Source organism: Faecalibacterium sp. BIOML-A1 (assembly GCF_009679715.1).
GTDB classification, from domain to species: Bacteria; Bacillota; Clostridia; order Oscillospirales; family Ruminococcaceae; genus Faecalibacterium; species Faecalibacterium taiwanense.
The window spans coordinates 225850-341192 of record NZ_WKZJ01000001.1 but is presented as its reverse complement, the minus strand read 5'-3'; the positions used below and the strand labels follow the sequence as shown (position 1 = coordinate 341192).

At 56.4% G+C, this 115343-nt stretch carries 98 protein-coding genes and 1 other RNA gene (2 of these 99 only partly in view); 10 read left to right on the top strand and 89 right to left on the bottom strand.

The window, feature by feature from the left end; genetic code table 11:
- The 15 genes from rsgA to GKG36_RS01600 all read right to left on the bottom strand — a co-directional run.
- Nucleotides 1–368, bottom strand: partial view of a ribosome small subunit-dependent GTPase A gene (gene rsgA, locus GKG36_RS01670; RefSeq protein ID WP_154258765.1) — the 5' portion only. It extends 511 nt beyond the left edge of the window; the window shows 368 of its 879 coding nt (coding positions 1–368); it begins with the start codon at nucleotides 366–368; the stop codon falls past the left edge of the window.
- 11 nt (nucleotides 369–379) lie between these two features.
- Complete coding sequence (gene pknB / locus GKG36_RS01665; protein ID WP_154258763.1) at nucleotides 380–2278, bottom strand: Stk1 family PASTA domain-containing Ser/Thr kinase; 1899 nt, start codon at nucleotides 2276–2278, stop codon at nucleotides 380–382.
- Complete coding sequence (locus tag GKG36_RS01660; protein ID WP_154258761.1) at nucleotides 2278–3018, bottom strand: Stp1/IreP family PP2C-type Ser/Thr phosphatase; 741 nt, start codon at nucleotides 3016–3018, stop codon at nucleotides 2278–2280. The genes pknB and GKG36_RS01660 overlap by 1 nt, the downstream gene beginning before the upstream one ends.
- A gap of 19 nt (nucleotides 3019–3037) precedes the next feature.
- Nucleotides 3038–4078, bottom strand: a complete 1041-nt coding sequence (rlmN, locus tag GKG36_RS01655) for a 23S rRNA (adenine(2503)-C(2))-methyltransferase RlmN (RefSeq protein ID WP_005940261.1) — start codon at nucleotides 4076–4078, stop codon at nucleotides 3038–3040.
- A 39-nt stretch (nucleotides 4079–4117) separates the two neighbouring features.
- Nucleotides 4118–5452 (bottom strand): 16S rRNA (cytosine(967)-C(5))-methyltransferase RsmB, encoded by a 1335-nt coding sequence (gene rsmB, locus GKG36_RS01650; RefSeq protein WP_154258759.1) that lies wholly within the window; start codon nucleotides 5450–5452, stop codon nucleotides 4118–4120.
- Entirely contained in the window at nucleotides 5452–6372 is a 921-nt protein-coding gene (gene fmt, locus GKG36_RS01645; RefSeq protein ID WP_005940255.1) for a methionyl-tRNA formyltransferase, read from the bottom strand. Before fmt ends, rsmB begins: the two co-directional genes overlap by 1 nt.
- Nucleotides 6372–6908, bottom strand: coding sequence for a peptide deformylase (gene def, locus GKG36_RS01640; RefSeq protein ID WP_154258757.1), 537 nt, complete (start codon nucleotides 6906–6908; stop codon nucleotides 6372–6374). The genes fmt and def overlap by 1 nt, the downstream gene beginning before the upstream one ends.
- A 16-nt stretch (nucleotides 6909–6924) precedes the next feature.
- Nucleotides 6925–9177, bottom strand: a complete 2253-nt coding sequence (priA, locus tag GKG36_RS01635) for a primosomal protein N' (RefSeq protein WP_154258755.1) — start codon at nucleotides 9175–9177, stop codon at nucleotides 6925–6927.
- A gap of 21 nt (nucleotides 9178–9198) precedes the next feature.
- Nucleotides 9199–9771 carry a guanylate kinase gene (gmk, locus tag GKG36_RS01630; RefSeq protein ID WP_005940248.1) on the bottom strand — a complete coding sequence of 191 codons (573 nt, stop codon included), beginning with the start codon at nucleotides 9769–9771 and terminating at the stop codon, nucleotides 9199–9201.
- A complete protein-coding gene (locus tag GKG36_RS01625) occupies nucleotides 9758–10039 on the bottom strand; it encodes a DUF370 domain-containing protein (RefSeq protein WP_005940246.1) in 282 nt (93 codons plus the stop codon). The genes gmk and GKG36_RS01625 overlap by 14 nt, the downstream gene beginning before the upstream one ends.
- 22 nt (nucleotides 10040–10061) lie before the next feature.
- Nucleotides 10062–10940 carry a YicC/YloC family endoribonuclease gene (locus GKG36_RS01620; protein WP_154258753.1) on the bottom strand — a complete coding sequence of 293 codons (879 nt, stop codon included), beginning with the start codon at nucleotides 10938–10940 and terminating at the stop codon, nucleotides 10062–10064.
- Between the two features lie 231 nt (nucleotides 10941–11171).
- Nucleotides 11172–11513, bottom strand: a complete 342-nt coding sequence (locus GKG36_RS01615) for a transposase family protein (RefSeq protein WP_118528073.1) — start codon at nucleotides 11511–11513, stop codon at nucleotides 11172–11174.
- A gap of 185 nt (nucleotides 11514–11698) precedes the next feature.
- On the bottom strand, nucleotides 11699–13102 hold the full coding sequence (locus GKG36_RS01610) for an oxaloacetate decarboxylase subunit alpha (RefSeq protein WP_005940236.1): 1404 nt from the start codon (nucleotides 13100–13102) through the stop codon (nucleotides 11699–11701).
- A gap of 16 nt (nucleotides 13103–13118) precedes the next feature.
- Nucleotides 13119–13499, bottom strand: coding sequence for a biotin/lipoyl-containing protein (locus GKG36_RS01605; protein WP_005940233.1), 381 nt, complete (start codon nucleotides 13497–13499; stop codon nucleotides 13119–13121).
- 49 nt (nucleotides 13500–13548) lie between these two features.
- The gene (locus GKG36_RS01600) at nucleotides 13549–14868 is read right to left on the bottom strand and encodes a carboxyl transferase domain-containing protein (RefSeq protein WP_005940230.1); all 1320 of its coding nucleotides are present in this window, start codon (nucleotides 14866–14868) and stop codon (nucleotides 13549–13551) included.
- Between the two features lie 365 nt (nucleotides 14869–15233).
- Here GKG36_RS01600 and GKG36_RS01595 point away from each other — a divergent pair, with 365 nt between their 5' ends.
- Complete coding sequence (locus tag GKG36_RS01595; RefSeq protein WP_243138993.1) at nucleotides 15234–17189, top strand: glycerophosphodiester phosphodiesterase family protein; 1956 nt, start codon at nucleotides 15234–15236, stop codon at nucleotides 17187–17189.
- 185 nt (nucleotides 17190–17374) lie between these two features.
- Here the strand turns inward: GKG36_RS01595 and GKG36_RS01590 are convergent, their stop codons facing one another.
- The 11 genes from GKG36_RS01590 to GKG36_RS01540 form a co-directional block, all read right to left on the bottom strand.
- Entirely contained in the window at nucleotides 17375–18040 is a 666-nt protein-coding gene (locus GKG36_RS01590; protein ID WP_154258751.1) for a hypothetical protein, read from the bottom strand.
- Between the two features lie 264 nt (nucleotides 18041–18304).
- Nucleotides 18305–18862: a TetR/AcrR family transcriptional regulator gene (locus GKG36_RS01585; RefSeq protein ID WP_154258749.1), complete on the bottom strand. Its 558-nt coding sequence runs from the start codon at nucleotides 18860–18862 to the stop codon at nucleotides 18305–18307.
- A gap of 113 nt (nucleotides 18863–18975) precedes the next feature.
- Complete coding sequence (locus GKG36_RS01580; protein WP_154258747.1) at nucleotides 18976–19311, bottom strand: hypothetical protein; 336 nt, start codon at nucleotides 19309–19311, stop codon at nucleotides 18976–18978.
- Nucleotides 19312–19698: 387 nt separating this feature from the next.
- Nucleotides 19699–20697, bottom strand: a complete 999-nt coding sequence (locus GKG36_RS01575) for a hypothetical protein (RefSeq protein WP_112089908.1) — start codon at nucleotides 20695–20697, stop codon at nucleotides 19699–19701.
- Nucleotides 20694–23831 (bottom strand): type I restriction endonuclease subunit R, encoded by a 3138-nt coding sequence (locus GKG36_RS01570; protein WP_154258745.1) that lies wholly within the window; start codon nucleotides 23829–23831, stop codon nucleotides 20694–20696. The genes GKG36_RS01575 and GKG36_RS01570 overlap by 4 nt, the downstream gene beginning before the upstream one ends.
- On the bottom strand, nucleotides 23797–24387 hold the full coding sequence (locus GKG36_RS01565) for a hypothetical protein (protein WP_154258742.1): 591 nt from the start codon (nucleotides 24385–24387) through the stop codon (nucleotides 23797–23799). Before GKG36_RS01565 ends, GKG36_RS01570 begins: the two co-directional genes overlap by 35 nt.
- Before the next feature lie 4 nt (nucleotides 24388–24391).
- Nucleotides 24392–24955: a restriction endonuclease subunit S gene (locus GKG36_RS01560; protein WP_154258740.1), complete on the bottom strand. Its 564-nt coding sequence runs from the start codon at nucleotides 24953–24955 to the stop codon at nucleotides 24392–24394.
- A gap of 4 nt (nucleotides 24956–24959) precedes the next feature.
- Entirely contained in the window at nucleotides 24960–26306 is a 1347-nt protein-coding gene (locus GKG36_RS01555) for a restriction endonuclease subunit S (RefSeq protein ID WP_154258738.1), read from the bottom strand.
- 3 nt (nucleotides 26307–26309) lie between these two features.
- The gene (locus GKG36_RS01550; protein WP_154258736.1) at nucleotides 26310–26915 is read right to left on the bottom strand and encodes a lasso peptide biosynthesis protein; all 606 of its coding nucleotides are present in this window, start codon (nucleotides 26913–26915) and stop codon (nucleotides 26310–26312) included.
- A 6-nt stretch (nucleotides 26916–26921) separates the two neighbouring features.
- A complete protein-coding gene (locus GKG36_RS01545) occupies nucleotides 26922–27959 on the bottom strand; it encodes a virulence RhuM family protein (protein WP_154258734.1) in 1038 nt (345 codons plus the stop codon).
- Nucleotide 27960: 1 nt separating this feature from the next.
- A complete protein-coding gene (locus GKG36_RS01540; RefSeq protein ID WP_097777956.1) occupies nucleotides 27961–29523 on the bottom strand; it encodes a type I restriction-modification system subunit M in 1563 nt (520 codons plus the stop codon).
- Nucleotides 29524–29809: 286 nt separating this feature from the next.
- Between GKG36_RS01540 and GKG36_RS01535 the strand changes: the two genes are divergently transcribed.
- Complete coding sequence (locus GKG36_RS01535; protein ID WP_154258732.1) at nucleotides 29810–30352, top strand: hypothetical protein; 543 nt, start codon at nucleotides 29810–29812, stop codon at nucleotides 30350–30352.
- A gap of 57 nt (nucleotides 30353–30409) precedes the next feature.
- On the opposite strand, the gene GKG36_RS01530 is transcribed toward GKG36_RS01535, so the two are convergent.
- The 6 genes from GKG36_RS01530 to GKG36_RS01505 all read right to left on the bottom strand — a co-directional run bounded on the left by GKG36_RS01530 (nucleotide 30410) and on the right by GKG36_RS01505 (nucleotide 34964).
- Complete coding sequence (locus tag GKG36_RS01530; protein WP_243138992.1) at nucleotides 30410–31678, bottom strand: plasmid recombination protein; 1269 nt, start codon at nucleotides 31676–31678, stop codon at nucleotides 30410–30412.
- Nucleotides 31679–31931: 253 nt separating this feature from the next.
- Nucleotides 31932–32165, bottom strand: coding sequence for a complexin-2 (locus GKG36_RS01525; protein WP_097778380.1), 234 nt, complete (start codon nucleotides 32163–32165; stop codon nucleotides 31932–31934).
- A gap of 85 nt (nucleotides 32166–32250) precedes the next feature.
- Nucleotides 32251–33375: a helicase RepA family protein gene (locus tag GKG36_RS01520; protein ID WP_154258730.1), complete on the bottom strand. Its 1125-nt coding sequence runs from the start codon at nucleotides 33373–33375 to the stop codon at nucleotides 32251–32253.
- Nucleotides 33372–33701, bottom strand: a complete 330-nt coding sequence (locus GKG36_RS01515) for a hypothetical protein (protein WP_015538530.1) — start codon at nucleotides 33699–33701, stop codon at nucleotides 33372–33374. Before GKG36_RS01515 ends, GKG36_RS01520 begins: the two co-directional genes overlap by 4 nt.
- The gene (locus tag GKG36_RS01510; protein ID WP_154258728.1) at nucleotides 33698–34774 is read right to left on the bottom strand and encodes a site-specific integrase; all 1077 of its coding nucleotides are present in this window, start codon (nucleotides 34772–34774) and stop codon (nucleotides 33698–33700) included. Before GKG36_RS01510 ends, GKG36_RS01515 begins: the two co-directional genes overlap by 4 nt.
- A gap of 4 nt (nucleotides 34775–34778) precedes the next feature.
- Entirely contained in the window at nucleotides 34779–34964 is a 186-nt protein-coding gene (locus GKG36_RS01505; RefSeq protein WP_015538532.1) for a hypothetical protein, read from the bottom strand.
- A gap of 333 nt (nucleotides 34965–35297) precedes the next feature.
- On the opposite strand from GKG36_RS01505, the gene GKG36_RS01500 reads away from it, so the two are divergent.
- Nucleotides 35298–35801, top strand: a complete 504-nt coding sequence (locus GKG36_RS01500; protein ID WP_154258726.1) for a helix-turn-helix transcriptional regulator — start codon at nucleotides 35298–35300, stop codon at nucleotides 35799–35801.
- A gap of 157 nt (nucleotides 35802–35958) precedes the next feature.
- On the opposite strand, the gene guaA is transcribed toward GKG36_RS01500, so the two are convergent.
- The 20 genes from guaA to coaD form a co-directional block, all read right to left on the bottom strand.
- Nucleotides 35959–37509, bottom strand: a complete 1551-nt coding sequence (guaA, locus tag GKG36_RS01495) for a glutamine-hydrolyzing GMP synthase (protein WP_044953447.1) — start codon at nucleotides 37507–37509, stop codon at nucleotides 35959–35961.
- Nucleotides 37510–37611: 102 nt separating this feature from the next.
- The gene (locus GKG36_RS01490; protein ID WP_154258724.1) at nucleotides 37612–38244 is read right to left on the bottom strand and encodes a GyrI-like domain-containing protein; all 633 of its coding nucleotides are present in this window, start codon (nucleotides 38242–38244) and stop codon (nucleotides 37612–37614) included.
- Nucleotides 38245–38511: 267 nt separating this feature from the next.
- The gene (tuf, locus tag GKG36_RS01485) at nucleotides 38512–39717 is read right to left on the bottom strand and encodes an elongation factor Tu (protein ID WP_005940209.1); all 1206 of its coding nucleotides are present in this window, start codon (nucleotides 39715–39717) and stop codon (nucleotides 38512–38514) included.
- Between the two features lie 175 nt (nucleotides 39718–39892).
- On the bottom strand, nucleotides 39893–42019 hold the full coding sequence (gene fusA / locus GKG36_RS01480) for an elongation factor G (protein WP_097774838.1): 2127 nt from the start codon (nucleotides 42017–42019) through the stop codon (nucleotides 39893–39895).
- 24 nt (nucleotides 42020–42043) lie between these two features.
- A complete protein-coding gene (gene rpsG / locus GKG36_RS01475) occupies nucleotides 42044–42514 on the bottom strand; it encodes a 30S ribosomal protein S7 (protein ID WP_005930552.1) in 471 nt (156 codons plus the stop codon).
- A 161-nt stretch (nucleotides 42515–42675) separates the two neighbouring features.
- Nucleotides 42676–43104 carry a 30S ribosomal protein S12 gene (rpsL, locus tag GKG36_RS01470; RefSeq protein ID WP_005940205.1) on the bottom strand — a complete coding sequence of 143 codons (429 nt, stop codon included), beginning with the start codon at nucleotides 43102–43104 and terminating at the stop codon, nucleotides 42676–42678.
- 289 nt (nucleotides 43105–43393) lie between these two features.
- Nucleotides 43394–46966, bottom strand: a complete 3573-nt coding sequence (gene rpoC, locus GKG36_RS01465) for a DNA-directed RNA polymerase subunit beta' (protein WP_154258722.1) — start codon at nucleotides 46964–46966, stop codon at nucleotides 43394–43396.
- 128 nt (nucleotides 46967–47094) lie between these two features.
- Nucleotides 47095–50937 carry a DNA-directed RNA polymerase subunit beta gene (locus GKG36_RS01460; protein WP_005940199.1) on the bottom strand — a complete coding sequence of 1281 codons (3843 nt, stop codon included), beginning with the start codon at nucleotides 50935–50937 and terminating at the stop codon, nucleotides 47095–47097.
- 546 nt (nucleotides 50938–51483) lie between these two features.
- Nucleotides 51484–52563, bottom strand: coding sequence for an RNA polymerase sigma factor RpoD (rpoD, locus tag GKG36_RS01455; protein ID WP_154258720.1), 1080 nt, complete (start codon nucleotides 52561–52563; stop codon nucleotides 51484–51486).
- A 50-nt stretch (nucleotides 52564–52613) separates the two neighbouring features.
- Complete coding sequence (dnaG, locus tag GKG36_RS01450; RefSeq protein ID WP_154258718.1) at nucleotides 52614–54389, bottom strand: DNA primase; 1776 nt, start codon at nucleotides 54387–54389, stop codon at nucleotides 52614–52616.
- A 25-nt stretch (nucleotides 54390–54414) separates the two neighbouring features.
- Complete coding sequence (locus GKG36_RS01445; RefSeq protein WP_154258716.1) at nucleotides 54415–55413, bottom strand: deoxyguanosinetriphosphate triphosphohydrolase; 999 nt, start codon at nucleotides 55411–55413, stop codon at nucleotides 54415–54417.
- 167 nt (nucleotides 55414–55580) lie between these two features.
- Complete coding sequence (locus GKG36_RS01440; protein WP_097774833.1) at nucleotides 55581–56201, bottom strand: YigZ family protein; 621 nt, start codon at nucleotides 56199–56201, stop codon at nucleotides 55581–55583.
- Between the two features lie 195 nt (nucleotides 56202–56396).
- Complete coding sequence (locus GKG36_RS01435) at nucleotides 56397–57335, bottom strand: CAP domain-containing protein (protein WP_154258714.1); 939 nt, start codon at nucleotides 57333–57335, stop codon at nucleotides 56397–56399.
- Nucleotides 57336–57950: 615 nt separating this feature from the next.
- Nucleotides 57951–59045 (bottom strand): acryloyl-CoA reductase electron transfer subunit beta, encoded by a 1095-nt coding sequence (gene acrA / locus GKG36_RS01430; RefSeq protein ID WP_005940176.1) that lies wholly within the window; start codon nucleotides 59043–59045, stop codon nucleotides 57951–57953.
- Between the two features lie 21 nt (nucleotides 59046–59066).
- The gene (gene acrB / locus GKG36_RS01425) at nucleotides 59067–59861 is read right to left on the bottom strand and encodes an acryloyl-CoA reductase electron transfer subunit gamma (RefSeq protein ID WP_005940175.1); all 795 of its coding nucleotides are present in this window, start codon (nucleotides 59859–59861) and stop codon (nucleotides 59067–59069) included.
- Nucleotides 59862–59878: 17 nt separating this feature from the next.
- Nucleotides 59879–61054, bottom strand: a complete 1176-nt coding sequence (locus GKG36_RS01420) for an acyl-CoA dehydrogenase family protein (RefSeq protein WP_005940174.1) — start codon at nucleotides 61052–61054, stop codon at nucleotides 59879–59881.
- Between the two features lie 104 nt (nucleotides 61055–61158).
- Complete coding sequence (locus tag GKG36_RS01415; protein ID WP_005940172.1) at nucleotides 61159–62031, bottom strand: 3-hydroxyacyl-CoA dehydrogenase NAD-binding domain-containing protein; 873 nt, start codon at nucleotides 62029–62031, stop codon at nucleotides 61159–61161.
- Nucleotides 62032–62073: 42 nt separating this feature from the next.
- On the bottom strand, nucleotides 62074–62859 hold the full coding sequence (locus GKG36_RS01410; protein WP_097774828.1) for an enoyl-CoA hydratase-related protein: 786 nt from the start codon (nucleotides 62857–62859) through the stop codon (nucleotides 62074–62076).
- Nucleotides 62860–62981: 122 nt separating this feature from the next.
- The gene (locus GKG36_RS01405; protein ID WP_097774827.1) at nucleotides 62982–64199 is read right to left on the bottom strand and encodes an acetyl-CoA C-acetyltransferase; all 1218 of its coding nucleotides are present in this window, start codon (nucleotides 64197–64199) and stop codon (nucleotides 62982–62984) included.
- 79 nt (nucleotides 64200–64278) lie between these two features.
- Nucleotides 64279–64785 carry a pantetheine-phosphate adenylyltransferase gene (gene coaD, locus GKG36_RS01400; protein WP_120019708.1) on the bottom strand — a complete coding sequence of 169 codons (507 nt, stop codon included), beginning with the start codon at nucleotides 64783–64785 and terminating at the stop codon, nucleotides 64279–64281.
- A gap of 513 nt (nucleotides 64786–65298) precedes the next feature.
- Here coaD and GKG36_RS01395 point away from each other — a divergent pair.
- Both GKG36_RS01395 and GKG36_RS01390 read left to right on the top strand, forming a co-directional pair.
- Nucleotides 65299–66645 (top strand): butyryl-CoA:acetate CoA-transferase, encoded by a 1347-nt coding sequence (locus GKG36_RS01395; RefSeq protein WP_154258712.1) that lies wholly within the window; start codon nucleotides 65299–65301, stop codon nucleotides 66643–66645.
- Nucleotides 66646–66693: 48 nt separating this feature from the next.
- Complete coding sequence (locus tag GKG36_RS01390) at nucleotides 66694–67959, top strand: AI-2E family transporter (protein WP_173012854.1); 1266 nt, start codon at nucleotides 66694–66696, stop codon at nucleotides 67957–67959.
- A gap of 354 nt (nucleotides 67960–68313) precedes the next feature.
- Here GKG36_RS01390 and glmS read toward each other — a convergent pair whose 3' ends face one another.
- The 25 genes from glmS to GKG36_RS01265 all read right to left on the bottom strand — a co-directional run bounded on the left by glmS (nucleotide 68314) and on the right by GKG36_RS01265 (nucleotide 93888).
- A complete protein-coding gene (gene glmS / locus GKG36_RS01385; RefSeq protein ID WP_154258708.1) occupies nucleotides 68314–70134 on the bottom strand; it encodes a glutamine--fructose-6-phosphate transaminase (isomerizing) in 1821 nt (606 codons plus the stop codon).
- Between the two features lie 301 nt (nucleotides 70135–70435).
- On the bottom strand, nucleotides 70436–70993 hold the full coding sequence (locus tag GKG36_RS01380) for a hypothetical protein (protein WP_154258706.1): 558 nt from the start codon (nucleotides 70991–70993) through the stop codon (nucleotides 70436–70438).
- Nucleotides 70990–71859 (bottom strand): DUF5685 family protein, encoded by an 870-nt coding sequence (locus GKG36_RS01375; protein ID WP_154258704.1) that lies wholly within the window; start codon nucleotides 71857–71859, stop codon nucleotides 70990–70992. Before GKG36_RS01375 ends, GKG36_RS01380 begins: the two co-directional genes overlap by 4 nt.
- Before the next feature lie 270 nt (nucleotides 71860–72129).
- Nucleotides 72130–73335: a class I SAM-dependent RNA methyltransferase gene (locus tag GKG36_RS01370; protein WP_154258702.1), complete on the bottom strand. Its 1206-nt coding sequence runs from the start codon at nucleotides 73333–73335 to the stop codon at nucleotides 72130–72132.
- Between the two features lie 105 nt (nucleotides 73336–73440).
- A complete protein-coding gene (locus tag GKG36_RS01365; RefSeq protein ID WP_005940140.1) occupies nucleotides 73441–74010 on the bottom strand; it encodes a S1 RNA-binding domain-containing protein in 570 nt (189 codons plus the stop codon).
- A gap of 39 nt (nucleotides 74011–74049) precedes the next feature.
- The gene (locus GKG36_RS01360) at nucleotides 74050–74355 is read right to left on the bottom strand and encodes a septum formation initiator family protein (protein WP_005940137.1); all 306 of its coding nucleotides are present in this window, start codon (nucleotides 74353–74355) and stop codon (nucleotides 74050–74052) included.
- A gap of 30 nt (nucleotides 74356–74385) precedes the next feature.
- Complete coding sequence (locus GKG36_RS01355) at nucleotides 74386–74826, bottom strand: hypothetical protein (RefSeq protein WP_154258700.1); 441 nt, start codon at nucleotides 74824–74826, stop codon at nucleotides 74386–74388.
- Nucleotides 74823–75107: a YabP/YqfC family sporulation protein gene (locus GKG36_RS01350; RefSeq protein WP_005940132.1), complete on the bottom strand. Its 285-nt coding sequence runs from the start codon at nucleotides 75105–75107 to the stop codon at nucleotides 74823–74825. Before GKG36_RS01350 ends, GKG36_RS01355 begins: the two co-directional genes overlap by 4 nt.
- A 48-nt stretch (nucleotides 75108–75155) precedes the next feature.
- Nucleotides 75156–75413 carry an RNA-binding S4 domain-containing protein gene (locus GKG36_RS01345; RefSeq protein ID WP_005940129.1) on the bottom strand — a complete coding sequence of 86 codons (258 nt, stop codon included), beginning with the start codon at nucleotides 75411–75413 and terminating at the stop codon, nucleotides 75156–75158.
- A gap of 70 nt (nucleotides 75414–75483) precedes the next feature.
- Entirely contained in the window at nucleotides 75484–75753 is a 270-nt protein-coding gene (locus GKG36_RS01340; protein ID WP_005940126.1) for an HU family DNA-binding protein, read from the bottom strand.
- A 54-nt stretch (nucleotides 75754–75807) separates the two neighbouring features.
- Nucleotides 75808–76518 (bottom strand): MazG family protein, encoded by a 711-nt coding sequence (locus tag GKG36_RS01335; protein ID WP_223387844.1) that lies wholly within the window; start codon nucleotides 76516–76518, stop codon nucleotides 75808–75810.
- Nucleotides 76519–76679: 161 nt separating this feature from the next.
- Nucleotides 76680–77087, bottom strand: a complete 408-nt coding sequence (locus GKG36_RS01330; RefSeq protein WP_097774820.1) for a zinc ribbon domain-containing protein — start codon at nucleotides 77085–77087, stop codon at nucleotides 76680–76682.
- Nucleotides 77088–77256: 169 nt separating this feature from the next.
- Nucleotides 77257–78219, bottom strand: a complete 963-nt coding sequence (locus GKG36_RS01325) for a nucleoside kinase (RefSeq protein WP_154258698.1) — start codon at nucleotides 78217–78219, stop codon at nucleotides 77257–77259.
- Nucleotides 78185–79654, bottom strand: coding sequence for a coproporphyrinogen dehydrogenase HemZ (hemZ, locus tag GKG36_RS01320; protein WP_154258696.1), 1470 nt, complete (start codon nucleotides 79652–79654; stop codon nucleotides 78185–78187). The genes GKG36_RS01325 and hemZ overlap by 35 nt, the downstream gene beginning before the upstream one ends.
- A 12-nt stretch (nucleotides 79655–79666) precedes the next feature.
- On the bottom strand, nucleotides 79667–80284 hold the full coding sequence (locus GKG36_RS01315) for an MBL fold metallo-hydrolase (RefSeq protein WP_097774817.1): 618 nt from the start codon (nucleotides 80282–80284) through the stop codon (nucleotides 79667–79669).
- A 5-nt stretch (nucleotides 80285–80289) separates the two neighbouring features.
- Nucleotides 80290–80751 (bottom strand): D-aminoacyl-tRNA deacylase, encoded by a 462-nt coding sequence (gene dtd / locus GKG36_RS01310; RefSeq protein ID WP_005940113.1) that lies wholly within the window; start codon nucleotides 80749–80751, stop codon nucleotides 80290–80292.
- 3 nt (nucleotides 80752–80754) lie between these two features.
- Entirely contained in the window at nucleotides 80755–83094 is a 2340-nt protein-coding gene (locus tag GKG36_RS01305) for a bifunctional (p)ppGpp synthetase/guanosine-3',5'-bis(diphosphate) 3'-pyrophosphohydrolase (RefSeq protein ID WP_154258694.1), read from the bottom strand.
- Between the two features lies 1 nt (nucleotide 83095).
- Nucleotides 83096–85228, bottom strand: coding sequence for a single-stranded-DNA-specific exonuclease RecJ (gene recJ, locus GKG36_RS01300; protein ID WP_154258692.1), 2133 nt, complete (start codon nucleotides 85226–85228; stop codon nucleotides 83096–83098).
- On the bottom strand, nucleotides 85225–86577 hold the full coding sequence (locus GKG36_RS01295) for a 5-bromo-4-chloroindolyl phosphate hydrolysis family protein (protein ID WP_243138991.1): 1353 nt from the start codon (nucleotides 86575–86577) through the stop codon (nucleotides 85225–85227). Before GKG36_RS01295 ends, recJ begins: the two co-directional genes overlap by 4 nt.
- 10 nt (nucleotides 86578–86587) lie before the next feature.
- Nucleotides 86588–88183 carry an FAD-dependent oxidoreductase gene (locus GKG36_RS01290; RefSeq protein WP_005940109.1) on the bottom strand — a complete coding sequence of 532 codons (1596 nt, stop codon included), beginning with the start codon at nucleotides 88181–88183 and terminating at the stop codon, nucleotides 86588–86590.
- A gap of 23 nt (nucleotides 88184–88206) precedes the next feature.
- The gene (locus GKG36_RS01285) at nucleotides 88207–89511 is read right to left on the bottom strand and encodes a CdaR family protein (RefSeq protein WP_154258688.1); all 1305 of its coding nucleotides are present in this window, start codon (nucleotides 89509–89511) and stop codon (nucleotides 88207–88209) included.
- Nucleotides 89508–90407, bottom strand: coding sequence for a diadenylate cyclase CdaA (cdaA, locus tag GKG36_RS01280; RefSeq protein ID WP_005940107.1), 900 nt, complete (start codon nucleotides 90405–90407; stop codon nucleotides 89508–89510). The genes GKG36_RS01285 and cdaA overlap by 4 nt, the downstream gene beginning before the upstream one ends.
- 16 nt (nucleotides 90408–90423) lie before the next feature.
- The gene (gene ispF / locus GKG36_RS01275) at nucleotides 90424–91590 is read right to left on the bottom strand and encodes a 2-C-methyl-D-erythritol 2,4-cyclodiphosphate synthase (protein WP_154258889.1); all 1167 of its coding nucleotides are present in this window, start codon (nucleotides 91588–91590) and stop codon (nucleotides 90424–90426) included.
- Nucleotides 91591–91726: 136 nt separating this feature from the next.
- Nucleotides 91727–93409, bottom strand: coding sequence for a phospho-sugar mutase (locus GKG36_RS01270; protein ID WP_005940102.1), 1683 nt, complete (start codon nucleotides 93407–93409; stop codon nucleotides 91727–91729).
- A 122-nt stretch (nucleotides 93410–93531) separates the two neighbouring features.
- Nucleotides 93532–93888, bottom strand: a complete 357-nt coding sequence (locus GKG36_RS01265) for a hypothetical protein (RefSeq protein WP_179860458.1) — start codon at nucleotides 93886–93888, stop codon at nucleotides 93532–93534.
- 160 nt (nucleotides 93889–94048) lie between these two features.
- Between GKG36_RS01265 and GKG36_RS01260 the strand changes: the two genes are divergently transcribed.
- Nucleotides 94049–95587: a YifB family Mg chelatase-like AAA ATPase gene (locus GKG36_RS01260; protein WP_154258686.1), complete on the top strand. Its 1539-nt coding sequence runs from the start codon at nucleotides 94049–94051 to the stop codon at nucleotides 95585–95587.
- A 148-nt stretch (nucleotides 95588–95735) separates the two neighbouring features.
- Here the strand turns inward: GKG36_RS01260 and GKG36_RS01255 are convergent, their stop codons facing one another.
- The 11 genes from GKG36_RS01255 to GKG36_RS01205 form a co-directional block, all read right to left on the bottom strand.
- Complete coding sequence (locus GKG36_RS01255) at nucleotides 95736–97175, bottom strand: TrkH family potassium uptake protein (protein ID WP_097778158.1); 1440 nt, start codon at nucleotides 97173–97175, stop codon at nucleotides 95736–95738.
- A 12-nt stretch (nucleotides 97176–97187) separates the two neighbouring features.
- Nucleotides 97188–98558: a Trk system potassium transporter TrkA gene (trkA, locus tag GKG36_RS01250; protein WP_005940088.1), complete on the bottom strand. Its 1371-nt coding sequence runs from the start codon at nucleotides 98556–98558 to the stop codon at nucleotides 97188–97190.
- Nucleotides 98559–98726: 168 nt separating this feature from the next.
- Nucleotides 98727–100046, bottom strand: a complete 1320-nt coding sequence (locus GKG36_RS01245) for a thymidine phosphorylase (RefSeq protein WP_154258683.1) — start codon at nucleotides 100044–100046, stop codon at nucleotides 98727–98729.
- Nucleotides 100047–100217: 171 nt separating this feature from the next.
- Nucleotides 100218–101135 carry an ABC transporter permease gene (locus tag GKG36_RS01240; RefSeq protein WP_154255366.1) on the bottom strand — a complete coding sequence of 306 codons (918 nt, stop codon included), beginning with the start codon at nucleotides 101133–101135 and terminating at the stop codon, nucleotides 100218–100220.
- Nucleotide 101136: 1 nt separating this feature from the next.
- The gene (locus tag GKG36_RS01235; RefSeq protein ID WP_005940077.1) at nucleotides 101137–102306 is read right to left on the bottom strand and encodes an ABC transporter permease; all 1170 of its coding nucleotides are present in this window, start codon (nucleotides 102304–102306) and stop codon (nucleotides 101137–101139) included.
- 3 nt (nucleotides 102307–102309) lie between these two features.
- Nucleotides 102310–103824: an ABC transporter ATP-binding protein gene (locus GKG36_RS01230; protein ID WP_154258887.1), complete on the bottom strand. Its 1515-nt coding sequence runs from the start codon at nucleotides 103822–103824 to the stop codon at nucleotides 102310–102312.
- 295 nt (nucleotides 103825–104119) lie between these two features.
- Nucleotides 104120–105295 carry a BMP family ABC transporter substrate-binding protein gene (locus GKG36_RS01225; RefSeq protein WP_154258681.1) on the bottom strand — a complete coding sequence of 392 codons (1176 nt, stop codon included), beginning with the start codon at nucleotides 105293–105295 and terminating at the stop codon, nucleotides 104120–104122.
- A gap of 273 nt (nucleotides 105296–105568) precedes the next feature.
- A complete protein-coding gene (locus tag GKG36_RS01220; protein ID WP_005940064.1) occupies nucleotides 105569–106015 on the bottom strand; it encodes a cytidine deaminase in 447 nt (148 codons plus the stop codon).
- Nucleotides 106016–106105: 90 nt separating this feature from the next.
- Nucleotides 106106–106825 carry a purine-nucleoside phosphorylase gene (gene deoD / locus GKG36_RS01215; protein WP_118528007.1) on the bottom strand — a complete coding sequence of 240 codons (720 nt, stop codon included), beginning with the start codon at nucleotides 106823–106825 and terminating at the stop codon, nucleotides 106106–106108.
- Between the two features lie 78 nt (nucleotides 106826–106903).
- Nucleotides 106904–108787 (bottom strand): M23 family metallopeptidase, encoded by a 1884-nt coding sequence (locus GKG36_RS01210; protein WP_243138990.1) that lies wholly within the window; start codon nucleotides 108785–108787, stop codon nucleotides 106904–106906.
- A 174-nt stretch (nucleotides 108788–108961) separates the two neighbouring features.
- Complete coding sequence (locus GKG36_RS01205; RefSeq protein WP_154258679.1) at nucleotides 108962–109888, bottom strand: RluA family pseudouridine synthase; 927 nt, start codon at nucleotides 109886–109888, stop codon at nucleotides 108962–108964.
- Between the two features lie 109 nt (nucleotides 109889–109997).
- On the opposite strand from GKG36_RS01205, the gene rnpB reads away from it, so the two are divergent.
- The 4 genes from rnpB to GKG36_RS01185 all read left to right on the top strand — a co-directional run bounded on the left by rnpB (nucleotide 109998) and on the right by GKG36_RS01185 (nucleotide 114560).
- Nucleotides 109998–110335: RNase P RNA component class A (gene rnpB / locus GKG36_RS01200), an RNA gene on the top strand.
- A gap of 216 nt (nucleotides 110336–110551) precedes the next feature.
- Nucleotides 110552–112477: an NAD(+) synthase gene (locus tag GKG36_RS01195; protein WP_154258677.1), complete on the top strand. Its 1926-nt coding sequence runs from the start codon at nucleotides 110552–110554 to the stop codon at nucleotides 112475–112477.
- Between the two features lie 3 nt (nucleotides 112478–112480).
- Entirely contained in the window at nucleotides 112481–112834 is a 354-nt protein-coding gene (locus GKG36_RS01190; RefSeq protein ID WP_005940047.1) for a NusG domain II-containing protein, read from the top strand.
- 19 nt (nucleotides 112835–112853) lie between these two features.
- Complete coding sequence (locus GKG36_RS01185; protein WP_154258675.1) at nucleotides 112854–114560, top strand: LCP family protein; 1707 nt, start codon at nucleotides 112854–112856, stop codon at nucleotides 114558–114560.
- 189 nt (nucleotides 114561–114749) lie between these two features.
- Here the strand turns inward: GKG36_RS01185 and GKG36_RS01180 are convergent, their stop codons facing one another.
- Nucleotides 114750–115343, bottom strand: partial view of a phosphopentomutase gene (locus GKG36_RS01180; RefSeq protein ID WP_097774800.1) — the 3' portion only. 585 nt of this gene lie beyond the right edge of the window; the window shows 594 of its 1179 coding nt (coding positions 586–1179); the start codon falls outside the window, past its right edge; it ends in the stop codon at nucleotides 114750–114752.

The window sequence follows — 115343 nt, the reverse complement described above, 5'->3', positions numbered from 1 at the left end:
GCCTTACGCAGGAATTCCGCCTCGGCCAAGTCGCCCTTGGTGCACACGATCACCGGCTGCACGCCCTTGTCCACCGCAATGGCGGCAAGCTTATCCAGCACCAGCGTGCTGGGCGTGGGCTGGGTGGTGCTGGCCACAAGGAACAGCACATCCAGATTTGCCATCGGAGGCCGCACGAACACATTTTTGCGCGGTGCGATCTCGGCAATGACGGCTGCACCGTTCTCGGTCTCCAGCGTCACATCATCGCCCGCCACCGGCGTGATCTTCTGTTTGCGGAAAATGCCGCGGGGCTTGCATTCCACAATGCCCTCCGGCGTTTTCACATAGTAAAAGCCGCCGATGCCCTTTGTGATATATCCCTTCATGCACGCCTCCGTCAGCTCAGCAGCGAGGACCACCAGTCGGTCAGCGGTTTCTGCGAAGAGTCGCCGCTGCCCGCTGTGCCCTGTTCGGTGCCGGTCTCGGTGCTGGAAGAAGAGGAGCTGCTGCCAAACAGGCCGCTCCACCAGTCGCCGCCGGTGGTGCTGTCGCTGGGTGCTTCCGGTTCCGGTGCAGGCTCCGGCCCTGCGCTTACCACAATGTTCACGCGGCCGTTCAGCTTTGTGGTAGAGCCTGCCGCCGGGTTCTGACTGATGACAGTGCCCACCGGCTGGTCGCTGTACTGCTCGGTCTGGCTGCCAAGGCCCAGATGGTTCTGCACCAGCAGGGTGCGGGCATCAGCGGTGCTCATGCCGGTCAGCGAGGGCACCTTGGTGGTGGTTGCCACCTGCGGGCGGCTGATATACATCACCACAGTGCTGCCTGCAGCCACCTGACTGCCCGCCGCCGGGTCGGTGCGGATCACCGCGCCGGATGCCACAGAGGTATCCACAGCCTGCGTTACCAGCACCGAGACACCCAGCTCCTTGAGCTGCTGCTCTGCATCGGCCTGCACATAGTTGGTCAGGTCCGGCACGGTAACGTACTGGGTGCCAAGGCTCACAGTCAGGGTCACATTCTGGCCCTCGCGCACCGTGCGGCCGGACACCGGCGACTGCTTATAGATATAGCCCGCCGCATAGTTACTGTTGTACTCCTGCTCCCAGGTAACGCTGATCTGGCCGGAGACCACCTGCTCGGTGGCAGCAGCCTCGTCCTGCGTCATGCCGATATAATCGCCCAGCGTGATATCGGCCTTGTTGTTCATCAGGTTGGAGGAATCGTTCAGGATCATCCAGCACAGCGCAAGGCACGCCAGTGCAAATGCAATGGTAATGCCGAACAGTGCCGGCAGGAAGATGGTGCGCTTTTTCTGGCGCGGTGCGGCCTTTTTGCCGCGGGGCGCAGGCTTTTCGGCCTGACGGTTTGCACGGTTCTGGTTCATGGTACGTTTCACCACCTTTTCGGGAGCATCTTCTGTAATATACTTGTACTCGAACATCACGGAGGGGTTGTGCACGTAGGTGTCCAGCGCATCCAGCATTTCGCGGGCGGATGCGTAGCGGTTCTGCGGCAGCTTTGCCATGGCCTTTTCGGTGATCTCCACCAGTGCATTCGGCACCTCCGGCGCGATCTCGTGCAAAGACTTCGGCTGATCGGAGATCTGCTTGATGGCAACTTCCACCATGTCGTCTGCATCAAAGGGCAGATGACCGCTGAGCATCTCGTACATCATCACGCCCACCGAGTAGATATCGCTGGTGCAGTCGGTCTCATCGCCCTTGGCCTGCTCCGGGCTGATATAGTGCACGCTGCCCATGGCCTTGCCGCTCAGCAGCTGGTTCTCGGCACGGGAGATGCGCGCAATGCCAAAATCCATCATGCGCAGCTGGCCGTTGTCCAAAAGCATGATATTCTGGGGCTTGATGTCCCGGTGCACCACACCGTTGGCGTGGGCATGTTCCAGCGCCTTTAAGATCTGGGAGATGAAGTGCACGGTCTCCCGGTTGGTCAGCCTGCCGCCGCGCTGGTTAAGGTACTCGCGCAATGTCATGCCGTCCACATATTCCATCACGATATACTGCAGATCATCATTCACCGATACATCGTACACTTTTACGATGTTGGGGTGGTTCAGCAGCGAGATGGCCTTGGATTCATTTTTAAAGCGGCGCACAAGGTCCGGGTCGTGCATATACTCCTGCCGCAGCACCTTTACCGCCACCACGGTACCGGCAGGCACCGGGCCGTTGTGCCCCAGCATGACCGCCTTGTAGACGTTTGCCATGCCGCCGGAACCGATCAGCTCCCGCACCTCATACAGGCCGTCCAGCTTTTTGCCGATCAGGTTGTCCATCAGCGCACCTCCTCCACACACAGCAGCAGCGCGGTGATGTTATCCGGGCCGCCGTTCTCGTTGGCCGTGCGGATCAGAAGGTCCGGCAGGTCGTAGAACCCGCCGGTGCGCAGCAGCTGTTCCAGCTGTTCTCTGGGCACGGCATTGGTCAGGCCGTCCGAGCACAGCAGCAGGATATCCCCTTTCTGCAGCGGTGCGGTGGTGAACTCCGAGTCCAGCCGGTAGTCCACGCCCAGCGCCTTGGTGATGATGTTCTTCTGAGGGTGGTGCTCGGCTTCCTCCACGGTAATGGTGCCGCAGTCCACCAGCTCCTGCACATAGGAGTGGTCGTGGGTGAGCTGGGCAAGCCTGCCGTCCCGGTACAGGTACGCCCGCGAGTCGCCTGCATGACACAGGAACACCTTGCCGCCGCGCACCAGTGCGCACACAGCCGTGGTGCCCATGCCCGCCAGTTCTTCCTCCCGCAGGGCCTTCTGGAACACAAAGCGGTTGGCGCTGAGCAGGCTCTTTTTCAAAAAAGTCTCCTCTTCGCCGGGCAGGCACTTGGAAGCATACTGCTCCTGAAAGCAGCGCTCGATCACATCGCACGCGCTCTGGCTGGCTTCCCTGCCGCCGCGTGCACCGCCCATGCCGTCGCATACCAGCAGCCATGCGGCATCGCCGGGCAGTTCTCCTGCGCGATAATCGTCCTGATTATCCTGCCGGACCCTGCCGACATCCGTTTTTCCTGCAAGTTTCATAGGCTTCTCCCTTTAATATTTACGCTTTCCCGTTCATTTCGTCACGGCGCAGCTGGCCGCATGCGGCGCTGATCTCGCTGCCAAGGCGGCGGCGCACCGTAGCGTTCACGCCAAGGCTCTCCAGCTTCTGCTGGAAGCGGTGCACGTTGGCTGCATCGGTGGCCGAGTACGGGCTGCCGTCCACCGGGTTGATGGGGATCAGGTTCACATGGGCACCCATGCCCCGGATCAGGTTTGCCAGCTGTCTGGCGCAGGCATCGGAATCATTGACACCGCGCACCATGGAATATTCAAAGCTCACACGGCGGCCGGTGGTGTCCTGATAGCGGCGCACGGCCTGCATCAGCACTTCCACGGGATAGGCATCGTTCACCGGCATCATGCCGCTGCGAATTTCATTGTTGGGTGCGTGCAGCGACACCGAGAGGGTCAGCTGCAGCTTTTTCTCGGCCAGCTGGTCGATTTTGGGCACCAGACCGCAGGTAGAAAGGCTGATGTTGCGCATCCCGATGTTCACGCCCTCGGGCGAGGTGATGTTCTCCAGAAACTTCATCACTTCGTCAAAGTTATCCAGCGGTTCGCCAATGCCCATGAGCACGATGTGGGAAATGCGCTCCCCGATATCCTTCTGGGCGGTGTAGATCTCAGAGCAGATCTCGCCTGCTTCCAGATCGCGCACGCGGCCCGCCTGGGTGGACGCGCAGAAGCGGCAGCCCATGCGGCAGCCCACCTGCGTGGACACACACACCGTGTTGCCGTAGTGGTAGCGCATCACGACGGTCTCGATGCAGTTGCCGTCTGCCATGCGCAGCAGATATTTTACCGTGCCGTCCTTTGCTTCCTGCCTGCGCTCGATCTTGGGCGCAGCAATGTAGAAGCTTTCTTCCAGCTTTGCCAGCAGGGTCTTGGGCTGGTCGGTCATGGCAGAAAACTCGGTGACCAGCTTCTGATGCACCCAGTGGAAGATCTGCTTTGCCCGGAAGCCCGGCTGACCCATCGCTTTCAGTTCAGCGGTCAGCTCTGCCAGCGTAAAGGAAGAGATACAGCGTTTTTGTTCCATTGTGTTCTCCTATTGTTTTTTACGAACAAGCCACCTGTTTCATTGCAGCTTTTCCCCGTTTTTCTGCATGGCACACAGGAAAAAACCGTCCATGCCGGTACGGGTGGGCACCGAAAGCGCGCCGTGCTCCCCTGCCGTCATCCCGGCGGGCAGCGCTGCGGCAGGCTCCACCACCGTAAACTCCGGGTGGCGGGCCAGAAATGCCGCGATCTGCTGCTGGTTTTCTGCCGGGTCGATGGTGCAGGTGGAGTACACCAGCCTGCCGCCCGCTTTCAGCAGCTGTGCCGCCGTATCGAGGATGGCCGACTGCGTGGCCAATAATTCAGCTTGGCGGGCCGGTTCCAGCTTTTTGTAGCGCAGATCCGGCTTTTTTGCCAGAATGCCAAGGCCGCTGCAGGGCACATCCGCTAAAATGCGGTCGGCCTGCGGCAGGGCCGGGTTCACCTTTGTGGCATCGTTGCACAGGGCTTCCACATTGGTAAGGCCCATGCGCTGCACTGCCGTGCGGATCAGGCCCACGCGGTTCTCGGCGGCATCGCAGCTGTAAAGCCTGCCGGTGCTGTGCATCTGCTCGGCCAGCAGGATGGTCTTGCCGCCGGGCGCGGCGCACAGGTCGATGACTGTTTCTCCGGGCTGTGGGTCCACGCAGAGCGCCGCCAGCTGGCTGGCCTGCCCTTCCACATGGAAGTACCCCTGCCGGAACAGCTCATTTTCCGCCGGGCTGCCCTCGAACCGGGCCAGCACACTGCCGGGCACAATGCCCCGCTTTGCTTCCTTTGCGCCGGAAGCCAGCAGCTTTGCACAAAGCTCATCGGCACTGCCTTTCAGCGGGTTCGCCCGCAGGCTGGTCATGCCGCCGTCGGCCTTGTAGGTAAGGATATCCAGTGCTTCGTCCGGGTAGTTTTTGTGCAGAAATTCCGCCACATCCCGCCCGGCAGAGCCAAGCACCATGAGCCGCTCCACTTCGTTTTTGAAGCTTGCGGTGCTCAGGTCGTAGCTGCACGCCTTGCGCAGTACGGCGTTGACCAGACCGGATGCGCTGGATTTTTTGAAGGCACGGGTCAGCTTGACGGCCTCGTTCACCGCAGCGGACACCGGCACCTGCATATAGCGGGCCTGCGCCAGCGCCGCGCGCAATATTTCGCGCACCGGTGCATCCAGCTTGGCAAGGCCCTTGGGCAGGAACTGGCACAGGATGTAGTCCAGCGTGCCCCGGTGTTCCAACACCGTGTAAAAGATGGCGCTGGCAAAAGCTTTATCGCGGCCTTCCAGCTGCTGGCGCTTGAGTTCGGCATCCAGAACAAGGTTGGAAAAACCATCCTGCTCCTGCCGCACCAGCGCCGCCACTGCCGCCGCGCGGGGATTCGCCGCCATCAGAGGATATCCCCCGTTTTCAGGCGCTGACCGGCCGCAAAGGCGGTGCCGTCCATGGGCTTTTTGCCTTCCGGCACCACATTCAGCAGCTGGACGGCCCCCTCACCGCAAGCCACCGTGAGCGGCTTTGTGGCCAGCACGGTGCCGGGCGCTTCGCCGTGAGCTTCCACGGCACGGCACTCCATCACCTTGAGCTTTTTGCCGCCGGAGGTGACGAACCATGCACCGGGCCACGGGTTCATGCCGCGCACCCAGTTGTGGATGTGGGCAGCCGATTCGGTCAGGCGGAACTCTGCCATCTCCTTGTTCAGCATAGGTGCAAGGCAGGCGTTCTCATGATCCTGCGGCTGGGGTTTCAGCGTTCCGGCGGCGATGGCGGGCACCACCTCGCACAGCACCCGGGCACCCACGGCAGTCACGCGGTCAAACAGCTGGCCGCTGGTCTCCTCCGGGTCAATGGCGATCTTCTCGCAGCAGAGCACATCGCCGGTGTCAAGGCCCTCGTCCATCTGCATGATGGAAACGCCGGTCTCGGCATCGCCGTTCAGCACGGCCCACTGCACCGGGGCGCTGCCGCGGTACTTGGGCAGCAGCGAAACATGCAGGTTGATGCAGCCGTACTTCGGCGCTTCCAGCACAGACTTCGGCAGGATGCAGCCGTAAGCCACCACCACGATCAGTTCCGGGGCCAGTGCGCGGATGTTCTCGTCCTCGCTGCCGTCCCGCAGGGTGCGGGGCTGGAATACCGGCGTGCCGTGGGCAAGGGCCACTTCCTTGACCGGGGGTGCGGTAAGCACCTGCTTGCGGCCAACCGGCTTGTCCCGCCGGGTGTACACCGCGCAGATGTCATGCCCGGCGGCATACAGGGCTTTGAGGCACTCTGCGGCAATATCCGGCGTGCCCATGAACAAAATGCGCATTACTTGTTTCCTTTCGCTTCGCGGGCAGCTTTTTTGCCCTCTTCGGTATCCTCATAGAAATACTCGCTGGACTGCATGATGGTAATGCCGTCCAGATGGTCGTTCTCGTGCTGGATGCAGCGGCCCAGCAGATCCTCAGCTTCCAGCTCGAACCACTCACCGTGGCGGTCCTGTGCGCGCACTTTGACAGCAACAGGGCGGGTCACAGCGCCGTTGTGGCCCGGGAAGGACAGACAGCCCTCGTAGGCGGTCTCCTCTTCCTCGGATACAGCCAGAATTTCCGGGTTCACAAAGTCGATGAACTTATATTCGTAATTTTCGGGGATCTCCTCGGGCGCGTCGGTGGTGTCCCACACCACGAACAGACGGCGCAGCATGCCCACCTGCGGGCCGGCCAGACCCACGCCGTCGGCGGCGATCATGGTCTCGTGCATGTCGTCCAGCAGGGTAGCCAGACGGTCATCAAAGGTGGTGACGGGGCGGCAGACCTTGTTCAGAATGGGATCGCCCTCTTTTACAATATTGCGGATAGCCATTTATGGTACCTCCAAATCAGATGTCACCGTCCGAGTGCAGGTCCACCGCAACGGTGGCCTTGGACGGAAGTTTTTCCTGTTCGTATCTTTCCAGTGTGCTGCGCACGAGGTCGCGGAAGCGGCGGTCGTTGCGGCACTTGATGGTAAGTTTGTAGCGGTAGGTGTCGTTGATCTTTTCAATGCTGCCGGGCGTGGGGCCAAGCACCCGCAGCGGCAGGTCCGGCTGTTTTGCCGCCTGCTGGCCCAGCAGGGCCGCAAAGCGCGCCGCCGCCCGTGCCACCTCGATCTCCTTTGCGCCTGCAAAGCCAATGACGCACAGCCCGCAGAAGGGCGGGTACAGGCCCAGCTTGCGGTAGGCGATCTCCTGCTCAAAAAAGGCATCGTAGTCCTGCGCGGCGGCAAGGTTCAGCACCGGGTTATCGGGGTCGGTGGTCTGGATGATGGCAAAGCCCGGGTCTCTGGCCCGTCCGCTGCGGCCCACCACCTGCGTGATGAGGCTGAACACGTTCTCATACGCGCGGAAGCCCTGCGCAAACAGCAGCGAGTCGATGCCCAGCACGCCCACAAGGGTCACATCCTCAAAATCCAGTCCCTTGGCCACCATCTGGGTGCCCACCATGATGTCATATTCGTGGTTCGCAAACCTTGCCAGCAGCTTTTCGTGGGCATCCTTTGCGGCAGTGGAATCCTGATCCATGCGCAGCACCCGCGCATCCGGGAACAGCTTTGCCAGCTCTTCCTCGGCTTTCTGGGTGCCAAAGCCCCGGTACTGCAGCTTGCCGCCGCAGGCGGGGCAGACGGTGGGCGGTTCCATCTGGCTGCCGCAGTAGTGGCACAATACCTTGTGCGCCGCTTTGTGGTACACCATCGGCACGCTGCACTTTGTGCACTTGAGCACCTCGCGGCAGTCCTCGCACTGGGCCATAGTCTGGTAGCCCCGGCGGTTCAGCAGCAAAATGGTCTGCTTGCCTGCATCCAGATTGCGGCGGATGGCATCTTCCAGCGACAGACTGATCTCCCGCGGGTTGCCTGCCGCCAGCTCTGCGCGCATGTCCACGATCTGCACCGTGGGCAGCGGGTTGCCGCCGTAGCGCTGGGTCAGCCGCACCAGCTGGGTGCGGCCATGCTGGGCCGCGTAAAAGCTCTCGGTGCTGGGGGTGGCGCTTGCCAGCAGAAGCAATGCACCGTTTTCCGCCGCGCGCTGCCGGGCCACCTCGTGGGCAGAATAGCGGGGCGCGGATTCCGAGCGGTAGGTGTGCTCCTGCTCCTCATCGATGATGATGAGCCCGATGTTTTCCAGCGGCGAAAAGATGGCACTGCGGGTACCCACCACGATGTCTGCGCCGCCGTCCTGGATCATCTGCCACTGCAAAAGGCGTTCGGTGTGGTTGAGGGCAGAGTGCTGCACCGCCACCCGGCGGCCAAACTGACTCTTGAGCCGCAGGATCATCTGCGGGGTCAGGCTGATCTCCGGCACCAGCACCAGCGCACGCCTGCCCTGCTCCAGACAGCGGGCAATGAGTTTTAAGAACACCAGCGTTTTGCCGCTGCCGGTCACGCCGTAGAGCAGCGCCGAGTGGGGTGCATCATCTTCCAGCTTTGCCAGCAGAGCATCGTAAGCCGCCTGCTGCTCCTGCGTGAGGGTGATCGGCTCGTTTTTCAGCGGAATGGACGAATACAGGTCGATGGATTTATTCACCTTGCTGCATTCCAGCACGCCTTTGGCGCACAGGTTATCCAGCACGGCACGGCTGATGCCCTTGTCTTCCAGCTCGTTCAGGGTGCGGGGCCCGCCGCCCAGCAATGCCACTGCCGCCAGCTGCTTGGCTGTCGGCTTCGGCGGCAGCCCGCCCACAAGGCGGTAGGAGTTCTCGGTGTGGCGGGTGAGCTGCTTTTGCAGCACCGGCGTTACGCCGTCTGCCGCCACGGCAGGCTTGTACTGTGCACCATAGGGAATGACCGCCTTGACCGCCTCGTAATAGGTGCAGAAGGTGCGCTCCTTCAAAAAGTGCACCAGCCGCAGCAGTTCCGGGGTCAGGCAGGCGGATGCCGGGGCCACGTCGAAAAGATATTTCAGCTTCGCGCTTTCCGGTTCGGCATCGCAGGCCAGCACCACGCCCATGCGGGCGCGGCTGCCGCGGCCAAAGGGCACCAGCACCATGCTGCCAAGTTTTACCGCATTCTGCTGATCCGGCATGACGGCATAGGTATAAAGCTTATCAAAGTGGAAGGTCGCATTGCTGACGGCAACGCCTACCGTTTTGGGCATTCGTCCAGCTCCTTCAAAATGTTATTCTGCGGCACCAATGCGCTGGCAGATGGCCTGATACAGTGCATCGGCGCAGGTATCGACCTGGTCGTTAACCAGCTTCAGGGTGAATTTATCCTGCTGGGCCAGCTCCTGTCGGGCGGTGGCAAGACGCTCCTGAATGCTGTCCTCGGTCTCGGTGCCGCGGCCCCGCAGACGGCGCTCCAGCTCCTCCACCGACGGCGGCAGCAGGAACACGGTGGTCGCGCCCGGGAACATGCGGCGGATGTTCGCTGCACCGTGCACATCGATGACCAGAACGACCACCTTCCGGGCTGCAAGGCGCTTGTCCACTTCCTCGCGCAGGGTACCGTAGTAGTTGCCGTTGTAGAAGTTGTGCTCCACCACCTGATCGTTCTCGATCAGCTGCTGGAACTGCTCCCGGGTGCGGTAATAATAATCCACGCCCTCCTGCTCACCGGGACGCGGTGCGCGGGTGGTGGCGGAAACAGTCTTTTCGATCTCCGGGTGTGCTTCGCGCAGTGCCTTCACCACGCTGTCCTTGCCGGTACCGGCCGCGCCGGAGACCACAAACAAATATTTATCGTTCGCCATGGGTCTGTTCCTCCTCTGCTGGTGTTTTGCCCTCCTGCCCTGCCGCACGGTTGGCCACCGTTTCCGGCTGAAGCGCCGAGAGCACCACATGATCGGAGTCCATGATAAGCACTGCACGGGTGCTGCGGCCATAGGATGCATCGATCAGCATTCCGCGCTCCCGCGCTTCCTTTACAAGGCGCTTGACCGGGGCGGAATCCGGGCTGACCACTGCCACCACACGGCCTGCACTGACCATATTGCCAAACCCGATGTTGATGAGCTTCATAAACCCCTCCGAATTTTCTGTATCACTCCAGATTCTGGATCTGTTCGCGGATCTTTTCGATCTCCGCCTTCATATCCACCACGATGCGGGTGATATCCAGATCCTGACACTTGGAGCCGATGGTATTGGTCTCGCGGTTCAGCTCCTGCGTCAAAAAGTCCAACTTGCGGCCCACCGGCTCGTCCAGCTTGAGGATATCGCGGTACTGCGCAATGTGGCTGCGCAGGCGCACCGTCTCTTCATCCACAGCGGTCTTATCGCCAAAAATAGCGGCCTCGGTCAGCACGCGGGCATCGTCGACATCGCGGTCCTCCAGAATGACCTTGAGCTTCTCGTACAGGCGGTTGGTGTAGGCTTCCACGCGGCCTGCGCTCAAAGTCTCCACCCTGCCCACGCACTCCTCGAGGAAGTTCAGGCGGTTTTCCACGTCTGCCTTCATCTTGGCACCCTCGGCGGCGCGCATCTCCACAAAGCGGTCCAGCGCCTGTGCGGTAACGGCAGAAACATCTTCCCACAGCTGTTCCTCGTCCACATCCGCGTGGCGGGTGGTGAGCACATCCGGGAAGCGGGTCAGCACGCCCGCAGAGATATCGTTCTTGACACCCAGCTGTTCCGAAATATCCCGCATGGCCTGCTGGTAGCTGCGTGCCAGCTCCATGTTGACGGCCACCACCGTATCGGCAGCGTCCACATTCTGCACGGTCATGCTCAGCTCCACCTTGCCGCGGGTGATGCGCTCGTTGAGCTGCTTTTTCAGGCGGCTGTCCAGATAGCTGCAGGTGCGCGGGATGCGCGAAGAATACTCAAAGTAGCGGGAATTCACGCTGCGCAGCTCCACCGTGATCTCACGGCCATTGCGCACAGCAGTCCCCCGGCCAAAGCCGGTCATGCTTAAGATCATAACGCTCTCCTGTTCTTACATTTTCAGTGTTTCAGCTTACAAGTTTCGGTATACGTATCCGCCTTTGGGTACACAAACCCATGTTACGATACATATAGTTTCATTTTACTATTCTTCGGCCCAAAATTCAAGGTGCACTGTTGCGTGCCGCCGCCAAAACCGGCCGCAATACACGGTGCAAAGCAAAAAAGCTCTGATACAAAATCTTCCGATCCTGTATCAGAGCCTGTTTCAGTTGGTTTTATATACGCAGGTCACGCTGTTCTGCAGCAGATTTGCGTTCAGCAGTGCGCGCTCCACCCAGTGGATATTGTCCGCAATGGTATCGCGGGAGACACCGTATTCTGCCGCAATGTTCTCCATGCTGCGGTACTCGCGGCGGTAGAGCAAAGTCAGCACCAGCTTATCCTGCATTGTGATCTTGGTAAAATGCGGCCTGCGCCGGTGCTCCTTGCAATAAGCCGCATTCAGTGCTTCCAGCATCTGGGCAAATTCCTTCCGGGTGATGCCGAAGGTAAATTCATAATCCTGCTCTGTAAATTCCGCAAGGCGCTGTACCGTGATGCTTCTCATGCAGATCACCTCTTCTTTTTCCGGGGATGCCCGGGTGTCGGCTGCATCCATTTTGATTCATTATAAAATGGATGGATTTTCATGTCAATGAGCCGCCGCCCATTTTTGGGGCCAGATCCGGTGCAAAACACAAAAAGGAGCCTCCCGCCGCAAAAGCGAGAAGCTCCGGAATCCGTTATGAAAGATCAGACGGGATGAGACTGATTGGTGTAGTCCACATGGTCGCCGTCCACGCCCTGCTTCTTGGCATTGCGCTTTTCAAAGAACTTGGGTGCCACCTGCGGGAACATTGCGTAGGTCAGCACATCCTCTTCCTGCGTTGCCCACTTGGCAGCTTCTGCCTTCAGCTTGTCCATCTCAGGAGCCAGAGTATCAGCAAAGCGGCAGGTAATGGGCTGCTCGTCGCCCAGGATCTTCTTGGTGAACTCGGGCTTGATGGGAGCGGGAGTCTTGCCGTAATCACCGTGGACCAGACCCTTGAACTCCTTGGTGACCATCTTGTAGCGCTCGCCCAGGATCACGTTGAACACAGCCTGCGTACCAACGATCTGGCTGGTGGGGGTGACCAGCGGCGGATAGCCTGCATCCTCGCGGACGCGGGGGATCTCTGCCAGCACTTCGTCCAGCTTATCTTCCTTGCCGGCATCCTTCAGCTGTTTGAGCATGTTGGAGAACATGCCGCCCGGCACCTGATACAGCAGGGTGTTTGCATCCACGCCGAGGCTCTTCGGGCTGATCTGGCCGTTGGCAATGTACTTCTCGCGCAGCTTTGCAAAGTATGCGCGCACAACGTTCAGCTGCTTCAGATCCAGACCGGTGTCGTAATCGGTGCCCTGCAGGGCAGCGACCAGACTCTCGGTGGGCATGTGGCTGGTGCCCAGGCTCAGGGGGCTCATGGCGGTATCGATGATGTCGGCACCTGCCTCGATGCCCTTCAGGATGGACATGGAAGCCAGACCTGCGGTGTAGTGGCTGTGGATGTCAACAGGGATGCTGACGGTCTCCTTCAGCTTCTTCACCAGATCGTAGCAGGTATAGGGGGTCAGCAGACCGGCCATATCCTTGATGCAGATGGAGTTTGCGCCCATCTCCTCCAAGGTCTTGGCGTAGGCTGCAAAGTACTCGTTGTTGTGCACGGGGCTGAGGGTGTAGCTGATGCAGCCCTGCACATGAGCGCCTTCCTTGTTGGCTGCCTTGATGGCGGTCTGCAGGTTGCGCGGATCGTTCAGTGCATCGAAAATACGGATCACATCGATGCCGTTTGCAACAGACTTCTGCACAAAGTACTCAACGGCATCGTCTGCGTAGGGGCGGTAGCCCAGCATGTTCTGGCCGCGGAACAGCATCTGCAGCTTCTGGTGGGGCAGCTCCTTGCGCAGGATGCGCAGGCGCTCCCACGGGTCTTCGTCCAGAAAGCGGATGCAGCTGTCGAACGTAGCGCCGCCCCAGCACTCCACGGAGAAGTAGTTGATCTTATCCATTTCCGGCAGGATGGGACGCATCTCATCCATGGTCATGCGGGTGGCCAGCAGAGACTGGTGGGCATCGCGCAGGACGACCTCAGTAACCTTGATCGGCTTTTTGGCCATGATTGTCACCTCTCCCTTAGTTCATGGAAACCAGAACGTCACCGGAGTTGACGGTGTCGCCCTTGTTGACGTTGATGGAAGCCACAGTGCCATCCTGCGGAGCAACGATCTCGTTCTCCATCTTCATGGCCTCCAGGATCACCAGCACGTCGCCAGCCTTCACGGATGCACCGGCCTTGACCTTGACATCCAGAATGTTGCCGGGCATGGGAGCCTTGACGGCAACGGCACCAGCAGCGCCTGCAGCAGCCTTGGGAGCAGCAGCGGGAGCCGGAGCAGCCTTAGGAGCAGCGGGTGCGGCAGGAGCTGCAGCAGCAACCGGAGCAGCACCAGCGGCAGTCTCCTCCACGGAGACGCTGTAAGCAACGCCATTGACGGTAATATTGTAGTACTTCATGGAAGGATCCTCCAAATCAAAATCGTATCAAAAAGATTTATACAGACGATTACAGAGCCATGTTGCCGTGCTTCTTGGGCAGGCGGGCAGCACGCTTGGTGCTCAGCAGTTCCAGTGCGGCAACAACGCTTGCACGCACATTGGCTGCATCGCAGGTCAGGTCAGCAGCGCCGCAGGCAACTGCATTTGCTGCGCTGCACACCTCAGCGGTGTAAGCAGCAGCCTTTGCGTTGGTGGCTGCAATGATGTTGTCGGAAGCATCGATCTCTTCCTTGTACAGGACGCTGACCGCTGCGCTGGGTTCCAGTGCGCTGACGGTGCAGCCAGCCACGGCAATGCGCAGATCGGCAGCAGCCAGAGCGGTGTAAACAGGGCCGACGGCCTTGCCAGCCAGCACAGCCACCTTTGCGGTGGTAGCGTCGGCATAGGTAGCAGCCAGACGGGCAGCCTCACGGATGCCGCCTGCAATGTCGTCGGTCGCGCTGGGCACAAAGCCCTCGGTATCTACAATGGTGATCACCGGCACGCTGAAGGCATCGCACAGGCGCACAAAGCGGGAAGCCTTGGCCACGCAGTTGTGGCACAGGGTCTTGCCGGTGGCCACAACGCCCACGGCGTTGCCGCCCACGGTGGCAAATGCGGTGTAAACAGACTTGCCAAAGCCTGCATACAGCTCCACAGCGCTGTCCTTATCGACCACGGCAGCAGCAGCCTTTGCAGGCTCTGCACCGGCAGCCAGAGCAGCAGTGGGCTGCTCGAACTCAAAGATCGCAGGGCCGGTCAGGTTGTTGGCCGGCAGCAGGCCCACGATGTGAGCAGCTTTCTCGGCAGCTTCCTCAGCAGTGGGTGCCACAATGGCGGCCACACCAGCCTTTGCAGCGGCGGCTGCGGTGCCGGCATCGGCCACCTTGTCGCCCTTGGCAGCAGAGGTGAACGGAGCGGTGAAGAACAGCTCTGCGCCCTCAGCCATGATGCAGACATCTGCATTGGCAGCGCTCAGTGCGCTGGTGCCGCCGCAGACACCCAGAACAACAGCCACCTGCGGGATCACGCCGGAAACCTTTGCGATCTGCGCATTCAGCTTTGCGCTGGCGGTCAGCACGTCCAGACCCTCAGCCAGCTTTGCGCCGACGGAGTTGTAGAAGGTGACGACCGGGCAGCCAGTCTGAGCTGCCATCTCCAGAACTTTGATGTTCTTTTCAACATCCTTTACGGTAACAGCTTCGCCGTTCTGGTAAACAGCGTAAGCCTGCTGACCTGCCGCATAGCCGCAGGCAGCGCTCACTGCACCGTCAGCAAACAGTGCAGTGTATTCCCCGTCATCAAAAAACTTGGCGAGGATTTCTCCCTTATTGATCTTTGAAGCCATGGTAAGACCTCCTGGTTGTCTGTGTGAGCTTTCAAAATTAGTTTTATTATACTGAATTTTCCATAAAAATGCAAGAGATTCTATAAAAGTCCATGCGAATCAACATCTGTCGGCAAAGTTCTACAATTTTTTAACGATTCATCGTTTCTCCGCTTTCTCGCCTTTTTGCGGGCATTTTGCGCCGCATACTCAGCTGCCAAAAATTCTCTTTCAATTTTGTGGATTCTGTCTGTCCCTGCTGCATTTTATTTTATAAGAAGTTATGTTACACTATATTTAATATGTAAATTTTTTTCGCAGAACAGCCCGCCGGGAAGCTTCGGGGCGGGTCATTTTGCAGAATATAAAAGGAAGGCCATGTCAAATTGAAAGATCTGCTCACTTCACTCCGCGCCTCCAACGAAACCTACAACTCCATGAAGCACTCCGCCCGGGCTATCATCCGCCGCGCCGAGATTCCCCTGCTCGCGGTCATCGTCCTGTATAAGGCTGCAACGAACCTGCTGTTCGTCCCCCTGATGCAGCAGCTCTGGTCGCTCACGCTGCGGTTCGCACCCATGCACTACCTGAGCAACAACAATGCTTCCGATATCTTTTCCTCCCCTGCGATCATCCTGTGCATCACGCTCATTGCCATCCTGACCGCGTTCTGGGCGCTGTATGAGTTTTCCGTCCTGCTGCATGGGCTGGATCTTGCCCGCAAGGGCGAAACGATCCGCCTGCCTGCCCTGCTGCGCACCTCTCTTGCAGATATCCGCCACGCATTCCTGCCGCAGAACTGGCTCGTTCTGGTCTACAGTGCCGTGCTGATCCCGTTCACCAATTTTTTCCTCGCCTATAACTATATCACGCAGCTTGCCGTGCCGGAATACATCATGGGTGTCATCCGGGCAAACAGCCGGTATTACCTGCTCTATCTGGCTGCCGGTGCTGCCCTGCTGTTCCTCTGTGTCAGCTGGGTGCTGGTGCTGCCGCTGTTCGTGCTGGAGCGCAAAAGCCTGTGGCAGTCGATAAAGGAAAGCTTTTGCTGCATCCGCAGGCGCGTCTTCCGTGCTTTTCTTTTGCTGCTGCGCTGGAACCTCTCGGTCGTCCTGCGTTCCCTGCTGCTGACGGCAGCGGTTGCCGTGCCGCTGTACGGCATCATCATTGCGGTCGGGCTGCAGAGCACACAGGCCATGTTTGCACTGTCCCGCGCGGCGCTGGCCATTGAGATGCCTTTCTTCCAGTTCCTGATCGACTGCGCCATCACCATGGCGCAGTGCACGATCCTCGCCATGCTGCACTGCCGCCTGCGGGAGTCTCTCCCCTCTGAGCCGGAGCCGGTCCAGAGCGGAAAGCATCACCGTTCCACCGGCAGGCTGCTTCTGGGTGCATCGGTTGCGGGTGCTACTCTGCTCACCTTTGCGCTGGCATTCTGTTACCTTGCCCTGCCCAGAGACGACGAGCTGCTCTCCATGCTGGGCGGCGTTGCGCCGGTAGTCACCGCGCACCGCGGCTACTCCGCTGCCGCACCGGAAAACACCCTGCCCGCTTTCCAGCTGGCCATCGATCAGGGCTGCGAGTGGGCCGAGCTGGATGTGCAGATGACCAGGGACGGCGTGGTCATGGTGACCCACGATACCAGCCTGCGCCGCTGCACCGGCCGCAACGAGAACATCTACGACCTGACCTATAACGAGGTTCGCAAGCTGGATGCCGGGCGCTGGTTCGGCCAGAAGTACACTGGTGCCAAAGTTCCCACACTGGAAGAAGTGCTGGACCTGTGCAAAGGTAAGATCCAGCTGAACATTGAGATCAAGCCCAATGCCGCCACCCCGGAGCTGGAAGCGGAAACCATCCGCATCATCCGCGAAAAAGGCTTTGCGCAGGACTGCACCATCACCTCGCAGAGTTATGAAACCCTCTGCAAGGTCAAGGAGCTGGCACCGGAGATCCGGACCGGCTATATCCTTGCACTGGGCGTGGGCAGTTATTACGATCTGCCTGCCGCAGATTTCTTCAGCGTACAGTCCACCTTTATCACCTCCGGTATGGTGCAGCAGATCCATAAGCGCAGCAAGACGATCTCCGCATGGACCGTCAACCGCGAAGAGGATGCCAGCGAACTGCTGAGCATCGGCGTGGACGACCTGATCACCGATAAGCCGGATATGATCCAGCAGCTGCTGAGCGAGGATGCCGACCTTGACAACAGCCTCGTCCTCCTGCGCGACTTCATCCGTGACCTGTTCGCTCCGTCCGATGTCGATGAACCCACTCCTGAGGAAGAGACCATCGAAGAAGCCATCGAGGACCCGGACGAATTGCTGGATGCGTCGTAATCACGGCAAACATCAAGTATTCTGTTAAACTACCCGTACACACATAAAAAGCCCCCTGCCAGTTCATCACCGGCAGGGGGCTTACAAGTTTACCTGATCCAGTTTTATCAAGTAAGATCATTCCAATTCGGTAAGCTTGGATCTTTACGAAGCAATTTATTTCATAAATCGGTACTGTGAACAAATCACTTACATTCCTTCTTCATAGCAGAATAACCGATGAGAACGGTCCACACATAGGCACAGGTCTTGGGGATCATCAGCATACCGATCATGGGGACGGTATTGGCCCAAAGAACAACGGGAATGTAGAACCCGAAGCTCAGCACGATGGTCATCCACATCCAGCGAAAAGCCGAGTCGTCATGCTCCTTGGCACTGCGGTAGAACAACACGATGATCAGCAGGCCCATCAGTGCAAAAGGAATGTTACGGTAAATGCCCCAGGACAGCGGGGATTCGGCGCTCAGCCACTGGTTCTGCGGCATCATGCACAGGATAACACGCACGGCAGCCAGACCGTAGATGGCGGCAGTCAGGCCATTGTTGCCCTTGACCCGGTAGCGCTCACGCCATACATAGTACAGCAGCACATAAAAGACAGTCATTGTCACAGAGGTGATCCACTTACCCAGACCCAGAGGAACGGTAAAGTTTTCAAAGCCCGTGGTGCATAGAGCCAGAGCACGGGGAATCAGATGGAACGAGTCGCCGGCACCCAGAACGACAGCCATCAGGCCGAACAGCTTGAACTGGTGGCTGCCCTTGCAGCCACGAATCATCAGGATACCGATGGTGATGACGGATACCAGATACACAGCATCAAAAACAGTTTCTACGATTGCTTGCATAGTTGATTGCTCCTTGTTGATAGATCAAATTTATTGTAACACTGCATTTTTTGCAGGGCCGACTTCGTTTTTACGGTCATCAAGGGCTTGCTTGGCAAAGTTGCATCCAAAGTGCAGGATGTTGAAGCTGGCAGCGCTCCACACAAGGCAGGCGAGCAGCAATAGGATACTGCGATGGACTTTCCTAGGAGTGTCCCTTTTAAGTGAACATTGTTCATTTTAGGCATTATAAAATTCCCACAGCAGTGTGGGAAGAAAATGCGGTCAATATAAGGTTCTGCGCACGATTTCCAGCACAGCGGCGGGGTCGTAGTCCTGCCGCAGCAAGGCAGACAGCATCAGCGAAAATAGAACATCGGCAAATTTTTCAACGGTGAATTGCGCGTTAAAAGCGCCCGGACGGATTTTGGTATCCTGCTGCAGCACCGTGCACAGACCGTTTAAGATATGGTGCCAGATTTGCTGCATGTGCCGTTTGCCATCGGCCTTGTCCTCCTGCATAAAGCCGAGAGAGTGCAGTGTGAAGAATCCAGGATACTGCTCACAGCCGTAGGACATACGCTCATACATCCATTTGACACAGGTCTGCACATCCTGAAATACGGCCTCGTCCTGCGGGCGGTGGAAAATTTCGCACCAGACGCTCTCGACCGTGGCGCTGATAAGCTCAGCCTTGGAGTCATAATAGTTGTAGATCGAGCCGACCGAGACCCCGCATGCCGAGGCGACAGAACGGATACTGACCGCCGCCCAGCCCTTTTCTCGGATAAGCTCACGGCTGTTTTTTAAGATATCTTCCTTGGAGGTTACGATTGTATTCATGTGGTCACCCTCAATATGAACAATGTTCATTTTTATTATACTGCCCGTTCCCACTTTGTCAAGAGGATTTCATAAAAGGTTTATATTTTTGTGGTTATCCCTTTGAGCCATGTTCACGAATGGAAACTATGAATCAGCTGAAAGTTTACAAACCAAACACAGGTTTCTGCATTGGCTACGGGGGACAGATGGCCGACCACCCATGCGCTGACCTCGTCTCCTTCCATCGACTTCAAAACCTCGCTCAAAAATTCCAAATTAAAGCCGATTCGCAGGTGCTCTTCCAGCTTTCCGTTGAAGGAAAATTCCTCATTCATCTGTGCAATCGTGCTACACATTGATGCTCTGCCCGTGCCGCCGGATTCAAGATCCATTATCACCCCACTGTCAGGCAACAGCGCCTTATTTTCGATAATGTCACGGTCATTTCTTAATGTCAATAATGTCAAAAAGCCCCGGAAAGAAACGTAAACTCGTAACTTTCCGGGGCTTTCAAATTATTCTCAAATGTTAAACTGCGAAGGCTCGTTGAATTATAATTCTGTGTGCTTTTTCGCAGCTTAATGTCAAACTAATGTCACAGCGCGATTTTTCTTTCGATTTTGCTCATAGCAACGTTGAAAGTTCGCGTAATTCCATTATTCGAGCTCGGTAAGTTCGGAGTCTTACTAAACAAATTTGTTTAGTAAGACTATTCTTGAATGTTCACTTTTTCATGAGATTGCTGTGCTAGATGTGGCTTGCTGATTTTTTAGTATCAGGATAGTATCACGCAACCAGTGGAATCTCTGTGAGTATTATAACCGATGATTCATTCAAAATCAAGGATGATTCCATTATTCATCCTGAAGGCTTAAAATATCGCCCAAGCAAATATAGGTTTGGATAATGCACCGTGTCGCATCTTGTCTTGTCACCTCATGATGAACGCCCTTACATTGCAAGTCCGTAAGATTATCCATCCAATCCAGTAGATAAATCACATTGCTTCCAACCATACTTTTAGATGGACTCTTATCTTCTAACCTTTCAATCACCGCTGAAAGTTTGTTTTTATAGTGTTCTCCACTAACGTCAATTTCCTTTCCAGACTTCGTTGTATATTTTTTATCCTTATAGTCTGGGAAGTATTTGTCAAAAAGTTCTTTTGCCGTGCCTTCAAAGAGTCTCCGACATGTTGTTAACGCCTGCGAATACAACTCTGGATTATCCGAATTAATTTTATCTTCTATAGCTTGAAGCTTCAGAAGATTCTCCTTTGAAATTTTTGAGAATTCATTTTCTACTCTTGCACGATACTCAGAAAAAACTGTTGTTGCTACATTTCCAAAGGAAATCTCAATCTGTTTTTCGAGTGCGAAATCATAATACTTTGATTTCAGAATAGATAAACGCTTTTCTGACAATGCTATTTGTCTAACCAGTGCTCCCGTTGAATTTGATACAGTCATTGTCAATTTGTCCATTGCAATTGCTGCCCATTCTCCTGAAACAGAAGTTCCCTGAGTAGTAAAATTATTTACCGCGCTACGCTGTGCCACAATCTTCTCTTCAAGCTCTGAGGCTATCTCTGAAAACACAAGCTCTTTTCCGTCCTCAACGTATCCCCTTCCTTTTTTCCACGCTATCCGCCATGCATCTTGCTGAATATGGCCATCTTGATTTCTAGGGTACCCACCATATTCATATTGAAGCCAGATTATCGCATCTGTATCATTCAACAATCTCGCAATTTTCAAACATAGCAACAGTGCTGATGTTACCGTTATGGCATTATCCTCTATACCATTCAAGACTTTCTCACATGCTTCTAATGCCTTTTCTGTTTTAGTCACGTTTTTTCCTCCTCAAATGAGCTTCCACCAATCCCAAAGAACTTATCAAAGAAGCTCTTCAACTTATCGATTACACCCTGTTTTTTCTGTGCACGGCCACCACCGCCAAAGCGAGAAACAGGCGGCATCAGCTTGTCAATATCGGTGCCCACGGTCTTGATCTCACCGTCACGGAACGCATTGGCCAGATACTTGCGCGTTTCCGGCTCCTTCAGCTTTTCCTCTTGGATGATCTTTGTAAGCTCTTTCTCCCGCTGTTCGGACACATAAGTGTTCCACTCTGCCATCACGTCATCCACATCGTTGACACCTGCAATAAAGGTTTCAATCAGCTGCTTTTTGCTGCGCAGTTCCGGGCTGGCATCAATCGCCTTGCGAATCGTGATGAGCACCTCTTTGTCATCGCAATGGGTGTCATGGTACTTTTTGACCAGCATCAGGATGTAGTCAATGTTGATTTCGACCTGCCGAATCAGCTCCACCTCAAACACCACATCATCGGTGATGTCCTCTTTGGTTTCATCATGCTTCTTGTTGCGCCATTCATCCCGCAAATCCTGATAGCGGCCCAAATAGTCCTGTAAATCTCGTTCCGAGATCATCTCGTTGCCTTTGAAATCGTCAAAGGAGGACAGCAGGTTCCGCATCCGCAGCAGTGCACCAAACAGCACGATAAAGTCCTTCTGGTTCTGCTCTCCGACGATTTGCGGCTCTGTCAGCGGGAACTTCTGCGTCAGGTCATCGATCATGTCGGTGTAACCCTGATGGTATTTTCCCTGCTCATCCGTATAGCCGTGGTAATAGTCTGCATATTTACGCAGTAGAACGATGCCACCCGCATTTTTATCTCCGAACAGCGAAATTGCCGCATCTACCCGCTTTTGCAGGTTGCGGAAGCAGACGATATTGCCAAAGGTCTTGATGCTGTTCAAGATACGGTTCGTCCGGCTGAACGCCTGAATCAGACCGTGCATCTTCAGGTTCTTGTCCACCCAAAGGGTATTCAGGGTTGTGGCATCGAAGCCCGTTAGGAACATATTGACCACGATCAGCAGGTCAAGTTCTTTATTCTTCATGCGGAGCGATACATCTTTATAGTAATTCTGGAACCGTTCGCCATCGGTCGAGTAGTTCGTGTGGAACATCTCGTTGTAATCCTGAATGGCTGCATCCAGAAAATCCCGGCTGCTTTGGTCAAGGTTGGAGGTATCTTCCGGGTTTTCCTCGTCCAGAATGCCATCCGTTTCCGCTTCATTGGCTCCATAGCTGTAAATGGTAGCAATGCGCAGCCGCTTGGTTGGGTCTGCCGCCATCTGTTTTTTGAACTCCTGATAATACAGCTTTGCCATCGGCACAGATGCCACGCAGAAAATCGAGTTGAAGCCGCTGACGCGCTGCTTCCGCTTGATTTCCTCCACTGCACCACGCTGGGCAGAGGCCACCTCTGCCACATTCGTCAGCAGATTAAACTCATACGATTTGTCTCCCCGATAGGTTTTCTGGTCGAAGTGGTCGAGGATGTACTTTGTCACCAGAGAAATACGCTTGGGTGCCATGAACGCCTTTTCCCGGTCGATATCCCAAACCTGTTTATCGTCCATGTCTGGCTCTGCATCCATCGTCTTGATGTAATCTACACGGAATGGCAACACATTCTTGTCGTTGATGGCATCCACGATGGTGTAGGTGTGCAGTTGGTCGCCGAACGTCTGCGCCGTGGTGAAATAGCGCGGATCAGTGGAGCTTCCTGCGTTGACTGCAAAAATTGGCGTTCCTGTAAAGCCGAACAGGTGGTACTTTTTGAAATTGTGAACAATGGCCTTGTGCATATCACCGAACTGGCTGCGGTGGCACTCGTCAAAGATGATCACAACGTGCTTCTGGTAGACTTCATGCCCCGGATTTTTCTTGATAAAGGTCGCCAACTTCTGGATCGTGGTAATGATGATATGTGCTTCCGGGTTTTCCAACTGGCGTTTCAGAATCGTGGTGCTGGTGTTGGAGTTTGCCGCTCCCTTCTCGAAGCGGTCATATTCCTTCATGGTCTGATAGTCCAAGTCCTTGCGGTCTACCACAAACAGCACCTTGTCGATGTAGGGCAGCTGCGATGCCAGCCGCGCTGTCTTGAAGGAGGTCAGCGTCTTGCCGGAGCCAGTGGTGTGCCAGATGTAGCCACCGCCCTCAATGCTGCCATACTTTTTGTAGTTGTTGGCGATCTCGATGCGGTTCAATATCCTCTCGGTTGCCGTGATCTGATATGGGCGCATCACCATCAGCATCTTTTCTGAAGTAAAGATGCAGTACCGGGTCAGCACGCTCAGAATCGTGTGCTTTGCAAAGAATGTCCGGGTAAAGTCGATCAGATCCGTCAGCACGCGGTTGTTCGCATCAGCCCAGTAGGAGGTAAATTCAAAGCTATTGCTGGTCTTTTCCTTTTTCGTCTTGCCGTGTTTGGCATCCTTGATGGCATTGTAGCGGGTGCTGTTGGAGTAGTACTTGGTATTTGTGCCGTTGGAGATCACAAAAATCTGCACATACTCGTACAAACCACAGCCCGCCCAGAACGAATCCCGCTGATAGCGGTTGATCTGGTTGAACGCCTCCCGGATGGCCACCCCGCGCCGCTTCAGTTCCACATGAACCAGCGGAAAGCCGTTGACCAAAATCGTCACATCGTAGCGGTTATTATGCCGTGCGCCGTCTGCTTGTTTTACCTCATACTGGTTGATGACCTGCAGGCGGTTGTTGTGGATGTTCTTCTTGTCGATCAGCGTGATATTTTTGGAGCTGCCATCATCCCGGTGCAGCACCTGTACATTGTCTTCCTGAATCTTTCGAGTCTTTTCGGGAATATGCTCGTTGGGGTTGGCAATTACATCACTGAAAAACTGCTGCCACTCCGTATCGGAAAACTGGTAGTGGTTCAGCTCTTCCAACTGGCTGCGGAGGTTAGCAATCAGTTCATCCTCGGTATGCAGCGGCAGATAGGTATAGCCCTGCTCGCACAGCAGCCGGATAAACTCTTTTTCCAGTTCCGCCTCACTTTGGTAGCTGTCAGAACGCACCTTGGAGGGTTCATAGGTGGCAACAACGGTATCTTCACTCGTGCTTGCGACAACGTTGAACGAAATCATATATTGCGCTCTCCTTATCCAAATTACTTCCCAAGTCTGTTCTCATTGCATCTACTATTTTCTGAATATACTCTCTCATTAAGGGCATACGTTTCTTTTGCTCTTTCTCATAGCAATCTATCTTATATCTATATTCGCTATAATCCTCATCTGTGGGATAGTATATTTGATATATTGTGCCATCTTCATCCTCTTCGTACATATCCTCTGCCCGATCTGGATCATTGTCGTCTTTGAACTTTTTGTATTCATTTACAGATGTACGCAGCACCTCATAATACTTTTTATACTCTTCTGTCGTTTTTTCAGAAGCGAGCAACTTCATTCTTGACTTGTATGATGCTATCTTTTCAAAGTATTCTTTGTCGAATATCTTTTTCCAATCTTTTAATAGTAACTCTACCTGTTCAAAAACTTCAAGGTAAAGCTCCAATCTTTTTTGATGTATTATTTTTCGCATTTCATTATCTCGCGTAATTTTAGAAGTCAGAAATGCTGTCAGAATGGATGCCGTCAATGTTAAAATCGCACTCAATATAACTTGCTCTGTTGTCACCTCATCATCCTCTTTCTTTGAACGTCAGCAGTTTATCCCTGTAGTACTCATACTGCTTTTGCCTTGCCTCAATCTCTGCGGGCAGGCCGCTGGTCAAATCATTGCAGATAGAATCAAAACGGTCAAGAATATCCACAATATATTTTTGCCGTTCCTGACTCGGAAGCGGAATTTCGATTCGGTTCAAATTCTTCTGGTTCAATTTAGGCTGTGCACCGCCCGAAATATACGGAGCCAGATCAATCGAGTTCAAATAAAACTCTACAAACCGTCTGGTTTCGTAGCAACCAAACTTCAAAACGTGCGCATGATTATTGACCCAGTTCTTTCCCGAAATAGAAAACGCAATCGGCATACTTCTTGCCAAAAGATTTGCGCCATCTTCTGACACAAGCAGGTAATCCCCGTCAAGGATATAATCCTTTACATAATCCACGATGCCAGAAGCCCCATAATACGGGTACTCTCCCGCTTCACGTTTGCCACTTGTGACAGGTTTACGCATACTGTCGCAATTTTCAGCAATATCTTCAAGCGTAACAACCGCATAGCCAAACACATACTGCATGAGCTTAATCAGTGCTCTGCTCTGCTCTGCTCTGCTCTGCTCTGCTCTGCTCTGCTCTGCTCTGCTCTGCTCTGCTCTGCTCTGCTCTGCTCAAAATTGTGTTGCCATTTTCTGCAAATGTCAAGAGTTTATCACGGTAATACTCGTACTGCTTCTGCCGGGCTTCAATTTCAGCGGGCAAACCAATGTTGAGGTCAGAACAGACTTTCTCAAAGTTGTCCAATACATTTACAATGCGGTTCTGGACATCGAGGGGTGGAACAGGCACTGTCATTTTGGCCAATGATGCAAGTCCTATTGTCTTTTGCGCAGCACCCTTTGCAGCCAAATCCGCCTGCCTATGGAATGCTGTTCCATTCATTGCATGGTACAAATACCGTGAATCAATAACTGCATTATTTGGTCTTAATATTGCAATATGCCGTTGAAATACAAACTTCTTATTTTCTTTTACATATACAGGGATTCCATATGACCCTACCACCGTGTATAATACATCGCCTTTTTGGGGTCTGCGTTTGTCTGCCAACCGATTATAGTATTCATCCGGAACATATTTTATTACATTAAAGTTAATTTCATGTCGTTCATCAATATCTGATATCGTAATGAACGGAATACCACTATCCGCTTTGGGCGGTGCCTGATGATCGCCATCTGCTATTGAATCACAGCACTCTTCTAGTCGTTTTATTTTACTATTATAATTATTCGTAAGCAGCTCATCCCTATAATACGTGTATTGTGTTTTTCTAGCTGTCGTTTCTGCCGCAAGCTGTCTTTGTAGTTCCGTTACATTCTTCGTATAATCATCCAAAATTCGGACAATTTCACGCTGAATTTCTAGTGGTGGAATTGGTATCATCAGCCTTGAAAAAAGTGTTTGTGTTAAGTGACTAATTGTCGAACCTGTTTTCTGTTGCTCAACAACACTTTGAAAATGATTAGACAACAGATAGTGCAAAATGAACCGATTCTCTAACGAACCATCTTTACAGCGAACAACAAAGACTCCACCATTTAATGTAGCTGGCATTTCAAGCCCCTTTACTTGCGCTACTTTACCAAGAGTTCCATCTTTGGTTATTAGGATATCTCCATTTTTCAATTGAATTTTCGAGTCTTGCTTGTATCGCTCTTCCGTCACATATACACAAGTACTATAATCAATTTCATGTGTTTCAGTAAAGTCAGTTCCTGTTATAAGCAAGTAGTCGCCTTTGCTCATATACTCTGCTTTCGTTAGCCGTTGCCAGCCAATTCGAGCATTTAATGTGCAAACTTCATCGAATCTTTTATACTCAACGCCATCCGGGCAAAGCTCCCGGATCAGTTCATCCAGTTTACTCATCCTTTACCTCACAACGACACGCTTCACGTCTTTATATTTTTCTTTCATTGCGGCAATATCAAAATTCCGTGAACTTGGAAGCGCATTCTCGATTACTGTCCATAAGCCATCTTTTTCATCTGGAAACTCTGACATATATTCATTGAATGGAACTTTTATGACAGTGCTTGTATTCCAATCAAACAGTAGTCCTGTTGTAATTCCATAATCTATTGATGGTTTTCCCCTACTAATTACATCTACTCCCGAAACAACAGGTCCGCCACACTCCCCTTTTCTCATGTCAAGTGGAAGATAAATCGCTAAGTCTACTATTTTACCATTTAACGTAACCCATGAGTGGTCAAACGGTGGCAGTCCACGCTTTTGGCATTCTCCAATGCAAAGTTCTGGTTTTTCTCCTACTTCTTTCAGCACAACGTATAGAACGGACGAAATTGCATGACACCCACCTGCCAGTTTTTTGTCCATCATATATCTATAAACCTTGCAAATCACATCTGCCGCGTCTTTGCTTAGTCCATTTTCATGGGCGATGTTTCTAATGCTATTGCAGATTTCATTATCTGAAGGAAATTTATTATATCGCTGTCCCACATTACATTTCATTATAAATTATCCCTCACTTTCTTCCAAATACCTGTCAAAATCGCTCTGGTACAGCCGATCCTGCACCACACGGTACTTTTCAAACTCCGTTTCGGCGTGCATCTTTGCAAGCTGTGCCGAGATTTTGCCTGCATCCTTCAGCACTTCCAGATCATCTGCCTGCAAATAGATGTCCAGCCGCTTGGCCCAGTCCTCCATGGTCATAGGGATATGACGGCGGGCACGGTTCTCGGCAAGGTCGAGGTATGCCGAAACGATCAGCTCCATGGACTTCATTTCATCTTCTGTCAGATAGTTTTTCGCCACCGAAACATCGCTCTTTTTGATTTTGCCGTTGGGAGCATCCTTCCATGTGTGAAGCCCCATGTGCGGCTTTTCAGCATCGGCACGCTCATAGATCAGCTCTGCCGCTGTATGGCGATGCACGGCATAGTGCATCTTGTTCTGTACCTTCGCAAAGAACTCTTTTGTGGTCAGCGCGTTGCGGTCATAATCCAGCGAAGTAGCGTAAATATCGGTAAGTTTCTGGTAGAAGTTGCGCTCCGAAATACGAATTTCCCGGATACGCTCCAACTGCTCTTCAAAGTATTTCTTGGTCAGGACTGTGCCGCCGTTTTTCAGGCGCTCCTCATCCATGGCCCAGCCCTTGATGGTGTACTGCTCCACGATCTGGTTCGCCCAGACACGAAACCGCACTGCCCGCTGGTTGTTCACCTTGAAGCCAACCGCAATAATCATTTGCAGATTATAGTGGTTCACGCTGCGAGTAACCTGTCGGCCACCCTCATTTTGAACTATTCGGAATTTCCGAATCGTTGCCGCCTCGTCCTGCTCATGGTCAGCATAAATCTTTTTGATATGCTCATTGATGGTCGGAAGCCCCACATCGTAAAGGGTCGCCATCATCTTTTGCGTCAGCCAGATGTTTTCATCCTCGTAGCGCATCTCAATGCTGTCCTTGTCCTCGCCCGTAGAGGCAACAAAGGTCAGGTATTCCGCCGCAGAAGAACGTACCAATGCAGAATCTTTCTTTTCGCTTTCCATCTCAGCCCTCGATTTCTGCCACGATCTGGTCAATGGCGGCCCGCAGTTCGTTTTCTCGTGCTACGATTTGTGCAATTTCAGCGTTCAGCTTTACAATGTCGATCTTCTCGCGGGTGTCCTTGGCTTCCACATAAGTGGAAACGGACAGATTGTAGTCATTTTCCTGCACCTCGGAATACTCCGCCAGATGGGAGAAGTGCGCTTCTTCTGCCCGCTGTGCAAAGGTGTCCACGATCTTATTGATGTTTTCCGGCGTGAGCTTGTTGTTGTTCGTCACCTTGACGCACTCGGAAGAAGCATCAATGAACAGCACCTTATTGTCCGTTTTACCCTTTTTCAGCACCATGATGCAGGTGGCAATACTGGTACCAAAGAACAGGTTGCTCGGCAACTGGATGATGCAGTCAATGAAGTTGTTGTCCACCAGATATTTGCGGATCTTCTGCTCTGCGCCGCCACGGTACATGATGCCGGGGAAACAAACGATTGCCGCCGTACCGTTGGAAGCCAGCCATGCCAGCGAGTGCATAATAAAGGCCAAGTCTGCCTTGCTCTTCGGAGCCAGCACACCAGCCGGAGCAAAGCGAGGGTCATTGATGAGCAGCGGATTCTCGTCACCGGCCCACTTGATGGAGTACGGCGGATTCGAAACGATCAGCTCAAAAGGTTCATCATCCCAGTGCTGCGGATTGGTCAGCGTGTCCTCACAGGCAATGTCGAATTTGTCAAATTCAATGTCGTGCAGGAACATATTGATGCGGCACAGGTTGTACGTTGTGATGTTGATTTCCTGTCCAAAGAAGCCGTTGCGCACGGCATCCCGTCCCAGCACCTTTTCTGCCTTCAGCAGCAGCGAACCAGAGCCGCAGGCCGGGTCATAGACCTTGTTGATTTCCTTCTTGCCTACCGTACCCAGCCGGGTCAGCAGCTCCGAAACATCAGCAGGCGTAAAGAACTCGCCACCGGACTTGCCTGCATTGCTGGCGTACATGGTCATCAGGTATTCGTAGGCATCGCCAAAAGCATCAATGTCATGCTCTTTCACATCGCCAAGGTTCATATCTGCCACGCCGTTCAGCAGTTTAACGAGCTTCTCATTGCGTTTGGCAACGGTCGCACCCAGCTTATTGCTGTTCACATCGTAATCATCAAACAACCCTGCAAACTGCCCCTCGGAGGAGCTGCCCTTTGCGGATTCCTCAATGTGCCGGAAGACTGTTTCCAGCGTTTCGTTGAGGTTTTCATCGCTGGCCGCTTTTGCCCGTACATTGCAGAACAACTCACTAGGCAGGATAAAGAACCCTTTTTCCTGTACCAGCCCTTCCCGTGCCTGCTCTGCCTCTGCATCAGACATATCTTCATAGCGGAAATCCGGGTTGCCTGCATCAATTTCGCCCTGATTGATATAGCTGGCAATGTTCTCCGAAATATAACGGTAGAACATCGTACCGAGAACGTAGCTCTTGAAATCCCATCCGTCCACTGCGCCGCGCAGATCATCAGCAATCGCCCAGATTGCACGGTGCAGTTCTTCGCGTTCCTGCTCTTTTTTGGTGTCTACCATTTTTATTTCCTCCATCAAATGCGGATTCCCGCATTGTTTTCTTTCATTTTAACATAGTAAATGTACCACTATTGGTACACCATGGTGTCTTTTTCAAAAAAGAATATACTTTTCCTTTATACTATCCTAGTAAAGCGTACCACAGCTTTTCCGTGATTGCAAGCCGATAAAAATTTCTATTGCATTTTTCAGCGAGATAGTGTACACTTTTTTCAATCTTGTCCACTATCTGCATCTCAGACGGTGTTTCGTATCAGTAAGCATCTACGGTTTTGGAGGGAAACAAATGAAAGCGAAAAAGACCAAGCTGCCTGAAAACCTGTATCACTACACCGACCCCATTAAATATCGGATGATTCTTGCAACTGGGAAATTGCTTCTGACACCTTCCAATCTGAAATATGACAACGCCACACTCCATGACGAACCACTCTTTTTTAATGGGCAGAAAATTGGTTATAAATCCGTTGACAAATATGAAAACTATCACCCTGTCGTCTGGCTGACTGCTAATGACCATGCTGGTGCCAAAAATACCGGCCTGTCCAACGACAAAATCATGTGCCGCATTACCATCAGGACCAATGGTAAAATCTGGCGGTATCTGCCTTGGCGCACTTTCTGCGACAAGTACAACGCTGACCGCAGCGTTGCCTCAACCCTCAAACAAACCGCTAATGACTACCTGAACTGGTATGTCTGTGAATCTGAGATTCCAGTTGCGGACTTTGCAAAGGTCGAGTTTCTGGCTGAAGATGGCACCTACAAAGACGAGAAAGACATTCCCGGATTTGCTCTGACGGATATTGCCCCGGAACTTTTTGAGTAAAATATCACTTATATGTACAGGCCCCCGCCAACATCCGCTGGCGGGGGGCTGCTATGCTTACAGTTCTACGCTGTTCTGCCTGTTCTTCTTCTGGCTTCTATCCGCGGTCTGCTCCTGCCCCCTCATAAGCCCAATGACCTGCTGCATCTTTTCGGCACCGAAATAGTTCCACAATCGCCTGAAATCACATTTCATCGCATAGAGCTGCTCATTTTCTGCCTTCACCTCTTTCAGCCGCTGGCTTAGATGATAGGTAGCCTTCTTCTCGTCCTGATAGAAGTGCAGATACTTATCCCGCTCGGCCTTGACCTCCCAGCACTTCCGATGGAGGGCAAAGAGTACCTTCACCAACTTCTGGATCAGCGGCATGGCCTTCTTCTCCCGATAGCTCTTGGCGGTCTCAAATGTGGCTGCTTCTGGCACCCATTCTTCTGGTCGCTGGGAGTATTGCGCTGACAGGTTTTCCAAACCTTCCATGATGGGAGCCAGCTTGTTTAGCTTCTGGCTCTGCTTCTGGTAGGTCAGCTCTGCTTTCTGTACCCGCTGTTCAGCGGCTTCTACGGCTGTCTGCGCTGTTTCCAGCTGTTCCTGCATCTCGGTCAGGTCGGTCTGGTACTCCTGCTTGGCAGCTTCCAGAGCCGCTACCTCTTTACTGCGCTCCTGCTTTTTGAAGTCCAGCACAGACAGGTGCTCTTCGTGGGTGCCTTTCTGTTCCCATTCGATGCCGTGCCGCTCCATCACGGCGGCAAGCTGCTCTTTCTCGGCGTTGATCCACTGGTTCAGCTCGGATTCCCGTTTAGAACCGCCTGCAAAGCCCAAGGCTTTCAGCGCCTGCTTCAGGGACACCTTGGTGTCCAGTCCTTTGCCCTTCCAGCCGGACACATACGGCACGAAGTCGATGTGTAGATGGGGCGTAGCTTCGTCCATGTGGAGGAAAGCCCCGAACACCCGCAGTGTCGGGTTCCGCTCTTGGAAGCCCTGCATATACTCGTCCAGCAGTTCCTTTGCCAGTGCGCCATTCTCGGTCAGGACACCCATATCATCTTTGTTGCCGATCTGGACGATCAGCTCATGGAAAAGCTTTTCCTGCTTGCCTGTCCACAGGTGCTCATAGTAGTCGGTGATACAGCGGTCCTTGCGCTTCTGCTTGGCATTGTAACGCTTCACTGCCTCGTCAAACAGTTCGTGGTACACCTTCTGAATCGGCTCATCACGGTACACGACATTCAGACTGCTGCGCTTCGGGTCTACGTTTTCAGCGGTGAAACTTCTCCGGTTATGGTTGAGGGAGCCGGGACCCCGCATTGCGGAAATGGTTCTTTTCAATCGCACGTCCTTTCTCTGTGGAAGTAACTGGTGCCGGACACGGCAAAGGCTTTGTTACTTTCGTCGAAAGTAACGCAAAAGCACTTTTGACAGACGTTCCGTCCATCAAAAGATGCCTTTGCGCCCTGCCGGGGGCTTCCGTCTGCGGACTGGGTTTCGCTGCATCTCGCCGCTGCCCGGTCCAACACCACCTTCCTGCGTGATTGCATTCACAGGAGCGTGACACGCTCCTGTACTTTGCCAATAGAGGGACTCACCAGCGGAAGCTTTCTGGCACGCCTCGTCTGTCCAGATACTCCTGCCGAGCCTGCTCCCGCTGTTCCTCGGTGGGTGCTGTCTTGTACTGGGCATACAGCTCATGCCGCAGCATCGCATCCAGTTTTTGCTCCAAGCCCTGTTCAATAACTTCTTCGTACTCATTTTCGCCGCTCAAATGATAATGCAGCAAGGCGACGAAAAGTTCCTGCGAAATTTGCACATTTTTCATCATTATCACCATCCCGTGTCGGTTGTGTCGATTGTGACGATATTTTATATAGTAGCAAAAATACCGTCACAACCGTCACGAATCGTCACGCCCCAGAATTTTCCAGTGTCAATTTGACCTCTCTGCCCTCATGGGTGCGCCTGCTTTCGTACCGAATTCCATAATCGTTGTAGAGCCTGTCGGCACTCACGTTCAGTTTCCGGGTCAGGATGTTTGCCTGTATGCTCACACCCGGCAGACGTTCCAGCAGCTCCGTGGGCGTACCGCTCCACTCCGGCTGTTCCGGGGTGAGCATCTTTGCCACCGCTTCCAGAAGCGGGTCGGGCGGCAGCTTCCAAAGTTCCGTTTCGGCTCCTTGGAACTCCCAGACACAGCGTTCTCGGTTGAACTCCAATGTCAGCTCCTGATCCGGCTGGTCACGCCCCACGATGTCCAGCAATGCGGTGTTGTCCGTACGCCGCTTCTTCTGCATGATGAATGCGCCATCCGCTGCACCCAGCAGGCCGTTGGTGCCGGAGATCATATCGAAGCTGTCCTCGGCTTCCATCTTCCGGGTGTGATGAACCACCAGCAGGCAGATGCCGTACCTGTCACTGAAGGTTTTCAGCTTGGTCACGATCTCGTAGTCGCTGGCGTAGCTGTATCGGTCCCCGCCGATCTCCCGCACCTTCTGCAGGGTGTCGATGATGATGAGTCGTACATCCGAGTGCTCCCGGATGAAGCCTTCCAGCTGCTGGTCGAGCCCTTCGCTCACGGACTTGGCCTGTGTTGCAAAGTAGAGGTTGCTGGTCTCCTCCACCCCAAACATCCGGGAGAGCCGCCGCTGCAGCCGGGCATAATCGTCCTCCAAGGCCAGATAGAGGACGGTGCCTTGATGCACCTCGTACTCCCACAACGGAAGCCCCATCGCCACATGGTAGGCAAGCTGCCCCATGAAGAAGGACTTGCCCACCTTGGGCGCTCCTACAAAGAGGTACGTTCCGCTGTAAAGTAGGTCGTTCACGATGGGTTTCCGGGGTGGATACACCGTGTCATACAGTTCGGTCATTGATACCGTGTTCAGCCCGAAATTGTTTGACTTTTTCGCGGCTTGCAGATTGATTTGCTTGTCCGAATTTGTTATAATATTGGTGCTAGTTTTGTGAGACGACTGTACCGCATCTGCGCCAACAGATGCACCCGGTACGGTCGTTTTTCTATTGTCCGTCATTCGCATTCCTCCTTAAGTCCGTTCAACGTCAGGGCTACCATTTGCAGGGTCTCCAGCAAGTCCGGCGGAACCTCTTCATCCACGGCCAGCCGCTGCAATTCCTGATAGATTAGCTTCATCTGGTCTCGCAAGGCTTTGTAGACCCTTGGGTTGCCTACCACGGTGATCTCCCGGTCGGTCAAGCGGCGGATGATATACTCCTGTTTGGTCAGCCCGGAAAGCTTTACTTTGGCTTCCAGAACCTCGTCCTCTTCCGGGGACATTCGGAAGGCTACCACCTTGTTCCGCCAGCGGCCTTGCTGGTCGAGTACTCGTTCCATCTTCATCCCTCCTTTCGCTCCATGTCCAGCTTCTGCGCCATCTCCTGCTGCTTTGAGGGGAAGAGGTGGGCGTACTTATAGGTGATGTCCACGCTCTCATGCCCCACCCGGTCTGCGATTGCCAGCGCCGAGAAGCCCATCTCGATCAACAATGATACATGGGAGTGCCGCAGGTCGTGGATTCGTATCCGCTTCACCCCGACTGCCTTGGCTCCCCTGTCCATCTCGTGGTGCAGGTAGCTCTTGGTCACCTCAAAGATCCGCTGATCCGGCTGGACTTTGTAGAGGGATTTTAGATAGTCTCTGATCTCGTCCGTCAGAAACTGCGGCATCTGGATGACCCGGACGCTCTTGGGTGTTTTCGGGTCGGTGATCACATCCCGGCCTTTCAGCCTTTGATAGGATTTGGTGATGGAGAGCAGCCCCTTGTCCAAGTCGAAGTCTGCCGGGGTCAGAGCCAGCAGCTCGCCCTCCCGGATGCCACACCAGTAGAGGACCTCAAAAGCGTAATAGGATTGCGGCTTGTCCATCATCGCTTCCGCAAACTTGAGGTACTCCTCCTTCGTCCAAAAGAGCATTTCCTTGTGCTTTTCCGACCCCATGCACCCAGCTGTGGCCGCTGCGTTTGATTTCAGCCCGTAGAATCGGACTGCATGGTTTAAGATGGCACTGAGTTGTCCATGCAACGTCTTGAGGTAGGTCGGAGAGTAGGCCTTGCCGTTCTTGTCCCGGTAGTTCAACATCTCGTTCTGCCATGCGATTACATCCCGTGGCTTTATCTCGCTGAGCCGCTTTTCTTTGAAATACGGTAAGATTTTCGTTCGGATGATGTGCTCTTTGGTAGACCAGGTGTTTTCCCGGAGTCGCTTTTTCTTGTCCGTGATATAAATTTCCATGAAGGCTTCAAATGTCATGGTCAGGTCTGCCGCCTGCTGAAGAAGGAACTCCCGCTCCCACGCCAGAGCGTCCTTCTTGGTGGCAAATCCCCGTTTCAGCTTCTTCTGCTTCACACCTTGCCAGTTCTCGAAATAGAAGGAAGCGTACCATGTGCCCTGCCTGTTGTCCTTGTAGGCTGGCATCCTATCACTCCTCCCCTGCCCCGTAGATTTTCTCCTGATAGTACCTCCTGCTTACCCGGCCTCCCACGGTCGTGTAGCCCTTGGCTCTCAGTTCCTCGTTCCACTGGGCGATCATTTTGTACGCCAGACCCTGCGAGATGTCCAGCTCCTTTGCCAGCTCGTCTGCCTTGATAAAAATGCTGTTTGCCATTTTTTGTCCTTTCCTTGTCGGTTTCATTTCGGTGCCGCTTCATCCTCGCTGACTTCCGGCAGGCATATCCCCTTTGCGGTGCTGTGCCGTCCCCTTACGGAGCGCTCGCTTCCTTTCGGAAGGTCTTGGCGGTTTGGATCAGTTTGGCGGTCATTCAATTTTACTAAGCATTTTTGCTTATCTTTTTGTGCTCTCATTATACTAAACACATTCCGTTAAGTCAAGAGGTTTTCGAGTAAAATCTTAAACTTTTTTGTTTATTTTCTATTGCACCTCCTATTTTTCTGTGCTATACTAGGTTCAACAAATATGTTTAAGTCAGGAGGCAATCGCATGGCAGTCGGTGACCGCATCAAACGTGCCCGCAACTTCCGAGGCATGACCCAGAAAGAACTGGGCATCGCCATCGGGTTTGAGGAGAAGAGCGCAGACATCCGTATCGCACAATACGAAAGCAACACCCGCACTCCCAAGGAAGAGCTGCTCCGCAAGATTGCGGAGGTACTGGATGTGAACTACCGTTCCCTCTATGAGCCGACCCTGTACGCCGCAGAGGATGTGATGTACACCCTGTTCGAACTGGATGAGCACTATCCCGGCACCCGGCTCTATGAGGTCACAGACACCACCGACCCGGATCTCCCGGAAAAGCACATGGCAGTCAGCTTCCGCTATCGCCTGCTGGATGATTTCCTGAAGGAGTGGCAGCTCCGTAAGAAGCAGCTCCGGGAGGGCGAGATCACCAAGGAAGAGTATCTGGAATGGAAGCTCAACTGGCCACAGACCGCCGACGGCTGCGGCCGGTACGAGCCGAAGAAAAAGTGGCGTAAAGAATAAAAGACACAAAAATGCCCTCTGAAAAACTTACCGTTTCTCAGAGGGCATTTTTGTGTCTCTCTTTATGAATAATCGTCTGATAGTATCAAAGCAGTATCAGAGCACCTTTTGGTTCTCAAAATATCGCATTGTATCAATACTTTTCAGGTTTTGCAGATTACTCGAGCTCAATGGTTGCCGGCGGCTTACCGGTGCAATCATAGAACACGCGGTTCACATGCTTGACCTCATTGACGATGCGGCTGGTGACAGTGCCCAGAACATCCCAGGGCATATTATAGCTCTCTGCGGTCATAAAGTCGGTGGTGGTCACAGCACGCAGCGCCACAGCATAATCATAGGTGCGCTCGTCGCCCATGACGCCCACACTGTGCATGTTGGTCAAGGCTGCATAGTACTGGCTGATCTCCTTATCCAGACCCGCCTTTGCGATCTCCTCACGCCAGATCGCGTCGGCATCCTGCACGATTGCCACCTTCTCAGGGGTCACCTCGCCGATGATGCGGATGCCAAGGCCCGGGCCGGGGAACGGCTGACGGCTGACCAGATATTCGGGCAGGCCCAGCTCACGGCCAGCCTGACGCACCTCGTCTTTGAACAGGTTGCGCAGCGGCTCCACCAACTCCTTGAAGTCCACGGTGTCGGGCAGACCGCCGACGTTGTGGTGGCTCTTGATAACAGTGGACTCACCGCCCAGACCGCTCTCAACGACATCCGGGTAAATGGTACCCTGTGCCAGGAAATCCACCTTGCCGATCTTCTTGGCCTGCTCTTCAAACACACGGATGAACTCTTCGCCGATGATCTTGCGCTTGCGCTCCGGCTCGGTGACACCAGCCAGCTTTGCAAAGTAGCGTTCGCGGGCATCCACACAGATAAAGTTGATATCAAAGCCGTTGGCATTGCCCGGGCCGAATACAGAGCAGACCTCTTCCTTTTCGTTCTTACGCAGCAGACCGTGATCCACGAACACGCAGGTCAGTTGCTTGCCGATGGCCTTAGCCAGCATAGCTGCCAGAACGGAGGAATCCACGCCGCCGGACAAGGCGCACAGCACCTTGCCATCGCCGATGCGCTCACGCAGGGCCTTGACGTTGTTCTCCACAAAGGAGTCCATCTTCCAGTCGCCGGTGCAGCCGCAGACGTTGTACACGAAGTTGCGCAGCATCTTCTTGCCTTCCGCAGTGTGCAGCACTTCCGGATGGAACTGGACCGCGTACAGGCCCTTCTCAGCGTTCTCTGCCGCAGCTACCGGACAGTTGACCGTGTGAGCAGTGATCTTAAAGCCGGGCGCTGCCTGCTCAATATAGTCGTTGTGGCTCATCCAGCAAATGGTGGAGGGCTGCACATCGGTGAACATCTTGCTGTTCGTGTCCACGAACACCTCAGTCTTGCCGTACTCGCGCTCCGGTGCGCGGCAGACATGGCCGCCCAGCAGATGCATCATCAGCTGGCTGCCGTAACAGATGCCCAGCACAGGCACACCCCAGTTGAAGATCTCAGGGTCGATCGTGGGGGAATCCTCCAGATAAACGCTGTTGGGGCCACCGGTAAAGATGATACCCTTGGGGTTCTTTGCCTTGATAACCGACAGATCGGTTTTATAGGAATAGATTTCACAGTAGACATTGTTCTCGCGGACGCGGCGCGCGATCAGCTGATTGTACTGGCCGCCAAAGTCCAGCACGATGACAGTTTCATGCTGCATGAAGTTCTCTCCTCCCTTATCCATTCAATGTGTTTCTACAGATAAAATCAGTATAGCACATCTGCCAAATAAAAGCGACATCATTTGTGAATTTTCCTGTTTTTATTTTTCACGTATGGGATGCCGCAGAACTGTTTTCAGCGTTCCCGGTGCAGCGCGGCGAGGATCACTCAGATAAATTTCGTGGTGGAAGCGTGTCTCTGAAAAATCAAGCATATACCCCTGCTCTACGGCAAAGGCATCCATCTGCGCCAGCGTTTTCGGTTCTTCATCATAAGGGCCGAAATGCAGGCACTGAACGCAAAGTCCCTCATCATAGGTCAGGAATTCCGCCTTGGAAAAATCCTTTTTCTTTTTTGCCGTTGCTTCCTGTACGGCCCAATCAAACGCTTCCGGCGTCACGAATTCTGGCAGTCGGATCATGGATGTCCACTCAAATGTTTCTTTATGTGCATAGTCAACGCCATCCACGCCCTTCTGATGCCACAAGCCCTCCAACGGTGGAACCACATATTCAAAATAGCCGTCCATCTTGTGGCTGCCCTTATAGCTCATTTTGATGGTGAAAGCAATGCCGTACAGCACTCCCATAGCCTCCTGATAGGCTCCACCCGGAGCATTCGGGTCACCCTTGCCGTGCACTGCCACAAAATTCATACGCGGTATCGTAATCAGATGCGGTTTTTTCGGCGGGAGATAAAATTCCCTGTACTCTTTCTTATAATCAAACGGCATTACTCTTCACCCCATCCAGAAGTTCATGCTGCTTCTTTTTTGCTGAATCCCCTCAGCACCAGCCGATAGGACTTTTCCAGCATTTCCTTTTTCAGTATACCAGAACAACCTTGTTTTGTAAACAAAAAGTTGTGACATGCCGCAAAAAAATCCCCTGCCCTTACAGACAGAGGATCTAAAACAAAAAGAGACCTTCCCACTCTCCGGAATGGGAAGGTCTCTCGTAAGTTTAACCTTTAGCCTTAGGAAAGGCGCGAAGGGTCAAAATCACTCAATGATCTTGCCAACAACGCCAGAACCAACGGTACGGCCACCCTCACGGATAGCGAAACGCAGGCCCTCTTCCATAGCAACAGGGGTCAGCAGCTCAACGTGCATCATGACGTTATCGCCGGGCATGCACATCTCAGTGCCTTCGGGCAGAGTGATGATACCGGTCACGTCGGTGGTGCGGAAGTAGAACTGAGGACGATAGTTGGAGAAGAACGGGGTGTGACGGCCGCCTTCGTCCTTGGTCAGAACGTACACCTGAGACTCGAAGGTCTTGTGGGGGTGCACGGAACCGGGCTTAGCCAGAACCTGACCACGCTCGATCTGAGTACGATCAACACCACGCAGCAGAGCGCCGATGTTATCGCCAGCCTCAGCGAAGTCCAGAGACTTACGGAACATTTCCAGACCGGTAATGGTGGTGCTCAGACGATCGGGCTTGATGCCGACGATCTCCATAGCATCGCCAACCTTAGCAATACCACGCTCAACACGACCGGTTGCAACAGTACCACGGCCAGAAATGGTCATGACATCCTCGATGGGCATCAGGAAGGGCTTGTCTTCCTCACGATCGGGGTTGGGGATATAGGTGTCAACAGCGTCCATCAGCTCCTTGATGCAAGCATACTCGGGAGCATTGGGATCAGTGGAGGTAGACTCCAGAGCCTTCAGAGCGGAACCACGAATGATCGGGGTGTCGTCGCCGGGGAAGTCGTACTCGGTCAGCAGCTCACGGATCTCCATCTCGACCAGATCCAGCAGCTCTTCGTCGTCGACCATATCGCACTTGTTCATGAACACAACGATATAGGGCACGCCGACCTGACGAGCCAGCAGGATGTGCTCACGGGTCTGGGGCATGGGACCATCGGTAGCAGCAACGACCAGAATAGCGCCGTCCATCTGAGCAGCACCAGTGATCATGTTCTTAACGTAGTCAGCATGGCCCGGGCAGTCAACGTGAGCATAGTGACGAGCGTCGGTCTGATACTCAACGTGAGCGGAGTTGATCGTGATACCACGAGCACGCTCCTCAGGAGCCTTATCGATGTTGGCATAATCCATGAAGTCTGCGTCGCCCTTCAGAGCCAGGTACTTGGTGATAGCGGCGGTCAGAGTGGTCTTGCCGTGGTCAACGTGACCGATGGTGCCGATGTTCACATGCGGCTTAGAACGGTCGAACTTTGCCTTTTCAGCCATTGGAATATCCTCCCTTAATTTAGGTTTTGATATTTGGTTACAACAACCCTGCAAGATGCAGACATTGCATTGCAAGGCTATTCTACTAAATTTGCCCTGTAAAATCAAGTGCTTTTACAGGAAATTTTGCCGAGGTTACACTACCCCGGCAAAATCTTTATCCATTTTTCAGGAATCAGCCCTTGGTGCGGCCAGCGATGATCTGGTCAGCAATGTTCTTGGGCACCGGCTCGTAGTGAGACGGCTCCATGACATACTGGCCACGGCCCTGAGTCTTGGAACGCAGGTCGGTAGCGTAGCCGAACATCTGAGCCAGAGGCACAAATGCATTGACGCGCTGAGTACCAGCCATAGCTTCCATGCCCTGGATCTGACCACGGCGTGCATTCAGGTCGCCGATAACATCGCCCAGATACTCATCGGGAACGATAACTGCAACCTTCATGATAGGCTCAGTGATGATGGGATCAGCCTTGCGCATAGCATCCTTGAACGCCATAGAACCAGCAATGGAGAAGGCCATTTCAGAGGAGTCGACCTCATGATAAGAACCATCCCACAGGGTAACCTTGACATCAACGACAGGATAGCCAGCCAGAACACCGGACTTCATAGCACCCTGGATACCGTTGTCGATAGCCGGGATGTATTCCTTCGGGATGGCACCGCCAACGATGGCGTTGACGAACTCGTAACCCTTGCCGGGCTCGTTGGGCTCGATCTTGATCTTAACATGACCGTACTGGCCCTTACCACCGGACTGACGTGCGTACTTGGTCTCCTGGTTGGCCTCTTTGCGGATGGTCTCACGGTAAGCAACCTGAGGTGCACCCACGTTTGCTTCAACCTTGAACTCACGCAGCAGACGGTCAACGATGATCTCCAGGTGCAGCTCGCCCATACCGGCGATGATGGTCTGACCGGTTTCTTCGTCAGTGTAGGTCTTGAAGGTCGGATCCTCTTCGGCCAGCTTTGCCAGCGCGATGCCCATCTTCTCGTTGCCGGCCTTGGTCTTAGGCTCGATGGCAACGCGGATAACAGGCTCGGGGAACTTCATGGACTCCAGAATGATGGGATGATTCTCATCACACAGAGTGTCACCGGTAGTGGTGTTCTTCAGACCGACAACAGCAGCGATATCACCTGCGTAGCAGCAGTCGATATCCTTGCGGTGGTTAGAATGCATCTGCAGGATGCGGCCCATACGCTCCTTGCTGTCCTTCACGGAGTTGTAGACAGTGGTACCTGCCTCAACCTTACCGGAGTAAACACGGAAGTATGCCAGCTTACCAACGAACGGGTCGGTAGCGATCTTGAAGGCCAGAGCTGCGAAGGGAGCGTCGTCGGAAGACGGACGGGTCTCCTCTTCCTCAGTCTCGGGATTCACGCCCTTGATGTCAGGGACGTCGGTAGGAGCGGGCATATAGTCAACGATAGCGTCCAGCAGCTTCTGGACACCACGGTTCTTGTAGGAAGAACCGCAGACAACGGGAACCAGCGTGTTAGCGATGGTCTCCTTGCGGATCGCAGCCTTCAGCTCGGCACGGGTGATCTCCTCGCCCTCGAGGTACTTCTCCATCAACTCTTCGTCGTTCTCAGCAACAGCCTCGATCAGAATGTTGTGGTACTCCTCGGCCTGCTCACGCATATCCTCGGGGATGGGCTCAGTGCGCATGTCGTTGCCCATATCGTCGTAGTAGACCTCAGCGTTCATATCGACCAGGTCAACGATACCGCGGAAGGTATCCTCCTGACCGATAGGCAGCTGGATCGCCACGCCGTTTGCGTGCAGACGATCGTGCAGCATCTTGATGCAGCGGAAGAAGTCGGCACCCATGGTGTCCATCTTGTTAACGTACACCATACGGGGAACCTTATACTCGTCAGCCTGACGCCAAACGGTCTCAGACTGCGGCTCAACACCGCCCTTTGCAGCCAGAACGGTCACAGAACCGTCCAGCACGCGCAGGGAACGCTGGACCTCAACAGTGAAGTCCACGTGGCCCGGGGTGTCGATGATGTTGATGCGGTGACGGTTCTTCTTGAATGCAACCGGATCCTTCTGGGTCTCAGAGTGGCTCCAGTAGCAGGTGGTAGCAGCGGAAGTGATGGTGATACCACGCTCCTGCTCCTGAACCATCCAGTCCATGGTAGCGCCGCCATCATGAACTTCGCCGATCTTGTGATTGATACCGGTGTAGTACAGAATACGCTCGGTAGTAGTAGTCTTACCAGCATCAATGTGGGCCATAATGCCGATATTTCTCGTCATCTGAAGAGAAACTTCTCTGGGTGTAGCCATGAAATTAACCTCCTACAGAACAGATCAATAACGGAAATGAGCGAAAGCCTTGTTAGCCTCTGCCATCTTGTGAGTATCCTCACGCTTCTTCACGGCGTTACCAGTGTTGTTGGCAGCATCCATGATTTCAGCAGCCAGACGCTGAGCCATGGTCTTCTCACCACGGCTGCGGCTGTAGGCAGTCAGCCAGCGCAGACCCAGGGTCTCGCGGCGAGCCGGGCTGACTTCCAGAGGAACCTGGTAGTTAGCACCGCCAACGCGGCGGGTCTTGCACTCGAGGCTGGGCATGATGTTCTCCATCGCCTTCTCGAAAGTCTCCAGAGGATCGTTGCCGGTCTTCTCCTGAATCATGGAGAAAGCCTCGTAAACGATCTTCTGAGCGACGCCCTTCTTGCCATCCAGCATAACGCTGTTGACCAGACGAGTGACCATCTTGGAATTGTAAATAGGATCAGCTAAGACATCGCGCTTAGCAATGTTACCTCTTCTAGGCATCTTTCTTCCCTCCTTCACAGAATGATATCATCGGTACTCGAAAGTAATAAAACTCCCGTTGTGTCACAAAGAGCTGACCTTTACATAAACTGTTGCCCTCCGCTTTGCAAGCGGACTTGTTATTTATATAATGGAAAGCCGTTTATGGCGGTTGTCCTCAATTACTTCTTTGCAGCACCGGCCTTAGGACGCTTTGCGCCGTACTTGGAGCGGGCCTGATTACGGCCTGCCACACCCTGAGTATCCAGGGTACCACGGATGATGTGGTAACGCACACCGGGCAGGTCCTTAACACGACCGCCACGGATCAGCACGACGGAGTGCTCCTGCAGGTTATGGCCGATACCGGGAATGTAAGAGGTGACCTCGATACCATTCGTGAGGCGGACACGAGCAACCTTACGCAGAGCAGAGTTGGGCTTCTTGGGGGTCATGGTACGAACAGCAGTGCAGACACCACGCTTCTGGGGGCTGTTCAGATCAGAATACTGTTTCTTCTGAGAATTGTAGCTCTTCAGCAGTGCGGGAGCGGTACTCTTGGTAGCCAGAACCTGACGGCCCTTGCGTACAAGCTGGTTAAAAGTAGGCATTTTGTTTCTCCTTTCTTAATAATGCACATCGGACTTTTTTCCGACTTTTTTGCCGCACTATCCCCATGAGGGATGCGCAACAGTTATATAATACTCGCTTTACAGGCGGATGTCAACAGTTTTTGCAAAGTTTTTTGCATTTATTCCAGATTTTTTCTTTCAGCATTTTTTCGACGTAAAACGCACGGTTTTCTCCCCTGTTTCCGCTTTTCCGGGCATATAAAAACCGCCCTGCAGGCGGATGCCCACAGAGCGGTCCATTGTTTTATTTCAGAAGAAGGAGCTTTGCTTACTGTACAGCAGCTGCCTGTTCGGCAGCGACCTCAGCATCGCGCTCAGCCTCACGGTTCTTCAGATCCTCACGGACTTCCGGCAGACCGGTACCTGCGGGGATCAGCTTACCAATGATGACGTTCTCCTTCAGGCCGGCCAGCGGGTCGACCTTGCCCTTGATGGCAGCTTCGGTCAGCACGCGGGTGGTCTCCTGGAAGGATGCAGCGGACAGGAAGGAGTCGTTTGCCAGAGCAGCCTTGGTGATGCCCAGCAGCACCTGCTGGTACTCAACCAGCTTCAGGCCCTCTTCACCAGCGTCGATGCGCTGCTGCAGATCGGCGTTGATGCTCTCCACTTCCAGACGGCTTGCCAGTGCACCGCCGATCAGGTTGGAAGAACCGGAATCAGTCACGCGCACCTTGCGGCACATCTGACGGACGATGACTTCGATATGCTTATCGTTGATCTCAACGCCCTGCAGACGGTAGACCTTCTGAACTTCGTTGATCAGGTAGTTCTGGACATCCTCCAGACCCTTGATTGCCAGAATATCCTGCGGATACAGAACACCTTCACGGGTGATGATGTCGCCCTTCTCCACACGGTCACCCGGCATCACGCGGGAATGCTGGGTGAACGGGATGGAGTAGCTCTTTACGACCTCGGCACCGTTCTCGTCCTTGCCGGTCACCTTGATAACGACATTCTTCTTGGTATCGTCCTGAGAAACGACACCAGAGATCTCGCTCATGATGGCCATGCTCTTGGGACGGCGGCTCTCGAACAGCTCTTCAACACGGGGAAGACCCTGCGTGATATCTTCAGCAGATGCGATACCGCCGGTATGGAAGGTACGCATGGTCAGCTGAGTACCAGGCTCGCCGATGGACTCTGCGGCGATAACGCCGACAGCCTCGCCCAGACGGACCGGCTCGCCGTTTGCCATATCGGAACCGTAGCAGCGTGCGCAGACACCGGTCTTTGCACGGCAGGTCAGCAGGCTGCGGATCTTCAGCTTGGTAATGCCAGCAGCCTCGATCTCGTTTGCATCGTACAGGTCGATCATCTTGCCTTCCGGCACGATCACCTTGCCGGTGACGGGGTTGACCACATCGCCCACAGCAAAGCGGCCGATCAAGCGCTCGCGGAAGCTCTCGATCTTCTCCTTGCCCTCGTGGATCTCAGACACCCACAGGCCGTCGGTGGTGCCGCAGTCGATCTCGCGCACGATAACATCCTGAGAGACATCGACCATGCGGCGGGTCAGGTAACCGGAGTCAGCGGTACGCAGAGCGGTATCGGCCAGACCCTTACGGGCACCACGGGCAGAAACGAAATATTCCAGAATATTCAGACCTTCACGGTAGTTGGCACGAATGGGCATCTCGATGGTGTGGCCGGCGGTGTTTGCCAGCAGGCCGCGCATGCCGGCCAGCTGCTTGATTTGGTTCATAGAACCACGAGCACCGGAGTCAGCCATCATATAGATCTCATTATCCTTGGGCAGGTTGTCTGCCAGAGCCTTGGAGACCTTATCGGTGGTAGCCTGCCAGATGGCGATGGTCTGGTTGTAACGCTCGTTGTCGGAGATCAGGCCGCGGTTGAACAGTCTGCCGACCTTTGCGATCTGCTGGTCAGCCTCAGCGATCAGTTCCTGCTTCTGCGGCGGGATCACAGCGTCGCACACAGCGACGGAGATTGCAGACAGAGTGGAGTACTTGTAGCCCTGCGCCTTGATGGCATCCAGCATCTTTGCACACTTGCGGGTGCCGTTGCGGGTCATGCAGCGGGAAATGATGTCGGGCAGAGTCTTCTTGGTCACGCGGAAGCTGACCTCGTACTCCAGCCAGTGCTCGGGATCAGTACGGTCGATATAACCCAGATTCTGAGGAACAGGGTTATTGAAGATGATGCGGCCGACGGTGGTTTCCACCAGACCGGTGCGCTCCACGCCGTCAATGGTCATGGTGCGGCGCACCTTGATGGGTGCGTGCAGGGTAACGATGTGCTCTGCATAAGCCATCAGGGCTTCGTTCTCATCGCGGAACACCTTGCCTGCGCCCTCGTCATTTTCACGAACGGTGGTCAGGTAGTAGCTGCCCAGGATCATATCCTGCGTAGGCACGGTAACAGGTGCGCCGTCAGAGGGCTTCAGCAGGTTGCCAGAAGCCAGCATCAGCATCTTGGCCTCACGGCAGGCATCCTCGCCCAGAGGCAGATGCACTGCCATCTGGTCACCGTCGAAGTCGGCGTTGAATGCGGTACATGCCAGCGGGTGCAGCTTGATTGCACGGCCCTCCACCAGCACCGGGTTGAAAGCCTGAATGCCCAGACGGTGCAGGGTAGGTGCACGGTTCAGCAGAACGGGGTGGCCCTTGATCACGGTCTCCAGGCTGTCCCACACTTCGGGCTTAGCGCGCTCCACCATCTTGCGGGCGGACTTGATGTTGTTGGCAATACCCTTCTCCACCAGATCCTTCATGACAAAGGGCTTGAACAGCTCCAGAGCCATTTCCTTGGGCAGACCGCACTGATCCATCTTCAGCTCAGGGCCGACGACGATAACAGAACGACCGGAGTAGTCAACACGCTTGCCCAGCAGGTTCTGACGGAAGCGGCCCTGCTTGCCCTTCAGCATATCGGAAAGGCTCTTCAGTGCGCGGTTGTTGGGGCCGGTGACCGGACGGCCGCGGCGGCCGTTGTCGATCAGGCTGTCCACTGCTTCCTGCAGCATACGCTTCTCGTTGCGCACGATGATGTCGGGAGCGCCCAGCTCCAGCAGACGGCGCAGACGGTTGTTGCGGTTGATCACGCGGCGGTACAGGTCGTTCAGGTCGGAGGTGGCAAAACGGCCGCCGTCCAGCTGGACCATGGGGCGCAGGTCAGGCGGCAGAACAGGCAGCACATCCATGACCATCCATTCAGGACGGTTGCCGGAAATGCGGAATGCCTCAACTACTTCCAGACGCTTGAGGATGCGCACGCGCTTCTGGCCGGAGGACTTTTCCACCTCGGCAGTCAGCTCTTCACTCAGCTGATCCAGATCGATCTCCTTCAGCAGATCCTGAATGGCCTCAGCGCCCATAGCAGCCTCGAACTCATCACCGTAGTGGTCGCGCATCTCACGATACTCGCTCTCGGTGAGCAGCTGCTTCTTTTCCAGACGGGTAGCGCCCGGATCAGTGACGATATAGCTTGCAAAATACAGCACCTTCTCCAGCAGGCGGGGGCTGATGTCCAGCATCAGGCCGATGCGGCTGGGGATGCCCTTGAAGTACCAGATGTGGCTGACGGGAGCGGCCAGCTCAATGTGGCCCATGCGCTCACGGCGGACCTTGGCCTTGGTCACTTCAACGCCGCAGCGGTCGCAGATCTTGCCCTTGTAGCGGATGCGCTTATACTTACCGCAGTGGCACTCCCAGTCCTTGGTAGGTCCAAAAATGCGCTCACAGTACAAGCCGTCGCGCTCCGGCTTCAGGGTACGGTAGTTGATGGTCTCAGGCTTTTTGACCTCGCCGTAGCTCCAGTTGCGGATCTGCTCCGGGGAGGCAAGGCCGATCTTGATGGAATCGAAAACGTTGTTTTCCATGAAACGAACCCTTTCTTAATCTCTAGTTGTCTCGATGATACAGGCGGCTTTCTTGTTCAGACCACAGGCCCCTCTCCCCTGCCGCAGCACGCGGAACAGGGGGCTTGAGGCTTGTGTTCTTTGTCTGATCAGAAATCTACTTCGTCAGAAGAAGCGGGAGCTTCGGCACCGGAGTTATTGTCCTCCAGCACAGAAGGATCATCGAAACCGGCATCGGCATCCTTAATATTATAATCGTTGAGCAGTTCGCTCTCCTGCACGACGTTCTCAGTGCCGGCAACATCGCGCATATCAAAGCCGGTCTCTTCGTCGTCGAAGTTCTGACGCATGTCGATCTCGTTGCCGTCCTTGTCCTGAACAACAACGTCCAGACCCAGAGACTGCAGTTCCTTCAGCATAACGCGGAAGGACTCGGGGATGCCGGGCTGCGGGATTGGCTCACCCTTAACGATGGCCTCGTAGGTCTTCACACGGCCCTCCACGTCGTCGGACTTGACGGTCAGGATCTCCTGCAGAGTGTATGCAGCGCCGTAAGCTTCCAGTGCCCAGACTTCCATTTCGCCAAAGCGCTGGCCGCCGAACTGGGCCTTGCCGCCCAGAGGCTGCTGAGTGACCAGAGAGTAGGGGCCGGTAGAACGTGCATGGATCTTATCATCGACCAGGTGATGCAGCTTCAGGTAGTACATATAACCGACGGTAACGCGGTTATCGAACTTCTCACCGGTGCGGCCATCATAAACGGTGGTCTTGCCATCGCGGTCCAGCTCGATCTTGGAGAAGTCGATGATGTGTCCCTTCTCGCCCATGATCTTGGGGAGCTTCGTGGGATATGCAGGAGCATTCTCGCCATGCCACATCTCGCGGGCGGTATCAAAGGTATCGCCGATGTCGTTCTCACGAGCAGAGTCGAAGACGGGAGTCATGACCTTGATGCCGCATGCCTTGGCAGCGTAGCCCAGGTTGACTTCCAGCACCTGACCGATGTTCATACGGGAAGGCACGCCCAGAGGGTTCAGCACGATGTCCAGCGGGGTGCCGTCGGGCAGGTAGGGCATGTCCTCCTGCGGCAGAATGCGGGAAACGACACCCTTGTTGCCGTGACGGCCTGCCATCTTATCACCAACGCTGATCTTGCGCTTCTGGGCAATATAGCAGCGGACGACCTCGCGCACGCCGGGCTGCAGTTCGTCGCTGTTCTCCGGGGTGAACACCTTGACATCCACGATGATGCCGTATGCACCATGGGGCACGCGCAGAGAAGTATCACGCACTTCGCGTGCCTTCTCGCCGAAGATGGCGCGCAGCAGGCGCTCTTCAGCGGTCAGCTCGGTCTCGCCCTTCGGGGTGACCTTACCGACCAGAATGTCGCCGCTCTTGACCTCGGCACCGATGCGGATGATGCCGCGCTCGTCCAGATCCTTCAGTGCATCCTCAGAAACGTTGGGGATATCACGGGTGATCTCTTCGGGTCCCAGCTTGGTGTCGCGGCTCTCGGTCTCGTACTCTTCAATATGAATGGAGGTGTACACGTCCTCGCGCACGATCTTCTCGTTCAGCAGAACGGCATCCTCGTAGTTGTAGCCTTCCCAGGTCATGAAGCCGATCAGAGCGTTCTTACCCAGAGAAATTTCGCCGTTGCGCATTGCAGGGCCGTCGGCCAGCACCTGACCGGCCTTGACGCTCTCGCCGACCTCCACGATGGGACGCTGGTTGATGCAGGTGCCTGCGTTGGAGCGTGCGAACTTGACCAGAGGATAATCCTCCAGCTCACCCTTGTTGTTGCGCACAACAACATGGTTGGCATCCATCTTCTCAACGATACCGTCATTCTTTGCCAGAACAGCGGTGCCGGAGTCGGTAGCAGCCTTGTACTCCATACCGGTAGCAACGATGGGTTGCTGGGTGACCATCAGAGGCACTGCCTGACGCTGCATGTTGGAACCCATCAGAGCACGGTTACAGTCATCGTTCTCCAGGAAGGGGATGCAGGCGGTAGCAACAGAGACCATCATTCGCGGAGAAACGTCCATGTAATCGACTTTCTCTGCATCAATTTCAAGGATCTCGTCGCGGCGGCGGGCAGACACACGGGGACGGATGAAGTGCTTGCCCTCATCCAGCGGCTCGTTGGCCTGTGCCACAACGTACTCGTCCTCGACATCAGCGGTCATATACTCGACCTCGTCGGTGACGACCTGTTCCTTCAGGTTGCCGTTCTCGTCATAGATCTTCTTGACCTTGCGGTACGGAGCTTCCACGAAGCCGTACTCGTTGATCTTGGCGTAAGATGCCAGATAGGAGATCAGACCGATGTTGGGGCCTTCAGGAGTCTCGATGGGGCACATACGGCCGTAGTGGCTGTAGTGAACGTCGCGGACCTCGAAACCTGCGCGGTCACGGCTCAGACCGCCGGGGCCCAGAGCAGACAGGCGGCGCTTGTGGGTCAGCTCAGCCAGCGGGTTGTTCTGATCCATGAACTGGGACAGCGGAGAAGAACCGAAGAACTCCTTGATGGCTGCCACCACCGGACGGATGTTGATGAGGGCCTGCGGGGTGATGACGCTCTGATCCTGGCTCTGCAGGGTCATGCGCTCACGGATGACGCGCTCCATGCGGGAGAAGCCGATGCGGAACTGGTTCTGCAGCAGCTCGCCCACGCTGCGGATGCGGCGGTTGCCCAGATGGTCGATATCATCGGTGGTGCCAATATTGTGGCCCAGACCGTTCAGGTAGTTGATGGAAGCCAGAATATCGGCGACCGTAACGGTGCGGCCGATCAGCTGGTCGTGGTTGCGGCGCAGCATCTCCTTCTGCTCTTCCACATCAGAGGTGGTGTCGAGGATCTTCTTGATCTCATCGAAGGAGCAGCGCTCGTTGATGCCGCACTCCTTCACGTCGAAGGAGAAGAAGCCCTGTGCATCCACACAGCCGTTGGTGATGACCTTGATCTTCCGGCTCTCTTCCTTCATGGGATCGTCGAGCTTCAGCACGACCAGATTCACACCGGCATTGTCAGCCTTCTCGGCCAGCTCGCGGGTGATCTTGGCACCAGCCTCGATCAGGATCTCGCCGGTCAGCGGAGCGACCACATTCTCAGCAGCCACCTGACCGGTGATGCGGCGTGCCAGAGACAGCTTCTTGTTCATCTTATAACGGCCGAAACGAGACAGGTCATAACGACGCGGGTCGAAGAACAGCATGTTGATCTGGCTGGTAGCAGACTCCACCGTGGGAGGCTCGCCGGGGCGCAGCTTGCGGTAGACTTCCAGCAGGCCCTCTTCCTGATTCTTGGTGGTATCCTTTTCCAGAGTAGCGAGGATGCGCTCATCGTCGCCAAAGAAGTTCAGGATGTCCTCGTTGGTGGACAGGCCCAGTGCACGGCACAGCACGGTGACAGGCAACTTGCGGTTCTTATCGATACGGACATAGAACACATCGGAAGCATCGGTCTCGTACTCCAGCCATGCACCGCGGTTGGGGTTCATGGTGGCGCTGTACAGGTCGTTGCCCACCTTATCCTTGGCATCGCCGTAGAACACGCCGGGAGAACGCACCAGCTGGCTGACGATAGCACGCTCTGCACCGTTGATCACAAAGGTGCCGGCATCGGTCATCAGCGGGAAATCGCCCATGAAGATCTCCTGATCCTTCACTTCGCCGGTCTCCTTGTTCAGCAGACGGGCGGTGACGCGCAGGGGTGCTGCATAGGTCACGTCGCGCTCCTTGCACTCCTTGATGCTGTACTTCGGCTCCTTGTCCAGGCGGAAGTCCACAAAGCTCAGTGCCAGATTGCCGGTGTAGTCCTCAATGGTGCCGATATCGTGGAAGACCTCTTTCAGGCCCTCGTCCAGGAACCACTGATAAGAGTTCTTCTGGACCTCGATCAGGTTCGGCATACTGATGACTTCGTCGATGTGGGAGAAGCTCATGCGCTCGGTTTTGCCGAGCTTTACGGGCTTGACTTTCATCATAAAATCAACCACTCCTTACTTTTATACTCTACGGGATGTCGTATACACGGGTCAAATTTGAGCAGACACACATAATTCGACCCGCGTCAAAGGGAACCTTTCGGCGTTTTTCACAAACTTTTCGGTTTGACCCGTCCAGTCACCGCCTGCGTATTCCTCTTTTTGGCGCACTAGTCCATTATGTGATACTAATGCAGTATACACCCTAAAAGCCTTGCTGTCAAGCCATTTTTCAGATTTTTGCCAAAACAAATTTATTTTTTCTCTCATTTTCGCACGCCCGGCAGCGTGTTGTGTTTTGTTGTTTTAGGGCTTGATTTTTTTATTTTGCACGTTCCTGTTCATAATCCCCTTGTGCAATTTGTCTATCTTTGCCCTTGTGTTTTGGAGTATTACTTTTACAGTCGGATATGTCCGTTTTCCCTTGCGGCCCTTTTTTGTGAAAAAGCAGCTCAGAAAAGCTCGCAGGCTTTTCTGAGCTGCAAATATAAAAATAATGTTTCCTCTAAGATTGCCAGAGCGCAAGCGGCGGCAATTATAATTTGTTCACTCATCCAGATAATCCCGCAGGCGTTTTGCACGGCTGGGATGCCGCAGCTTGCGCAGGGCCTTGGCTTCGATCTGCCGCACCCGCTCCCGGGTCACATTGAACTCCTTACCCAGCTCTTCCAGCGTGTGCGCCCGGCCATCCTCCAGCCCGAAGCGCAGTGCGATCACCCGCTCTTCCCTCGGTGTCAGGCTTTTGAGCACGCTGAACAGTTCCCGCCGCAGCAGCTGCCGCCCGGCTTCATCCACCGGGACGCCTGCATCCTCGTCCTGAATAAAATCTTCAAGGTGGGCATCCTCTTCCTCGCCCACCGGCGTTTCCAAGCTGATGGGGTCCTGCGCCAGCTGCAGCAATTCCCGCACACGGTCCGGCTCCATGTCCAGCTGAACAGCGATCTCTTCCGCGGTAGGCTCCCGGCCATTTTTCCGCAGCAGGTCACCCGTCGTCTTTTTGACCCGGTTGATGCTCTCCACAAGGTGCACCGGGATGCGGATGGTTCTCCCCTGATCCGCAATGGCGCGGGTGATGGACTGACGGATCCACCACGTGGCATAGGTGGAAAATTTGAAGCCGCGCTCCGGTTCAAACTTTTCCGCCGCCTTCATCAGACCGAGATTGCCTTCCTGAATAAGATCCAGAAACGGCAGGCCCCGCCCTGCATAGCGCTTTGCCACCGACACCACCAGCCGCAGGTTCGCTTCGCTGAGCTTCCGCCGGGCATCCTCGTCCCCGGCCTGCGCGGCACGGGCAAGCTCCGTTTCCTGTTCTGCTGTCAGCAGCGGCACCCGGCCGATCTCCTTCAAATAGGCCTTTACCGGGTCGTCCAGCGCCACCCCCTCTGCCGAAAGCTCATGTTCCAGCCTGCCGATCTGCGTTTCATCCAACGCAGGCAGGTCCGTTTCCTCTTCGGTCAGGTGCACGCCGCGGTCCTCCAGTGCCGTATACAGCTCGTCCAGCTGCGCCACATCGTAATCCTGTTCGTCCATGGCACGGCTGATCTGCTCCGGTGTCAGGGCATGGTGGCGTGCCCGCGCAGCCAATGTTCTGGCCAATTCCTCCGTTTGCGACAATTTCTGCATGGTTCCTGCTCCTTTCCTCTCCTGCTCCAGCCGGAGGGGAAAGCGGGGGATCATTCTTCTACAGGCACATTTCCCTGCTTCTTTTCGCGCATCGACTGGAGGTAATCACTCAGTTCCTCATTGGACATATGCGCCGCCTTGCCTGCCATGGGCATCCCCCGGGCAATGCGGTCCAGATACAGCCGGATATCATCCGGCGTACAATTCACATCGCTGTATTGTGCCGCAAGATGGCTCAGTTCATTCAGCGCTTCTTCGCTTACAAAAGCGCGCAGCGTGGTCAGGCTGATCTCAATGCCCTCCTGTCGGCAGCGCAGCATAGCTTCAAACAGCTCCTTCTGCTGCGGCAGCACGAACTGTTCTGCGGTCAGCTGCCCCTGCACCAGATCGATATAGTGCGGCTCCCGCAGGATCGCCGCCAGCAGCCGCTGCTGTGCACTGGCAATGCCCAGTGCCTGACTGCCTCCTGCACTGTACGGCACGTTGATCTGATTCATCTCACCGGACTTGAGCGCCTGCTGCTTTTTCTCCCAGCGGTGCTTGCTGCCCGCCCTCTTCACGGCGGTCTCCAGCTGGGTCATGATAGCTGTTTTGGAGATGTTGGTCTCCTCAGCCAGACGCCCCGCATACACTTCCTGCTCGGTAGGGTTGGAGCGCTCTGCCAGCATATTCACAGCTTCCTTCACGTATTCCAGCCGCTGGGCATCCTGTGCCAGATCGTACTGGCTGCGCAGACGGCCCAGCCGGAAGTCCAGTGCATTGCCCACACCATCCAGCAGGGCCTTGAATCGCTCTGCGCCATACTTTTTGATGTACTCGTCCGGGTCCTTTGCACCGGGGATCTGCAGCACGCCCACCTTTACCGGGCTGTTGCGGAACAGTTCCAGCGAGCGCAGCGTGGCCTTCTGGCCTGCTTCGTCCGAATCGTAGCTCAGGATCACCTCGTCAGCATACTCGCTGATGAGCCGCACCTGCTCCGGGGTCAGGGCCGTGCCGCAGGCGCACACTGCTGTGTCGATGCCTGCCTGATGCATACTGATCACGTCCATGTAGCCCTCGCACAGCACGAACCGGCGCACCGCGCTGCGCTTTGCGATCTGCAGCGCAAACACCGTCTCTGATTTGTGGTACACCAGCGTTTCCGGGCTGTTGACATATTTCGGTTTGGAATCGTCCAGCACGCGCCCACCAAACGCAATGATGTTGCCGCGCAGGTCAAAGATGGGGGTCATCACCCGCTTCCAGAACAGGCAGTAGATGCGGCCGGACGCACTGCGCTTGAACAGGCCGCTGGCATCTAGCTCCTGCTGATTGTAGCCCTTATCGCGCAGGAACTGATACAGCGCCTGTCCGTCGTTGGGCGCATAGCCCAGCCCGAACCGGACGATCGTCTTGTCGTCCAGACCGCGCCGCCGCCAGTAGGCACGGGCCTGACGGGCTTCCTCCACGGTGGAGTTCAGGCAGGCGTGGAAAAACCGTGCCGCCTCCTTGTTCATGGAGAGGATGCGGCTGCGCATCCGGCCTGTTTTGTCGTCCTCCTGCGGCTCCGGCATACCGGCCCGCGCTGCCAGCAGCTTAACGGCCTCCGGGTAATCGATGCTGTTGATCTTTTTCGTAAAGGTAATGGCATCGCCGCCTGCGCCGCAGCCAAAGCAGTAAAAGCTCTGGGTGTCCGGGTAGACGTAGAATGAGGGCGTTTTTTCGCTGTGAAAGGGGCACAGGCCGCCATACAAACGTCCCTTGCGCTTGAGCTGCACATAGCTGCCCACCAGCTCCACAATGTCGGTGCGGCGGGTCAGTTCTTCAATGTATTCGTGTGGGATCATGGATCTTTCAAACGACCTTTCGGATTTATAGGACATGCCACTTCCGGGGCACAAACAATTCCTCAAAAGTGCGGATGGCAAATTCATCGCTCATGCCACTGATGTAATCGGTCACTGCGCGTTCTCCGCCCTCCTGATAAGCCAGCTGGATGTAGAAGTTGGACATCCGGTCCACATGGTTCAGGTAGTAATCGTACAGTTCCCCGATCACCTTGTCCACCTTCTGCTCTTCCCGCTTGGCGGTCTTGTCCACATACACGGTGGCGTACATGAAATCCCGCAGCGCAAGGAAGGCTTCGTTTTCCTCTGCGCCCACCTTCACATCCCCATCGCTGTTGGCAAGGATACTGTTGATCATGGTGGTGATGCGGGCAGATTTTGTCTGGCCCAGCACGGCGGTGCATTCTTTCGGCAGGGTGGCTGGGTCCAGCACACCGGCGCGCACCGCGTCCTCAATGTCGTGGTTCACATAGGCGATTTGATCCGCCATGCGCACGATGCGCCCTTCCGGCGTTGCCGCCCAGGTGCCCTTTGTGTGGGTCACGATGCCGTTGCGCACCTCCCACGTCAGGTTCAGGCCCCGGCCGTCCTTTTCCAGCTTGTCCACCACACGCAGGCTCTGCATATAGTGCTTGAAGCCGTCCGGGCACAGCTCATTCAGCGCGCGCTCCCCGGCATGGCCAAACGGCGTGTGGCCCAGATCATGGGCAAGGCTGATCGCTTCGGTCAGATCTTCGTTCAGCCGCAGGGCGCGGGCAATGGTCCGCGCGATCTGCGAGACCTCCAGCGTATGGGTCAGTCGGGTGCGGTACAGATCTCCCTCCGGCGAGAGGAACACCTGCGTCTTTTGTTTGAGCCGTCGGAACGCCTTGCAGTGCAGCACCCGGTCACGGTCACGCTGGAACACCGGCCGGATCGGGTCCTGCTCTTCCGGCAGCATGCGGCCGCGGCTCTGGTCGCTGAAGGTAGCCCACGGCGCGAAGGTCATATGTTCGATCTCTTCTGTGCGCTGACGTACATCCATACAAAGTCGCCCTCCCTTTTTGTCGCCATTCCCCCTCTCTGTTTCGGCACAGCCGATCCCAATTGCTGCGTCTGCGGCAATTGTAGCACACCCGCTTTGTCGAAGGGGGAAAAAGCCTGTCGGTTCGCAAAATAATGCTTGCTTTTTTATTTTTGCTGCTGCCGGGTTCAGAACGGTGCGTAGAACGGGTCGGATACCGTCACCTGCGCGCTGCCGCGCGTCAGCTCCCGCAGCTGTTCCAGCAGCGGGCCTTCGGTGTGTTCCGGCATCTGCCAGCACAGGGTCACGCGATCCGTGAACTGCGGCGCGGCCTGTTTTGCTCCCGCCGCATCGATCAGCAGCGATGCACGCTCATAAAGGGAGTAATCCACCGTCACGCGCAGCTCCACCACGCTGCGCACCGTGACCACCTCGGCATTTTCCAGTGCACGGGCCGTAGCCGTGGTGTATGCGCGCACCAAGCCGCCGGTGCCCAGCAGCACGCCGCCAAAGTAACGGGTCACCACCACGATCAGATCCGTCAGGCCGCTGTGCTGCAGCACCTCCAGCGCTGGTGTGCCCGCCGTCTTGGCCGGTTCACCATCATCTGAATAGCGTTCCCGGTTGCCTTCCCGCAGGCGGTAGGCATACACATTGTGACGGGCGGTGCGGTTGGCCGCACGCACCTGTTCCAGAAATGCAACGGCAGCTTCCTCGCTGTCCGCAAATGACAGCGCCGCAATGAAGCGGCTCTTCTTTTCTTCGTATTCTCCTGTGGCCGTGCCATGGATGGTGCGGTAATCCTCCACTGTGGTTCCTCCTGCATGTTATTCAAATCAAGTATAACATAAATCGTCCGTTGTGCAACCACTGCCGCATACGTTTTTGTGTCAAGGCCAGCTCCCGGTACCGCTGCCCGCATGTCCTCTGCCAGAAAAAAGCGCAACAAAAAATCGGCCAAGCCTTGCAGCTCAGCCGATCTTTTGTTAGAAGAAAGCAGATGATCACTTCGTAAAGAGCTGGATCCACTGATGGCCCCAAGTGCTGGAGCTGTTGTAGTAGTAGCCAACACCCATTGCACGAGCTTCGGGATCCAGAATGTTTGCGCGATGGCCTTCGGAGTTCATCCAGGCATTCACGACTTCTTCAGGAGAAACGCTGCCCCATGCGGCATTCTCGCCAGCAGCGGCATCCGTCACGCCGTACTCGCTGAGAACAGTGTACCACTTGGTACCATTGGGACGAACGTGAGAATTGACGGTTGCGATCTCTTCGGCGCGCCGCTGAGCAGCTGCGGTGAGCTTTGCATCGCCCATGACCAGGGGCTGCAAGCCGTACTTTGCACGCTCGGCATTGACCAGATTCAGAACTTCCTGACGGTAGTTGCTGGTGTAAGAGTTTTCGGGGCAAGAGAAGATCAGCACCCAGTAGTTGTTGTAAACGCCGCCTTCGTAGTGGCCCACACTCATGGTGGTCACATCCGCATTCAGCATGCGCTCACGTGCGAAATCAATGTTCATCCACTGATCCACCGCTGCATCGGGGGTAGAAACGCCAGCTATGTAGTTTTCGCCAACGGACGCATCGTTGATACCATTCTCGGCGAAGATGGTAAAATCGCGCTGGCCATTGGGACGAACGTAGGAATAAGAAGAGGCCAGTTCCTTAGCGCGCTCCTGAGCGGCACTATTGTGGCTGCTGTCGCCCAGCTGAACGGGCTTCAGACCAGCCTTTGCGCGCTCGTTGTTTACGCGGCGCAGGAACTCGTTCTGATAAGCTTCGTCCTGAAAGCTGATGTAGGAATTTTCTTCTTCGATGGAGGCAGAACCCGAAGCCTCAGCTGCGTTTGCAGTAACGGGCTTGAGAGATGCAGCACCAAAAACCACAGCCAAAGTCATAGCTGCTGCTGCGATATTCTTCAGGGTGCGCATCTCGAGTTTCATAAGACATCCTCCGTAAGCTTTTGTATATAAAAGCTTTTTTGCATTCATGTGAATGCGTACTGCAACACATTTGCAACTCTTCCGTTTCAAATGTGTTGCTTTTGTGCAACAAAAGTATCACAATAGCATCTCATCGTCAAGGAGTTTCTGTCGATTTTTTGAGAGAAAATGCAAAAAATCAAAATTTCCCGTTCCGAAAACGTTTCACAAGCGCAACAGATTCATCCAAGATCCCGTGAATTTGTTACGTCCGTGTTGCGCTTCACCGTTTTCAGGATTGTTTCGTCACACTTAACGTGTTGCATTTTATTTTTCCACACCTTTTCTGCAATGTTTTTCATGCATTTTTCTGTATGTTTATTCGCTTATATGCATATTTCAAAGTGTAACAGACTTTTGTGTGCGCTTTTCCATTCCACTCCCCTCCCATCCCGCAGCCCTTTTCTGGGCTGCAGCCAGCCTCTGGCTGTACTTTCTGCAACAAAAAACAGCACAGGCAGCCTTTTCAGGGCCATCTGTGCTGTGCCGTATTCCTTACATAAAAAGAAGAGCGGCTCCGAAGAGCCGCCCTCCCACAATTCAGGCTATGCTATAAAAAGATCTCGCGTCAGTCGATCACTGAGCAGCCTTTGCTGCCTCGATCTGCTTGATCAGTTCGGGCACGACCTTGAACAGATCGCCCACGATGCCGTAGTCAGCCACGCCGAAGATGGGAGCACCCTCGTTCTTGTTGACAGCGATGATGCACTCGGAGTCCTGCATACCAGCGGTGTGCTGGATAGCGCCGGAGATGCCCAGAGCAACATAGATCTTGGGGTGCACGGTCTTGCCGGTCTGACCAACCTGATGGTCAGCGGTCATCCAGCCTGCATCGGTGACGGCACGGGAAGCACCCACAACGCCGCCGCCCAAAGCGGCAGCCAGCTGCTCAGCCAGCTCAATGCCCTTGTTGACATCCTTGCTGATGCCGCGGCCAACAGAGACGATCACGTCTGCGCCGATCAGATCGACCAGCTTCTCAGCGGCCTTCTCAACGCTCAGGACCTCGGTCTTGATGTCCTCAGCAGCCAGAGCGAATGCGGGCTTCACGATCTGGCAGGCATCAGCCTTGGCCTGATCGAAGGGAGCCTTCTTCATAACGCCGGGACGCACGGTGGACATCTGCGGACGGAAACGGGGGCAGATGATGGTAGCCATCAGATGGCCGCCGAATGCGGGACGGGTCATCTTCAGGTTGCGGTCTTCCATATCGAACTTCTGCTTGGACAGGTCGATGGTGGAGCTCTCCTTCAGGAAATCGATGTACTTTGCAGTGTCGATATCCAGATGGGTAGCATCGGCGGTCAGGCCGGTGTGCAGGCGGGCTGCGCAGCGGGGGCCGAGATCGCGGCCGATGTTGGTTGCACCGATCAGCAGGACTTCGGGCTTGTACTCGTTGACCATGTCGCACACGACCTTAGCGTATGCATCGGTGGTGTAATCCTTCAGCAGGGGGCTGTCGCAGACCATGACCTTATCGGCACCATAGCCGCCCAGCTCCTTGGCAATGCCTTCCACGTTGTCGCCCAGCAGCAGACCGGTGACCTCGCAGCCCAGCTCATCAGCCAGCTTGCGGGCCTCGCTCACCAGCTCGAAATCAGTGGGCATCAATGCGCCCTGGCGCTGCTCGCAGAAGACCCATACGCCCTTGTATTCGTTAAAATCAGCCATTGTAATCCTATGCTCCTTTCATCAGATCAGGTGCTTCTTGGCCAGGATACCAGCCAGCTGTGCGGCAGTATCGTCGCCCTTGAGCATGGTGCCTGCGCCCTTCTGCGGAGGAGTGAAGGACTTAAAGACGTTCGTCGGAGAACCCTTCAGACCAATGGTATCGACCTCGATCAGCGGATCGTCCTTCAGTGCGTTGTAATCGAACACTTCCATCGGCTTGTCGTAGCAGGTGAAGATGCCGTTCACGCTCATGTAACGGGGCTGGTTCAGCTCCTTGATGCAGGTCAGCAGGCAGGGAGTCTGCACCTTGACCATCATGTAGCCGTCCTCCAGCATACGCTTCACGGTCAGGGTGTTGCCATCCTTCTGGATGTCAGCCACATAGGTGACCTGAGGCAGGTGCAGCTTCTCAGCGATCTGAGGACCGACCTGAGCGGTATCACCATCAATTGCCTGACGGCCGCAGAACACAACGTCCTCGGGGCCGACACCGATCTTGTTGACGGCAGCAGCCAGGATCTGGCTGGTTGCGAAGGTATCGGAACCGCCGAACTCACGGCCGGAGACCAGAACAGCCTTATCTGCACCGCGGGCCAGCAGCTCACGCAGCATGCCTTCTGCCGGCGGGGGACCCATGGTAACAACAACGACTTCGCAGCCGGTAGCGTCCTTGAGCTTCAGAGCAGCCTCCAGAGCGTTCAGGTCATCAGGGTTGGTGATGGTAGCCATCGAAGCACGGTCCAGAGTGCCATCGGGCTTGACGGACACCTTGCCGGAGGTATCAGGAACCTGCTTTACACAAACAATTGCTTTCATTGTAACTCTTGCCTCCCTTACTTCAGCAGCGCGCCGGAAATGACCATCATCTGCACTTCGCTGGTGCCCTCGTAGATCTCAGTGATCTTGGCATCACGCATCATGCGCTCGATGGGATAGTCACGGGTGTAGCCGTAACCGCCGAACAGCTGCAGGCAGCGGCGGGTCACATCGCTTGCGGTGCGGGCTGCGATCAGCTTTGCCTGAGCAGCCTCAACGCTGTAACGGACCTTCTTGCCATCCATTGCTTCCTGCTTCTTCAGAGCAGCAGCGTAGACCAGATACTTTGCAGCCTCAACGCGTGCCTTCATCTCAGCCAGCTCGAACTGGGTGTTCTGGAATGCGGAAATGCTGCGGCCGAACTGCTTGCGCTCCTTGACGTAAGCAACGGTCTCTTCCAGAGCGCCCTCGGCGATGCCCAGAGCCTGAGAAGCAATGCCGATACGGCCACCGTCCAGAGTAGCCATAGCCAGCTGGAAGCCGCGGCCACGCACACCCAGCATACGGTCAGCAGGGATGCGGCAGTCCTCAAAGATCAGCTCGCAGGTGGAAGAACCGCGGATGCCCATCTTGTCCTCAGCCTTACCGACAGAGAAGCCCGGGTCGGTGCGCTCCACGATAAAGGCGGAGCACTGCTTGGTGGGACGGCCCTTCTTGTCGGGCACGATATCGGTGACAGCAATAACGATAAAGACGTTTGCGTAGCCGGCGTTGGTGATGAAGATCTTGGAACCGTTCAGGATCCAATCACCGGTCTCGGGGTCCTGCTTTGCAAAGGTCTGCTGACCCTGTGCATCAGTGCCGGCACCCGGCTCAGTCAGGCCGAAAGCACCCAGCCACTCACCGCTGCACAGCTTGGGCAGATACTTTGCCTTCTGCTCGGGAGTACCATTTTCATAAATAGGAGCAGCACACAGGCTGGTGTGAGCAGAGACGATGACACCGGTGGTGCCGCAGACCTTGCTCAGCTCTTCCACTGCCATGACGTAGGACAGCACATCGCCGCCTGCACCGCCGACCTCAGTCGGGAAATAAATGCCCATCATGCCGAGCTTGCCCATCTTTTCGACGGTCTCTTTGGGGAAGTACTCTTCCGCATCAACCTTCTTTGCCAGGGGCTTGACTTCGTTCTCAGCAAACTCGCGGTACATTTTCTGTACCATCTGCTGCTGCTTGGACAGAGTAAAATCCATCGCTATATCCTCCTAACGGGTCTTTTTCATTTACCGGAATTGCCCGGTGCAAACAAATTCCTCCCGGCCGCGTTTCCACGGTCGGGAGAAACGTTTATCAGAATTTACAGCTGGTCAACAGGGGTCTTGGTGCGGTCTGCGTTGTAAACGTAGAAGCCCTTGCCGCTCTTGCAGCCCAGGTTGCCGCCGCGGACCATCTTACGGATCAGCGGGCAGGCACGGTACTTGCTGTCGCCGGTCTCCTTGTACAGCACATCCATGATGGCCAGGCAGATATCCAGGCCGATGAAGTCGCCCAGCTCCAGGGGACCCATGGGGTGGTTGGCACCCAGCTTCATAGCGGTGTCGATGCCGGCGATATCGGAAACGCCTTCCATCTTGATGAAAGCAGCTTCGTTGATCATGGGGATCAGGATGCGGTTGACGACGAAGCCTGCAGCCTCATTGACCTGAACCGGCTGCTTGCCGATGGCAACAGAGATCTCCTTGATCTTCTCAACGGTCTCAGCGGGAGTGTTGCAGCCTGCGATGACCTCGATCAGCTTCATGCGGTCTGCGGGGTTAAAGAAGTGCATGCCGACCAGCGGACGGCTAACGCCCTTGCCGATCTCGGTGATGGACAGAGAAGAAGTGTTGGAAGCGAAGATGCACTCGGGCTTGCAGATCTTATCCAGCTCGCCGAAGGTGGTCTGTTTGACCTTCATATCCTCAAAAGCAGCCTCAACGACCAGATCGCAGTCAGCGCACAGGTCTTCCTTCAGGCCCGGGGTGATGGCAGCAACGATAGCGTCTGCCTTTTCCTGCGTCATCTTTCCCTTGGCAACCAGCTTCTCGTAGCCCTTCTTGATCTTTGCCAGACCATTCTCGGCCCACTCCTGCTTGATGTCGCACAGAGCAACGGTGTTGCCCTCAACCTGTGCAAATGCCTTTGCGATGCCCTGGCCCATGGTGCCAGCGCCGATAACACCGATCTTCATAGGAAACCTCTCCTTTAATATCAAAAATTATGTAGTAATGGATTAGTTGTTGGTGAACACTGCCTTGGGCTTCGGCTTCTCACGGCTCAGGAAGCAGGCCATGCCTTCCTTCTGGTCGTGGGTCTCGAAGCAGCTGCCGAACAGCTTTTCCTCGACCTCAACAGCCTTCTCGATGGGCAGGCTGATGCCGCCGTTGATTGCCTTCTTGCAGTTGCGTACAGCGATGGGTGCATTCTTTGCGATCTTGCCGGCCAGCTTCAGCACGTTCTCCATCAGTTCAGCCTGAGGATACACAGCGTTCACCAGACCAATGCGCAGAGCCTCGTCCGCCTTGATGTTCAGTGCAGAGTAGACCAGCTGCTTTGCCATACCCATGCCGACCAGACGTGCCAGACGCTGGGTGCCGCCGAAGCCCGGGGTGATGCCCAGACCCACTTCCGGCTGGCCGAACACAGCGTTGTCAGAGCAGATGCGGATGTCGCAGCTCATAGCCAGCTCGTTGCCGCCGCCCAGTGCAAAGCCGTTCACGGCTGCAATAACGGGGATGGGGAAGCTCTCAATCATCAGGAACACATCATTGCCCAGCTTGCCGAAGGCCTCGCCCTCTGCCTTGGTCATGGTGCTCATGGAACCGATATCTGCACCTGCCACGAAGCTCTTGTCGCCTTCGCCGGTCAGAACGATGCAGCGGACAGTCTCCTGATCCACAGCCTCAAAAGCTGCCTTCAGGTCTGCCAGAACTTCGGGATTCAGGGCATTCAGTGCCTTGGGGCGGTCGATGGTAATGATCTCAACTGCACCCTGCACCTCGGTTTTTACAAATGCCATTGTGAAAACCTCCTATTCAAATCTTATCAATTATCACAAACAGCCCCCGGACGGAGGAAAGGCTCTCCGGTTCCCTTCCCCGTCCGGGTCTGTCATTCAGTCAGGATTCCAAGAGGTGGAACTTAGTCCATCTCAACGATGGTAGCGCAGCCCATGCCGCCGCCGATGCACAGGGTAGCCAGACCCTTGTGAGCACCGCGATGCTTCATAGCATACAGCAGGGTGACCAGGATACGAGCGCCGGAAGCGCCGACCGGGTGGCCCAGAGCAATTGCGCCGCCGTTGACGTTCACCTTGCTCATATCAAAGTTCAGAGCCTGGCTGACAGCCACAGACTGAGCAGCAAATGCCTCGTTGGCCTCGATCAGATCCATGTCAGCAACGCTCATGCCGGTCTTAGCCATGACCTTCTTGGTAGCAGCGATGGGGCCCAGACCCATGACTTCCGGCTCAACGCCAGCCAAAGCACCTGCGACCCAGGTAGCCAGAGGCTTCACGCCCAGCTCCTTAGCCTTCTCCTCGCTCATGATGACCAGAGCAGCAGCGCCGTCATTGATGGCGGAAGAGTTGCCGGCGGTCACGATGCCGTCCTTGGTGAAAGCGGGCTTCAGCTTTGCCAGCACTTCAGGAGCGCTCAGACGGGGGCCTTCATCAGTATCGAACACGGTGTCGCCCTTCTTGCCCTTGATCACAACGGGAACGATCTCGTCCTTGAAAGCGCCGTCCTTGATAGCCTTGTCAGCCTTCAGCTGGCTGTTGTATGAGAACTCGTCCAGCATCTCACGGGTGATGGGGCTGTAGCCGTACTTCTTCTGATAAGTCTCGTTGGTGCAGACATTCTCAGCGGTCATGCCCATGTGCTTGTTGAAGCCGCAGGCATCCCACAGAGCATCGTTGACCATGGTATCCACGATCTCGCTCTTGCCCATGGGTGCGCCCATGCGGTAGCCGTAACGAGCCTTCTGCAGTGCGAAGGGAGCCATGTCCATGTTCTCCATGCCGCCTGCGACCACGATATCAGCATCGCCAGCCTCGATCATCTGAGCAGCCATATTGACGCAGTTCAGACCGGAGCCACACACCACGTTGACGGTGACAGCCGGGGTCTCGATGGGCAGACCAGCCTTCAGAGCAGCCTGACGTGCAACGTTCTGGCCCAGACCAGCCTGAATGACACAGCCCATGTAAACATGATCGACCTGCTCAGGTGCGACGTTTGCACGGTTCAGGGCTTCCTTGATGACGATGGAGCCCAGCTCAACTGCGGGAACGTTTGCCAGAGTGCCGCCGAACTTGCCAATAGCGGTACGGCATGCAGATGCGATAACGATCTTTTTCATGTGAATAGCCTCCTGAATTGTGTATGTGTTACTTTTCGTAAGCCATTTTTATCAAAACGCCCGTAAGCGCTTTTACAAATTAGGTCTCGGGGTCTTTTTTCTGCCGGATCAGCGCATACTTTTCGTTGACCGCCTTTTCCACATTGGGTGTGACGAACTTACCGATGTCGCTGCCGTAGTAAGCTGCCTCTTTTACAATGGTGGAAGAAAGGTAGCTCCACTTGATGCTCGTTGCCAGAAACATGGTCTCGATGCCGGGCATCAGTGCGTGATTGGTCTGCGCAAGCTGGATCTCGTTTTCAAAATCCGTCACCGCCCGCAGGCCCCGCACCATCACCGAAGCGTGCCGTTTCTTGGCGAACTCCACGGTCAGGCCGTCGAAGCTCTCCACCGAAACATTCTGGATGCCCTTGCAGCATTCCTTTAGAAGCTCCACGCGCTCCTCCACGGTGAAGAGCGGATTCTTTGCGCTGTTGATGAGCACCGCCACGATCAGATGATCGTTGATCTTTGCCGCGCGCTTGATGATATCGAGATGCCCTTTTGTGACCGGATCGAACGAACCGGGATAAACTGCTGTTGCCATCGTCTGGTGTCCTCCTTGAGCGCTGTGAAAAGCGCGTTTTGGTTCTGCCATGATAGCACTTTCCAGTCTTGGGTGCAAGATTTTTGTGCAAGCTGTACGTTTTATCGTTAAAATTTAAACAATCAATGCCGTGCTGCATCGCAGCCGCCTGCTACGCTATAAGTAAACCATATCGTCAAAATTTTATCAAGTCCTTTTGCAAAGATTTTGGTTTTTCAGCACCAAACAATCGTCCAAAAACTCCGCGAATTTTGTCCATATTGCCAGTCGGTCAAAATTTTCTCGATAAACTATTGATTCTACACATTGTTAATGTTATAACTAAGTTGTGCAGATCTGCTGCCCTGTCCGACAGCTGCCTTCTGCTGGTTATCAGGATATCATCCGCCTGTGTCAGAGCTGTGTTCAAATTGCCAACAGGTGGTAAACATCCTGCAAAGATTTGTCCGTGCAGGAAGAGTAAATGATAAATTTACAATTCCTTTATGTTATTATAGGAGAGGATGGTTTATAATGGATTTTACGGAACTGTATGCTCAGAAGAAAATGACCGCCGCTCAGGCTGCCGCACTGGTCAAAAGCGGTGACTGGGTGGATTACGGCTGGGCTGTGAACACCCCTGTGGCGGTGGATGCCGAGATCGCAAAGCGTCTGCCTGAGCTGGAAGGTGTCAACTTCCGCGGCGGCATCCTGATGTGGGTGCCCGCGATCTTCCAGATCGACGATCCCGCTGCACACATGACATGGAACAGCTGGCATATGGGCGGCATTGAGCGCAAGGCCATTGCACAGGGCTTTTCCTTCTACTCCCCCATCCGTTATTCCGAGCTGCCCCGCTACTACCGCGAAAGCCCGGATCCGCTGGATGTGGCGGTGTTCCAGGTGACCCCCATGGACGAGCATGGCTACTTCAACTTCGGCCCCAGTGCATCTCATCTGGGTGCTGTGTGCGAAAAAGCCAAGAAGATCATCGTTGAGGTCAACAAGAACATGCCCCGCTGCCTTGGCGGCATGGAGAACTGCATCCACATTTCTCAGGTCACCGGCATCGTGGAAGGCGAGAACCCGCCCATCGGCCAGATGGCCGCTCCCGGTGCTGCTACCGAAGTGGATCTGAAGGTTGCCAACCTGATCGTTCCGCAGATCCCCAACGGTGCCTGCCTGCAGCTGGGCATCGGCGGTATGCCCAATGCCATCGGCAGCCTGATCGCACAGAGCGATTTGAAGGATCTGGGCGTGCACACCGAAATGTATGTGGATGCCTTTGTGGATATCGCCAAGGCCGGCAAGATCACCGGTGCACGCAAGCAGCTGGACAAGGGCCGTCAGGTCTACGCCTTCGGTGCCGGCACCCAGAAAATGTACGATTACCTGAACGATAACCCGGAGTGCATGTCTGCACCCGTGGACTACACCAACGATATCCGCAGTATCTCCGCACTGGATAACTTTATTTCCATCAACAACGCTGTGGACATCGACCTGTTCGGTCAGGTGAACGCTGAGACTGCAGGCCTCAAGCACATCTCCGGTGCCGGCGGTCAGCTGGACTTCGTTCTGGGCGCATACCTTTCCAAGGGCGGCAAGAGCTTTATCTGCCTGTCCTCTACCTTCTTTAATAAGAAGACCGGCCAGCTGGAGAGCCGCATCCGTCCCACTCTGGAAAACGGCAGCATCGTCACCGATACCCGTGCCAACATCCACTACCTGTGCACCGAGTACGGCTGCGTGAACCTGAAGGGCCTGACCACCTGGGAAAAGGCTGAAGCTCTGATCAGCGTAGCACATCCCGACTTCCGTGAAGACCTGATCAAGGAAGCCGAAAAAATGCACATCTGGCGCAGGAGCAACAAAATCTGATAAGTGCCGCGGGGATTCCTGCTGTCCGCGGCTGAAATGGAGTCTATCATGATGGACAAAAAGCCGCACATCAAGCCCTATCTCTACGGGATGTTGGCAGGATTTGGAGCGATCTCCCTGAGCATCATCTTCTTTTTCCTGATCTACCGCTTCGATGGTTTTGGTGATGCCATCTCCACGCTGACCGGCATTCTGATGCCGTTCATCTACGGTGCCGTCATCGCCTACCTGCTCAAGCCTGTGTGCAACACCATCGAGAGCTTTCTGCGCCGGTTCATCCCGGAAAAGATGCATGGTCTGGTCAATGTGCTGTCCGTTACGCTGACCATCCTGTTCGGCCTGCTCCTTATCTACGCTTTGTGCATGATGATCATTCCGCAGCTCATTACCAGCGTGACCACCCTGTACTACACTGCGCAGCGCAACCTCGCAAAGTTCGTGCAGTGGGCGAATCATGTGGAGTTCATTGAGAACAACCAGCAGATCATGGACATGCTCAACTCTGCTTATGCCACCATCAGCACCAATATCGATGATCTGATCAAGACCCGGCTCCTGCCCTCCATGCAGAACATCGTCAGCGGTGCCGCAGTGGGTGTGCTGAACGTAGTGACCATGGCCAAGAACCTGATCATCGGCATCATCGTGGCCGTGTATATGCTGGCCAGCCGCAAGCGCTTTGTGCAGCAAGCCAAGCTGGTGCTCTACAGCATCTTCAAGCCCCGCTGGGCAGAGCTGATCAAGGAAGAAGTGAAGTACGCCGATAAGATGTTCGGCGGCTTCATCAACGGCAAGATCATGGATTCCGCCATCATCGGCGTGCTGTGCTATATCGGCTGCCTGATCTTCAAGTTCCCCAGTGCCCTTCTGGTTTCCGTGATCATCGGCGTGACCAATGTGATCCCCTTCTTCGGCCCGTTCATCGGTGCCGTGCCCGCCACCCTGCTGATCCTCATTCAGAACCCCATCAAGGCGCTATGGTTCGTCCTGTTCGTTCTGGTGCTGCAGCAGCTAGACGGAAACGTGATCGGCCCCAAGATCCTGGGCAACACCACCGGTCTTTCCAGTTTCTGGGTACTGTTCTCCATCCTGCTGTTCGGCGGTCTGTGGGGTTTTGTGGGCATGATCGTAGGTGTGCCGCTGTTTGCAGTCATCTATGATGTGATCAAAAAGCTGGTCATCCACGGCCTGAAGCGCAACAAGGAGATTGACCTGCTGCAGACTTACCACGACAACTTCGGTGACCCGGAGGACGATGTTCCGGTAGAAACGTCTGCATCGGAAGCACCTCCTGCCGAAACAAATAATCTATAAATCACAATGCCCCGGCATTCCATGTGATACGCTACCCCTAGAGTAGACAGAGACAAAAACTCTGAATACTCTGGGGGTATTTTCATGTCAAGAAAGAACAATCACTATTCACTGTTGACTGCTGCAACAACCGCCGTTACCAGCACCGTCTGTTCATCCAGATGCCGATGCAGGCTCATGTCGGTGCCATGAACCGAGCTGCACAAAAAATTCGCCGTCTCCTTGTGGAAACGGCGAACAAAAACCTTATATTATTTTTTCGTCTACTTGACAGAATGCACTTCAGTGATTCAGCACGGGTCCTGTTTTGTTATTTCTGTTTCGTGCAGGGCTTTCTGGCTGCGTTTTGTGCCGTCACTCCACGGTCACGCTCTTGGCCAGATTACGCGGCTTATCCACGTCACAGCCGCGCAGAACAGCCATATAATAGGCGAACAGCTGTAACGGCACAATGAGCTGCAGCGGCATCAGAATGTCCTCATACTCATCCAGCCGGATCACGGCATCTGCCACGCCTTCCGGCACCACAGCATCCTTTGTGGTAAACAGCAGCACCCTTGCGCCGCGGCTGCGGGTCTCCTTGGCATTGGAAATGGTCTTTTCGTACACCTGTTTCTGGGTGGCCAGTGCGATCACCGGCACACCATCGGTGATCAGGCTGATGGTACCATGTTTCAGTTCACCGGCTGCATAGGCATCCGAGTGCACATAGCTGATCTCCTTGAGTTTCAGGCTGCCCTCCAGCGAGAGCGCATAGTCGAACCAGCGCCCAATGAAGAAGCAGCTCTGGGTGTTCACATAGCGGCTGGCAAGGTACTTGATCTGCTCACAATCTGCAAGGCGCGGCTTGATGACCTCCGGTGCGCGCAGCAGCTGGGCCGTATAGCGGCGGGTCTCTGCCTCGTTCAGCCGTCCGCGCGCGTAGGCCAGCCGCAGTGCAAACAGATACAGCACGCACATCTGCACCATATACGCCTTGGTGGATGCTACCGCGATCTCCGGCCCGGCATAGGTGTACATTACATAATCTGCGGCACGTGCAATGGAGCTGCCCACCACATTCACGATGGCCAGCACCGGCACGCCGCGGCTCTTGGCCAGCTTGAGCGCTGCCAACGTGTCGCTGGTCTCGCCGGACTGGCTGATGATGATGACCAGATCGTTCTTTTCCAGAATGGGGTCCCGGTAACGGAACTCGCTGGCAATGTCCACCTCGGCGGGCACACGGGCCAACGTTTCGATGGCAGATTTGCCCACCATACCGGCATGCATAGCCGTACCGCAGCCCACCAGATGCACCCGGCCAATACCGCGCAGCACTTCATCGGTCAGCTCCGGGATGCGCAGCACCGGCAGTCCGTCCTCTACACGGGGGCTGACCGTGGCCATAATGGCCGCAGGCTGCTCGTTGATCTCCTTGAGCATAAAGTGGGGATAGCCGCCCTTTTCGGCAGCTTCCATATCCCAGTCCACCGTCAGCTGCTGACGCTCCACTGGCTCACCAAATTCGTTGTAGAAGCGGATGCCCTCTGTGGTGCAGACGGCCATATCCCCTTCTTCCAGCACGCTGTATTTCCGGGTATACTTGAGCAGTGCCGGAATATCCGAAGCCACAAAGTTTTCGCCCTCGCCCCAGCCGACGATCAGCGGGCTTTCCCGCTTGACTGCAAAAATGGTGTCCGGGTAATCCCGGAACAGCACGGCCAGCGCATAGCTGCCGCGCACCTTGGCAAGCGCCTGCTGCAATGCACGCAGCGGGTCACCGGTATAGCAGCTGTCGATCAACTTTACCAGCACTTCGGTGTCCGTCTCACTCTGGAAGGTATAGCCTTTTGCGGCCAAGCGCTCCTTGAGCAGGCCGTAATTTTCAATGATGCCATTGTGCACAATGCTCACACGCGGGGTCGAATGCGGGTGGCTGTTCACATCGCTGGGCTCGCCATGGGTAGCCCAGCGGGTGTGGCCGATGCCGCAGAAGCTTTGTGCCAGCTGCTGCGCCGCCAGCTTTTCCCGCAGGGCGGTGAGCCGTCCTTTGCTTTTTACCACGCGGATGCCGCCGTCCAGCGCAAGCGCCACACCGGCGGAGTCGTACCCGCGATACTCCAGCTTTTCCAGACCATCCAGCAGCACGTCCTGCGCACTGCGCTTACCGACATAACCAACAATGCCACACATACAAAATACCTCCATACCGACCGTTCCCGCGCAAAAAGGCGCAGTGATATCCAGTCAGCTTCCTAGTACAGTTTATGTTCTTGTATGGCTTTCTTTGAAGGGATCTGTTGCGGTATTGCTGCCGTTTTTTGCCCTTCTCTGCGGCTGGTCTAGCCCTCAGCCGGAGAAACATCCGCCGAATCTTTCGATGATTCCTCTCCTCGTCACCCTCGCGGCTGTCACCCGCGTGGCCCGGCGCTTTGCGTTACCTGTGTGCTGCGCTCTCCCCTTTCTGATGCCCCATTATAGCACAAAGGCTGGCTCAGCGCCAGCCCAAAGTTTTATGAAGTTTCGGCCGCCAGACCAGCCGGTACATCATGAGCATGTTATGCACTGCCCGGTCGTACAGCACAAAGGCAACATTGCCCATGACCAGCGTTGCCAGCGAGACAGCCAGCGCGGTGGTGCGCAGCTCCTGCGAAATGCTGCCTGCCGGCACCAGCAGAAATACCAGCCCGTACATGGCCAGCACTGCGCCGTTGCACAGCAGCAGCTTGCAGACAATGCGCAGAACCGCAGGGCGGATGCGCTCAAACTTCGGCTTTGCCAGCGGGTAATACCCCAGCAGGAACACAAAGATCAGCGCTACTTCCTTATCCGGCACGAACAGCAGTGCCAGCAGGCTGACTGCCGCATAGGCCGTCAAGGCCAGCTGCATCCCGCACTCCACGCACACCGTGGCAACAAGGAAGCCTGCCACTGCAGGCGCAATGAACATGGCAATGGGGATCACAGCTCCCAGCAGCATCAGTGCGACGCACAGCGCCGCCACAATGCCGCAGTAAGCCATGGCCCAGCTTTTTTGATGGTTTTGCTTCATGGGATCTCCCAGTTTTCGCGCTCAGCACCGGCTTCCAGCGGATCCACCGCATGGTGCAGACCAAGCAGCATGATGTTATCCAGCAGGCCGCGGTTCAATTTGATGTCCAGCATACTGTACACGCGGATCAGATCGTTGGCGGCAGCCAGTGCCTGACGGCGGGCATTCTCCACCGCCGCAGCCTGTCCTCGCAGGTCGTTGACTACGAACACGTTGTAGCGGCCGCTGCTCTTGTCCATCTCAAAGCGCTCAGCCTTATCCAGCAGGTAAAAAATGCGGCCGATGCTGCTGCCGATGTAGCGCATGCTCTTGCGCTGGCTGGGGTCGTCGGTGGCAAGGGTGGAATACAGTGCACCGTAAATGTTGCTCATGGGTTCAGCGGCAAGAGAGTAGTTCTTGGCGCTCAGGTTCATCTGCACCACGGCCTGATCCCGCTCCTGCACGAACAGCCGTTCCAGCGCCGGGTTCTCCTGCACGGCACGCTCATAGGCGCGGCGCAGCAGCAGACGGTCCACCGCACGGCGCAGGCGCTTGAGCGGCCGCAGCTCGCTGTATTTGCGGTCCTGCAGGTTGTGCCAGCCCAGCAGCACCTCCACCTGTGCGGCCAGCCGGATGCCCTGGGTCTGGCACATGAGCCTGCGCCAGGCCAGTGTGCCCGGGACCCGCTTGCGCTGGCAAGTGGCCTGCCGCCCGGCCAGACTGTCCGAAAGGATGGCAAACAGCACGCCGTTGCTCCGCAGCAGATGGCAGGAATATAATCCGTACGCCTCGTACAGCTGACGTCGCACCCCGCGCAGATAGCGCAGGTAGATATTGTAATCCCGGATGGTGAGCTCCGGCAGATATGGCCGCATCCTACCCTTCATACGCACCTTTTCCTCCTCGGAAGAACCGCAGAATAATAAGGTAAGTATAATCCATTTTCAGCCCAGGTTCAACCATCCTTTGTAAAAAGAGCATGAATTTGTCTCATCTTTGCCGCACATGGCACGGAACACAGCGTAAAACTTCCTGTGTTTGCGTCCATTTCCATCTCCTGCCAATTCAGACCCCGCTTTGTTTTTTTCCGGTAATTACCGGCTGCAATGTAAAAAGCCGCACTGGACAGCTCCGGTGCGGCAGGTAACATTTTTCAATTACTTCTTGTTAAAGCGGTTCGGTGCAGTGCGCTTGCCATCAAAGCCGGACTTCGGCATCGGCTTTGCAGTGTGCTCAAGCTTGGGCGCGCTGTAGTACATATACAGCTGGCAGGGGATCATGCCGTTGTACATCTTGCGGCGCTTGTTGGCACGCTTGCCGTAGTGGGTCTCAAAATCCATATCGGCAGTGATCGCATACACGCCTGCACAGGGGTGTGCTTCCATCTGCCGGCCCAGCGTGCGGGCCAGCTTTGCAGCACCTTCAATGGTGCTCATGCGCTCGCCATACGGGGGATTCGTCAGCACGATGGCCTCCTGCTTCGCGGCAAAGTCGGCCACATCAGCCACTTCAAAGTGGCAGCGCTTTTCCACACCGGCCAGCTTTGCATTGGCGTTGGCCAGAGCCACAGCGGCAGGGTCGATATCATAGCCAAAGGCTTCAAAACCCACATCCAGCTTGGCCTCGGCCAGTGCCTTCTGACGCTGCTCGGCCCAGATGGCTGCCGGCACAAAGCCATAGCGCTCGGCGGCAAAGCGGCGCTTCAGGCCGGGGGCAATGTTCATGGCTTTCTGAGCAGCTTCGATCAGCAGCGTGCCGCTGCCGCAGAAGGGGTCCTCCACCAGACTGTCGCGGCGCACACGGCCAAGGTCTGCAATGGTAGCCGCCAAAGTCTCGCGGATGGGTGCCTCCATGGCGTTGCGGCGGTAGCCGCGCTTGTGCAGGCCGTCGCCGGTGGTGTCCAGCATGATCTCACACTGATCCTTGCGCAGCATGAAGCGGATCTTGTACTCCGCGCCGGTCTCCGGCAGCACAGAGGTATGGTGCTTTGCCATCAGGCGCTTGACCACAGCTTTTTTGATGATGCTCTGGCAGGCAGGCACACTGGACAGCTGGCTGTTCAGCGAAGAGCCGGTGACCGAAAAGGCTGCGTCTGCGGGCAGCAGCTCCTCCCACGGGATATCGTACACGCCGTCGAACAGGTCATCAAAGGTGGCGGCCCTGTAGCGGGCCAGCAGCAGCATCACGCGCTCCACCGTGCGCAGATTAAGGTTTGCAGCAGCGATCATCTCTGCGCCGCCGGCAAAGCTCAGACGGCCATCGTCCACGCGGATATTCTCTGCGCCGATGCGGGTCAGCTCAAATTTTGCAGTGGATTCACACCCAAAAAAGCAGGGCGCGATCAGTTCAAATTTTGCAGGCATTGTGGTTCCTTTCTTTTATTACGGAAAAAACAGACCTGCCCGATCAAATGAGACAGGTCTGTTTCCGTTATTTTGATCAGGCTTGAAAAGCGCAGGCCTTTCCGCTCAGCGGCGGCCACCGCGGCCGCGAGGCGCATAACCACCGCCGCGGCGGTTATTGGTCTCGTGATCAAGATCGGCCATCTTCTCTTCGCTCTGGCTCTTGAAGCGGCTCATCATGTCCTCAAAGCTCATGTTATCGGAACGGACGGGAGCCTTGGGCTGCCATACACGGGGTGCGCTGTCGCGGGCAGGGCCTCTGCCGCCCTCACGCGGGGGGCGGCCAGCGCCGCCGCGGCCTGCACCAAAATGACCACCCTCGCGGGGGCCGCCCGGACGGGGACCACCAGAGCGCGGACCGCCTGCAGGGCCTCTGCCCTCACGCGCCGGGCGCGGAGGCGGCGGCAGCAGGCGCTTGATGGACAGCGCGATCTTGCCATCCGGTGCAATGTTGATCACCTGCACCTTGACGATATCACCATCGTGCAGAACAGCTGCAATGTCCTGCACGAACTCGTTGGACACCTCGGAAATATGGACCATGCCTACACGGCCCTCCGGCAGTGCGACAAAAGCGCCAAACGGCTTTACACCGGTGACGCGGCCCTCGAATACGTTCCCTACCTCAATTGCCAAAACTCAATACTCCTTGTTTTCCATAGAATGGGCAGCAATTCAGCTGCCGGTCACATCCACAAAGATGCGCTCGTTGGGTGCAGCGTAATTGTAAGAATCCCGCGCGACCCACTCGGTGATCTGGTCTGCATCGCCGCTGAGAATGCGCTGCATCTCCTCGTTTTCAGTCTTTTGCTGGGCGATCTGCTCGTTCAGCGTGTCCAGCTCCGCACGTTTGGAGCTGATGGTGACCTGATTGGAAATGTATGCTGCCAGCATACTCAGCAGCAGCAGGACAAAAAACACCCGTACAAGCGTTTTAACGACCACTTTCTTCTTGCGTTTTCTGCGGTCCGGTGCTGCCATGATCTCTTCTGCCCCCGTTGCATTTGACTCTTACTTTAACACATATGAATTATACATCATGCGGCGCTGGTTTGGCAAGTTCTTTTTGCGCTTTTTTGCAGTTCTTTTTGCGCTGCGGCGTAGTTTGCGCGCCTTTCTCCGCCGGGCGTGCCGCCGCTCTGCCGGCCGGAGCACCCGGCGCTGTAAAACGCCTCCCGCTGCACGCAGCGGCGCACCCAGCACAAAGGCTGCTGCACCGGCACCGGCAAAGGCTGCCGCAGCCATGTACCAGCGCAGAACACCGGCACTGCTCTGCCCTGCTGCGTAGCTCTGCACAGCGGCCAGCACAGCACCCATCCACACCAGATCCGGCACAAAAGCTGCACGCCCTCTGGCCGGGAATACAGCCCGCAGTGCGCCGATACTGGCTCCCAGCACCGTGCAGGCAGCGATCTCCTGCCCAAGGGCTGCAGGCGGCAGTACCGGGATCATCGCAGCAGGCGGCGCAGGAAACCGCCCGCCGGTGCGCTGGCCGTATATTCCAGCGTGTCGATGCGGCCGGTGAACTTCGCCTCCCCGGTCTCCAGATCCAGCGCCGCCATGTTCAGCTGCGCCCCGGTCAGGTGCAGCGTGCCCTTGCCCGTTTCCATGGCAGCGCTGTCGGCATTGCAGTGCAGTACCTTCTGCACACCGGTCACCGTCAGGCGGGCGCGGCTTTCCAAGATCAGATCGTGCGGCGCGGGCTGCGGATCTCTGGGTGTTTTTTCCGGCATGGTTCGTCTCCCCTTTTCTGGTGCATCCTATGCACCGGACCGGGGCTTTTATGCCTGCTCGCCCTCTGCAATGATCTCGTACATCTCGCGGGCCACATCCTTGGTGCGCGGCTCCACATCCGAGAGCACCTTTACCTTGATGGGCCGGTTGCCGAAGGTCACCTCGATGATGTCGCCCGCCTTGACGGCCTGACTGGCCTTGGCGATCTTGCCGTTGATGAGGATGCGGCCTGCATCGGCCACCTCGTTTGCCACGGTGCGGCGCTTGATCAGACGCGAAACTTTCAAATATTTATCCAGACGCATGGTTCTTCCTCCTGTCACAAAAAAAGCCGCCGCACCCTCTTGCAGGCAGCGGCGGCAAAGCAGATACAGCTTACAGGGTGTCCTTCAGGGACTTGCCGGGCTTGAACACGATGCTGCGGGAAGCGGCAATGGTGATCGGCTCACGGGTGCGGGGGTTGATGCCCTGACGCTCGGCGCGCTCACGCATCTCAAAGGTGCCAAAACCGGAAATGGTGATCTTTTCGCCCTCAGACATGGCCTTGCTCAGTGCTTCAAACACAGCATTGACAGCCTGCTCAGCGCTCTTCTTGCTCATCTCAGTGTTCGCAGCAACCTGTGCGATCAGATCGGTCTTCGTCATAAAAATACCCTCCAGATTTGTTACTTGGTGTTCTTTTTTCTCTATCGGAGCAGGTCACTCGACCTGAGTACCGCTTTGTTCTTTCTGCGCCAGCAGTTCTGCACAATAGCGCTTGGATGCAAAGGTCAGCGCTTCCTCCGCGTCCACACCAGCCAGCCGCATGGCATTGGCCGCAGCAAACAGCAGTTCTCCCGCCGCCTGTGCGTCCTGTTCCCGGTTCCAGCCGTCCAGTGCTGCCCGCAAAGCCTGCCGTGCCGTTTCCGGCGCAGACTGCTCTGCCCCGCAGCGGTCGGCACGCTTCTGCAGCTTCTGGGCACGCATCAAAGCAGGCAGCGTAACCGGCACTGTGCCCAGCTCATCAGCCAGAGTGGTGCGGCCCTTTTCCTTATTTTTGAGCGCATCCCAGCCGTTTATACCCGCATTTTGTGCCGCCGAGGACGCAAAGATGTTCGGATGCCGGAACACCAGCTTCTCGCACACCTCACGGCAGACATCCTCAAAAGTAAAGCGCCCGCGCTCTTCTTCGATCACCGCGTGGAACGCCACCTGCATCAGCACATCGCCCAGCTCTTCCTGCATCAACTGCGGATCGTCAGCATCAATGGCCTCCAGCGCTTCGCAGGTCTCTTCCAGAAAGTTCTTCCGGATGGAAGCATGGGTCTGTACCTTATCCCACGGACAGCCGTTCTCCGGGTCCCGCAGGATACGCAGAATTTCCAGCAGCTGCTCTGCCGTATAGGGTGCCTTTGGCTGCCAGTCCAGCACAGCGCTCACCTGCCTTGTAAAAGATACTGTATATTGTATCGCATCTCATGCAGTTTTGCAAGACAAAGTGCGCAAATTTCCCGCATTTCGCCTGCATTTTCCGCTCGCAAAAACAGGACGGTGCCCTGTGGGGAGCGCCGCCCTGTTGCTGAACCGTTTTATTACAGCTGTGCACCGCACTTGTTGCAGAACAGTGCATCGTCCGAGACGGGAGCACCGCACTGCGGGCAGGCTTTGTGCTCTTCCGGTTGGTCAGCAGGAACTTCCTCGTGCACCACATATTCCGCCTCGGCAGCTTCCGCCGGGGTCAGGGATGCTTTCAGGCGGGCGATCTCCTGCTCGATGTTATCGATCATCTCGATATACTTATCCACCAGCGGCTGGTTTTCTTCCTTGCCCTTGGCCAGACTGTACACCAGTGCGCCCAACTGGCGCTGTGCCTTGAGCAGCTTGCCCTGCTCATTTACGATCAAAGCCTGAGTCTTGCCCTTTTCGGCCAGGTCCAGTGCAGCGTTCTTGCCTTTTTCGGCATATTCCAGACCCATTTCCTTGATCTTGTTGAAATCCATAAAAGACACCTCTCTTACTATCGGCCTGTTTATCGTGGGCCATGTGCGGATGGTATCTCCATTATAGCGCACAGGCCGCTCGTTTGCAATGAACGGGCCGCATTTTTTACAGTTTGGTGCCGGTTTGGAAACAATTTTTTCGCATTCGGCCTAAATTTACACGACAATTTCACACATTGGCATTCTGTGCCCTGCGGTCGGCTGCGCCGCCATAGAATTCCCGCAGCATGCTGTCTTCCGGCAGCAGCTCCAGCTCCAGCGGTGCCACATGCTCAAAGCGGCGGGCTGTCTCGTCCCACAGCTCCGCATTGTGACCTTCCAGCGTGAACTGACGGCGCACCACGCCCAGCAGCTTGGAGATCAGGCCCAGCTCGTAGGTAAAGGAGGTATCCAGCAAAAAGTCTGCCGTGGTTTTGAAGCCCTTGATATACCGCGTCTCACCGTCCAGCACGCGGTCCCACATGGCAAGGGTCTTTTCCGGGCTGCGGCCGCGCGCTGCAGCGTCCCGCAGGGTGCGGCGGCACAGGCGGATATCCTGCGTGTTGATGACGCGGCGGCCATCGATGCAGTATTCCTCCCGCAGGCCTGCATAGATGCGGTAGATGTCGTCGCCCTTTACAAGGCCTGTCAGCTCCGGGTTCAGCGCATGGATGCCCTCCACGATGCATACACCGCCCTGCAAGTCGATGGGCTCCACCTCTGCCGAGCGCTTTTCGGCAGAGAAATCGTAGATGGGCAGAACGGTCTTGCCCATCTCGCTCAGCTCCCGCAGGCACTGCTTGATGAGAGGCAGATCCAGCGTATCGGGGTTCTCGTAGTCCAGCGTGCCGTCCGGCAGGCGCGGATAGAACTCTGCGCCTTTGAAGAAATTATCCAGACTGACCACCTGCGCCGGGGTCCCGCGCTTTTGCAGAGCCTTTGCCAGACAGTGGGCGCTGGTGGTCTTGCCGCTGGCCGACGGGCCGGTGAGCATGACGATCTTTGCGCCGGAAAGCTGCACTTTCTGGGCGGCGTAATCTACCCTTTGGGCATAGCTCTGCTCACTCAGGTCGGCAAGTGCCTGCGGGCTGCGGGCTGCCACATTGTACAGATCGATCTCAACCAGACGTTTGGGTACCCAAATCGTGATCATAAAAATCAGCCACTCCTTTTTTGCGTTCCAGCACCTCCGCAAAACGCTGGATATATTCGTTCGGATACTTAAAATTGAAAATGCGCTGCATCCGTTTTCCGCCGTCGGCCACCAGCTTGGTGCTGCCGCCTGCACCGGCGGAGAGGATGGTCTGGACTTCCTCCATGATATAGATGTTGTAATATCCCTCGTGGCCCGGCTTGCACCAGCCCACGTTTTCCAGGTTCTGCAGAGTATTCTTCTGGCGGTAGAGATAGTAGGGCCGGTAACCCGCCTCGGCCAGCAGATTGCACTTTTCCAGCATGGCGGCGACGTCGGCGTAGTCGTTTTCCTTCTGGTCCTCAATGACGATGCGGGAAGCGCGCTTGAGGGTGAGGGTGTGCACGGTGATGTTCTCCGGGTCCAGCGCGATGGCCTGCCGCAGGCTGCGCTCAAAACTTTCCACCGTGTCGCCGGGCAGACCGGCGATCAGGTCCATGTTGATATCATCATGACCGGCCTTGCGCGCTTCGGCATAGCAGTCCAGAATGTCCTGCGCCGAGTGCTTGCGCCCAATGCCCGCCAGCACCTCGTCCGAGAAGGTCTGCGGATTGATAGAGATGCGGGTAGCGCCGTATTCCTTGATGACCGCCAGCTTTTCGGCATCCGTGCAGTCCGGACGGCCTGCCTCCACCGTATATTCCACGACTTTCGAGAGGTCAAAATTCGCCCGGACCGTGCCCATCAGCTGCCGCAGCTGGTCGGCAGACAGGCTGGTGGGCGTGCCGCCGCCGATGTAGATGCTGCACAGTTTCAGGCCTGCCTTGTCAGCCTGAATGCGGATCTCTTCCACCTCTCGGCACAAACAGTCCACATAAGGCTGCACCATCTTGCGGTCGCGGTCCAGATTGCAGCTGACAAAGCTGCAGTAGCTGCACCGGGACGGGCAGAACGGGATGCCGATGTACAGGCTGTAGGTCCCGGGTTCATTGCCCACTTTCAAAATCGGCTCCTGCAGGTCGGCAATGGCCTTGGCCATCTGGTATTTCTGCTGGGAGCAGTCGAACCGGTCAAGGAAGAAGCGGTCGATCTCCGCTTCCGTCCAGCCTGCGGCGCGCTTGTCGTGGATGAGCCGCACCGGGCGCACACCGGTCATTTTGCCCCATGGCGGGCGGATGCCGGTCCAATCCCGCAGCAGATCATAGGTCAGGCTGGCAAGGCTGAACTCCGGCGTTTCGCCGCCCTGTTCCACAGGCGCGGGCAGCGGTGCGTGTCGTTCAGCACTTCTGCCGCCCTGACGCACCAGTGCATGCAGGCCGTCCGGCGTTTTTTCTGCCCAGACGCAGTCCTCGGCGTTCTCCGGCGGGGTGAGGGTGAGCGGTGCCATGGGGTAAAACAAACGCACCAGATGCTCCACTTCGTAGCCGGAAGGCAGGCCGGTAATATAAATCTTCATGTTGTTCACTCTTTAAAATAAATCATTGTTGCCGCGCACAGCGCTGCGGATGAAGTAATTGTTGTCCAGTTCATCGCCAAAGGTGGAGAACTCGCCATGGCCGGGCAGCACCTGCGTGCCGCGCGGGATGGGCAGCTTTGCCAGTTTACGCAGACTCTCGGCCATCTGTGCACTGCTGCCGCCCTCCAGATCGGTACGGCCGATGCTGCCTGCAAACAGGGTATCGCCGCAGAAGAGATACTCGCCGCACAGCAGCACCACGCCGCCGGGCGTATGGCCGGGCGTGTGCCAGACCGTGAACTGCAGCTCGTCTACCGAGACAGTCTCCCCTTCTGCGTAGCCGCAGTCCGCTGCGCTCAGCGGATACATGCGGTCGCCTGCAAGGTCGGCAGCCTCACAGTAGAGCTTTGCGTTCCACTCGGTGCGCAAAGCTTCGGCGCTGCCCACATGGTCGTAGTGGCCGTGGGTGCACAGGATGGTGGTGAGCTGCGCATTGTTTTCCTTTAAAATTTTATCGTAGGTCTGCGCATCTGCCGCCGGATCAATGACCACGGCATGGCCTGCGTCGGAAATGAGCAGGAAGGTATTGGTATACAGCGGCGCAGCGCCCGGAATATGAAAAGCCTGCATGGCGGTCACTCCTTTTTCTTCCACTCGTCGGTATCGATGATAATGGTGCAGGGTCCTTCGTTCACAAGAGCCACCTGCATATCCGCGCCAAACTCGCCGTGCTGAACATCCTTCAGGCCCTGTTTGTTCATCTCTGCAAGGAACAGCTCGTAAGCATCCACGGAGAGCGGCGGCTTTGCGGCCTTGATAAAGCTGGGCCGGTAGCCTTTTTTCGTGTCGCCGTAAAGGGTGAACTGGCTCACCACCAGAGCCGAATAGCCAAGGTCCTTTGCGCTGAGATTCAGCTTGCCCTCTGCGTCCGGAAAGATGCGCAGGCCTGCGCATTTATCGGCAAGCTTGGGCACGATGTCCAGACTGTCGGTATCCCTGACACCCAGCAGGATCATAAGGCCCGGCCCGATGGCTCGCGGCTCACCGCCGTTTACCCGCACACTGGCGGAAGATACCGCCTGAATGACTGCACGCATGTTTTAGCTCCTTGTCACCTTGAGCACGTCCTTCACCTTGGAAAGTCTTGCGACCACACGGTTGAGGTGCTCGGTATTGTTGATGCCGATGGTCAGGCTGACCATGGCGCAGTTGTTTTCCACCTGACGGGCGTTCACCGCATAGATGGGCACCCGGATATCCGCCAGCGCAGCCAGCACATCCTGCAGCAGCTCGTTGCGGTTCAGCGCAATGATCTCAATGCCGGCCTTATAGCTGTCCTTGACGCTGTCGGCCCAGTACGCCTTGACCCAGCGGGGGGCGTTGGTGGGATCCTTCATGCTGGAAATGGCGTTCACGCAGCTCTGCTTGTGGATGGAAACGCCAAAGCCGCGGGTGATAAAGCCCACGATGGGGTCGCCCGGCAGCGGGCTGCAGCACTTGGCAAACTTGATGGGGGTGTTATCGAAGCCTTCCACCACCACGCCGTCGGTAGCGTGCACACGGCTCAGGTCCACCTTGGGCAGGTCTTCCCCGGCCTTTTCCTCCGAAGCTTTCAGCTTCTGCCACTCCTCCTTGAGCTTGGGCAGGCAGTTGGCAATGGTCATGCCGCCGTAGCCGATGGCGGCATAAAGCTCCTCGGCATTGTTCTGGCGCAGGCGGCGGGAACAGCTGTTGATAAAATCGTCCAGCTGGTCGTCCGGAAGGATGATCATTTCCCTGCGCAGCTCACGGGCCAGTGCATCACGTCCCTGCGTGATATTTTCCTCGCGGCGCATCTTTTTGAACCAGTTTCGGATCTTACTCTTCGCTTCGCTGGTGCGCACGATCTTGAGCCAGTCGCGGCTGGGGCCTTTGTCCGCCGGGCCAAGGATCACTTCGATGATCTCGCCGGTGGAAACGATGTGGTCGATGGGCACCATGCGGTTGTTCACCTTGCAGCCCACCATGCGGTTGCCCACCGCCGAATGGATCGCATAGGCAAAATCGATGCAGGTAGCGCCGGTGGGCAGGTTGATGACATCGCCCTTGGGAGTAAAGGCAAACACTTCCTCCGGCAGCAGGTCGCTCTTGAGGTCGTGCAACAGATTGCCGGAATCCTCGCTGACGCGCTGGTTTTCCAACAGCTGGCTCACCCATGCCAGACGTTCGTCCAGCTTGTCGTGGCCATCCAGACCTTCTTTATACTTCCAGTGGGCCGCAACGCCGTACTCGGCCTGCTCGTCCATCTTGCGGGTGCGGATCTGCACCTCAAAGGGGATGCCCTCGTGGCCGATGACGGTGGTGTGCAGGCTCTGGTAGCCATTGGGCTTGGGAGTGGAGATATAGTCCTTGAAGCGGTTGGGCAGCGGATGGTACATATCGTGGATGAGGCCCAGAGTGCTGTAGCACTCGGCCAGCGTATCCAGAATGACACGCACCGCATAGATATCGTAGATTTCATCAAAGGACTTGTTCTGCATGATGGTCTTGCGATAGATGCCGTAAATGCTCTTGACGCGGCGCTTGATGGTAGCGCCCTCAATGCCGCTTTCGGCCAGCCGCCGCTCGATCACACCGGACACCTTTGCAAGGAACTCCTCGCCTGCACGCTCACTGAGCATCCGGCTGATCTCCTCGTAGCCCACAGGGTCAAGGTAATGCAGGCTGCGGTCTTCCAGCTCTTCCTTCACGTTCAGGATGCCCAGACGGTTGGCGATGGGGGCATACACCTCCATGGTCTCGCGGGCTTTATCGCGGCGCTTCTGTTCCGGCCATGCATCACCGGTGCGCATGTTGTGCAGCCGGTCGCACAGCTTAATGATCATCACGCGCACATCGCGACTCATGGCCAGCAGCATCTTGCGCAGGTTTTCAGCCTGCAGTTCCTCAATGTTAGAGAACTGGATCTTGGTCAGCTTGGTCACGCCGTCCACCAGCAGGGCAACTTCCTCGCCAAAGGCGGCTTTCAGGTCGTCCAGTGTAGTGGGAGTGTCCTCCACCACATCGTGCAGCAGGGCCGCAGCAATGCTCTCGGAGTCCATACCAAGGTCCAGCACCAGCCGTGCCACGGCCAGCGGGTGGCAAATATACGGCTCGCCGCTGCGGCGGCACACCCCCTTGTGGGCAGTGTTGGCAAGGTCATATGCCTTTTCGATCATCTCCATATTGTAGGAGCGGCCGCTGGCCTTGATGGCCTCACACAGCTTTTCCCAGGTAACGATCTCCGGCCGCACCTCCGAAGGCAGCGCGCCTTCCGGGGCATCGGCCAGCTGTGCTGTTGCAGAAACGGTAGCCGTTTCCTGCACCGGTACCGGCTGATGCAGGTGGGTCTTTGCGGAGTAGAGATCCTCTTCCCGCACCGGCTTGGGTGCCGGGACAGCAGCTTTCTTTCCCTCTGGCATTTTACATTCCCTCCAAACATTTCAGGATCGGGGCATCCGCAAGGTTCTTTTTGCCCTGCGCAGGCACAAGCTCCAGATATTTTGCTCCGCCCTTTTCCACCGTGGCAATCAGTCCCACCTGTTCCAAGGCCGTGACCGCCACCAGCGTTTTGCCTGTATTTTCCTCGCCCAGTTTTGCGCACAGCGGCTGCAGATCTTCTGCGTGCCAGCGGCGCGCCTGCAGCTCACGGTACACTGTGACGATATCACTGCGCTCAGGCGTAATAAGCTTTTTCTGTTCCTTAGTCAGGGGTGTGCCGCGGCGCAGCGCCACCACAAAAGTAGCCTGCTCCGCAAGCTTTGTGCCCAGCCCTGCCGGATGCAGGTCCAGAATGCGGCCCGAAAGCTGTGCGCCCCGGGGCGAATCGTAGACCGAAAGGTTCAGCGCAGCATCCACCACATCGCCCATGGCATAGGGCAGCTGTTCCGGCGGCATACCGAACCACACGGCATACACGCTGGCATTGCCCTGCCGCAGGCGCAGGCGGCTGTGCCTGCCCTCCGATACCGGGTATACCCCATCCAGCACGGCGTTCTGCAAAAGGAACACCGGGGTCGGGTTCTCGGCCCCATAGGGAGCCAGCTGGTCGAGCTTCCGCACACTTTCCACGGTCACACGGTCCAGATGGATGGGCAGGTCGCACTCCAGCGGGGTGGTATGCAGCACCGGGCATTTTCGTGCTGCCCAGTCGTTCAGGCGGCGGCGCAGAGCGGGCAGATTTTCTTCCCGCACCGAAAGGCCCGCAGCCATGGCATGGCCGCCGTAGCGGATGAGCAGATCTGCGCAGGCACCAATGCAGGCATGCAAATTGAAGCCCTGCACGCTGCGTCCGCTGCCCTTGCATTCGCCGTGCTCGTCGATCGTCACCACGATCACAGGCCGGCCGGTGCGTTCCACCAGCCGGGATGCCACGATGCCAATGACACCGGGGTGCCAATCGCGGCCCCACAGCAGCATCACGCGGTCTTCCAGCCGCTCCGGTTCCTGTTCCAGCAGTTCCTGCGCGGCCTTGAAGATCTGCAGCTCTGTCTCCTGACGCTTTGTATTGATCTCGTTCAGTTTATGGGCCAGCTCTGCGGCGCGGTCCGGGTCCTCACACATCACCAGCTGCAAAGCCGTAACAGCGTTGTCCATGCGGCCAGCCGCATTGATGCGGGGCGCAATGGCGTAGCTGACATTTTCTGCGGTGACCGGTTTGCCCGCAAGGCCCACCTCTTCCAGCAACGCTTCCAGACCCGGACGGTCCGTGTTCTGCAGCTGGCGCAGGCCCGCCTTGACAAGGGTGCGGTTTTCGCCGGTAAGCGGCATCACGTCCGCCACAGTACCCACAGCGGCAAGGTCGCCGCAGTAGTCCAGCATTTCTTCCGGCGGGCAGCCATCCAGTGCGGCACACAGCTTGAACGCCACGCCCGCACCGCATAGGCCCTTGAAGGGACTGGTGTCGTCCTCACGACGGGGGTCTACCACGGCAATGGCCTTGGGCAGAGTTTCCGGCGGCAGATGATGGTCGGTAATGATCAGGTCAATGCCCAGTTCAGCGGCATAATCGGCTTCTTCCACAGCAGAAATGCCGTTATCCACCGTCACGATCAGCTTGCAGCCCTTATCGTGGATGGAACGGATGGCATTGCGCGAAAGGCCGTAGCCGTCGCCCTCGCGGCTGGGCAGCATACATTTTACGGTAGCCCCCATGCCCTTGAGATGCTGGTACAGCAGGGCCGTGGCCGTCACGCCGTCCACGTCATAATCGCCGAACACCACAATGGTCTCGCCCTCGTCAATGGCCCGCCAGATGCGCTCGCAGGCCTTGTCCATATCGGTGAGCAGCGAAGGGTCGCTCAACTCTTCCTCACCGGCAAGCAGGGTCAGTGCTTCGGTAGGGTCGGTGATGCCGCGGGCCGTCAGCACGCCCGCCAACAGGGCATTTTCCTTCTGCTGGGCGGCAAGGGCGGCTGCATATTTTTGCTCGCTCCACGGCTCGTCGTTCTGTGCGTTATATTCCAGTTCTTCGGTGGCCTGCTCCGCAATCGCCTGCGTCAGCTCCCGCAGCGCGGCACGGTCCAGCGGCTTCAGATTCCATGCACGGTAGGTCATTCAAAATTTCCTCCCGTCAGGCCGTCGTTGGCCAGCATTCCCTGCAGGGCGGCGATCTCAGAAGAGACATCCATCGCTACATCCGAGAGTAGCGTATCATACAGGGTGTCGTAGGCCTGATTCAGCGTGTGAAGGATGCCCGCGATATCGCGGCGGATGGTCTCGGCGTTTTCGCCCTGCTGGCCCTGCACATCGTTGTAGGTGTGCAGCAGCTTGAGGGTGGTGGGGATATAGTATTCCGCAAAGCGGCGGGCCTTGGGCAGGCTTTCCGGGTGTGCTTCCAGCCAGTCACAGATGGCAGTGGTGGTGGTCTGCATATGGTCCAGCTCTTCGCGGCCCTGCGCATCCTGCATCAGCTGTTTTTCCTGCTGCAGCACGGCGGCAAAGCGGCGCGCTGTCTCAAGATTGAGCGGCACATCGTCTGTTTTTTCTGCCGCCGGTTCCGGCTGCGGCGGTGCCTTGGAGGCTGCGGCAGCTTCCTGCGCGGCACGGTAATCCTCAGCAGTCAGGTAAAGCTTTTCCGCTTTTTCGTCCACCCATGCACTCAGCCAGCCATTGCGGATGAATCTGCGCACCCGCTTGAGGGCACGGGTCTTTTTCTCGTCCACGGCTTCCAGCGGCAGGCCCTTTTTGCAGTCAAAGCCTTCTGCTGCCTCGGCCAGACGGAGCAGCGTCTTGCTGGCCTTCAGGCGGGATGCACCGGCAGTGATCATCCACACGAACACGGCGGTGACAGCCGCAAAGCACCAGCCGGTGATCCGCACCGCCCCCAGCGCAAAGCTGCCCATGGCTGCAGCATTTTCAGCCATAAAGCTGTCCTGCAGAAGAGCCTGCAGAACAGCCGCATTGGGCGTAAACAGGCCCGCCGCACCCAGACAGGAAACCGCCGTGATGCCAAAGATCACCGTAAACGTAATGCCGACTGCCAGCAATGCGCAGCCTGCGCTGTAGCGCTTTTTGGCACTGGCGCGGATCTCGTCTGCCGGGGTCGTCTCTGCCTTGCCGAACATCTGCCGGAACCAGCCGGAAACACCTGCGGCCTGCGCGTTGATACAGTCCTCATTCAAGCCCTGTTTTTTCGTATTCTGCGCATTCTGGCGGCTGCGGTAGTATTCATCCCGGCTGCTGCGGAACGCCTTTGCCGCTTCGCCAAGGCCAAAGTTTGCAGCATTCACCGCCGCACGGCCCACACCATAGGCGCGGGCACCAATGTCCTCCCCTTTGCCCTCAAAGCCATGGGCAAAGGCATCCGACACGGTATCGCCAAAGGCGCGCAGCTGGTTTTCCAGCTCCTGCTGCACCTGACGGCCCTCATTTTCTCTCATTGTATCGTTTTCACGATCGTTCATCAAATTCTTCTCACCCTTCTGCCGGTGCATACCGGCTGATGATGGCGCGGGCCACCCGCAGGCCATCCACGGCGGCGCTCATGATGCCGCCCGCATATCCGGCACCCTCGCCGCAGGGATACAGACCTGCCAGCTGGGTGCATTCAAAATTTTCTTCCCGCTTCAGCCGCACCGGGCTGCTGGTGCGGGTCTCAAGACCCGTAAGGATCGCTTCCGGCGCGGTATAACCCGCAATTTTGCGCTCGTAGGCGCGCAGGCCCGCCCGCAGCGTTTCGGCCAGCTCCTGCGGCAGCAGTGCGCCGAGGTCTGCCGCAGCAACGCCGCGGTCATAGGTAGGCTGCACGCGTCCAATGTTCAGCTGGCCGCGCCCTTCCAGAAAGCTCTGGATGTTCTCTGCCGGAGCGGCATACTCCCCTGCACTGCGCCCAGCGGCGTAGGCTTTGGCTTCCAGCTCCCGCTGGAACGCGATGGCCCGGCGCGGATCGTCTGCAAAGTCCTTGCCGCCCACGCTCACCACCACGGCCGCGTTGGCATTTTTGCCATTGCGGGCGTGGAAGCTCATGCCGTTGGTCACTACACGGCCTTCCTCGCTGGCCGATGCCACCACCTGCCCGCCGGGGCACATGCAGAAGGTGTAAACGCACCGCTCCCCCACATGCTGGGAGAGTTGATACTCGCCCCGCGGCAGAGCCGGATGCCCGGCAGCCTCGTGATATAAGCTCTTTTCGATCTCACTCTGCAGATGCTCGGCGCGGAAGCCTACACTGAACGGCTTGCATTCCAGCTGCAGGCCGCCGTCCATCAGCATCCCGAAGGTATCGCGGGCCGAGTGGCCCACCGCGAACACCAAAGCTTCGCAGGCAAAGGTGCCATTTGTGGTAAAAATGCCGGTGAGCTGACCATTTTTCTGTTCAAAGCCGGTCAGGGCCGTGTTGAAATGCACCTCACCGCCCAGAGCTTCGATCTCCTTGCGGATAGAGGTGATCACACCGCGCAGCAGGTCGGTGCCCACATGGGGCTTCTGTTTCCAGGCGATCTCCTCCGGCGCACCGTGCTGCAGGAACACCTCGGTAACAAAGCCGCACAGCTCATCGCCGATGCGGGTGGTCAGCTTGCCGTCCGAAAAGGTACCGGCACCGCCCTCGCCAAATTGAATGTTCGCATTCACATCCAGTTCGCCGGTAGCAGAAAAATGTTCCACCGCCTTTACGCGCTCGTCCAGCGCCGGGCCGCGCTCCAGCACAATGGGCTGATAGCCCTGCCGGGCCAGCAGCAGCGCTGCAAACAGGCCCGCCGGGCCAAGGCCGCACACCACAGGCCGATGTGCCAGTGGCTGGATGCCATTCTGCACCGAAAAATCCACCTTCTGCTGCAGAGAAGCATCACCACAGCGGGCTGCAAAAGCCGCTTCCTCGGCAGGTTCTTTCAGGGTGACAGCCACGGTATACACCAGCTTGGGCTGGCCGTGGCGGGCATCCACCGAGAGCTTTGCCACGCCCAGATGCTGCACCTTTCCGCGCGGGATGCGGGCAGCGTGCAGGGCTTTTTCAAATGCCTGCGGCTCTCCGGCAGAGAGCGGCAGACGGATGTTGCGAACCAGAATCATGTTATCGTGTGTTCCTTTTTGTTTCAGTTGCTTTCGATACGGCACTGCAGCACATAGCTGCCCAGTGCAAAGATCTTGCCGTTGGAGGGCACATACAGGCGGCAGGCAATGTTCTGCTCGCCGGTCGCCACCGAGAAATCCTCGGCATCGATCTCAATGACCACCTGCTCCGGGGTCAGCGTTTCGATCACGCCCTTGGGGCCGCAGAGCGTTACATTCATCAGGCGTTCGGTCTGCACCGTCAGCTGGTAGGTAGAGGGCAGGTTGACCACCTGCACGCAGGTATTGGGCAGGTTCATGGTCTTGGTTCCCAGATTGGAGCAGTCAAAGCTGACCGTTATGGTGGAAATGTTATCCAGCAGATAGATGTCTGCGGGCAGGTCGATGGGCAGCTCATAGCTCTTGTTCAGTGTAAAGGTGGAAAGGTCGATATTGCCGATGGGCAGCGTGGACAGCATATCGATCTTATCTGCCGGACCTGCCACCTTGAGCTGCTTGCGGCTGAGTGCATATACCAGCATCGAATCATCAAAATCACGCGGTGCATTGATGAAATTCACGTCCACCGGCAGCGTTGCCATCTTGTACACCTGCAAGGTCACATCCACGCTGTTCTCTTCCAGCTCCGTGTACTCAAACTTGACTTCCTTGCCGCCGGAGGTATAGAAGCGCAGCGGCGTGTTCAGCGTGATGGACTCGGTCAGTTCGCCGCTGTAGGTCACCTCTGCAGTGCAGGTAGCAACTTTATTCAGCTCACTGCTGGGGCCGGAAAGGGTGATATTCTCCTTGGAAACATCCGTACTATAAAGGATATAACCGTCCGCGATGGTCAGGTAGTTGGTGGTAATGGTAACGGGCAGGGTCTTTTCCTCCACCACGTCAAACACCACATCCACCGTGTTGTCATTGCCTTCCATGGTCACAGTCACACCGTTCAGCAGGCCGTTGGCACCGCGTACCAGCAGGCGCAGGGTCTTTTCGCCGCTGTCACGTACGCTGGAAAAATCCGGGTAGACCACAAAGTCGGAAGCCGTCAGCCCGCCGATGGTGTAGCCGTCGCCGGAGATTTTCAGGTTCACGGTCTTATCCTCGGCGCTGACGATGCTCAGGCCCCGGGAGGTGTAAGCAGCGGAATCATAGGTATAATCCACCGGCACATTGTAGATGGTGTTGCTGGTGCCGGGCTGGACGATGATGGTGACCACCATCCATGCAACGATGGCACCCAGCACCGAAAGTGCTAGCCGGATGCGGCGGTCGTCCAGAATGTTTTTCTTATGGGCGACCGCAGGCTTTGCGCCATTTTTCTTGTTGGGTTCGTTGTTCATTGCGCATCGTCCTCCTTCTGGCTGACCCATTTCCACAGACGGTCCAGCTGACCGCGCCAGCCGCTGACCGTCGTCTTTTCGGTGGTGGTCTCCTTAGGGATCATCTCATCCACCAGACGGGTATACAGGGTCTGGCGGTCAAAATGGCGGATCAGCACGCCGTTCTTTGCCATGGAGATGATGCCGGTCTCCTCGCTGACCACGATGGCAATTGCATCGGAATTTTCGGCAATGCCAAGGCAGGCGCGGTGACGGGTGCCCATATCCTTGCCAAGATCCAGATTGTTGGAAAGCGGCAGCACACAGCCCGCGGCTTTGATGCGGCCATTCTCAATGATGGCAGCACCATCGTGCAGGGGCGTGCCCTCGTAGAAAATGGTGCCCAGCACTTCCAGATTGACCGCACTGTTCACCGGCGTGCCGGTGCGCACGATCTCCGAAAGGTTCGTGTGGCGTTCCAGCACAATCAGTGCACCGGTCTTGGTCTCAGAAAAGCGCTCTGCCGCATCGCAGATGGCAATGATGGCGCTGCGCCATGCACCCTTCAGGCTGGGATCGTTGTAGCGGCCTTTGACATTGAACAGCTTGGCGGCCCACTGGTCGGTCTGGCCCATGCGCTCCAGCGCACGGCGGATCTCCGGCTGGAACAGCACCACCAGCGTCAGCAGGCCCACCTGCAGCAGTGAGTTCAGCAGCCATGTGACGGTACGCATGTTCAGCGTTTCTGCCACCAGATAGACGGCCATCACCAGCAGCGCACCCTTGAACAGCTGGCCGGCGCGGGTGCGGTTGACAATGCCCAGCAGCTGGTAAATCAGGAAGGAAATGATGATGATATCCAGCAAATCGACCAGTTTGAAGGTCTGGAAATTTGCAATGATCGCGTTCAGAGTCATTGGTACACGCTCCCGTTTACAGTGTTTCGATCAGGGCAACAGCGTGGGCGGCAATGCCCAGCCCCTCACCGGTAAAGCCCAGATGTTCCTCGGTGGTGGCCTTTACACTCACGGCATCCACCGGCAGGCCGAAGGCATCGGCCAGATTCTGGCGCATAGCCGGAATGTACGGCGCAAGCTTGGGCCGCTGACACAACAGCGTCGCGTCGATATTTTCAATGCGGAAGCCGTGCTCCTTTAAAATTTCGGCCACACGGCGGGCCAGCTTCAGGCTGTCGGCACCGGAGTAAGCCGGGTCATTGTCCGGGAAATGCTGGCCGATATCCCCCAGCGCAGCGGCACCCAGCACAGCATCCATCACCGCATGGACCAGTACATCTGCATCCGAGTGGCCCAGCAGGCCTTTTTCAAAGGGCACTTCCACGCCGCCCAGGATCAACTTGCGGCCTTCCACCAGACGGTGCACGTCATAACCATGTCCAATGCGCATTTTATGTTCCTCTTTCTGTTCCGGGCGGGGCAAGTCCTCGCGGGTCGTGATCTTATAATTGGCGTAATCGCCCTGCGTCAGCTGCACGGCGCGGCCGGTCAGCTCGAACAGGCTGCAGTCGTCGGTGACAAGGCGGGCTTTTTCGGCATCCAGCTCTTCCAGCGCAGCAAGGTACTCTGCGCGGTCAAAGCACTGAGGGGTCTGCACCGCATACAGGGTGCTGCGGTCGGGCGTTGTGTACACAAGGCAGGCATCCGGCACGGTCTTTCCGTTGCCGCGCGCTGCAGCCTTGATGGTATCCTTTACCGGTACGGCAGGTGCAGCTGCGCCGCACCGGGCCGCTGCTTCCAGCGCTGCTGTGATGACGGCCTGACTAACGAAGGGTCTTGCCGCGTCGTGCACTGCCACAAGCTCCCCTGCTGCCGCCAGCACGCCGTTTTTTGCGCTCTCGGCGCGGGTAGTGCCGCCCGTTACGATCTGCACAGGCTTTGTGCAGTCTGCTGCCTGCTGCTCCACAAAGGCGCGGTTCTTACCGGCCACCAGCACGATCTCCGTGACAAGCGGGTCCTGTTCAAACGCGCGGATGCTGCGGTGCAGCACGGTCTCGCCGCCCAGATCAAAGCTGAGCTTGTCAAAGCCCATGCGTGTGGAAGACCCCGCCGCCACCAGTACTGCGGATACTCTCTTTTCCAATTTCTTCACCTGCCCGATTCCTATAGTAAGCCATATTTTATTATAGCGTATAACTTCCCAAACTGCAACCAATATTCTACAGCAAAAATGCCCCTCTGCACACAGCAGAGGGGCACAAACTTGTTCTTGATGGAGTTTACTTCAGGATCGGCTCGATGGCAGCAGCCAGAGCATCCTTCTGTGCCTGTGCTTCAGCCAGATCCTTGCCCAGAGTGGTGAAGTAGGTCTTGATCTTCGGCTCAGTGCCGGAGGGACGCACCACAACGGTCGCACCGTTTTCCAGACTGTAGATCAACACGTTTGCTGCAGGCAGGCCGGTCTCCTCGGGCTTCTTGTAGTCGGTCACCTTGACCACCTTGTGGCCAGCCAGCTCGGCGGGCGGGTTATCACGCAGCTTCTGCATGATGGAAGCCATCTTCTCCATGCCGGTCAGGCCGGGGAACTCGAAGCTGTCCACCTTGTTCAGGTAGCGGCCATACTGTTTATAGATCTCTTCCAGACGCTGCTTGATGGAGGAACCGATGCTGCGGTAGTAAGCGGCCATTTCACAGATCAGCATGGAACCGATGACGGCATCCTTATCGCGCACATAGGGGCCGGCCAGATAGCCGTAGCTTTCCTCAAAGCCAAAGATGAAGCGGTCCACCTCACCGGCAGCTTCCAGATTTGCGATCTGGTCGCCGATCCACTTGAAGCCGGTCAGCACGCTGCGCATTTCCACGCCGTAGTGTGCGGCAATGGCATCGGCCAGAGGAGTGGATACGATGGACTTGACGGCCACCGGGTTTTTGGGCATGGTGCCCTTCTCGATGCGGCCTGCGCAGATGTAATCCAGCAGCAGAGCGCCCATCTCGTTGCCGGATACCAGCTCATAGCTGCCATCCGGGCACTTCATGGCAATGCCCACGCGGTCGGCATCGGGGTCGGTGGCCAGCATCAGATCGGCACCAGTCTTGGTTGCCAGCTCCAGACCCAGCTTCAGAGCCTCGAAAATTTCGGGGTTCGGGTAGGAACAGGTGGTAAAGTAGCCGTTGGGGTACTCCTGCTCGGGCACGATGGTGATATCGGTGATGCCCATATCGTTCAGCACATGAGTGACAGGCACCAGACCGGAACCATTCAGCGGGCTGTACACCAGCTTCAGGCCGGCAGTCTTGCACAGCCCCGGGCGCACCTGACGGGCCTCAATGGCATCATACAGTGCCTTCTTGCAGTCGTCGCCCACAAAGCGGATCAGGCCCTGCTCCACGCCCTCGGCAAAGGAGATGTACTTTGCACCGGTCAGCACATCCGTCTTCTGGATCTCATCGTACACGATGGCGGCAGCATCATCGGTCATCTGGCAGCCATCCGGGCCGTAGGCCTTGTAGCCGTTGTACTTGGCCGGGTTGTGAGAAGCCGTGACCATGATACCAGCATTGCACTGGTAGTAACGGGTAGCAAAGCTCAGTGCAGGCACAGGCATCAGAGCATCGTAAATGCGCACCTTGATACCGTTTGCCGCCAGAACGCCTGCGGCGGTCTTGGCAAAGATATCGCTCTTCAGGCGGCTGTCGTAGCTGATAGCCACAGTCTGGCTGCCGCCCTGAGTCTTGACCCAGTTTGCCAGACCCTGCGTGGCCTGACGCACAACATAGATATTCATACGGTTGGTGCCAGCGCCCAGAACGCCGCGCAGACCAGCGGTGCCAAACTTCAAAGCCACAGCAAAGCGGTCCTTGATCTCGTCATCATTTCCCTCGATCTTGGCCAGCTCCGGCTTCAGATCAGCGTCTTCCAGCTCTGCAGCCATCCAGCGCTTATATTCATCCAAATACATCTTGCACACCTTACCTTTTGTAAATTTTTCCGCAAAAAAGAACAGGTTTGGTTAAACCTACTTATAATATAAACTCTCCGCATCCATGTGTCAATTGCGTAATCTGCAACAAGATTTGCAGTTCAAAACCGGCATATGGCACAAAATTCCAAGTTTTTCCCGGTAAAGTCGGGAACTATCCCGGCCTCGCCTGCATTTTCCAGCAGTTCATAACTCTGGCCTGCATCGTCCAGAACGTCCAGCCACTGCTCCAAACCGATGCTGTTTTCACACAGGTAGCGCAGCAGCTGCATTGCCCGGGCAAAACTGTCCTGCAGCAGCACCGCGCTGCGGCGCACCCGGCCATCCTGCTCCTGCCGCAGCTCCATTACAACGCCCTGCGCAGCGGCGGCACCGCAATATACAAGGGTGTGGGCATGCTGCAGCCCTTCCAGTTCTGAATATGTACGGATATAGCGGCAGTATTCTTTGCTCATCATGGAAAACTCTCTCCTCTCTATCGCATTGACATCTTTCCTGCCCTTTACTATAATGAATTCAGAAGTATTTTTGTGTCGAAGTATGACATAATCATCCAATATTTTCCACTTTTGCCAATTCTTTTCCGTCATATCATCCGCTGGGATAAGGGAGAACAACATGTATTCTGTTACCAGAAGCTTTGGTCTGAACGGCCTGAGCGGCTTTGCCGTGGCAGTGGAGGCCGACATTTCCGGCGGTCTGCCTGCATTTTCTATCGTAGGCCTGCCGGATTCCGCTGTGCGTGAAAGCGCCGACCGTGTGCGCGCCGCCATCAAAAATCTGGGCTTCAAGTTCCCGGACCGGCGCATTACCATCAATCTTGCCCCGGCGGATGTGCGCAAGACCGGCCCGGTGTACGACCTGCCGCTTCTGCTGGCAGTGCTCACTGCCAGCGGCCAGCTGGAGGATGTGCCTGCCGACGCGGCATTTCTGGGCGAACTGGCACTGGACGGCACCCTGCGGCCGGTTTCCGGCGTGCTGCCCATGGCGCTGGCTGCAGCAGAAAATGGCATCCACGCCCTGTATGTACCTGCCGAGAATGCCGCCGAAGCAGCCGAGGCCTGTGCCGACAGCATGGCCGTCTACCCCGCCCACACGGCACGCGAAGTTGTAGATGCCCTGCGCGGCATCTCCCCGCTTGCCCCGGCGGCTGTTGTTCCCTTTGACCCTGCAGACGCATGGGCACAGGTGCCGGATTTTGCGGACGTACTGGGCCAGTCGCTGGCGCGGCGGGCTATGGTCATTGCTGCCGCAGGCGGACACAATGTTTTGCTCATTGGCGCACCCGGCACCGGCAAATCCATGCTGGCAAAGCGTCTGCCCGGCATCCTGCCGCCGCTCACCCGTGAGGAAGCCGTGGAGACCACTAAAATTTATTCCATTGCAGGGCAGCTGCCGCAGGGCCGGGGCCTGATCTCTGCACGGCCTTTCCGCAGCCCGCACCACTCGGCCAGTGCCGCGGCTCTGGCTGGCGGCGGCGCACAGTTCCGGCCCGGCGAGTGCAGCCTTGCCAACTGCGGTGTGCTGTTTTTAGACGAATTGCCGGAGTTCTCCCGCGAGAGTCTGGAAGTGCTGCGCCAGCCGCTGGAGGACGGCCAGATCACCGTGAGCCGAGCGGCAGGCAGTGCCACCTATCCCAGCCACTTCCAGCTGGTAGCCGCCATGAACCCCTGTAAGTGCGGCTACTACGGCCACCCCACCCGGCAGTGCACCTGTTCGCCCAGTGCTGTGCGGCAGTACCGCAGCCGTGTGTCCGGCCCGCTGCTGGACCGCATCGACCTGTGCGTGGAGATGGACCCCATCGCCTTTGACGAGCTGCACGCCGTCGTCCCTTCCGAGAGCAGCGCCGATCTGCGCAAACAGGTGCTTGCCGCCCGGGCCATTCAGGCAAAGCGCTATGCCGCCCCAGGTTTTGAGGGTGTGCTCTGCAACGCCCAGCTCACCGCCGGGCAGGTGCGGCGCGTCTGCCGCATGACCCCCGCCGCCGAGCGGCTGCTGCGTGCCTCCTACGACGCTTTGGGCCTTTCCGCCCGCGCTCATGACCGCATCCTTCGGGTGGCCCGCACGGTGGCCGATCTGGCAGGCAAACAGCTGCTGGATGAGGACTGTGTGCTGGAAGCCCTGCAGTACCGGGCACAGGAAAAAGTGGAAGTATAAAAGCTTCTTCGTCTTTGCTTCGCAGATCCGCCTTCCCCGAAAAGAGAAGGGTTTGTGCAGCTTACCGTTACGCGCAAAAAAGCCATCTGTATCTTTCCAAATGCTCAATACGAGCAGAAGATCACAGATGGCTTTTTATAATTGCTTTTTAGAATCTACGCCATGTATCCGGCAGGAACAGCACCAGCATCGGGAAGATCTCCAGACGGCCGGCCAGCATGTCGAAGATCATCACCAGCTTTGCAGGGTTCGTAAAGCTGCCAAAGTTCATCATGGGGCCCACCTGCGCAAGGCCCGGGCCGATGTTGTTCAAAGTAGCTGCAATGGCTGTGAAGTTCGTCACCATATCAAAGCCATCCAGACTGATGAGCAGGAAGGATACCACGAAGATGAAGAAATACGCGCCCATAAACACATTGGTGGTGCGAATGGTCTCGTGGTTGAGCAGCTTGCCGTCCATGCGGACGGGGGCCACCACCTGTGGGTGCAGCGCCTGCTTAAGCTCCTTGCCAAGGGTCTTGCCCAGAATGAGGAGGCGGCTCACCTTGATGCCGCCGCCGGTGCTGCCTGCGCAGGCACCAATGAACATGAGCACCACCAGAATTTCTTTGGAGAGAGTGGGCCACAGGTCAAAATCGCAGCTGGAAAAGCCAGTGGTCGTGATGATGGAGCCCACCTGAAAGGCTGCCTGACGCACCGCTTCGCCAAAGCTGTTATAAAGGCTGTAGATATTGGCCGTGATAATGCCAATTGCCACCAGAATAATGGCGAAGTAGCCGCGCACTTCCTCGCTGATGGCGCGGTTGAATTTGCGCAGCAGCAGCAGGAAGTAGGCATTGAAGTTGACACCAAACAGGATCATGAAGATGGTCACGACCCACTGGATGTAGGGAGAAAAGCTGGTAAAGCTGTCGTTCTTGAAGCCGAAGCCGCCGGTGCCCGCCGTACCGAAGGCCGTGAGCATGGACTCAAACAGCGGCATGCCGCCCAGCAGCAGGAATACCACCTCCAGCACGGTGAGTGCAAAATAGATGCCGTACAGGATCTTTGCGGTAGACTGCACCTTGGGCACCAGCTTATCCACCTGAGGGCCGGGGCTTTCTGCCTTCATCAGGTTGACGTGGGAACCGCCGGTCAGGGGCAGCAGCGAGAGCAGGAACACCAGAACGCCCATGCCGCCGATCCAGTGGGTGAAGCTGCGCCAGAACAGGATGCCCTTGGGCAGATCCTCCACCCCGGGCAGGATGCTGGCACCGGTGGTGGTAAAGCCGGACACCGTCTCAAACAGGGCATCCACCGGGTTCGGGATGCAGCCCGTCACCACAAACGGAACGGCACCCACGATGGAAATGACGATCCAGCTCAGCGAGGTAGCAGCAAAGCCCTCCCGCATATAGAACACCTTGCTTTGGGGCTTGATGCCGCGCAGGGCGTAGCCGATGGCGGCGCTGACTGCCGCCGTGATCAGAAACACGCCCAGCACGAACCATTCGCCGTAGATCCAGCTGGCCGCTGCGGGCAGCAGCAGCAGCGCACCCTCGATCAGCATGACATAGCCCAGCAGACGGAAAACGATCGCATAATTCATAGTCTGCCTCCGTCAACCCTCTGCGCCCTTGTCCAGAATATCGCGCAGGTCATGCAGACCATGCTCCAGCGTGACCACGATCACGTTGTCGCCCACCTGGATCTGGTCGCCGCCGCGCGGGATCAGGATCTGATGGCCGCGGGTGATGCAGCACAGCAGCAGATTCTTTTTCAGGTGCAGCTGGCTCAGGGGGACACCGGTGGCAGCGCTCTTCTCGTGGACGGTAAATTCCAGCGCTTCCACGCGGTCGTCCAGAATGCGGTACAGCGTCTTGATGTTGCTGCCCGCTTCGTTCTGCAGTGCACGCACATACTGCACGATGTAATCGCAGGTCATGTACTTGGGGTAGACCACGCTGCCCAGATCCAGACCGGCCAGAATATCATCAAATTCCAGACGGTTGACTTTGGTGACCAGCTTGCCCTTGGAGTGCTTTTTGGCAAACAGGGTCAGCAGCACATTCTCCTCGTCGATGTTGGTCAGGGCCACAAAAGCCTCGGTGGACTCCATGCCCTCCGAGAGCAGGAATTCGCGGTTGGAGCCGTCCTCGTTCAGGATCTGTGCGCCGGGCAGCTGCTCGGCCAGCTCCATGCAGCGGGCAGGGTCGCGCTCCACGATGCGCACACGCACGTGGTTTTCCAGCAGCTCCTGGCTCAGATAGAAGGCGATGGCACCGCCGCCCACGATGAAGGCATTGCGCACCGGGCGCACCGGCAGGTGGATGCGCTGGAAGAACTCGTGGGCCTTATCCTGTGTTGCAAGGAAGGTGACCTGATCGCCGTTCTGCAGTACAAAGTTACCGTTTGGAATGATCACGCCGCCGCTGCGCTCCACTGCACACACCAGAATGTCGCTCTTCAGGCGGGTGGGGATCTCGCGGATGGCCACGCCATCCAGCCCCTGCTCTGCAGTGAGTGCAAACTTGATCAGCCGCACACGGCCGTCTGCAAAGGTGTCGATCTTGCTTGCACCCGGGAAGCGCAGCAGATGGGAGATCTCCTTTGCTGCAGCCATTTCCGGATTGATGATGGCCGAAATGCCGATCTGCTTTTTGATAAAGTCCAGCTCATGACTGTAGGACGGGTTGCGCACGCGGGCAATTGCATGGCAGTGGCCCGCCTTTTTGGCAAACATGCAGCACAGCAGGTTCAGCTCATCCGAACCAGTCACGGCAATGAACACATCCGCGTCTTCAATGCCGGCCTCTGCCAGCGTGGTGATCGAGGAACCGTTGCCCACGATGCCCAGCACATCGTAGCTTTCAGTCAGGTGCTCTACACGCGCTTTGTTGGTATCCACAATGGTCACATTATGGTCTTCCTCACTGAGCTGCCGCGCCAGCGCAGTACCAACCTTGCCGCCGCCCACCAGAATGATCTTCATAACAAGTCCTTTCTCTTTCCGCGTCCCTTCTGCCGGGACAGCACAAATCCATCATAGTATACCATATCTCCTGCCAAAGTTCCACTGTTTTCCACATTATGCAACAAAAACCTGCCAAATGACGCAAAAAAGCCCCGGGAGATACCGTCCCGGAAGCTTTTATTTCATTTAATAGCGCGCCACGCCGTCCTTCGTTACAAGGGCATACACCAGCGGGGCTTCCTCCGGCTTCTCAGGGCCGTATCCAAGGCCGCTGCGGTACTCGGCGGCGGCAGCTTCAAACTTATCGGCTGCGCCGTAGAAGGTAGCCAGACTCTCGCCCTTCTTTACGTAGTCGCCGCGCTTTTTATGCAGGGTGATGCCGGCGGCAAAATCCAGCGGGTCGCCCTTTTTCTGTCGGCCCGCACCCAGCAGTACGCTGGCAGAGCCGATCTTCTCGGCATCGTTCGCCACAATGTAACCGTCCTGCTCTGCCAGCAGCTCAAAGCTTGCCGCGGGCTGCTCAAACAGGCTGTAATCGTCCAGCACGCGGGTATCGCCGCCCTGCGCCGCAAACATCTCCTTGCACTTTGCAAAGGCAGACCCATCGGCAATCACCGCCTCGGCCATGGCGCGGCACTCGGCAGGAGTGCCCTGATCGGCCAGCACCAGCATGTTCGCCGCCAGCTGCAGGCAGACCTCGGTCAGGTCGGCGGGGCCATGGCCCTTGAGCACATCCATGCTTTCCATGACTTCCAGACTGTTGCCAATGTTATGGCCCAGCGGGGTGTCCATATCGGTGATCATGGCAGCCACCCGGCGGCCGTGATGGGTGCCAATGGATACCATCAGCTTGGCCAGCTCAATGCTCTGGTCTACCGTTTTCATAAAAGCTCCGGTGCCGGTGGTCACATCCAGCAGGATGGCATCCGAGCCGGAAGCCAGTTTCTTGGACATGATGCTGGATGCGATGAGTGGGATGCAGCTGACGGTTGCGGTCACATCCCGCAGGGCATACATTTTTTTATCTGCTATGGCAATGCCCTCGCTCTGGCCAATGACCGACAGACCGATCCTGTTCACCTGTGCAAAGAACTCCTCCTGTGAGAGGGCGGTTCTGGTGCCGGGCACGCTCTCCATCTTATCGATGGTGCCGCCGGTATGGCCAAGGCCCCGGCCGCTCATCTTGGCGATCTTCACGCCGCAGGCCGCCACGATGGGGGCAATGACCAGCGTGGTCTTGTCACCTACGCCGCCGGTGGAGTGCTTGTCCACCTTGATGCCCGGAATGGGCGAAAGATCCACCATCACACCGCTGTGAGCCATCACATCGGTCAGCTCTGCGGTCTCCTCATCGGTCATGCCGCGCAGATAGACAGCCATCATCCATGCAGCCATCTGGTAATCAGTCACTTCTCCGCTGACATAGCCATTGACGATCTGCTCCAGCTCCTCACGGCTGTGCGTACCGCCGTCACGCTTTTTTGCAATCAGATCATAAACGCGCATCGTATCACGCTCCTCGTTTTTTCAATAGTACGACATTGTAAGATATAGTATAGCAAAATTCCAAACAAAAGCAAGTATCATTCTGTAAACTTTGCCCAATTTTAAACCAAAAAGGGCGCAGCCGCCCGGAAAAGCAGCTGCGTCCTTGTTTTGGGAACACAAATCGTCGTTTTAGCGGGATCCCTTGTCGTAGGGGATGCCCTCTGCCTTGGGTGCCATGCTGTTCTTGGAGGTAAACGCCAGAATGATCATGGACGCCACGAACGGCATCATGTTGTAGATGTTGCTGGACCAGTGCAGCTGTGCCAGGAAGGTGGAGTCTGCAATGTTTGCCAGACTCTTGAACACAGCAAAGAACATGGCTGCGCCAAAGATGTTGAAGGGCTTCCACTGGCCAAAGATCATAACAGCCATGGCAAGGAAGCCTGCGCCGGCCACGCCCACCTCAAAGTTCCAGGTCTGCACCGGGGGCACAATGTAGGCCATACCGCCGATCGCACCCAGTGCACCGGAAATGACAACACCGGCATAGCGCATCTTGTAGACATTGATGCCCACAGAGTCCGCTGCCTGCGGATGCTCGCCGCAGGCACGCAGGCGCAGGCCAAAGCGGGTCTTGTACAGCACCACATAGCTGATGATCAGCAGAATGATGCCCAGCGGCACAAAAATGCTCAGCTCCAGCCCGCCGATGCTGAACAGGAAGGGCCTGTTGGTGTAGTTCAGCTTTGCACTGCCGCTCTCGCTGAAATTCTTGGCAAGGACCACCGCGATGGCCGTGGCCAGCAGGTTCAGGGCCGTGCCGCCGATAGTCTGATCCGCCTTCAGGTTGATGGAGGCAAAGGCCAGCAGCAGACTGTACACCATACCGGCCAGTGCCGCCACCAGAACAGAGATCAGCACCACGAGGAAGACCGGCATTTCGGCAGGCAACATGGTCAGGGTGAGAACACCCGCCACACCGCCAATGACCATGATGCCTTCCAGTGCGATGTTGATGATGCCGGAGTGCTCACTGAACATACCGCCCAGTGCCACCAGCATCAGAACGATGCCATACAGCAGCGTATATTTGATCAGAAGCAGCATATCACTTGCCCTCCTTTTCGGTTGCAGATTTTGCAGGAGCAGCAGGCTCTGCGTTCACATTGGTTTTATCGGCATTCTTGAACAGCAGTGCGTGGATCTTGCCGCGGAACAGCATGGAGAATGCACACAGGTAGATGATGATACCGCTGATCAGGTCCGAGATCTCGGTGGGGTAATACTTGGTGGAAAGGAAGGAGCCGCCCACCGAGATATGGGAAATGAAGATTGCCGAGAAAATGGTGCCAATGGGGTTGGAGCTTGCCAGCAGTGCAACGGAAATGCCGTTGAAGCCCATTGTCGGCAGGCTGGTGGAGTTCAGCGGGTTCCACTGGGACACATTGGACAGATAGTACAGGCCCGCACCAAAACCGGCCAGTGCACCGGCAATGGCCATGGAGAGGATGATGTTCTTCTTCTCGTTGATGCCGGCGTAGCGGGCAGCGCTCTTGTTCAGGCCCACAGCCTTGAGCTCGTAGCCGAAGGTGGTCTTGTTCAGCACCACCCAGATCAGAACTGCCACTGCTGCCGCCAGGAAGATGGCAATGGTGGTGCTGTTGGTCTGGAACAGCTTGTTCAGGCCGAAATCCGGGATGATGGACTGAGCGTAATCGGCGTTCTTGCTGATGTTGATGGTACGGGTGTTGCGCACATCGTACATGGGGCCGGTGCCGTTCTGGTAAATAAGCTCATTGACCAGATACAGGCCGATCCAGTTGAACATGATGGAGGTAATGACTTCGTTGATGTTGAAGTAGGCCTTGAAGAAGCCGGGGATCGCACCCCAGATGCCGCCCAGAATGGTGGCTGCAATCAGACAGACGAACCACGGCAGCTTGAGCATGATGGCGCAGTACAGAGCGCCGTAAGCGCCCAGCGTGTACTGACCCGCCGCACCGATGTTGAACAGGCCGGTCTTGAAGGCAAACGCCACAGACAGACCGGTCATAATGAGGGGAGCCGCATTTGCCAGCTCCTTGCCGACACCGTAGGGTGCGTCATGGAAGCCGCCCTTCAGGATGCGCACAAAGCCGTCGCCCCATGCGTGAGCCGGGTTGATGGCCAGCAGCACCAGAAAACCAACCACAAGGCCGATCAGGATGCACAGCAGAGCAGCCAGCACACTGGTGATGGAGCTGTTCAGACTGCTGTGGGAAAGTTTTTTCTTGTTCATGTGTTATTTGCTCTCCTTTCCCTGCTTGCGTGCGCCTGCCATATACAGGCCCAGCTCCTGCACGGTGGTGGTCTTGGGGTCAAATTCGCCCACGACCTCGCCCTCGTACATCACAAGGATGCGGTCGGACAGGTTCATCACCTCGTCCAGCTCCAGGCTGACCAGCAGCACGGCCGTACCCTTATCGCGCTCGGCCACGATCTGACGGTGGATGTATTCAATTGCACCAACGTCCAGACCGCGAGTGGGCTGGACTGCCACCAAGAGCTTCGGGTCCTTATCGATCTCACGGGCAATGATGGCCTTTTGCTGGTTACCGCCGGACATGCTGCGCACGGTGGTCAGGCTGCCCTGACCGCTGCGCACATCATACTGCGCGATCAGCTTATCGGAGTATTCGCGCACCTTATCGCTGCGGATAAAGCCGCCCTTCTGGAATTCGGGCTGCCAGTAGCGCTGCAGCACCATGTTGTTTTCCAGACTGTAGTCCAGCACAAGGCCGTGCTTGTGGCGGTCCTCCGGGATATGGCTCATGCCATCCTTGGAGCGCTGACGGATGGACTCGTTGGTGATGTCCTTGCCGTCCAGTGTGATCTTGCCGCTGCTGATCTTTTCCAGACCGGTCAGGCCGTAGACGAACTCGGTCTGACCGTTGCCCTCGATACCGGCAAGACAGACGATCTCACCGGCGTGCACCTGAAAAGAGACATTCCGGACTGCATCCTTCTTGTGCTGGGCGCTGTGCATGGTAACGTTTTCCACATCCAGCACCACCCTGCCGGGGTCTGCGGGCTTTTTGTCCACCTGCAGCTGCACATCACGGCCAACCATCATGCGGGAAAGCTCTTCCTTGGTGGTGTCCTTGATGTCCACGGTGCCCATATACTTGCCCTTGCGCAGAACAGTGCAGCGGTCTGCCACCGCCATGATCTCGTTGAGCTTGTGGGTAATGAACAGGATGGACTTGCCTTCCTTCTTGAACCCGCGCATGATCTCCATCAGTTCGTCGATTTCCTGCGGGGTCAGCACTGCGGTAGGCTCGTCGAAGATCAGGATCTCGTTGTCGCGGTACAGCATCTTCAGGATCTCAACACGCTGCTGCATACCAACAGAGATATCGCTGATCAGTGCATCCGGGTCCACGCGCAGGCCGTACTTTTCGCTCAGGGCCATCACCTTTTTGCGTGCCTCGGCCTTCTGCAAAAAGCCCATCTTGTTGGGTTCCACCCCCAGAATGATGTTGTCCAGCACGCTGAAGCATTCCACCAGCTTGAAGTGCTGGTGCACCATGCCGATGCCCAGTGCGTTTGCATCATTGGGGTTGCGGATGACAACCTCCTTGCCGTTTTTGCGGATCTGACCAGCTTCCGGTTGGTACAGGCCAAACAGCACGCTCATCAGCGTACTTTTGCCGGCACCGTTCTCGCCCAGCAGGGCATGTACCTCGCCTTTGCGCAGCTGCAGGGTGATATCGTCGTTTGCCTTGATTCCAGGGAACTCCTTGGTAATGTGGAGCATTTCGATCACAAAATCCTCTGCCAATCTGCTCACTCTCCTTTCGTGTCGTTTCGACACCGATACTTCTTTAAGTCCCATTATACCTGATTTGCGGCAATTTGCACATGTCTTTTTTGCTTTTTGGCAGAAAGCACAGACAATAGTGTTACTTTTGTACTCTTTTCACGAAGAGTACGCTGCATTTTTCCCGCATTACGCCAATAGAAGACAGAAAAAAGCGGGACACCCCGTTACAGGATGCCCCGCTTTGAAAAGAACTATCGATCGTCCGCAGGCAGGCCTGCCGGACAACAGATTACTGGATGTAGTTGACGGTGGTGAACTCGCTGACGGTGGGCTTGGTAGCGTCGTCGGAACTGTTATCAACAGTGATCTCGCCGCTCTTGATCTTGCCCTTGACTTCCTCGTACTCGTCGGTGGTGAAGGACTCGAAGTTCCAGCTGTCTGCATCGGTGGGCAGGCCGATATAATCGCCGTCCTCCAGGCCGAAGTTGCCATTGGAACCTGCGATGTCGCCCCAGCTGCCGGCATCGATATCAGCCAGAGCAGTGTTGACAGCCTCGGACAGGCCCTTCATAGCAGAGGTAATGAACGGGTTATAAGCGTAGGTGCCATCTGCAACGCCGTTTGCACCGATGTAGTTCTGGTCAACGTCAACGCCGATGACGTAGCCATTGTTCTTCAGAGCAGCCTCAACAGCGGAGGTGTAGATGCCGCCGCCGCAGGCAAAGACGACCTGAGTGCCGTTGGAGTACCAGCCCTCCATACGGGAGGTGATGTTTGCATCGCCGTAGAACTGGCCGCCGTAGAAGTAGTTGATCTCGATGTTCTGGCCCAGCTCAGCAGCAGCAGCATCAGCGCCCTGCACGAAGCCGTAGCCGTAACGGATAACAGCGGGAACAGCCATGCCGCCCAGGAAGCCCAGCTTGGTCTTGCCGTCCTTTGCGATGGCGTAGCCTGCCAGATAGCCTGCCTGCTCCTCCTTGAAGGTGATGCAGTAGCAGTTAGCAGGGATAGCGTCGGTGCCGATATCGCCCTGAGTCACATCGATGGCGATGAACTTGACATCGGGATACTGGTCAGCAGCCCATGCCAGAGAAGCGCCGTACAGGTAGCCGACACAGACGATCACATCAGCGCCGTCGTTGACAGCCTGACGGATCATGGTCTCGCGGTCCTCATCGGAAGCGTCAGCCTCGGGAATGTAGTACTGGCAGTCATCGCCCATGTAGCCGGAAACAGCAGTCCAGCATGCCTGGTTGAAGCTCTCATCATCGATCGTGCCGGTATCGCAGGTCAGAGCGACCTTGACGATCTTCTCACCGCCCTCAGCAGCAGAGGAAGCAGTAGAAGCAGCAGCGGAAGAAGCGGTGCTGGTAGAAGAAGCGGAAGAACCGCCGCAAGCGGTCAGAGCAGCGGCAGCGGCAGCGGCACCAGCCACAGCCAGGAAATTACGACGAGAAATCATCATAATCAAACTCTCCTTTTATTTTTAATAAAATTGCGTCAAACAAATAAAATGCGCAGAACTGCACATTTACTGGCTCAAGTATAACGGCAAGCCGTGTCAGATGCAAGCGAATTCCGATTACAAAATCTTTACAATAATTTTGTAAGTTTTTATCAAAAGTAGTATTTATGCACAAATTTGCCGTAGTTCCGTGCGTTCTCTGTGCTTTGGCACACAATGCACGTATTGCCGTCACTTTATTGTCCTGCAGTGCACCTCTGCGTTTTTATCCCGTCACTTCACGGCACGGTTGCCCGCCACATTGGAGGGGCCAAAGCCGAAGGGCAGCAGTTCGTCCATGCTGCGCTCGATAAAGTCTTCCGGTGTCTTTGCCATGATAACGTTCAGTTCCGGCCCGCCGAATTCAAACAGAGCCTGGCGGCACACCCCGCAGGGAGAAGTGATCTGCTCGTTCACCTCGCCGCGGCGGCTGCCCACCACAGCAATGTCTGTGAACTCGGTCACGCCCTCGGCCACCGCCTTGAACAGAGCCGTGCGCTCTGCACAGCTGGTGGGGGTAAAGGCAGCGTTCTCCACGTTGCAGCCGGTAAAAATGCGGCCATCCTTGGCGCGCAGGGCAGCGCCCACCATAAAATCGCTGTAGGGCACATAGGCTTTTTCCCGTGCAGCCAGTGCCATGCGGATGAGCTCCTTCTTTTCTTCCAGGGTCAGGTTTGTCATATCCGTCACTCCTTTTTTGGTTTTCAGGGGTCGAAAACAGCGCGGCAAGCCCTTTTGCAGGCAAACCGCGCTGAAATGCGTTTTTAACGCTTAGTATTCTGCACCCAGTGCTACCTTCATCATATCGGTAAAGCTCTTCTGGCGCTGTTCTGCCGTGGTGATTTCCGGCGAAACAAAGCTGTCGGAAATGGTCAGCAGGCAGGCAGCGTTCTTGCCCAGCACCTGTGCATTGGCAAACAGGGCAAAGCTCTCCATCTCCACGCACAGGCAGCCGCGCTCGTCGCGCAGCTTTTCCCAGTAGGTGGGCTTTGCATCGGAGGGCTGACGGTAGAACACATCCGAAGAGTGGATGTTTCCCTCGATGAGGGGGATGCCCTGCTTTGCGGCAGAAGCGCGCAGCTTGTCGTTCAGGCTCTGGCTGGGCAGCGTGATGTCCCCTTCAAAGCCGCTCTGCACACGGGCATAGTTGCTTTCACTCACAGCACCGGCGGCCAGCACCACGTCAAACAGCTTGGCCTTGTCGGTATAGCTGCCGGCAGAGCCAATGCGGACGATGTTCTCTACATCGTAGAACTTGAACAGCTCATAGGAATAAATGCCGATGGACGGCATGCCCATGCCGCTGCCCATCACGCTGATGGGACGGCCCTCGTAAGTGCCGGTAAAGCCTAGCATGCCGCGCACGCCGGTCACCTGACGCACATCCTTGAGGAAGGTGTCCGCAATGAATTTTGCACGCAGAGGATCGCCCGGCATCAGGACGGTCTTTGCAAAATCGCCTTTTTCAGCACTGATGTGAGGGGTAGACATAAGATCATCTCTCCTTTTCTGTTACATAATACAGCAGATGGGCCTTCTCCGGAGAAAAAGCCCTCTGCAAACTTACCTTTACCTATACTTTCTGCGGTTGAACACATTCTGCGGCGCGATGTAGCTGCCGTTGCGGCGGATCTCAAAGTGGCAGTGGTTGCCGCTGGAGCGTCCGGTGCTGCCCACATAGCCGATCAGCTGGCCCTGCTTGACCGTCTGACCAGAGTGCACCGCCAGCGACAGACAGTGCGCATACACCGTGGTGTAGCCGCTGCCGTGGCTGATGATGATGGAGTAGCCATAACCCGTACCGGCACCGGCCTTGTTGTAGCCGGCCTTGGTCACGGTGCCGCCCGCCGATGCGTAGATGGGCGTACCGGCAGCCGCACAGATATCCACACCCTTGTGGTTGCCGCCGTACCAGCGTGAGCAGTAGCGATAGCCGGGCACCGGCCAGATGAACTGACCGCTGCCGGTGATGTAGCTGGTGCTGCTGGTCACCTTTTTGGTGCCCTTCACGATCTTTTCCGTGACAGGCTCCTGCACCACTTCCGTGCTCAGGATCTTCTGGGAAAGCTGGATGCCATCGGTGTTATAAACACGCTGCGCCGTGATCTGACGCAGGCCGTTCACACCGTTCTGCACCGTTTTCTTGGTACCCACCGTGTACTCGTTGGAGGTGGTGGTCTCGGTGGTATAGGGGATCTCCTCCTGCCAGGTCTCCACCTTGGTGATGCGCACTTCCAGCGTAGCTTCCTGCTTGGTCACGATCAGCTCATCACCGGCCTGAATGTTAGATTTCTCGTTCAGGGGCGCGCCCTTGAAATTGGTATTCAGTTCGCACAGCTCACGGAAGGTGAGGTCATTTTTCTGGGCGATGCTCCATAGCGTGTCGCCTGCGCCCACTGTGTAGATCTTTTCCTGCTGCTGCACACCGGAAAGTTCCTTTTCCACATCCGCTTCGTCCTGAAAGCTGTCGTTGAAGTAGATGCCGTTTTCCAGCGTGACTTCCTTGTTGAAGCCCACGGTCACGTTGGAGTTCTCAGGGTCCTCATAGGGTTCCAGCAGGCTGCTCAGGTAGCTCTGCAGGCTGACACCATCGCTGCACACTGCGGTCAGCTCGCCATCCAGATACAGGGCCGTGCCCTCGCTGATCTCGTCGCTGGCGCTCTTCAGGATCGCGTCCGCCATCTCGTTTTCATCCATGGTCTTGTGGGCCACGGTAACGGTGTAGGTAGGCTCCACGGTCCACTTTGCATGGTCGGTGTCTGCGTAGTTGATACGCTCCTGCACCGCCTCGCGGGCCGAGTTGAACACATCCTCATTGGCCACATAGCCGACGGTCTGACCGTTCACCTGCACCTCCAGCGCATAAGGCTGGCGGACGGTATGGTTGAACACGGTCACCATAACGGCCAGTGCGCACACCGGCAGCACATACATGGCCATGCGCGGCAGTGTTTTCAGGTTGCGGCGCACGCCGCTGGCCAGATAATGTACGCTGGCTTTGCAGGCTGCGGCAAAGCCTTTTTCTTTCCGCACCCGTTGGGCGTGCACCAGCAGCGAACCGCAGCCCCGGAAGAACAGCCAGATCGGGCCGAACAGGTCCCGGAACATCTGCGCTGCCCCCGGGAACGCCATTGCCGCAGCATTTGCCAGCAGTGTCGTAAATGCCTGCCACAGCCACAGCCAGCCGCTGCGCAGGCCGCGCCCAACGCGGACGAATCCATACTCTGTAGAATAGCCCAGTGCATACAGCGTCTCCCCGATGACTGGCACGGCAGAATTCTGGGCAAGCTTTCTGCCAAAATCATTCACATGATTCTGGGTTTTACGGCGCAGCCGGTGCCGGTGCAAAAGCCCCATGCATTGCAGCTGTGCCCAAAGGGAGCGCAGCCTCTGGCCGCGTTTCGGTTTTACCGGTGAAGCGGGCTGCTGCTCCTTTGTCTTGTCTTCGATCAAAAGGTTTTTCTCCTTCCTTGCCGCCAATGCACACACGGTGCCGGGATAAGACGGCGGCGGTCTTGGGCGCACATGCCCTTTCCAGCAGGCTCATGCACACAACATTCTTATTTTATTATACACCCTGCCGTCTTTGAAACAAGCATTGTCACAAAATTTGGGCGGTTCTTTCACTTACTTTTCACCAAAAAGCTGTTTCATATCCTTCGGCAGCGGGCTTTCCGCCGCAGTAGTCTTCCAGTTATTTCCATTTGCCGGGCATTCCACCCGGATTCCGCCCTCCACCGGGGTGTACACCGGCACCCGGAAGCTCTGCCTTGCACAGTGCAGCGCCTGCCGCCCAATGCGCTCCCGGCTCCCGCCGTAAAGGTCATCCCCAGCCAGCGGGTGGCCGATGGACGCAAAATGCACCCGGATCTGATGGGTGCGGCCCGTTACCGGCACACAGGCTGCAAGGCTCAGGCCGTTTTCTGCTTCTAATATGGTATACTCGGTGCGGCTTGGCTTGCCGTCCGGGGTCACGCAGCGGCCAATGATGCTCTCCGCCTGGCGGCCAATGGGCGCGTCGATCACGCCCGGACCCAGCGGCAGCTCTCCCTCCACAACGGCATAGTAGAGTTTTTCCACATTCCGGGCCAGCAGCGGCGCAGCATAGGCGTGCTTTGCAGCCAGAACAAGGCCGCTGGTGTCCTTATCGATGCGGTTCACCGGGCGGAACACCGGGCTGATGCCCTGCTGCGCAGCCCATGCCGCATACCCGTTGGCAAGGGTATCGTAGGGGTAGTTCAGGGTGGGGTGCACGGCCAGATGCGGCGGCTTTTCCAGCACCACTGCAAAGGCATCCTCATAGACCACGTTTACCGGGATCTCCGGCTGCGGGGCCACGCCTTCCCCTTCCGGCGGCAGCTCAAAGCTGACCGTCTGCCCCGGGTACACCCTGCGGTTGGCAAGGACAGGATCTCCATCCGAAAAAAAGCCGCTGCCCCGGAACTTGACTGCACGGGCAAGGTCGGTAGAAACGGCACACTGGCGCAGAAAATTGCGCAGAAGCACTCCGTTTTGGGTCTGCGGCGTATCGGGCACCGTAAAAAACAGCCGCATATGCACCCACCTCCTGCGCAAAAAAACATAAAAATATATAAGATATTATATCAAAAAAGGCTTCTACTTGCAAATCCTGCTTTTTTATGGTATCATGAGGAGCGGAAAACGAGTGGAACATACGGCGGCGGGGCGGCTTTGACCGCTCTGAGGAAAGTCCGGGCCTCACAGAGCACGGTAACTGCTAACGGCAGCCGAGGGTGACCTTAGGGAAAGTGCAACAGAAAACAAACCGCCGCAGCAATGCGGTAAGGATGAAACGGCGAGGTAAGAGCTCACCAGCGCATGGGTGACCATGCGGCTTTGTAAACCCTACCGGAAGCAACGCCTATATGGGACGTACAGCGCTGCTCGCGTGTCCCGAAGGCGGCACGAACCTGTCAGCAATGGCAGGTCTAGACAGATCGTCGTTTAATACAGAACCCGGCTTACGGTCTATCTCGTTTTCCATTTTTCAGTCTTTGATTCCCGCACATTTTTGTGTGGGATTTTTTATTTTTTGTCTTGCCCGCTTTCTCCGTCGGGCAGTGCGAGATGGAGAGAGCGCGGCTGTTTTGTTTTTGTCATTGTTCTTTTACTTCCCGTTTGGGTCTGTTTGTGGTATACTATGTGCACTGCAGGAAATTGCAGTCAACTAAGAAAGACAGGATGTGAAATCCTCCGATGAAAGATGGTTTTTTGAAAGCAGCCGCCCTTTCTCCCGCACTGCGGGTGGCCGACTGCGCCTATAATGTCCGGCAGATCACGGATGCTTTGCACAAAGCCGCAGCCCGCGGCGTAAAGCTGGCCGTGTTCCCCGAGTTCTGCCTGACCGGCTATACCTGCGGCGACCTGTTTCTGCAGCGCACGCTGCAGACCGGTGCACTGGATGCCCTGAGCACCCTGCTTGATGAAACAAAAGCACTGGACGTTGTCACGCTGGTGGGCCTTCCGCTGCTGGTGCACGGCAAGCTGTACAACTGCGCCGCCGTGCTATGCCATGGCCGCATTCTGGGTTTTGTGCCCAAGACCTATTTGCCCAACTACGGCGAGTTCTACGAAAAGCGCCAGTTCACCCCGGGCAGCACCGAGGTGGAGCTGGTGGAGGTGTGTGGTCAGCAGGTGCCCTTTGGCACCTCCCTGCTGTTCCGCTGCCGCCAGATGCCCAGCTTTGTGCTGGGTGTGGAGATCTGCGAGGATCTGTGGAGCGCCCTGCCGCCCTCCACCTTCCACGCGCTGGCCGGTGCGACCGTGATCACAAATCTTTCCGCCAGCGATGAGACCGTCGGCAAGGCCGAGTACCGCCGGGCACTGGTGTCCAACCAGTCTGCCCGCCTGCTGTGCGGCTACCTGTATGCTTCCGCCGGGCACGGTGAGAGCACGCAGGACATGGTGTTCGCCGGCCACGACCTGATCGCCGAGAACGGCACCATCCTCTCTGAGAACGCTCCCTTTGACGGCGGCTGTGCCGAGACCGAGATCGACTGCCAGCGCATGGAAGCCGAACGTGCCCGCAACACCAGTTTTGAGCTGAGCGGCGAGGGCTACCAGACCGTGGAGTTCGATCTGGAACCGGCAGAGACCACGCTGACCCGCTGGATCGATCCCGCGCCCTTTGTGCCCGGCGACCCCAAGCGCCGCGCCGAACGCTGTGAGCTGATTCTGAAAATGCAGGCCGACGGCCTTGCAAAGCGGCTGGAACACGCCCACGCAAAGACCGCCGTTATCGGCATTTCCGGCGGCTTGGACAGCTGTCTTGCGCTGCTGGTGGCCGTGCGTGCCATGAAGCAGCTGGGCCGCCCCGCCCGGGATGTGCTGGCTGTGACCATGCCCTGCTTTGGCACCACGAAGCGCACCCGCAGCAATGCAGAGATCCTGTGCGATGAGCTGCAGGTCTCCTTTAAAGAGATCGATATTGCCAACACCGTGCACAGCCATTTTGCAGACATCGGTCAGGACGAGAGCGTGCTGGATGTCACCTTTGAAAACGGTCAGGCCCGCGTGCGCACGCTGGAGCTGATGGACACCGCCAACCGCACCGGAGGCCTTGTAGTGGGCACCGGCGACCTTTCGGAGCTGGCGCTGGGCTGGGCCACCTACAACGGCGACCACATGAGCATGTACGGTGTGAACGCCGGTGTGCCCAAAACGCTGGTGCGCCACCTTGTGCGCTACGAAGCCGACATTGCCGCCACCGATGCTCTGCGCACGGTACTGCTGGATATTCTGGATACGCCCGTCTCCCCGGAGCTGCTGCCTGCCAAGGACGGCGAGATCGCGCAGAAGACCGAGGACCTTGTGGGACCCTACGAGCTGCACGATTTCTACCTGTATCAGGTGCTGCGCTTCGGCTTTGGCCCGGCCAAGATCTTCCGGCTGGCAAAGACTGCATTCACAGGCCGGCCGGAGTACCCGGACAACGTGCTGTACAAGTGGCTGCGCAACTTCTACTGGCGGTTCTTTGCCCAACAGTTCAAGCGCAGCTGCCTGCCCGACGGCCCCAAGGTGGGCAGCGTGACCCTTTCGCCCCGCGGCGACTGGCGGATGCCCAGCGATGCCTGTGCCGCACTGTGGCTGGCCGAGCTGGAACAATTGCAGATCAAGGATTAACGCATGAAAAACAAAAAGCTGCTTACCAATCTTCTGTTTGCCGTGGTCATTCTGGCCATTGCCGCTGTGCTGCTGGTGGTGCGCCGCGTGCACGCTTCCGGCTCCGGGCTACGGGCCGAGCTGATCTACGGCGACAACAACACCACCATGAACCTGCCGCTGGACGTGGATGAGACCTATGATGTGGACACCGGTTACTATACCGTCCACATTCAGATCAAGGACGGTGCAGCCCGGTTCGTGGATTCGCCCTGCCCGGATCACATCTGTGAAGGCTTTGGCTGGCTTTCCAACGAAGATCAGACCGCCACCTGCCTTCCGGCCCGTGCAGTGCTGACCATTGTACCTGTTTCCTGACAAAAAGGAGTGGTTTTGAATGATGGATGAAAACGATCGTTCCCACGAAGATTACCGTTCTCTGCGGCACATCAGCCGCAAGGAAGGCTCTGAGGATACTGCGCCCATCGAGGTAGACAGCTCGGCGTTTTTTTCCGAGCTGCCGCCGGAACAGCCCAGCACACCGCCTCCGGCCCAGCCTCCCCAGAAGCCGCCGCGCAGCGGCCACAACACACCCGTACCGCCCAAGGCCCATCCGCCCGTGGATGGAGCCGTGGCAGTACCTTCCAAGTGGGGGAAAATTTTGCTGATCTTACAAGGTATTTTAAGCATTCTGGCACTGGTGCAGCTGTGGCGCACCCAGATGCTGCCGGTGCTGTATCTGGTCATTCTGGCCGCGCTGCTGGCGCTTTTGTGGCTGCTGGTAAAGCGCTGTCAGGAGTACAATGTTCCCGGCAAGGTGGCCCGGGTATTCTCGGTGTTCCTGTGCGCCGCCATGGCGCTGGGCTGCTTCTGGGCCCAGCAGGGCCTTTCTGCCCTGGGCAGCATGACCTCTGGCCTGCTCACCGGTGCCGAGGCCAACAAGATCACCAAGGAGCCGTTTGTGATCTACCTCAGCGGCGTGGACACCCGCGGCGAGCTGACCGAAAATGCCCGCAGCGACGTGAATATCCTTGCTGCCGTGAACCCTGTCACCAAGAGGGTGGCCCTGATCAACACCCCGCGCGACTACTACGTAGACCTTGCCGGCACTGACAGCAAGGATAAACTGACTCACGCCGGTCTGTACGGCGTGGAAACCAGCATGGCCACACTGGGCAATCTGTACGGCGTCAATGTGGACCATTACATCCGCATCAACTTTGCGGGCTTCATCAGCATCATCGATGCGCTGGGCGGCGTGGATGTCTACTCCGATCAGGCGTTCACCTCGGTGGGCAGCCCCGGCTACTATGACCCCACCACCTTTGTGGAGGGCTGGAACCATCTGGACGGCAAGGCCGCTCTGGCCTTTGCCCGTGAGCGTCACGCCTTTGCATCCGGCGATATCCAGCGCGGCATCAACCAGATGAAGGTGATCGATGCCATGCTGAACAAGATCAAGTCCCCTGCCCTGCTGATGGGCTTTTCCAAGATCATGGATGCCGCAGCCGACTGCTTTGTAACCAGCTTTTCACAGGATCAGATCAGTGCGCTGGTACGGATGCAGCTGAGTGACTTTGCCGAGTGGGATATTGAAAGCTATACCGTCACCGGCACAAGCTCCAGCAGTACCAAGTGCTACTCTGCCAAGGGACAGAAGCTCTACGTCATGAAACCGGATGATGCTTCTGTGAGCAAGGCTAGGGAAATGATCGCGTCCGTGCTGGGCGGTGAGGGCACCGTTGCCGACACCACCCAGAAGCCGGAAAAGACCGAGGTGTTCACCCCCACCACCGACCCGAACGCCGCTGTTTCGGAGGTGCCTGCGGAGAGCGTTCCCGAGGAAGTGCCCGCCGACAGCCTGCCGGAAGAGACCGTCCCGGCTGACCAGCCTGCAGAGCAGCCTGCCGACACCCAGCCGCAGGAGCCGGAAGCTCCCGCCGAGGGCGAGACCGGCAGCGGTGATACGGCCGGAGAAGCACCGTCCATCTCCCTGCCCACACAGGAAGAGGTGGAACAGGCTGCATCGTCCATCTACAATGCGGCTTCCTCCATCTGGGGTGCCATTCAGGATGCTGCTTCGCAGCAGAACGACGCGGCCTGACGATTTAAAATGTCCTCCGCGCAAGCTCCGGACTCTATCGCGGAAATATTATTTTATTTGCAAAACAGGAAACAACTGCGGTCGTTTCCTGTTTTGCTTTTTCACCAGAAAGTCCGTGCCGATAAGCTGCATAAAAATGCCGCCTGCATCTTGAACCAATGCAGGCGGCTTTCTCATTCTATAAAATCATTATGCCTTGATCTCGTTCCAGACGCTCTTGCCGTCCAGAGAGGAAGCATCCACATCAAGATACTCGCAGATGGTCTGGGCGATGGTGCCAAAGCACAGACGGGTGCCAAGGTCAACGCCAGGCTTCACGCCCTTGCCGCAGATCAGGTACGGCACATACTCGCGGGTGTGGTCGGTGGTCTTGGTATAGGACGGGTCGCAGCCATGGTCAGCGGTGACCATGAGGAGATCGCCCTCCCGCATTCCGGGGATGAAGTCGGCCACGAACTTGTCAAACTCGGTGGCAGCGGCGGCATAGCCTGCTACATCGCGGCGGTGGCCGTAGAGCATATCGAAGTCCACCAGATTCACAAAGGCAAGGCCCTCAAAGTCGCGGGTCTGCAGGGCCTTGGTAAAGGCGATGCCATTGGTGTTGCCAGTGGTCTTGATCTTCTCGGTCACACCCTCACCGTCGAAGATGTCAAAGATCTTACCCACAGCGATCACATCCCTGCCAGCATCTTTCAGCAGATCCAGCATGGTAGCGCGGGGCGGCTTGAGGCTCAGGTCGTGGCGATTGGTGGTGCGGTAGAAGGTATCCGCAGTGTGGCCCAG

Bases quoted from the DNA above. Each gene is read 5' to 3' on its own strand.
- GKG36_RS01270 (WP_005940102.1), bottom strand. From the start codon at position 93,409: ATGTATTTGGATGAATATAAGCGCTGGATGGCTGCAGAGCTGGAAGAC.
- hemZ (WP_154258696.1), bottom strand. From the start codon at position 79,654: ATGAAGATTTATATTACCGGCCTGCCTTCCGGCTACGAAGTGGAGCAT.
- rpsL (WP_005940205.1), bottom strand. From the start codon at position 43,104: ATGCCTACTTTTAACCAGCTTGTACGCAAGGGCCGTCAGGTTCTGGCT.
- GKG36_RS01360 (WP_005940137.1), bottom strand. From the start codon at position 74,355: ATGGCAGCACCGGACCGCAGAAAACGCAAGAAGAAAGTGGTCGTTAAA.
- gmk (WP_005940248.1), bottom strand. From the start codon at position 9,771: ATGGCGAACGATAAATATTTGTTTGTGGTCTCCGGCGCGGCCGGTACC.
- GKG36_RS01245 (WP_154258683.1), bottom strand. From the start codon at position 100,046: ATGCGCGTTTATGATCTGATTGCAAAAAAGCGTGACGGCGGTACGCAC.
- trkA (WP_005940088.1), bottom strand. From the start codon at position 98,558: ATGAAGATCATTCTGGTGGGCGGCGGCAAGGTTGGTACTGCGCTGGCG.
- GKG36_RS01410 (WP_097774828.1), bottom strand. From the start codon at position 62,859: ATGGCATTTGTAAAAACCGAGGTGCAGGGTGCAGTTGAGATCATTACC.
- tuf (WP_005940209.1), bottom strand. From the start codon at position 39,717: ATGGCTGAAAAGGCAAAGTTCGACCGTTCTAAGCCGCATGTGAACATC.
- GKG36_RS01585 (WP_154258749.1), bottom strand. From the start codon at position 18,862: ATGAATACAATCGTAACCTCCAAGGAAGATATCTTAAAAAACAGCCGT.
- GKG36_RS01610 (WP_005940236.1), bottom strand. From the start codon at position 13,102: ATGGCCAAAAAGCCGATCAAGGTTACTGAGGTCGTCCTGCGCGATGCC.
- GKG36_RS01615 (WP_118528073.1), bottom strand. From the start codon at position 11,513: ATGAGAAGCATCACGGTACAGCGCCTTGCGGAATTTACAGAGCAGGAT.
- rpoD (WP_154258720.1), bottom strand. From the start codon at position 52,563: ATGCAGAAATTGTCGCAAACGGAGGAATTGGCCAGAACATTGGCTGCG.
- fmt (WP_005940255.1), bottom strand. From the start codon at position 6,372: ATGCGCATTTTGTTCATGGGCACGCCGGATATTGCCGCAGAGTGCCTC.
- GKG36_RS01490 (WP_154258724.1), bottom strand. From the start codon at position 38,244: ATGCCGTTTGATTATAAGAAAGAGTACAGGGAATTTTATCTCCCGCCG.
- GKG36_RS01345 (WP_005940129.1), bottom strand. From the start codon at position 75,413: ATGCGTCTGGATAAATATTTGAAAGTTTCGCGTCTGATCAAGCGCCGC.
- GKG36_RS01560 (WP_154258740.1), bottom strand. From the start codon at position 24,955: ATGCAGTATGTGTTTGGCTATGCGGTTGTTACGCTTGAAGATATTGCT.
- GKG36_RS01355 (WP_154258700.1), bottom strand. From the start codon at position 74,826: ATGATCCCGGTACTGCCGCCTGCAGCCCTTGGGCAGGAGATCGCTGCC.
- GKG36_RS01290 (WP_005940109.1), bottom strand. From the start codon at position 88,183: ATGATTCTGGTTCGCAACATCCGTCTGCCGCTCTCTGCCGGAGAGCCG.
- GKG36_RS01605 (WP_005940233.1), bottom strand. From the start codon at position 13,499: ATGAAGTACTACAATATTACCGTCAATGGCGTTGCTTACAGCGTCTCC.
- guaA (WP_044953447.1), bottom strand. From the start codon at position 37,509: ATGCAGCATGAAACTGTCATCGTGCTGGACTTTGGCGGCCAGTACAAT.
- GKG36_RS01265 (WP_179860458.1), bottom strand. From the start codon at position 93,888: ATGATGAGCAAAGAATACTGCCGCTATATCCGTACATATTCAGAACTG.
- GKG36_RS01510 (WP_154258728.1), bottom strand. From the start codon at position 34,774: ATGCCAGCCTACAAGGACAACAGGCAGGGCACATGGTACGCTTCCTTC.
- GKG36_RS01625 (WP_005940246.1), bottom strand. From the start codon at position 10,039: ATGAAGCTCATCAACATCGGGTTTGGCAATATGGTCAGTGCAGGCCGT.
- GKG36_RS01540 (WP_097777956.1), bottom strand. From the start codon at position 29,523: ATGGTAGACACCAAAAAAGAGCAGGAACGCGAAGAACTGCACCGTGCA.
- GKG36_RS01550 (WP_154258736.1), bottom strand. From the start codon at position 26,915: ATGAAATGTAATGTGGGACAGCGATATAATAAATTTCCTTCAGATAAT.
- GKG36_RS01660 (WP_154258761.1), bottom strand. From the start codon at position 3,018: ATGAAACTTGCAGGAAAAACGGATGTCGGCAGGGTCCGGCAGGATAAT.
- GKG36_RS01390 (WP_173012854.1), top strand. From the start codon at position 66,694: ATGATGGACAAAAAGCCGCACATCAAGCCCTATCTCTACGGGATGTTG.
- GKG36_RS01255 (WP_097778158.1), bottom strand. From the start codon at position 97,175: ATGAATTATGCGATCGTTTTCCGTCTGCTGGGCTATGTCATGCTGATC.
- GKG36_RS01445 (WP_154258716.1), bottom strand. From the start codon at position 55,413: ATGGATGTACGTCAGCGCACAGAAGAGATCGAACATATGACCTTCGCG.
- GKG36_RS01535 (WP_154258732.1), top strand. From the start codon at position 29,810: ATGAAAGCGAAAAAGACCAAGCTGCCTGAAAACCTGTATCACTACACC.
- GKG36_RS01235 (WP_005940077.1), bottom strand. From the start codon at position 102,306: ATGAACAAGAAAAAACTTTCCCACAGCAGTCTGAACAGCTCCATCACC.
- GKG36_RS01285 (WP_154258688.1), bottom strand. From the start codon at position 89,511: ATGAACAACGAACCCAACAAGAAAAATGGCGCAAAGCCTGCGGTCGCC.
- GKG36_RS01305 (WP_154258694.1), bottom strand. From the start codon at position 83,094: ATGCCAGAGGGAAAGAAAGCTGCTGTCCCGGCACCCAAGCCGGTGCGG.
- GKG36_RS01500 (WP_154258726.1), top strand. From the start codon at position 35,298: ATGGCAGTCGGTGACCGCATCAAACGTGCCCGCAACTTCCGAGGCATG.
- pknB (WP_154258763.1), bottom strand. From the start codon at position 2,278: ATGGACAACCTGATCGGCAAAAAGCTGGACGGCCTGTATGAGGTGCGG.
- GKG36_RS01520 (WP_154258730.1), bottom strand. From the start codon at position 33,375: ATGACGGACAATAGAAAAACGACCGTACCGGGTGCATCTGTTGGCGCA.
- GKG36_RS01260 (WP_154258686.1), top strand. From the start codon at position 94,049: ATGTATTCTGTTACCAGAAGCTTTGGTCTGAACGGCCTGAGCGGCTTT.
- GKG36_RS01380 (WP_154258706.1), bottom strand. From the start codon at position 70,993: ATGAAGCAAAACCATCAAAAAAGCTGGGCCATGGCTTACTGCGGCATT.
- GKG36_RS01405 (WP_097774827.1), bottom strand. From the start codon at position 64,199: ATGAAAAAGATCGTTATCGCATCTGCATGCCGTACCGCTATTGGCAAG.
- GKG36_RS01230 (WP_154258887.1), bottom strand. From the start codon at position 103,824: ATGCTCCACATTACCAAGGAGTTCCCTGGAATCAAGGCAAACGACGAT.
- coaD (WP_120019708.1), bottom strand. From the start codon at position 64,785: ATGGCAACAGCAGTTTATCCCGGTTCGTTCGATCCGGTCACAAAAGGG.
- priA (WP_154258755.1), bottom strand. From the start codon at position 9,177: ATGCCCAAAACGGTAGGCGTTGCCGTCAGCAATGCGACCTTCCACTTT.
- dtd (WP_005940113.1), bottom strand. From the start codon at position 80,751: ATGCGTGCAGTCATTCAGGCGGTATCTTCCGCCAGTGTGCGGGTAAAC.
- acrB (WP_005940175.1), bottom strand. From the start codon at position 59,861: ATGAAAGCAATTGTTTGTGTAAAGCAGGTTCCTGATACCTCCGGCAAG.
- GKG36_RS01435 (WP_154258714.1), bottom strand. From the start codon at position 57,335: ATGAAACTCGAGATGCGCACCCTGAAGAATATCGCAGCAGCAGCTATG.
- rsmB (WP_154258759.1), bottom strand. From the start codon at position 5,452: ATGGCGGCGAATCCCCGCGCGGCGGCAGTGGCGGCGCTGGTGCGGCAG.
- GKG36_RS01225 (WP_154258681.1), bottom strand. From the start codon at position 105,295: ATGATGATTTCTCGTCGTAATTTCCTGGCTGTGGCTGGTGCCGCTGCC.
- acrA (WP_005940176.1), bottom strand. From the start codon at position 59,045: ATGGCTGATTTTAACGAATACAAGGGCGTATGGGTCTTCTGCGAGCAG.
- GKG36_RS01190 (WP_005940047.1), top strand. From the start codon at position 112,481: ATGAAAAACAAAAAGCTGCTTACCAATCTTCTGTTTGCCGTGGTCATT.
- GKG36_RS01205 (WP_154258679.1), bottom strand. From the start codon at position 109,888: ATGCGGCTGTTTTTTACGGTGCCCGATACGCCGCAGACCCAAAACGGA.
- GKG36_RS01315 (WP_097774817.1), bottom strand. From the start codon at position 80,284: ATGCAGGCTTTTCATATTCCGGGCGCTGCGCCGCTGTATACCAATACC.
- GKG36_RS01350 (WP_005940132.1), bottom strand. From the start codon at position 75,107: ATGCCGGAAAAAACACCCAGAGATCCGCAGCCCGCGCCGCACGATCTG.
- GKG36_RS01295 (WP_243138991.1), bottom strand. From the start codon at position 86,577: ATGAACGATCGTGAAAACGATACAATGAGAGAAAATGAGGGCCGTCAG.
- def (WP_154258757.1), bottom strand. From the start codon at position 6,908: ATGGCTATCCGCAATATTGTAAAAGAGGGCGATCCCATTCTGAACAAG.
- rlmN (WP_005940261.1), bottom strand. From the start codon at position 4,078: ATGGAACAAAAACGCTGTATCTCTTCCTTTACGCTGGCAGAGCTGACC.
- fusA (WP_097774838.1), bottom strand. From the start codon at position 42,019: ATGGCTACACCCAGAGAAGTTTCTCTTCAGATGACGAGAAATATCGGC.
- GKG36_RS01330 (WP_097774820.1), bottom strand. From the start codon at position 77,087: ATGGATTTCAACAAGATCAAGGAAATGGGTCTGGAATATGCCGAAAAA.
- GKG36_RS01620 (WP_154258753.1), bottom strand. From the start codon at position 10,940: ATGATCTTAAGCATGACCGGCTTTGGCCGGGGGACTGCTGTGCGCAAT.
- GKG36_RS01395 (WP_154258712.1), top strand. From the start codon at position 65,299: ATGGATTTTACGGAACTGTATGCTCAGAAGAAAATGACCGCCGCTCAG.
- GKG36_RS01220 (WP_005940064.1), bottom strand. From the start codon at position 106,015: ATGACAAACCTGACCCTGGAAGAAAAGAAGGAGCTCATCCGCATGGCA.
- GKG36_RS01525 (WP_097778380.1), bottom strand. From the start codon at position 32,165: ATGAAAAATGTGCAAATTTCGCAGGAACTTTTCGTCGCCTTGCTGCAT.
- GKG36_RS01460 (WP_005940199.1), bottom strand. From the start codon at position 50,937: ATGATGAAAGTCAAGCCCGTAAAGCTCGGCAAAACCGAGCGCATGAGC.
- GKG36_RS01325 (WP_154258698.1), bottom strand. From the start codon at position 78,219: ATGATCACGATTTGGGTACCCAAACGTCTGGTTGAGATCGATCTGTAC.
- GKG36_RS01415 (WP_005940172.1), bottom strand. From the start codon at position 62,031: ATGAAGATCGGTGTTATCGGCGCTGGCACCATGGGCCAGGGCATCGCA.
- GKG36_RS01240 (WP_154255366.1), bottom strand. From the start codon at position 101,135: ATGCTGCTTCTGATCAAATATACGCTGCTGTATGGCATCGTTCTGATG.
- recJ (WP_154258692.1), bottom strand. From the start codon at position 85,228: ATGACCTACCGTGCATGGAATCTGAAGCCGCTGGACCGTGCCGCGCTG.
- GKG36_RS01505 (WP_015538532.1), bottom strand. From the start codon at position 34,964: ATGGCAAACAGCATTTTTATCAAGGCAGACGAGCTGGCAAAGGAGCTG.
- GKG36_RS01555 (WP_154258738.1), bottom strand. From the start codon at position 26,306: ATGAGTAAACTGGATGAACTGATCCGGGAGCTTTGCCCGGATGGCGTT.
- GKG36_RS01600 (WP_005940230.1), bottom strand. From the start codon at position 14,868: ATGGCTTCAAAGATCAATAAGGGAGAAATCCTCGCCAAGTTTTTTGAT.
- GKG36_RS01590 (WP_154258751.1), bottom strand. From the start codon at position 18,040: ATGCAAGCAATCGTAGAAACTGTTTTTGATGCTGTGTATCTGGTATCC.
- GKG36_RS01420 (WP_005940174.1), bottom strand. From the start codon at position 61,054: ATGGATTTTACTCTGTCCAAGCAGCAGCAGATGGTACAGAAAATGTAC.
- GKG36_RS01195 (WP_154258677.1), top strand. From the start codon at position 110,552: ATGAAAGATGGTTTTTTGAAAGCAGCCGCCCTTTCTCCCGCACTGCGG.
- rpsG (WP_005930552.1), bottom strand. From the start codon at position 42,514: ATGCCTAGAAGAGGTAACATTGCTAAGCGCGATGTCTTAGCTGATCCT.
- GKG36_RS01545 (WP_154258734.1), bottom strand. From the start codon at position 27,959: ATGGAAAGCGAAAAGAAAGATTCTGCATTGGTACGTTCTTCTGCGGCG.
- GKG36_RS01515 (WP_015538530.1), bottom strand. From the start codon at position 33,701: ATGAAGATGGAACGAGTACTCGACCAGCAAGGCCGCTGGCGGAACAAG.
- GKG36_RS01370 (WP_154258702.1), bottom strand. From the start codon at position 73,335: ATGCCTGCAAAATTTGAACTGATCGCGCCCTGCTTTTTTGGGTGTGAA.
- GKG36_RS01185 (WP_154258675.1), top strand. From the start codon at position 112,854: ATGATGGATGAAAACGATCGTTCCCACGAAGATTACCGTTCTCTGCGG.
- GKG36_RS01570 (WP_154258745.1), bottom strand. From the start codon at position 23,831: ATGATTTCGTTCAACGTTGTCGCAAGCACGAGTGAAGATACCGTTGTT.
- deoD (WP_118528007.1), bottom strand. From the start codon at position 106,825: ATGTCTACCCCTCACATCAGTGCTGAAAAAGGCGATTTTGCAAAGACC.
- cdaA (WP_005940107.1), bottom strand. From the start codon at position 90,407: ATGACTCTGAACGCGATCATTGCAAATTTCCAGACCTTCAAACTGGTC.
- glmS (WP_154258708.1), bottom strand. From the start codon at position 70,134: ATGTGTGGCATTGTTGGTTATGTCGGTAAGCGCAGTGCGCAGGACGTG.
- rpoC (WP_154258722.1), bottom strand. From the start codon at position 46,966: ATGGAAAACAACGTTTTCGATTCCATCAAGATCGGCCTTGCCTCCCCG.
- GKG36_RS01375 (WP_154258704.1), bottom strand. From the start codon at position 71,859: ATGAAGGGTAGGATGCGGCCATATCTGCCGGAGCTCACCATCCGGGAT.
- GKG36_RS01340 (WP_005940126.1), bottom strand. From the start codon at position 75,753: ATGACGAAGACCGATCTGATCGCACAGGTTGCTGCGAACACTGAGATG.
- dnaG (WP_154258718.1), bottom strand. From the start codon at position 54,389: ATGATCCCACACGAATACATTGAAGAACTGACCCGCCGCACCGACATT.